The sequence below is a fragment of the Litoreibacter albidus genome (assembly GCF_900107015.1).
Lineage (GTDB): Bacteria > Pseudomonadota > Alphaproteobacteria > Rhodobacterales > Rhodobacteraceae > Litoreibacter > Litoreibacter albidus.
Window position 1 is genome coordinate 55,560 of record NZ_FNOI01000003.1, and the last position, 115,343, is coordinate 170,902.

Genomic DNA, 115,343 nt, shown 5'->3' on the forward strand with positions numbered 1-115,343 from the left:
ACGATGCGCTGTCAGCCATTGCGTCGAACGGCGTTGGTGAGGTTATGCTGGGCGGGCGCCCTGTGCGGATCGGGCGGGACTTCGTGGAAGATGTTTCCGCAGAAAATCTGGCGCAATCCATTCGCAACCTGAACATGTCCCTTCTGGTGCTGCACGCGCCGCTGGACGACACCGTCAGCATCGACAACGCCGCGCAGATTTTCCAGCACGCCAAGCACCCGAAAAGCTTTGTCACGCTGTGCCATGCGGATCACCTGATCACCCGCCCTGAAGATGCGGAGTATGTGGCGACGGTCATCGCAGGCTGGGCCTCAAAGGACTTGGACCTGCGCCCCCCCGCGCCGCCCATTGGTGCGCCTGAAGGGGTTGTGCGAGTCACGGAATCCAATCCGGACGGTTTTTTGCAAGACATTAACGCGGGGCCGTTTCACCACGTTCAAGCGGACGAGCCGCTGGCGTATGGCGGCACCAACCGCGGGATGTCCCCCTACGGGTTGCTGGCCTCGGGGCTCGGGGCGTGTACGTCCATGACGATCCGCATGTATGCGCGCCGCAAAAAATGGCCACTGACCCGCGTTTGGGTCGATGTGACCCACAACGCCATGCACGCCCAAGATGCGGGCGGGCCGTCCAAAATTGACCGATTCAACCGTGAAATTCATCTGGAGGGCGATCTGGACGAAGCGCAGCGCCAGCGCCTGCTCGAGATCGCGGACAAATGCCCCGTACACAAGACGTTGGAGTCTGGTGCGGAGATCAAAACGGTTCTGGCGGACTGATAAAAACGGCCCTGACAGCGGAAATCTCCGTCAGGGCCGAAATATCATTCGGCCTTACTCCGCCGCCACTTTCTTCTTCGCACCTTTGAGTGGCTTCTTGGCCTCCAACATCGGCTTAAGGTAGTGGCCGGTGTAAGACCCCTCCACTTCCGCGACTTTCTCCGGCGTCCCAGTGGCCACAACGGTACCGCCGCCATCACCGCCTTCGGGACCGATGTCGATGATATGATCAGCGGTTTTCACCACGTCGAGGTTGTGTTCAATCACCACCACCGTGTTGCCTTGGTCGACCAGCTCATGCAGCACTTCGAGCAGTTTCTTAACGTCCTCAAAGTGCAGGCCCGTCGTCGGCTCATCCAAAATGTAGAGCGTTCGGCCTGTGGAGCGTTTCGCCAACTCCTTCGACAGCTTTACCCGCTGCGCTTCGCCACCAGAGAGCGTCGTCGCCTGCTGGCCGACCTTGATGTAGCCAAGGCCCACGCGCATCAGTGCGTCCATCTTTTCGCGGATAGAGGGCACGGCCTTGAAGAACTCCTGCGCGTCCTCCACGGTCATATCCAGTACGTCGGCGATGGATTTCCCTTTGAACTTCACCTCTAGGGTTTCGCGGTTATAGCGCGCACCTTTGCAGGTTTCGCATTCCACGTAGACGTCTGGCAGGAAGTGCATCTCGATCTTGATCACACCGTCGCCCTGACAGGCCTCGCACCGCCCACCTTTGACGTTGAAGCTGAAACGCCCCGGTTTGTAGCCGCGTGCCTTAGACTCTGGCATGCCCGCGAACCAGTCGCGGATAGGCGTGAACGCCCCCGTGTAGGTCGCAGGGTTTGACCGCGGCGTGCGCCCGATGGGGCGCTGGTCGATGTCGATGACCTTATCCAGATGCTCAAGCCCCTTGATCGTCTCGCAGGGGGCTGGCGTTTGACGTGCGCCGTTCAGCGTCATGGACGCTGTTTTGAACAACGTCTCAATCGTCAACGTGGACTTGCCGCCGCCTGAGACACCCGTGACGCACACAAATTTACCAAGGGGGAAATCGACGGTGATGTTCTGCAAGTTGTTGCCGGACGCTTTCACCACCGTCAGCTTCTTCTTGTTGCCCTTGCGGCGTTTCGGATTAACCGGAATCTCCCGCACGCCCGTTAGGTAGTCGCCGGTGACGGATCCGCTGGCGGCAACCTCGGCAGGTGTGCCATGCGCCACGACTTGACCGCCGTGAACACCGGCACCTGGTCCGATATCAAAGACATAATCCGCCTCGCGGATCGCTTCCTCATCGTGTTCCACCACAATCACGGTATTTCCCTGATCGCGCAGGTTTTTCAGCGTCGTTAACAGGCGGTCATTGTCGCGTTGGTGCAACCCGATAGACGGCTCGTCCAGCACATAGAGAACACCGGTCAGGCCGGACCCGATCTGCGACGCAAGCCGGATGCGCTGGCTCTCGCCGCCAGACAATGTACCCGCGTTGCGCGACAGCGTCAGGTATTCAAGACCCACGTTATTCAAGAATCCAAGCCGTTCGCGGATTTCTTTAAGGATGGCTTTGGCGATCTCGTTTTTCTGGCTGGTCAGCGTCTCTGGCACGTTCTCGCACCAATCAAACGCCTCCTTGATCGACATCTCGACCACCTGCCCCGCGTGGAGGTTGTCGATCTTAACAGCAAGCGCTTCCGGACGCAGACGGTAGCCGTCACAGACACCGCATTTGCGGTTGTTCTGATACCGTTCAAACTCTTCGCGAATCCAGTTGCTGTCCGTCTCGCGGTAGCGGCGCTCCATGTTGGGGATCACCCCTTCAAAGCTGCGCGTCACTTGGTAGACGCGCCCGCCTTCGTCGTAGCGGAACGGGATTTCTTCATCACCGGAGCCATAAAGGAACACCTGCTTCACATGCGCGTCGAGATCTTTCCAAGGCGTGTTTTTGTCAAATTCGTAATGCGCGGCGATGGCTTCGATCGTTTGCAAAAAATAGGGGCTCTTGCCCTTGCGCCACGGGGCCAAGGCGCCGTCGTAGAGCTTCAGCGATTGATCAGGGACGACCAACCGTTCATCAAAGAACAGCTCCACCCCAAGCCCGTCACATTCCGGACAGGCCCCAAACGGCGCGTTGAACGAGAACAAGCGCGGCTCGATCTCGGGGATCGTGAAGCCGGACACAGGACAGGCGAATTTCTCGGAGAACGTAATGCGTTCCGGTTCGCCATCCTTGGGCGCGGTCTCAAGAATCGTGATCCCGTCGGCCAAATCCAGCGCCGTGCGAAAACTGTCGGCAAGGCGTGTCTCTAACCCTTCGCGCACCACGATACGGTCCACCACCACGTCGATGTCGTGGCGGTACTTCTTGTCCAAAGTCGGCACATTGTCCAACTCGTAGAATTCGCCGTCGACTTTGACGCGCTGGAAGCCAGACTTCGCCAGTTCCAGAAATTCCTTGCGGTATTCGCCCTTCCGGTCGCGGATGATAGGGGCCAGCAGATACCCGCGCGTCCCCTCCTCCATCGCCATTACGCGGTCGACCATATCTTGCACTTGCTGTGCCTCGATAGGTTTGCCAGTCGCGGGGCTGTAAGGCGTGCCAACGCGCGCAAACAGCAGGCGCATGTAGTCGTAGATTTCGGTGACCGTGCCCACCGTAGAGCGCGGGTTTTTCGATGTCGTCTTCTGCTCAATCGAGATCGCAGGCGACAGGCCGGAGATGTGATCCACATCCGGTTTCTGCATCATGTCCAGAAACTGCCGCGCATAGGCCGACAGCGATTCAACATAGCGGCGCTGCCCCTCGGCATAGATCGTGTCAAATGCCAGCGACGACTTTCCTGAGCCCGATAAGCCGGTAATAACCACCAGTTGATCGCGCGGAATATCCACGTCGATGTTCTTCAGATTGTGTTCGCGCGCGCCGCGCACTTCAATGTTCTTTAACTCGGCCATGCGGTCCATCCCAAATGCGTTGCGCCACACATAAGGCGTCTGATGCTAGGTTCCAATGCGTTAGCAGAACATTAAAAGAACATCCACGAATTTATTTAATTTTTGACCGCAACACCGTAGTGCAAATCATCCCTACACCACAAAACAGCCCGATGATCAGACACACACCCGCGAGGCCCGCTTGATCAAAAATCAACACAAAGATAGGCGTGCCAAGCGTTGTGCCGACATTGCCCAGTTGGGCGATCCCGCCCGTTGCGCGCGCCCTGTCGGTCGGGGCGGCATTAAAATAGGGGATTGCCGCAAAGGACGCCGCAGGAATGATCGCCATCACAAAGAACAAGATCATCAGCGGCCAGATTGCAGGACTTGCAACATACACCAAGCCGCTCGCAGCGATGGTGAGCGCGAAGCCGATCATCACCAGTTGATCCGGCCTTATACGTTTGCCCAAGAACCCGCCCCACAACGTCCCGACGATGCTCAACAACGGAATTGCCGTGATCGCCCAAAGCGGCAGATTTAGCGCGATCGGAAGCACTGCCAGCAAGGCGATATATTGGATCGTATACCAAACGAACCCGCTGCCCGCGATGATGAGGCGCGGTGTCGAATAGAGAATGCGGTGCTCCGCCAAATAAGACACAGGCACCCGCTGCGCGATGCGGTGCACGGGCAGCAACGGATACAAAAGCACCGCCATGATCAACATCCCCACCCCATGCGCCACAAACACCGCCGGCAGGCCGCCTATCCCTATCAGCGAGGGCAACAACAGCGCAGTGATCGCCATGGAGGTGCCGAAGAATGTGGCCCATATCCCCATCACGACAGGGCGGTCTTTCTCCGCCGAGATGCTCGCCATCAAGGTCGGGGCTGCCACCACAATCGCCAAGTGAGATAGCCCCTCCAGTGCGCGCAATCCCGCAAACACTGTTATGTTCGGCAAAGTGGCCTCAATCAGCGACAGAACGCCGCCCGCCACAAGCGCACCGGTAAGTGACCGCGCAACGCCGATACGCGTCACCACGGCCCCAGCGACCGCGCCAAGCAGAATGCCCACCATGCCGACGATTGAGATAAGAACAGGCACGAAGGCCCCGCCCTCGGCATAAGTCTCGCGAAGGACAGGCAAGGTTAACGTGAGCTTGCCAAACTGCGCAGCAGCAAAAAGCCCCGCGACAAGCAGGGCAAAGACAAGCGGCCAATTTGTTTTCGCAGGAACCATGGCGGCAGTCCTGCGGTGCATCTGCCCCCGCGTCAATCCGCATATACGCACAATAAAGGCGCGCAGGTTTCCCCGCGCGCCAAATAAAGTATCTCGCGCCGCGATAGCGGCTCCTTCAGGTCAGACCATCCTAGAAGTGGATGGCGCGGCCATAGGCGTCGAGGACAGATTCGTGCATCATCTCGGACAAGGTCGGGTGCGGGAAGACCGTGTTCATCAGATCTTCCTCGGTGGTCTCCAGCGCACGGCCAACCACGTAGCCTTGGATCAGCTCCGTCACTTCCGCGCCGACCATGTGAGCACCCAAAAGCTCTCCGGTTTTCTCGTCAAAGATGGTTTTCACCATGCCCTCCGACTCGCCCAAGGCGATGGCCTTGCCGTTGCCGATGAACGGGAACCGGCCAACCTTGATTTTGTAGCCGGCTTCTTTCGCCTTCTCCTCGGTGAACCCGACGGAGGCCACCTGTGGGTGGCAATAGGTGCAGCCTGCGATGGCTTCGGGGCGCACGGGGTGCACATCTTTCTGGCCCGCAATCAGTTCGGCTACCACAACGCCCTCATGCGAAGCTTTATGCGCCAGCCATGGGGCGCCAGCGATGTCACCGATCGCATAGACGCCTTCAACGCCCGTGCGGCAGTACTCATCGACAATGACGTGGGTGCGGTCAATCTTAACGCCAAGCTCTTCAAGGCCCAGCCCCTCGACGTTGCCAACGATGCCGACAGCGGAGATCACAGTATCAAACTCGACCTTCTCAACCTTGCCGTTCGCTTCGATATGGGCGGTCACTTTGCCTTTGCCACGCTCCAGCTGTTTTACCATGGTTTTTTCCATGATCTTCATGCCTTGTTTGACGAATTGCTTTTTCGCGAAGGCGGAAATTTCCGCATCTTCAACTGGCAAAATACGGTCCATGACCTCCACAACCGTCGTGTCGCAGCCAAGCGTGTTGTAGAAGCTGGCGAATTCGATCCCGATTGCGCCGGATCCGATGACCAGCAGCTTTTTCGGCATGCGTTTTGGCGTCAGCGCGTGCTTATAGGTCCACACCAGATCGCCGTCAGCTTCCAGCCCTGGCAATTCACGGGCCCGCGCACCTGTGGCGACAATGATATTCTTCGCCGTCAGTTCTTCCGTGCCCTTGTCTGTCTTGACCGACACCTTGCCCTTTGCGGGGATCGTGGCCTCGCCCATGATCGTGGTGATCTTGTTCTTCTTCATCAGGTGGCCGATGCCACCCGACAGCTGGTTGGCCACCCCGCGAGAGCGTTTGACCACGGCATCCAGATCATATCCGATGTTGTCGGCCTTCAAGCCGTAGTCCTTGGCCCGCTCCATCAGGTGGAACACTTCGGAGGACCGCAGCAGCGCTTTGGTTGGGATGCAGCCCCAGTTCAGACAAATCCCGCCCATGTGCTCGCGCTCGACAATGGCAACGTTAAGACCCAGCTGGGCGCCACGGATAGCGGCAACATAGCCCCCCGGCCCTGCACCGATGACAATCATATCGAAGGATTTAGCGGCCATGTGTTCTCACTCCCGAGACGAAATTAAACTAGTTTAACGCTAAACTAGTTTTTTCGACCACATAACGCAACGCAAGATTGGGTCTGCGCCATATGCGTGGGACGCATAGCTACCTGCGCGGGCGGCGTGCTTCCAGTTGCTCAAGCGACCGCGCCAGCAGGATACCCACGCGCCGCGCACCCTTGCGCGACAGATGAACGCCGTCCAAGGCGAAGTGGCTTCGGTTGGCGGGATTGATTGCGGGCTTGCTTCGCACCAGTTCAACCCCTTCCAATCGCGCTGCCAGCGCACGCTGGCGATCGGTCAGCTCACGCACGACCCGCTCGCATCGCGAAAACAGGTTGGGACGCTGATTGCCCTCATAGTACGCAAGCAAGATAACTTTGGGGCCGTCTTTCCGGATGCGCGCCGCCAGATCGGGCAGGATTCCGGCCTTCCCGTCCTTGGTGATCAGCTTATCGAGCACTTTATTGCAACGGTTGCAGCCGCATTTCACCAGCAGATCGTTCGCCCCGCCGTTGACGACAACCCAGTTCCAGTCCCCCTTGGTGTATTGCGCCGGAATAACACTGCGGCTGTTGCCTTGTGCGCCCGTCAAATACAGCTTCGCCCCCGAGGCCGCACGGTTTTCCACGCGGCGTTTGGTCTCCTTGGCCAAAACATGCGGGATTGAGGCACGTTTGAAGCTTTGCCATTCCAGCATGCTGTCACCAATCACAAGGATATCGTCCTTAGGTCCGGCGACGCCCATCGCAGGGGCGGCCAATGCAAAGCAGGCCGCCGCCATCAGTTGGCGAGTAGTAAATTTCACGTGTTCAGAGTCCTTAAACTGCGGCTCTGACGGATTCTACGGTCGACCCATATCCGCCATCTTCGATGTAGGCGTTTTCGGTCGGTGTGGTGCGGCGGTCAAGGGCATCATTTCGATACGGGAACCGCCCGAACTGCCGGATGACCTCTCGGTGGGCCCGCGCATGTAGCAGATTGCTGCTTCCCTCCTTGGGCATACGGGTCAAAAATAGCCGCACGCAGCGTTCCTGATCGGAGACACATTCGGAGTGCATCAACGGCATGTAGAAAAACTGCCGCGCCGGTTCGTCGATTTTCATATCCCAATTCTTGCTAATCGCCGTCTTTGCAACCGCCAACGCCTGCCTGTCGGTGGAGAAGGCCTTCTCACTGCCGCGAAACATATTGCGCGGGAATTGGTCCGTTAAGATCAGATAGGCTAGAACCCCACTGGGATAGGTCATCCACATCGACAAGCCGCCCTGCTGCGCGCGTTGCCAAAGTGGCTCAAATCGGTCGCGGATTTCAGCGTCAATCGCCTCACCTCCCGCGTACCAACCCTTTTCCCCTTGCTCGTCCAGCCAGTAGCTTAGGACGTCCTCAGGTGTAGACATGGCAAATCCTCCTGTGCCGCCGTCCCCAAGTGTTACCAAAGCGTTACAAACTGCTGCGCAGACCGCAACCGTTTTTTCTCAGGATCATCGGGTTAAAGACTCTTCGGCCACACCTTCTGCTTCGGCCTCCGCCGCTTCGGCGATTTCTTCGGCGGCCTCCACGTATACCTCTTGCGCCATCTCAGCGATAAATGGCGTGGAGCCCGGGCCAACGGCGGCGTATGGAACTGCCTCGTATTCGCTCTCTTCTGCGTAGGCGGATGGGCGGCGCGTCATGCGGAAGGCGGCGTAAGCGGATGTCGCCATCATTGTCACCATGATGATCAGCCAGAACCCCTGCGCCCCGAACTGCGTCATCAGCCAACCCGTTAGAACCGGACCCGCGATCGCGCCCAGCCCGTTCACGAACAGCAAACCGCCTGATGCGCCCGCCATATCCTCTGGTTCCAGATAGTCGTTGGTGTAGGCGATAAGCAGCGCGTAGAGCGGGTTTGTCATCCCACCAATAATGAAAGAGCACGCCAAGAGCACATAGAACTGTGTCCCGAACAGCCACGCAATTGTGGCCGCAGTTGTGGCTATTACAGAGACACCTAAAATCAAAATGCGGCGATCCATACGGTCCGACAGCCAGCCAATCGGGAATTGCAGCACCATGGCACCGACAAAGATCGACGAGACGAACACCGAAATTTGCGCAACGCTGAACCCTGCACGCGTGCCGTAAACCGCTGACATCCCGAACTGCGCGGAGAACACCCCGCCCAGCATCAACATCCCAATCACGCCAAGCGGCGATATTTTGTAGAGGTCCGCAAAGCTAAGCTGGCGGGTCGCGCCGAACGCGGGTGTCGGCGTGACGGAGAGCAAAATCGGGGCAAAGGAGATCGAAACCAGCACCGACGGGATCACAAACAAAATGAACCCGCCTGGATCGGCCACGTTCAACAAACCCTGCGCGGTCACGATACCGACCATTTGCACGATCATATAAAGCGACAACGCCTGCCCGCGGTTGTCATTGGAGGCCGAGTTGTTGAGCCAGCTTTCGGCGGTGACATATACGCCGGAGAAGCAAAACCCGATAACCACACGCAGCACGACCCACGCGATGGGGTCGGTGACCGCCGGATACAGAATCAAAACAGCAGAAATGAAAGACCCGAGCGCCGCAAACACCCGCACGTGTCCCACGCGCTGAATGATATTCGGCGCCATGCGCGACCCGCCAAGAAACCCAAGGAAATAGCCGGAAGTGATCAACGACAGCTCGAAGGTAGTGAACCCTTCGATGTCGCCACGCACACCGATCAGCGAGCCTTGCAGGCCGTTGCCGACCATCAACAGCATCATTCCTAACAGCAAAGCCCATGAGGATTTGAAGACTTCAAACATATTACGATCCAAATCCTATTTGCGGGCGACCCTGTGACAGCGGCCTACCCCATGGTCATTTGCAGTTTTGCGTCAGCTCCGACGTCATGAGGTCCACATGCGTCAAACCTTACGGCAAGAGCAACGAAGAGTCCCCGTAGGAGAAAAATCTATACTCATGCGCGATGGCGTGATCGTAAATCTCGCAGACCCGTTGCTGCCCCATAAGGGCCGAGACCAACATCATCAACGTCGATTTTGGAAGATGGAAGTTTGTCATCAATGCATCGGCGATCTGGAACGCATAACCGGGGTAGATAAATATCTCGGTCTCGCCCTGCCACGGCGCGATCTGGCCCGCCCCCGTTGCCGCGCTCTCGATCAAGCGCAGCGCGGTGGTGCCCACGGGGATGACGCGGCGTCCTTCGGCTTTGGCGGTCGCGATGATCTTGGCCGCCTCCGCCGACACATTTCCCCACTCGGCGTGCATCTTGTGTGTTTTGACGTCGTCGACCTTCACTGGCAAAAACGTGCCCGCCCCGACGTGCAGCGTCACATCGGCGAACTCGACCCCCTTGGCCGCAAGCTTCGCCAGCAAAGCTTCGTCAAAATGGAGCGAGGCCGTGGGCGCCGCGACCGCGCCGGTGGTTTTGGCGAAGACGGTTTGATAGTCCGTTTTGTCCTGCGCATCCGCCGCACGTTTGGCCGCGATGTAGGGCGGCAGCGGCATTTGCCCTGCCTCGGCCAAGGCGTCGTCGAAGGCTTGGCCCTCGCGGTTAAAGACCATCGTGGCTTGCCCGTCAGCGCGTGAGATAACTTCTGCCTCAAGCCCCGCCGCGAATGTGATCACTTCCCCGTCGCGCACTTTGCGCAGCGGTTTGACCAGCGCACGCCACGCGCCGTCCACTGTGGGCGACAGCAATGTGACCTCCATCTTCGACAGGTTGCCGTCACGCGCGCGGTGGCCGAACAATCGTGCAGGTATCACCTTCGTGTCGTTCAACACCAGAACGTCGCCCGCGCGCAGATAATCGCCCAGATCCGTAACGGCCTTGTCCTCCAGCGTATCCGGCGTGGCCACCAGCAAGCGCGACGCGCTGCGCGGCACCGCTGGGCGTGTGGCGATAAGCTGCTCCGGCAGCTCGAAATCGAAATCAGATAGCTTCATGTAGACGTCTCAGTTCTTTGTCTTAGTTCTTTAGCTTCGGGGCCGGTTGGCGAAATATCTCGCGGAAAATACCCGGCGTCAGGACCGAAAGAGGGTTCACCCCGACCTTAGGGCCATCCGCCGACCCGCGAAGCGTGTAGTTAAACCCGAACAACCCTTCGCCTTTCCTTGGGGCAAACAGCGCCCCGAACAGCCCGTTGACCGCGTAAATCGGCGACACCACACCGCGCATGTCCATGCGCCGTGTCGTCGTGTTAAACACCCCGTCCATGGTAATCCCCATTGATGGCCCCACGGCCGAGGAGCTTCTGAGCGTCACGCCCCCCGGCGTCAACAAGAAACGGGCGTCCGTGTTGCTAAACAAAATCCCGTCGCCGGTGAGTTGTTCCAGCAAGCCAATGACGCTTATGGCCGACAGCAGGTCAGCCAAGGCAGGTGCTTTCTTCACGCGGGCGTTGGTGATGGAGAGTGCGCCATCAAATTGCCCTGGTTTGCCGTTCGGTTGCAGTGTCAGCGACATGTTACCGCCGTTGACGTTCTCCAAAATCCCCGTGGCGGAAATCACCCGCCCGCCGTTGTCCGAAAGGATGCGCACCGCCGGTCCTTTGTTCGTCGGGATAACCGTGCCAGTGATCGCGGCCTTGCCGTTCAACTTGGCCTTAAAGGTGCCGTCCATGCCCTTGTCGTTGCGAAAACTGCCGCGAAACTGATCGAGCGCGATCGTATCTGTCACCACCAAACGGTCCAATGCGAACTCCAAGGGGGGGCCGCCCGCACTGCTGCCGCCCGTGGTGACGCCGAACTTGCGGATATCAATCGTGCCACCCTTGATGACCACCTGCGGCTGACTGTTCGCCCCGCGCCCGATCACCTCCACCCGCGAGTTCAACTTGCCTGCAATCTTCAGCCGGCTGAAGATCGCGCGGTCCAACCCGCCCCCCGCAGGCTTCAAAGTGACGTTGCCACTGGCCTGCAAGCCGCTGGCGTTGATCGTGACATTATTTACCTTTGGCGTGTCGCCCATCTTCAGGTCCAACGTCAACCCGCCCGTCGCCGCGCGCGATTTATTCCAGCCCAAGGCCGGAATGCTCAACCCTACGCCGCGCAGGTCGGATGTCAGCTTGGCGGCGGGTGCCACGCCTTCGGCCAACCGGATGTCCATTTTGGCTGATCCCTTACCAGAGACGGAGCCCTTGGGCAGGCCCACATTGAAGACGTCGAGCATCCTTGGCGACAGTTCAATCGTGCCTTCCACGCGGCTGTTCTTACCGGTTCCCTTGCCTATTTCACGCGACCAGAGCACATCCATCGGCACGCCGTCGATGGTCCCCTTGCCGCCGATGGTCAACGCACCGCCCCCCGCCAGAACTTCCATCTGGTCCGACCGCAACGCGCGCCCCTTGACCAAAGTGTCGGAGGCAACGCCGCTCACGTCGGCGGCGACGACGTAGCCGATATCCTCAACTTGCACACGTTCTTTCAGTGGCACGGTCAAGCGGGTGGTGATCTGCGCTTGTCCGGTTGCCACGTCTGGCGTCAATCCCGATTTGGCAAGGAACTCGAACGGTTCCTCATCCAGCAAGACCAGTGCTGCCGACACAGGGCCTTTCAACGTCAGATCGAACACGCCAACGGCTGGCTTGGCTGTCATATCGGGAATTTCCATGACGGAGCCGCCCGCCTCCAAGACGCCAGCATCCTTGGCGGTAACATGGCCTTCTTTCAGGCTCAGGTTGAAGGCCTTGCCAGAAATAGAGGCATACCCGTGCGCCTGCTCCACTGGCGGCAAGGTTTTGATATACTGAACCCGCGCATCCTTGAAATCAAAGCTCACCGCCGCCGCGACAGGCTTTTCCGGCACCACGCGCAGCGATGCATGGGCGCGCTCTACGGTGCCGCCTTGTACGTTTTCAACCAACCATTCGCGCGTTTTGTCCACGGCGTTCTCAGGCCATAGCGCCATCAGGCGCTTGTAGTCGATCCGGTCGATCCCTGCGTCCAGCGAAACGCCCCAGCCTTCGGGCAGAACGTTAACCGCGCCCTTGGCGACGATTTCCGCCCCCTCGTTGCGCAACACCAACTGCCCCACATCTAGCGCCAAGGCTTTCGGCTGGTAGCGCATGTCCAGCGCGCCGTTCTCGAAACTTACTGGCGCCTCAAACATCCCCTCCGGCGCAAGGCGCACGTTGCTAAATCGCAGCTGCCCCAGCAACGTCTCGGGGATGCCCGCGTTGAAATCGCGCAGATCGGCGTGGCCGGTGGCGGTCAGCCGAAGTTGCGGCGAATCGAGCGTGATCTGGTCGAACAGCAACCGCCCCGTCGCAGCGTCGTAGCGCAGATAGCTTTTGGCGTGGTTGAATGGCACGGGCTGGGATTGCTCCGTCGGGCGCAACTCCCCTTTCGCCAGATCAAGCGAGCCCGCGAGGCTTGCCACTTGACCGTCGCCGCTGATCTCCGCCGTCAATGACCCAGAGGCGGGCGCGTCTAGCACGTTCAGAAAGTTCAGCGCAGAGACCTGCGCCGCCAGATCGCGGGCACGTAGGTCGGTGAACTTGCCGACTAGCCGCGCGCCCTCACTGCCTTTCGCTTTATCAGCGGAGAAAAACAGTTGCGCCGGAGGCCCACTCGGCTGATCAAGCTGGAATGAGATGTTGAGTTCAATCACCCGTTCCTCGTTCGTGAGCTTTAACTGGCCTTGCTCCACCACCGTCACGTCACCCGTGCGCTCGTCCGACATACGGATGGTCAGGGCTTCAGCGCTGGCGACCTCAAGCTCTTTCATCCAAGGCTCGCCCAGCCAGTCGTCGATCTGCGCCAGCACCTCCCCCATGGAGCCCGCTTCGACCTGCGCCCCGCCAATTTGCGCCCCGAAAGCCAGCTCTATCTGGCCGTTCTTATCGCGGTGCAGTTCGAGGCTGGCGCCTTCCAGCTCAATCGTTTCCAGCTTGATGCGCCCTAGTAGAAGTTCCGATGTGTCTAGCTTGCTGCGCAGTTTTGGCAGAACCAGAATGGGCGCGTCGTCAGAGTTGTAAACCGCAACCCCCGTGACGTCGATCGTGGGGCGGAATGCCTCGTCTCGCAGGCCGAGGGATATCGTCTCCAGCTCCACCCTGTCGCCGTCTAGGTCCGCGTTCACGCGCGTCTCCACACGGTCCACGGCCCATTGCGGCAGCGCGATGCTGCGCCCCATCATCGACAACACGGCCACGATCAGCAGCACAATCACCAAGAGCGTAAGCGTGCTGACGACAGACATCGTGTGCGCAACCACGCCGCGCTTGCGGTGGCGGCGCAATGTTGATGCAGCGACAGGCTCCGCATCCTCTTCGGCTTTCGCCTCAGGGGGGAGCTGCTTGTCATCTGACTGCGGCGCGTCGTCGGCCATGCCACCTCATCTTGATTGCACCCGCACACGGTTGCGTTTGGGCCTTTACCTTTACATACAGCGCCCTACCCTTGGCGACACATCAAATCTACATCAAAGGACCGATCCGGTATGACACAAGTTGGCGAGAAGGCCCCAGATTTCACCCTGCCGCGCGATGGCGGCGACAGTGTGACGCTATCCGCCCTGCGCCCCGCGATGGTGGTGCTCTACTTTTACCCGAAAGACGACACCTCCGGCTGTACCAAGCAGGCCATCGGGTTCACCGAACATTTGCAGGCATTCAAAGATGCTGGCTGTGAGATCATCGGCGTGTCTAAAGACACCGCCGCCAAACACGACAAATTCCGCGACAAGCATAATCTGGGAATCATTCTGGCCTCCGACGCAGACCACGACGTGTGTGAGCAGTACGGCGTCTGGAAAGAAAAAAGCATGTACGGCAAAACCTACATGGGGATAGAGCGCTCCACCTTCCTGATCAGCGCCGACGGCACGATCTTGCAAGAGTGGCGCAAAGTCCGCGTGCCGGGCCATGTCGAAACCGTGTTAGAGGCCGTACAAGCCCAATGACCCCAACTCTGCGCGACATGGCGATGACGGTCCTCACAACCGCCGACCCGATCGAGAAGACAGCCCTGTCGCGCGAATACGCGCAGGTTTGGCGCGATGCCCGCGCGGCGGGGCGGGATATCCCGCTGGGGACTGCGCAGCCACCCGACTACCCTGCCCGCCCGTCGCAGCCGGAACTTCTGCCGCCGCGCGACGTCCCCATGCGCAAACCCGGAACACCCGAGGGGCGCATCGCGATGCTGCATGCCATCGCCCATATCGAGTTGAACGCGGTGGACCTGCACTGGGATGTCATCGCGCGGTTCGGTGATGTGGACTTCCCGATGGGGTTCTACGACGACTGGGTGCAAGCGGCCGATGACGAGTCGAAACACTTCAGCCTGATGGAGGCCTGCCTTCGCGGGCACGGCAGCCACTACGGCGCGTTGCCCGCACATGCAGGCATGTGGGTTTCCGCCGTGGACACCAAGGACGATATCATGGGGCGGCTCGCGGTCGTGCCGATGGTTCTGGAAGCACGCGGGCTGGATGTGACACCTGGGATGATCGGCCTGTTCAAACAGGCCAAAGATGCCGACGCCGTCGCCGCGTTGGAAGTCATCTACGCCGAAGAGGTCGCGCATGTCGCCTACGGCTCGCGGTGGTTCCACTTCCTGTGCGGCCGCAACAACCTTGATCCGACCCCGACCTTTCATGCCTTGGTGCGCAAGTACTTCCACGCCGCCCTCAAGCCGCCATTCAACGAGGAAAAGCGCGCCGAAGCCGGCATTGCCCCCGATTTTTATTGGCCTTTGGTCGAAGACACTGCGCGCTAAGATGCGCAGAATCGGCGAGATACCGCCAAAACAAGCGGAAATAGCAAGTGCTTGCCGACGGCGGGAGCTTAATTGTTGCGTGATTCCCCCCCACGGCTTATGCAGTCCGAGCTAGCCCATTGGTGGGGACCATTGGCTAGCTTTTATGTTTGGGGAACACGGGAACTAGAACTTTGAAAACACGTCTTTTCAGCGCGTTAGATCACGCGATCGAACGCAAGCTGCCAGAGCAACGCCTTTTCTTAAAGTCAGAGGAAGGCACACGGTTTATCCGCCTTCGTCCGACACTACAGGCCGGAATCATCTTTGGCGGCGCGGCAATTGCGTGTTGGACCTTCGTTGTGACCGCTATTTTCCTGATGGACACGATCAGCGCAGGTAATGCGCGTGAGCAGGCCCAGCGGGAACGCGCAATCTATGAGGCACGTCTGAACGCGCTGTCGAACGAGCGCGACGACCGCGCCATGGAAGCCGCCGCCGCGCATTCACGTTTCTACGTCGCGCTGGAGCAGATCTCCGAGATGCAGTCCTCCCTGCTTGCCTCCGAAGATCGCCGCAACGAGCTGGAAACCGGCATTGAGGTGATCCAGACCACCCTACGCAAGACGATGAAAGACCGCGACGCTGCGCGTGAAGAAGCTGAGGTTTTGACGGCCCAGCTAAACCCGGAAACCAACCCTGATTCCCCGCTTCTAGCCACCAACGGCGCGTCAGATGGTTCTGTCGCGTTCCTCACTGAAGCACTTGAGCAAACCGCCGCAGAGCGCGACCAGATCGCTCTCGATGCAAAAGACGCCATCAGCACCGCAGACGAGCTGCGCTTCACGCTGAAGATGAACGAAGACCGCAACGAACAGATTTTCACGCGGCTGGAGGAGGCAGTGACCGTCTCCCTGGAGCCGCTCGACAAAATGTTCCGCGCGGCGGGCATGCCCACAGAAAGCATCCTGCGTGAAGTACGCCGTGGCTATTCCGGCCAAGGCGGTCCATTGCTGCCCGCAACCATGTCCACATCGGGCGGTGGGAGCATCACAGACAAAACCTCGACCCGCGCAAATCGCTTGCTCAAGGAACTCGACCGGATCAACCTGTTCCGCATTGCTGCTGACAAATCGCCAGTCGCCATGCCGGTCAAAGCCGCGTTCCGCTTCACCTCCCCCTTTGGGTACCGCAAGGATCCTAAAGGCGCTGGCCGACGCATGCACGCAGGCGTAGATTTCGCTGGCGCGCGCGGCACGCCCATCTATGCAACAGCCGATGGCGTCGTCACGCACGCGGGCTGGCAGTCCGGTTATGGTCGCCTCGTAAAGATTAAACACGCCTTTGGTATTGAAACCCGCTATGCACATAACTCGAATATTCGTGTAAAAGTCGGTCAAAGGGTATCGCGTGGCGACCGTATCAGTGATATGGGAGCCACTGGCCGTGTCACCGGCACCCATCTTCACTACGAGGTCCGTCTTAACGGAACTCCGGTCAACCCGATGACCTATATTAAGGCAGGACGAGATGTTTTCTAAAAGCAAAATCAACGACCCAAGCGCAAAACCAACTGAGGGCTCCGATGCCCCAGCGAAGTCTGCACCTACTTCTTCTTCAACCTCCGGCAGCCCTGCACCAAAGCCAGAATTTGCCGCCTCTGCCCCGCGCCCGAAAGCGCCGCCATCGCTGCTGTCCACTGACCTGACGGTCACAGGCAACATGAAAAGCACCGGCGACATCCAAGTTGAGGGCAACGTAGAGGGCGACATCCACGCGCACTTGCTGACTGTCGGCGAAACAGCCGTGATCAAAGGCGAAATCGTTGCTGACGATGTTGTGGTCAACGGCCGCGTCATCGGCCGCGTACGTGGCTTGAAAGTGCGCCTCACCTCGACTGCACGTGTTGAAGGCGACATCATCCACAAGACCATCGCGATCGAAAGCGGCGCCCACTTTGAGGGTTCCGTTCAGCGTCAGGACGACCCGCTCAACACGGGCAAAGGTAAGGGCGTGGCGCAACAGCCCGCCCCAGCTGAGACACCCAAAGCCTAGCGCTTATGACGAATATAGCGCCCTTGGACCAAGCTGATCCAAGGGCACTACCCTTGTGTGCACCTGAACACCGCCCCTACCTGCTGATTGCTGCTATCTTGGCATCGGCCTTGGGATTTATCGACGGGTCGATAGTCGCCATCGCCCTGCCCGCCATGCGCATGTCACTGGGCGCGACCTTGATTGAAGCGCAGTGGATTTCTAACGCCTACATGCTGAGCCTGAGCGCGCTGATCCTTGTCGGCGGCGCTGCGGGGGACCGTTTCGGGCTCGCGCGTGTGCTTGGCTCCGGCATCACGCTGTTTGTGCTGGCCTCCATGGCCTGCGCCTTCGCCCCGAACGCAAGCTTCCTAATCGTGGCCCGCGCAGTCCAAGGGTTGGGCGCCGCTTTCATGGTCCCCGGCTCACTCGCGCTCATCAGCCGCGCCTACCCCAAGGGGGAGCGCGGTAAGGCCATCGGCATCTGGGCAGCCTCTGCCGCCGTGACCTCCGCACTTGGCCCGATTATCGGCGGGGTCGCGCTGACTGTGGGCGACCATGATGTCTGGCGGTGGATTTTCGCCGTGAACTTCCCCTTGGGTCTGTTGGCACTCTACTTTTTGTTCTCAAAAGTCGTCCAAGACCACTCCCAGCCAGAGCGTGGCATCGACGTCATTGGCGGCGTCACGGCTGTTCTAGGGCTTGGCCTCATCGCATGGGCCCTGACCGGCGCGGAGCATGGAGAAGCGATTACATGGCAGGCTATGATGACCGGCGTCGGCGGGCTTGTTGTATTGGCGTGCTTCGTCGGCATCCAGTTGAACAGCCCGCATCCGATGGTGCCGCCTTCCTTGTTTGACAGCTCTTGCTTCACCATTGCCAACATCGTCTCTTTCGCCATCTACTTCTCCTTCGCCGCGATCCTCATGTATTTGCCTATGATCGTTATCGGCGGCTGGGGCGAGACGGAATTGGTTGCCTCTGCGGCCTATGCGCCCCTCTCGGTCTTCATCGCAATGCTGTCCGGTTTCTCTGGCCGCATGGCGGAACGGTTCGGACACCACCCGTTGCTTATCGCGGGTTCGCTCGTCCTTGCGACAGGGTACGCGATATTGGCCTTGGTGATCCCAACGCAGAACTTCTGGGGCGCGGTTCTGCCCGCCATGTGCCTGCAGGGGATAGGCATGGGGCTTTTGGTAGCCCCCTTGTCGATGGCGGTGATGGCCACGGTCGCCCCGAACTCCACTGGCACCGCATCCGGCGTGAACAATGCGGTTATCCGCATGTCCAGCCTGATCGCCGTCGCAATTATGGGGAGTGTCGTGGCCGTGGGCTACGGCGCAGCGGACGGGCCTGCAAGCTACGGCGAGATCATGCAAGATCCGGGCCATGCTGCGGCATCCAACGCGGCCTTCGTTACCGTGGCGTGGTGCGCCGCATTAATTTGCGCGCTGGCCGCCCTGCTAACCGCACTGTCGCCTCCGAAAGAGCGCCCGAGCGACCCTTAGTCCTCTGACTGCGCCTCGGCACGGGATTTGCCCGACACATCCATCGCCAAGGTGGCCCCCATAAACCCGTCAAGATCACCGTCCAACACACCTTTGGTGTCGGAGGTCTCATGGTTCGTCCGCAGGTCTTTTACCATCTGGTAAGGCTGCAAGACGTAAGAGCGGATTTGGTTACCCCAACCCGCGTCACCCTTGTTTTCATGCGCTTCGTTGATCGCCGCATTACGGCGATCCAGCTCGATCTGATACAGCCGTGATTTCAGCGCTTTCATGGCGATGTCACGGTTCTGGTGCTGCGACTTCTCGGAGGACGTCACAACGATGCCCGTCGGCTCGTGAGTAATCCGCACGGCGGAATCGGTCGTGTTCACGTGCTGCCCCCCCGCCCCAGAAGAGCGGTAGGTGTCGATGCGGATATCGGAGGGGTTCACTTCAATCTCGATATTGTCGTCAACCACCGGATAGACCCAGACGGAGCTAAAGGACGTGTGCCGTTTCGCGGCGCTGTCGAACGGGGATATCCGCACCAAACGGTGAACGCCACTCTCCGATTTGAGCCAGCCGTAAGCGTTATGCCCGCTGATCTTATAAGCCACGGATTTGATACCCGCCTCGTCCCCTGCGGACATCGACTGCAACTCGACCTTGTAGCCGCGCTTCTCAGCCCAGCGGGTATACATCCGCGACAACATCGACGCCCAGTCACACGACTCTGTACCACCAGCCCCTGCGTTGATCTCTAGGAACGTGTCGTTGCCGTCCGCCTCGCCGTTCAGCAGGGCTTCCAGCTCCGCTGCCGCCGCGCGGGTCTTTAGCGCGACAAGACCCGCTTCCGCCTCCGAGACGACATCGTCGTCCTCTTCCAATTCACCCAGTTCAATCAGCTCAATGTTGTCGTCCAACTCCTGCTTCATGGCTTTGTAGCTGTCGATGGCGTCCACAAGGGATTGGCGGTCGCGCATCAACTTCTGGGCCGCGTCGGCATCGTCCCACAGGTTTGGATCCTCAACACGCGCGTCGAATTCTTCAAGACGGTAGGCTGCCGTTTCCCAATCCATCCGTTGGCGCAGCAAGGCCAGTGATTTCTCGATGGCATCCACGTTGTTTTGGGCGTCCGCGCGCATGGGAAAGATCCTGCAAATTTGAGTAGATCAAGGTGATAGGCCAGTGCCTAACGGCGCGCAAGCAGGCTTAGCCGCTTGCGCGCGGTGGTTGTGTTAGTAAAGGCCGCCCGCACTTAGTGTGCCGAAGTTCGCGCGTTTCGGGATGACCGCCTTTTTACCAGTTGAGGTTGTCACCTCTGTCACGGCGTTCACATCGCTACCGCCGCGGCTAAACAGGTTCAGGTTGGACCCCATTGCAAAGCCCCCGTCGATGATCGCGCCCAGTCCGTATGCTGGCTCTTCACCGTTGCGGAAGTACTCGACGACCACATGATCACCGCTTGCGTTGGACGGCAGGACCGCCCCTGTGAAACGGTCGATCTTCACGAAGTACCCGCCGTCCGGCACGTCAAACTTGCCGCCGCCGTATTTAGCCGTGGCCTTTTTCATGAAACGGTTGAAGACCGGACCACAGGTGGTGCCGCCACCCGCCCCGCGCCCAAGTGCCGTCGGGCGGTCATACCCGATGTAGCAGCCCGCCACGATGTTGGAGGTGAAGCCCACGAACCAAACATCCTTCGCGTCGTTGGTGGTACCCGTCTTACCAGCGGTTGGAACGCTCAGGTTTACCGTCCTGCGCGCAGTACCGCGCTGCACCACACCCTGCATCATCGACGTCAATTGGTAAGCGGTGATCGCATCCATGACCCGCTCGCGGCTGGATTTGATAGCGGGCGCAAAATCTGCCTCAAGTGACGCCAATTGGCAATCGTCGCACGACCGCTGGTCATGGCGATACACGGTGCGGCCCCAGCGGTCTTGCACGCGGTCCACTAAGGTCGGTTCCACGCGCTCACCGCCATTGGCGAACATTGCATAGGCGGTGACCATCTTGAGCAAGGTCGTTTCCTGCGCACCCAACGCGTTCGACAAGAACGGGTTCATGTCGTCGTAAACGCCAAAGCGTTCCGCGTAGCTTGCGACGGTATCCATGCCGATTTCTTGCGCCAGACGGATCGTCATCAGGTTGCGCGACTGCTCGATCCCCGTCCGCACGGGCGACGGGCCATAAAAGCGGTTCGATGCGTTTTTAGGGCGCCACAATCCTTGCGGGGTGTTCACCTCAATCGGGGCATCCACGACGATCGTGTTAGGCGAGAACCCACTGTCCAGCGCCGCCGCATAAACGAATGGCTTGAAGCTGGAACCCGGCTGGCGCGTGGCCTGCGTGGCACGGTTAAAGACCGAGTGCTGGTAAGAGAACCCGCCCTGCATCGCCAGAACGCGCCCAGTGTTCACATCCATCGCCATGAAACCGCCCTGCACCTTCGGCACCTGACGCAGCGACCATGTGCCATCGTCGCGGGCACGCACGTGCACGACGTCACCGACATCAAGCAGGTTATCCGCCGATGATGCGCGGCTTCCCAGCTTGCCGTCCTCAAGACGTGGACGCGCCCATTTGACGTCCGCACCAAGGATGCGGCCGGTTTCCTCCACACCCTCAACGCCCACTGTCGCGTCAGCGCCGTCCAACCCAAGGACAACGGCCGCTTTCCAGCCTTCGATGTCGCGCGGGAATGTCGTTTCGGCCAGCACGTCGCGCCAGGCACCGTTCGCCAGCTTTTCCGGCTCGATCTTGGTTTGCACCCGATGGAAAACGCCGCGACCACGGTCGTAATCCTCCAATGCGCGGCGCAAGGATTTGGCAGCCTCCTCTTGCAAATCGCGGTCCAGAGTGGCGCGGATCGTGAGACCGCCGCCGAAGAATTCTTCTTCGCCAAAGTCCTTTGACAACTGGCGGCGGATTTCATCGGTAAAGTAATCGCGGTCTGGCAGATCGGATTTAAAGTTTGCGTAGCTGCCGCTTTGCACGGTGGCCAAAGGCTTTTCGCGCGCTTCTAGGTATTGGTCTTCTGTGATGTAGCCGTTCTCGAACATCTCGCGAAGCACGAAATTCCGGCGCCCAATGGCGCGCTCTGCCTGACGTACGGGGTGGTAGCGCGATGGCGCTTTGGGCAAAACGGCGAGATAGGCCGCCTCTTCGATCTCAAGCTCGGACAGCGTCTTGTTAAAGTAGGTCTGCGCCGCAGCCGCGACGCCGAAGCTGTTCTGACCCAAGAAAATCTCATTCAGGTACAGCTCAAGAATTTTGTCTTTGCTCAGCGTGCCCTCAATCCGCGACGCGAGGATCAATTCCTTGATCTTACGCTCCGCGGAGCGGTCGCCGGAGAGCAGGAAGTTCTTCATCACCTGCTGCGTGATCGTTGAGGCCCCGCGCAGGCGTCCGCCCTGCGCCGCGTCCAATGCGGCCTTCGCCATACCCAGCGGATCATAGCCCTTGTGGGTATAGAAATACTTGTCTTCGGCGGAGATGAAAGCCTGCTTCACCATATCGGGAATTTCATCGGCGGGCGCGAACAAGCGGCGTTCTTGCGCGAATTCGTCAATCAATGCGCCCTCGCCGGAATAAATCCGGCTGATGGTCGGCGGCGTGTATTGTGCCAGCTGATCTGTATCGGGCAAATCGCGCGCGTACATGTAGAAGATCGCGCCGATAAGCAGCGCCACCGCGAAGGTGCCGATACAAATCAGACTGAAGATCGACCCGAAAAAGGATAGAATCGCGCGCAGCATTAGCGGTGCCCCCTGAAGCGTGTTGCCCTGTATATATGTTGTGTCTGCACCAACGTCAAAACGCCCCTATGGGGAAAACAGGCCGAAAGCGGCCAGTTCTGATCACTTTTTCACGTGACTTATTTTCTGCCCGCCGCGATTGCCGCGTCCTCTAGCGCCCAAAGGTCCAATGCGTCGAGGATTCCCGTCGCGGCCTGACTGCGCCAGACCGGATCATTCAGGCGGTCCAGATCCCTTTGAGACGACATAAAGCCCAGTTCGATCAACACCGATGGGATATCCGGCGCTTTCAGCACCGAGAACCCTGCGGCCAGCCGTGGGCGTTTATGAAGCTTACCCAGCGTATTTTTCAACCCGCCGACCAGCGCATCCGCCAAACGATCCGTGCGGGGCGCGGTTTCGTGCCGCGCCAAATCCATCAGGACCGTGGCGATCTGGTCATCTTGCGCTGTCAGGTCGACCCCCGCGAGAATGTCGGTGCGGTCCTGACGCTCCGCAAGAACTGCCGATGCCTCGTCAGAGGCTTCCTCTGACAGCGTATAAATCGTGGTACCCGTTGCGCGCCCCTGTGCCAATGCGTCAGCGTGCAATGATACAAACGCATCCGCCCCTGCCGCACGGGCCAGCGACACCCGCTGCGGTAAGGACACGAAGCTGTCATCCTCACGCGTCATGATCACGTCGTAGCGGCCAGAGCGGAGCAATTGTTCTCGCAACTCGCGGGCGAATTGCAGCATCAAATCCGCTTCGTCGAACCCAGAGCGCTGCGCGCCCGGATCAACGCCGCCGTGCCCCGGATCAACGACGATCATCAACCGTGCGTTGCCCTCGGGCAGCCGGTCGGGCTGTGTCCAAGACTTGAGCGCCGCAATGTCGGATGCCGCGCGTGCCTCGAACTCTGCCGCGCTACTGGTCTTCAGGCCGATCTTGATAACCGCGTCACCGTCTTGCGGGTCCGTCGCCATCCCCGCCTCTGAGACTAACATGGGTTCCGCAAGCTCGATCACCAGACGGGACCAGCCGTCGCGGATCACCCCCGCGCGCAGCCCCACCACCCGCTCGGACCTGTCCAAGCCCGACACGTCAGGCTCGAACGCGACCTCCCGAAAATCCACCGCAATCCGCATCGGCTCCGCGAAAACCTGCACGCGGTACGGCACGGCTTGCGTCAAGGCCAGCGACAGCATTGTGGTGCTGCGGCTGTCCTCAATGCCGGACGCGGCCATATCGACACGCGCAAGCGCACGCAGGTCTTGCGACGCCGCGCTGCCAACCGCCCCTATGCACCAAAGAGACGCCATCAAAGTGAATGAGATCAGCCTGCTCATGACCGCCCTTTATTAGTTTACCCGACGTTGTTTTGCGCGAACCCTATCAGGGTTCAGGCCTGTGGCGAAGCGGCGAATTAGCCGCGTGCCGCCATGAAATCCGTCAACCGTCGAAGACCTTCAATGATATCCTCAGTGGCGCGGGCGTAGGAAAAGCGCAGCGTCGTGTGCCCGCGCACCGGATCAAAGTCCAACCCTGGTGTAACGGCCACTCCAGCTTGCTCCAAAATTTCAGCCGCGAAAGCAAGGCTGTCTTGGGTCAGTTCCGACACGTCGGCGTAAATATAGAAAGCCCCGTCAGGCGGCGCGATCTTGTCGAAACCTGCTTTCGGCAAGCCCTCCAACATCAAGCGCCGGTTCTCCGCGTAAACCTCTAGCATCGCTTCCGTCTCGTCACGGGCGCTCAGAGCACCGAGCGCTGCGATCTGCGCTGCGTGCGGCGCGCAGATGAACATATTCTGTGCCAAGCGTTCGATGCGGCGAATGTGGTCCTCCGGCACGATCATCCAGCCCAAGCGCCACCCCGTCATGGAGAAATACTTGGAGAAGGAGTTGATGACATAGACATCGTCCGACACCTCCAGCGCCGACACCGCGCGGCCCTCGTATTGAACGCCGTGGTAAATCTCGTCCGAGATAAACGCCGTATCCGTCGCCGCACACTGCTCAATCAATCCGCGCAGGTCTTCTTTTGATAGCATGGTGCCCGTAGGGTTCGCCGGCGACGCCACAATCAGCCCCGCAAGTGTTTCATGGGGCATCTGCGGCACATGTCTGTCCGCCGCATGGGTCGGGATCGCACGTGGGGTCAGGCTGAGAGACTTCAGAATTTGGCGGTATGACGGGTATCCGGGTTCCGTGACACCAACCGCGTCGCCTGCATCAAAGAGCGCGGTAAACGCCAACACAAACGCAGCTGACGATCCAGCCGTGACCACGACGCGGGCGGGGTCAACATCGACGCCGTACCAATCCTTATAAAGCGCGGCGATGCCTGCCCGTAGTTCCGGCAAGCCAAGCGCCACAGTGTAGCCCAACGCATCGCGCTCCATCGCGTCCGCCAAGGCAACGCGCGCAGCTTTTGGCGCGGGGGTGCCGGGTTGGCCAACTTCCATGTGGATGATGGAGCGCCCGCTCTGCTCCAACCGCCGCGCCTGCTCCATCACATCCATAACAATGAAGGCATCGACGTCGCCACGGCTTGAACTTCGCATGATATCCTCGCAGGGTTGGGGGTGTTTCACGCTTCAAAGCAGCCCCCGCGTCTGGGGTCAATCGCTGGAAAGGATCCCGCCATGAAACTTCTTAGCCTTCTGGTGGTGCTATGGGCCGGATTGCTTGCCGCCCCCACCGCGCAAGCCGCGAGCCTGATCCGCGACGCGGAGATCGAGCAGGCCCTGCGCCAGTTGGCGAAACCAATACTGCGCGCAGCGGGGTTTGGCGCGGGTCGCATCCGCATTCTGGTGATTAACGACCCGAAACTAAACGCCTTCGTGGTTGATGCAAATCACGTGTTTATTCACTCCGGCCTGATCATGAAGCTTGACCGCCCAGAGGCGCTGCAATCCGTCATCGCGCACGAGCTGGCCCATATTGCGAACGGTCACCTGACACGCCGCGCAACAAATGCGCGGGTTGCGGGGCGCGTCACGGCGATCGGTATGGCGCTCGCCGCTGCCGCCGCGGTCAGTGGCAACGGCGACGCTGCCGTGGGGCTGGCCGCAGGGACAAGCAGCGCCGCGATGCGGCGGTTCTTTTCGCACACACGGGCGGAGGAATCCTCCGCCGATCAATCCGCCATGCGCTACATGGCCAATGCCGGAATTGATCCCACCGCGATGATTGATGTCTTGCAAATTTTTCGCGGTCAAGAAGCGCTGCGCCCAGGTCGCCAAGACCCCTACGCGCGCACCCATCCATTGACCCAAGACAGGCTGCGCGCGGTCAAAGGCTACGTCGCAGGCTATAAGTCCCGCGCCAAGCCAACATCGCCGGAAGCAGGCTATTGGTACGCGCGCATGTCTGCCAAGCTAAACGGTTTTTTGCGAAACCCGCGCTACGTTCTGCGCCGCAGTGAGAGCAAGGGCAACGGGGAGATCGCAGTCCTGCGCAGGGCAATCGCCTATCACAAAACACCAAACCTCAAGAAGGCCACGGCAGAGATGAACCGCCTGCTCAATATGCGACCGCGCGATCCGTATTACCACGAGTTAATGGGGCAAATCCTGATGGAGGGACGCCAGTTCAACGCGGCGGTGGCCTCCTACAAGAAGGCCGCCGCATTGGCCCCGCGCGAGCCGCTGATTGAGGCGGGTTTGGGTCGCGCCTTACTGGCGCAAGGATCTTCCGGCGCGGTGCAGCAGGCGTTGAAAATCCTGATCCGCGCACGGTCGCGTGACCCGAATGATCCGCAGATGTTGCGCAGTCTGGCACTGGCGCACGCAAAGAACGGCCAGAACGCGATGGCTTCCGTCGCCACCGCCGAACGTTACGCCGTGCTGGGCCGCTTTGACGACGCAAAGATACATGCAACACGCGCCGTCGGGGCCCTGCCCCGCGGGTCATCGGGATGGCTTAGGGCGCAAGATGTGTTGGCCGCAGCGCAGTCCGCCCCCAAGCGTAAACGCAAATGAAAAAGGCCGGGCAATCGCCCGGCCTGTTCCAATTCAATTCACCTATCGTCTAGCGACCAAGCGACCACCACCCCTTGCGCTTCGGCTTTTCAGCCTCTGCCTCGGGGGCAGCCTCAGCGCTCGCTTCCGCAGGCTCAACCGGCTTCGGCTTGGACACACGGGTCCGCGTCCGCTTCGGCTTTGGCGCTTCCTCTGTGGAGACTTCCGGCGCAGGCTCTGCGGCGACCGGCTCGGCAACGCTCTCCGCTGGGGCCTCGGCAGCTTTCGCTTTCGTAGTCTTTGGCTTCGCAGCCGTTTTACGAGGGGCACGTGGCTTCTTCGGCTTCTCAGCAGGAGCGGCCTCTGCGGTCTCGGCCTCGGCTGCTGGGGTCTCAGCTTCCGCCTCAACCACCTTCTTGGAACGGGACCGCGTGCGGGTTTTCTTCGGCTTTTCTTCAGCCGGCTTTTCCGCGGCATCCGCTTCTGCACCCGCGTCGGCTTTCACAGCCTCAGGTGCCGGAGCAACCTCAGCGGTCTTCGCCTCGTCGGCCTGCGCGACCTCCTCGGTTTTCGACTTGGAGCGGGAGCGGCTACGCGAGCGTGATTTGCTCTTCGGCTTCTCACCCTCCTCGGTCTTTACCTCTTCCGCATCCGCCTTTTGCGGCAGTGCATCGTCGGCTTTCGCGTCACCCGACTTGTCTTCAGCCGCTTTCACGTCTTCGCCGTTAGAAGCGCCGTTTTCGTCGGTTGACCCATCTTCGGAACGCTGCGCCGAGGATTTGGAGCGGCCGCGGCCACCCCGACGACGACGGCGCTTCTTCTTTTTTGGGTTGCCGTTCTCGTCCAACTCGACTTCTGGCGTCTCCGCTGTGGTCTGCTCAGCCACTTCGGCGGCTTCCGCCATTTCGTCCTCTTCGTCCTCCATCTCGTCGATGTCAGACATGTCGATGCTGTCCATGGACACCACGTTCGACGCAACCGGATTGATCACGCGTGTCGCGGTTTTGAACTTCTCGATCGTGTAGTCAGGGCTGACCAGATGGGCATCAGCTTCCAAGCGCACCGCCATGTTGTAGCGGCTCTCGATCTGCGCCAGATGCTCGCGCTTTTCGTTCATCAGGTAGTTGATGACCGCAATCGGGGCTTTCAGCAAAACCTCTTTGGACCGCTTGCGCGTGCCCTCTTCTTCCAACTGGCGCAAGATCGTCAGCGCAAGGCTGTCGTCAGAGCGGATCAGACCCGTGCCATGACACGAAGGACAAGGCTGCGTGCTGGCTTCCAACATGCCCGGACGCAGGCGCTGGCGCGACATTTCCAACAGACCAAAGCCAGAAATGCGACCCACTTGGATGCGGGCGCGGTCCGTCTTCAACTTGTCTTTCAGCAGCTTCTCAACCGCGTTGTTGTTGCGGCGCTCATCCATGTCGATGAAGTCAATTACGATCAAACCGGCCAAGTCGCGCAAGCGTGCCTGACGCGCCACTTCGGCGGCAGCTTCAAGGTTGGTTTTCAACGCGGTTTGCTCAATGGAGCCTTCCTTCGTTGCGCGGCCAGAGTTCACGTCCACAGCGACAAGCGCCTCTGTGGTGTCGATCACGATGTAGCCGCCCGATGGCAATTGCACCGTCGGGTTGAACATGCCGGACAGGTAGGATTCCACCTGATGACGCGCGAACAACGGCATAGGATCCGTGTAGCGTTTCACGTTTTTCGCGTGCGACGGCATGATCATACGCATGAAGTCTTTGGCGACGCGGTAGCCTGCTTCGCCCTCGATGATCACTTCATCGATTTCTTTATTGTAGAGGTCGCGGATTGACCGCTTGATCAAGTCGCCCTCTTCATAGATTTGCGCGGGCGCAATGGACTTCAGGGTCAACTCACGAACCTGCTCCCACTGACGTTGTAGGTATTCGTAGTCGCGCTTGATCTCGGACTTGGTCCGTTGCGAGCCCGCCGTACGCACGATCAGACCGGCGCCCAAAGGCACGTCGATCTCATTGGCGATTTCCTTGAGCTTCTTACGGTCGGCAGGGTTGGTGATCTTGCGCGAAATGCCACCACCGCGCGCGGTGTTTGGCATCAGAACGCAGTAGCGGCCAGCCAGCGACAGATATGTCGTCAGCGCTGCGCCTTTGTTGCCGCGCTCTTCTTTGACGACCTGCACCAACAGGATTTGGCGCACTTTGATAACTTCTTGGATTTTGTACCGTTTGGCGCGCGGTTTGCGCGGCAGGCGGATTTCCTCGGTTACGTCTTCTTGGGCGACGCTTTCGATGTTCTCGTCTTTCTCAGACGCGGAGGCTTCTTCCTCGTCGTCGTCGTCATCATCGTTGTCGTCCGCATCGACGTCCAGATCAACGACATCCATGCCAGGAATGGCCGGAACCACTTCGGCCTCTGTCGCCGCAGGCGTAGCCTCGTCAGCCGCGGGAGCTTGCGCGTCAGCAGTTTCTGCATCGGCGGGTTTCGCGACAGCCGCATCGTCTAGGCTGTCCGCCGCTGCGGGCGTTGCTTCTGCATCGGATGGTGCCGCTTCTGCGACCTCTTCCGTTACGACAGCATCGTCATTCTTCGACTTTTGGGACCGCGAACGCGGCCGCGAGCGAGAGCGCGAAGATTTCTTCGGCTTCTCGTCCTCTTCCGCCTGAAGGCGTGCGTATTCAAGTTCCTCGTCGATCAGCGCCTGACGGTCAGCCATCGGGATTTGGTAATAGTCGGGGTGAATTTCCGAATATGCCAAGAAGCCATGGCGATTTCCGCCATAGTCCACGAAGGCCGCCTGAAGTGACGGCTCAACGCGGGTCACCTTTGCGAGGTATATATTGCCAGCTAGCTGGCGTTTGTTTTCTGATTCAAAGTCAAACTCGTCAACTTTGTTTCCGTCTGCCACCACAACGCGGGTCTCTTCCGCGTGGGTGGCGTCGATAAGCATTTTCTTAGCCATGTTTTCCGATTGCATCTGGCCAACATCATAGAGGCCCCAGGGGGCGCATTGGGTGTGGCGGGATGTCTTGTTTGGGCGAGCTTGGACGCGCGTGGCTGCAAAACGACCTGCGACGCGGGGTGTCCCCCGTCACGGTATTCGTTGCTGTGCCTGTCGCGTCTCATCGCGTTCTTGTCTCCGACTCGGGCCAAAATTGGTGGCGCAAGCCTTGCGAATGGTGCCACGGCGCGTTTTGCGAGCCAGCGGCGATGGCCAAAAAGGCCGTCAATCCTGCGGTGCGTAGGCTCGTTTTGTCCTTCGAGCGTGGCTGCAGTGAAACTCTAACCGGTCCAATGCGCCTATGCGGGGCACCGAGCCGTCCACAACACATAGTATTGTTTGCGTACAGATTACAATGAGCAATCGATATCCGTGTGGATAACTTTACTGATCATGTGCCCACGCCCTCCCCTACGCCCCTTATAACGGAGGGGCGCAGGCGAGATTATTGGATGGTACTTATACGTAGTCGGCGCGTTGCAATCCGTATTTGGCCATTTTCTCGTTCAACGTGCGGCGTGGGAGGCACAGTTCTTCCATCACCGACGCGATGGAGCCCTTGTGCCGGCGCATGGTGTTGTCGATCAGCATGCGCTCAAACGCCTCGACGTATTCCTTCAACGGCTTGCCTTCGGTCGTGACAACCGGCCCGATCTCGGAATTGTCGGCCATCAGCAGCGACGCGATGGATCCCGACCCGCGGCGGTTTTGCAGCACCGCGCGTTCCGCCACGTTGATCAGCTGGCGCACATTGCCCGCCCACGGGGCCTGCAACAGTTGCGCGGCCTCCTGCGCCGAGACCTCCGGCGCGTCAGAGCCGTATTCCTCACCGAACTGTTCACCAAAGCGGTTGAACAGGGTCAGGATGTCCTCCCCGCGCTGGCGCAGCGGCGGGATGGTGATTTTCATCGCGGCAAGGCGGTAGAACAGATCTGCGCGGATCAAATCCTCACAGGTTTTGCCCTGCTCTTGGGTGTTACAGATCGCGATAATCCGCGTCTCCGCAGGGCTGCCTTGCTCATTGATCAGCTGCAAGAGCCGCGCTTGCAGCGTCTCTGGTAGCGCCTCAATGTCTTCCAGCACCAAGGTGCCGCCACGGGCTTGCTCGACCAATGGCAATTCTTCGCCCTCGGTCACAGGCTCGAACAATTTCTTGGACAAGGACGCCTCGTCAAAGGCGGCGCAGCTGAGGGTCACGAATTTCTTACCTGCGCGCGGCCCCACAGCATGCAACGCATGCGCGGTAAGTGTTTTGCCGGACCCCGTTTCGCCGTCGATCAGCACGTGCCCATCGGCCTGCCCCAGATCAAGAATATCTTCGCGCAACCGCTCCATCACCGGCGAGGAGCCGATCAGCTTTTTCATCAGCGCAGCACCGTCCGACAGCTCCCGACGCAACGCACGGTTGTCGAGCGTCAGACGGCGCGAGATCGTCGCGCGCTTGGCCAGTTGCGTCATACGGTCGGGGTTGAACGGCTTTTCGAGAAAATCAAACGCCCCGACGCGCATCGCCTCAACCGCCATCGGCACATCACCGTGGCCGGTAATCATGATCACCGGCAAGGCGCTATCTTGGCTCATCAAACGTTTCAGGAACTGCATCCCGTCCATGCCCGGCATCTTGATGTCGCTCACCACGATACCCGGGTAATCATTGCCGATCCCTTTCAGCGCCTCTTCGGCGCTGGCAAAGGTTTCAGTGTCGTAGCCCGACAGCGCCAGCCATTGGGAAATCGACTGACGCATGTCATGTTCGTCGTCAACAATTGCAATCTTCAGGGCGTTGGCCATAGTTTCGGCTCCTTATATTTCCAGTCGTCGCCTACTCGGCGGCCTCAATTTTAACTTTTGGTTTTGGCAAATCCGTCGGGGGGTGGGTCTTTATCGCCTCTTGCCCCAGAATTGGCAGTTGAACTTCAAACACCGCCCCGCCCGCTTGGCCGTTGCGCGCGGTCAACCGCCCGCCAAGGTCAGTCACAATCCCAGAAGAGATCGCGAGCCCAAGCCCGACACCGTCGCCGGGCTGTTTGGTGGTGTAGAATGGCTCGAACAGCTCGTTAAGGCTCTCCAGCCCCTCGCCGTTGTCACGCACGCTCAGCACTGCGGTTTCACCGGAGTTCAGCAATATCTCCACCTGCGGCATCGCCACGCCTTTGGTCGCATCTAGCGCGTTGCGGAACAGGTTAATAATCACCTGCTCCAACCGGACACGGTCGCCAAGCACCATAACAGGCTCGTCCGGTAGTGTAGAAATCACGCGGACGTCGCCGCGTTTCAACTGTGGCTCCATCATCGACAAAGAGCCGCGCACGGCGTCGCGCAGGTCGACCGGTTCCAGATCGTCGCTGCCCTTACGCGCGTAGGATTTTAACTGCTTGGTAATCGCGCCCATGCGGTCGATCAGGTCGTCAATCCGCTGGAACGACGCTTGCGCCTCGTCCGGTCGGCGGCGTTGCAGCAAAAGCTTGGCCCCTGCCAAATAGGTCTTCATCGCCGCCAGCGGTTGGTTCAACTCGTGGCTCACGGCAGCTGACATCTCCCCAAGTGCCGCAAGCTTTTGCGACTGGGCCAAAGACTGCTCGGCCACGGCAAGGTTTTTCTGGACCTTCTGGCGCTCCGCGATTTCGCGGCTCAAGCGCAGGTTCAACGCGCGCAGCTCTTCGCTTTCACGGCGGAAGAACCCTGCCTGCGACCGCGCGCGACGCGACAACACATAGAACGCCAAGGCCAGCAGGATGGCGAAAGCCATAATCTCGATCGCCAGCACACCGTTCACCCGTTCCCGCACACTTGCGTAGGTGGAGAACGAGGTGATCCGCCAGCCACGAAACGGGATGCGGCCGACCATCTCCATCACAGCCTCCCCGCGGAAATAAACGTCTGGTTGGGCAATATCGAACAGGCCACCCGTTGCCTCGAACGCACGGTTCAACGCGCTGTCTGGCACGCGGTTCTCCAGCGCCTCGGAGATGTTGGAGCCCCGCCAGCGCGGATCAGTGGCAATAACGATCTGCCCCTCGGAGTCCGCGATCAGCACCGCCTCGGACGGCGATCTCCAACGGGTCTCGAACTGGCGAAGGTCCACGTCAACCACGATAACGCCCAAGCCCTGCTTCTCCGATTCGATACGGCGGGCATAGGTGAATTTGAACGCGCCGCTTTCTAATTGGGTTGCGTTGAACACCGTTTCATTGGTGCGCAACGCATCCACGAAGAACGGCGAATTCCGAAAGGCCGCGCCCAACTCGTTGCGGTTCGACGACGCCACAACAACCCCACCGTGATCCAGCAAGCGCAAACCGACAGCGCCTATTTCCTCGGAAAAGGAAATCAGACGGCGAGAGGTGGCGGAAAAGTCGTTGGAGTTCAGCGCGGAGATCATCACCGGATCCCGCGACAACAGCAGCGGCACCACACGGTTTCGCTGCAATTCGGACGTGATTGCATTCGAATAGAGCGCCAGCCGGATTTCGCCGCGCGTGCGCGTACTTTCGGTGAAGCGATCCGTCAGCCACAGGTTGGAGATCCAGATAATCCCGATCGCCAAAGCAACAGACAAAACGACAACGCCGCGCACAAGCCACGCCGCCCTAACGGGCGGCCGACGCGGTGCGGGCCGAACCGGCTTCAGCTCGGTTCCGCCGAAAGGGGGCGTTGTCTTCATGGTGCTAGATTAGGTGCTTGGTTGCATACTCTCAAGCGCACCCGTCGGCGAATTTACGCCAGCGCCAAAACCTCGGTCAAAGATTTGAATACGCCCAGCCCGTCCGTGCCGCCGTGAATACCTTCACACGCCCGCTCCGGATGGGGCATCATGCCCAAAACACGCCGGTTTTCACTTAGAATGCCTGCAATGTCCCCTGCGGAGCCATTTGGGTTGCCCACATAGCTGAACGCCACCCGGTCTTCGCCGCGCAACCGCGCGACCAATTCCGCGTCGGCGGAAAAGTTCCCATCGTGGTGCGCAATCGGCACCATGATCTCCGCCCCCTTGGTGTAGGCATTGGTGAACGGGCTGTCCGCCGTATCGACGCGCAGCGTTTGTTCGCGGCACACAAACTTCAAACCCGCGTTGCGCATCAGCACACCCGGCAGCAGACCAGTTTCGCACAGCACTTGGAAGCCGTTGCAGAATCCCAGAACGTGCCCGCCCTTATGGGCAAAATCCACCACGGCGCGGCAGATCGGCGACTGCGCGGCAATGGCACCGCACCGCAGGTAGTCCCCGAAGGAAAAGCCGCCCGGAATGCCAATAACATCCAAGCCTTGCGGCAGGTCGGTATCCTTGTGCCAGACCATAGAGACCTCAAAGCCCGCTTCGCGGAACCCTTCGGCTAGATCGCGGTCGCAGTTGGACCCGGGGAAGACGATGACGGCAGCTTTCATGGCGGAGCGGTCCTTTAGCTTAAAAAATCGGTAATGACGGCCACGCCCGGAGGGGTCGGCCCGTTGAAGGCAGCAAGCTCGTCCGACACACCGGACAGCGCAATTTCCCGCGCGATCAGCGGCGACATGTCAATGCGGCCTGTCGTGATCAGCGCGAGTAGGCTTGGGTATTTCCACGGCGGCATGCCGCGCGTGCCGTAAAGGGCCAGATTGCCCAAGTAGACAGCACTCATGTTGATGTCCATCGTCGCGGTATGGCCAACGGGCATCCCCACCTGCACATGCCGGCCAAGGGGGCGCAGGCACTCAATAGATGCGTTTGTGGTCGCAGGCAGCCCCAAGGCCTCAATAGACACATGCGCCCCGCCATCGGTGATGTCTTTGATACGGGCGGCAACATCGCCGTCCATCGCATTTACGGAAGCTTCGGCCCCTAACCCTTTGGCGTGGATCAGTTTTTCCTCAACGACATCCACGACAACAACCCGCGCGCCCATGGCCACGCCCAGCAGCAACGCGGACAGCCCGATGCCGCCCGTGCCATGGATGGCCAGCCATTCGCCGGGTTGAAGTGCCGCACGTCCGGTCAGCGCGTGCCACGCCGTCGTCACACGGCAGCCTAGGCCCGCCGCGACAGTTGGCGACAGGTTTTCAGGCAGATGTGTCAGGTTGTGGTCAAATGGAACGGCTACGTATTCGGCGAAAGCCCCTGGCTCCACGAATCCCGGAAGACGCTGGTTCGGGCAGGTGTTTTGATGCCCTTCCTGACACGACGGGCACGTGCCGCAGGCCAGAATAAACGGCGCAATCAGCTTGTCGCCGACCTTGTGGGTCGCTTGCGGCCCCACTTCCACAACTTCACCGCAGTATTCGTGCCCGCCAATCTGGCCCGGCTTTACGCGCGGATGTTCTCCGGTCCAGCCGTGCCAGTCGGAGCGGCACACGCCGCACGCCATAACCTTCAGCACAACCCCGTCATTGGGGCACGCAGGCTCCGGCACGTCCTCTATGGACAGCGGGGCGTTGTAGTCGCGAAGAACCGCGGCGCGCATTAGGACAGCTCGATTGTGTAGCTTTCGATCACCGTGTTCGCGAGCAGCTTTTCGCACATGTCTTTTACCGTGGCTTCCGTTGTGCCGTCGGCCAGTTCCAGCTCTATCACTTTGCCTTGGCGAACGCCTTCAACCCCGTTGAACCCCAAGGTTCCAAGCGCGTGGCGGATCGCTTCGCCTTGCGGGTCCAGCACTCCGGTTTTCAACATGATATGAACACGTGCTTTCATGATCTTAGCTCCCTCAGCTCTTTAAGACGGCGCATTCCCAGCCGTCATATTCCCAGCCCATACGCGCAAATTCCTCGCGCAGGCCGTTTGTTAGTTGGTTAAATTCATCGGTGGCGACGGGCACGTGATGCTCGCCCATCAGGCCGTTGTGGTATTGGGTGTCGGAGACCTCAAGACCGGCCTCCGCGAACAGATCAACCGCGCGGTCGCGGCCTGCGGGCTGGGCACCGCGCTTTGGGTAGGCAAAGTGGCGCACATGGCGGTCTTCGGTGCCATCGTCCCCCTGCTCCGCGATTTGGTCCAGTACCAATTGATTGGCTTTGGCGCTGCCCAACTCTAACGGCCTGCGAAACCGCGCGACGATAGAGTTGAGCAAATCTTTAATCACAGCGCAGTTTCCGTCAGTTGATAAGCGTCGGTTTACCCAAAGGCGCGTTGTTGTTGGGCAAAACACCCAAACGCCGCGCCACTTCCGTATAAGCATCGGCCAAGTTGCCAAGATCGCGGCGGAACACATCTTTGTCCAGCTTTTCGCCGGTCTCCATGTCCCAAAGGCGGCAGCTATCGGGGCTGATTTCATCCGCAACGATCAAGCGCTGGAATTCTCCGTCAAACTGGCGACCAATTTCGATTTTGAAATCAATCAGCTTGATGCCAACGCCGTACATAACGCCCGACATGAAGTCATTCACCCGCAAGGCCAGCGCAATGATGTCGTCCAAATCCTGCTGGCTCGCCCAGCCAAGGGCAATGATGTATTCCTCTGGCACCAGCGGATCACCAAGCGAGTCGTCCTTGTAAGAAAACTCAACGATGGGGCGCGGCAGCATTGTGCCCTCTTCCATCCCAAGGCGCTTTGCCATCGAACCAGCAGCGTAGTTGCGCACGATGACCTCAAGCGGGATAATTTCCACGGCGCGGATGAGTTGCTCGCGCATGTTCAGGCGCTTGATGAAATGCGTCGGCACCCCGATCTGGCCAAGCCCTGTCATAAAGAACTCGCTCAGGCGGTTGTTCAAAACGCCTTTGCCTTCGATGATACCGTGCTTTTCGGCGTTATTCGCTGTCGCGTCATCCTTGAAGTACTGGATCAATGTACCTGGCTCTGGGCCTTCGTACAGTGTTTTCGCTTTGCCTTCGTATATCTTCTTACCGCGTGCCATAAGCATCTCCTGTGGCGCGGCGTCCCGCGCGGGGTGGGACTCGCATCCCCTCGTTAGCGCAGCCTATACGTCACCCGTGCCGGTCAGACAAGCAATGCGAAGCGCGTCACTTCGCAGCGCTTGCGCAGCAGCCCCTTGCGCTGGTCGGTTTGCATGGGCATATCAAGAGTAACAGATATTGACAGGAGCCCCCCATGACCACGTTTGATGACCGCGAGAATGCGTTTGAAAGCAAATTCGCCCATGACGCAGAAATGCAGTTCAAAGCAGAAGCCCGCCGCAACAAACTGCTGGGACTATGGGCCGCGGACCTGATGGGCAAATCCGGCGACGACGCCGCGGCTTATGCCAAAGAGGTTGTACGCGCTGATTTTGAAGAAGCTGGCGATGAAGACGTATACCGCAAAGTCGCGGGCGATATTGGCGACAAAGCCGACGAGGCCACGATCCGCGCCAAAATGGCGGAATTCATGGCCGAAGCCAAATCGCAGCTGCTGACAGAGCTGTAATTTGACGAAATTCGACGTTTAAGGCTGCCGAAGTAAATTCGGCAGCCTTTTTCTTTGGTTTACCCTGCCCCACCCAACGACAAGGGCCGCAGAACGTGGTTTCAAACGCAAGGCGCTCATGATCATTATGATGATTATCAATTTGATTCATCTGCGGTAGCGTGTGAAGAGGCGCCTTGACGGACTCCGCTTCACAACAGGACAGCTTAATGACCCAGACCAACGCCCTTAGCAAAATGCTCGCCGAACGCGACTGGATTCTTGCGGACGGTGCAACTGGCACGCAGTTGTTCAACATGGGTCTCAGCGCGGGCGACGCGCCGGAGTTGTGGAACGCGGATCACCCTGATCGCATCCACAAACTCTACAGCGACGCCGTGGAGGCCGGGTCCGACCTGTTTCTAACCAACTCTTTCGGCGGCAACGCGTCGCGGATGAAGTTGCACGACGCGCAGGATCGCGTGTTTGAATTAAACCGCCTCGCCGCCGAAATCGGGCGAGAGGTCGCGGACGCATCTGGGCGCACGGTGATCGTTGCGGGCTCCATGGGGCCGACCGGTGATATCATGGCGCCCATGGGCACCCTCACCCACGAAAGCGCGGTGGAGATGTTTCACGAGCAGGCCGAAGGCCTGAAGGCTGGCGGCGCGGACGTGCTGTGGTCAGAGACCATTTCCGCCCCCGAAGAGTTGAAAGCCGCCTGTGAAGGCGCGCGCCTTGCAGGCATGCCTTGGTGTGGCACAATGAGCTTTGACACCGCCGGACGCACCATGATGGGGCTGACGTCAGGCGGCTTGGCGCAGTTGGCCGACCGCTTGCCACAGACGCCTGTGGCGTTTGGTGCGAACTGTGGCGTTGGCTCTTCTGATTTGCTGCGTACGGTGCTCGGCTTTGAAAACACCAGCATCCCGATCATTGCCAAAGGCAACGCCGGCATCCCTAAGTACCACGACGGCCACATCCATTACGACGGCACGCCGGAGCTTATGGCGGATTACGCCTGTCTCGCCCGCGATTCAGGTGCGACCATCATTGGCGGCTGCTGCGGCACAACCCCAGAGCATTTGCGCAGCATGCGCGAAGCGCTGGAGACACGTCCGCGCGGCCCGCGCCCCACGCTGGAACAGATCACCGAACGGTTGGGCGGGTTTTCGTCCGAGAGCGACGGCACGGACGGCGCGGGCCCTGCCCCGCGCGTGACCCGCCGCCGCGCACGGACATAGCCGCCACATCAAGCAAAAGCCGGTCATATGACCAGCCATGAGACGAAGATCACGATGCGCAAGTCGTTGCCAGCTACCGCTATGTCGCAAAACGTCGCGCCCGAAAGGGTCCGTCGGCGCATCAGTTTATTAACGCAAGACCACAGTGCACCCGCGCGAGTTTAGGAGTTCTAAACCATGTCAGACGAAGAAGACGATATCATCCTGTCGGAACTCAACGACGAAGAGCTTGTCGCGCAGATGTTCGACGACCTCTACGACGGCCTCAAAGAAGAGATCGAGGAAGGCGTCGAAATCCTGCTGGAACGCAAGTGGGAACCCTATGACATCCTGACCAAAGCGCTGGTTGGCGGCATGACCATCGTGGGCAACGACTTCCGCGATGGTATCTTGTTCGTGCCAGAAGTGCTGTTGGCGGCGAACGCAATGAAAGGCGGCATGGCCATCCTGAAGCCGCTGCTGATTGAAACCGGCGCGCCGCGTGTCGGCAAAATGGTCATCGGCACAGTCAAAGGCGATATCCACGACATCGGCAAAAACCTTGTCGGGATGATGATGGAAGGCGCGGGGTTCGAGGTCGTCGACCTTGGCATCAACAACTCTGTCGAATCGTATTTCGAGGCGATGGAAGCTGAGAACCCCGACATCCTCGGCATGTCCGCCCTGCTGACAACCACGATGCCTTACATGAAAGTCGTGATCGACACGATGGTGGAAAAGGGCGTCCGTGATAACTACACCGTCTTGGTGGGTGGCGCGCCACTGAACGAGGAGTTCGGCAAAGCTATCGGCGCTGATGCATACTGCCGCGACGCGGCCGTTGCGGTTGAAACCGCGAAAGACTTCATGGCCCGTAAGCACAACCAATTGGCTGCTGGCTAAGCGATCTGGCGACAAACGCCCTTCGTGCGCTTGCGCGGGAGGGGCCGCGCTTGACGTTGCAGCGCTGCAGCGCAATCATGTGCCGCCGTTCTCAAGGATCTAGCCATGCCCTTTACCCGCCTTGCCTTGATCTTGTGCTATGTCATCGTCGCCGCTGGTCTGACCGTTTTCGTGTTCTCGCAGATGCAGCCCCAAGGGCACGCCGCGCAGGCCATCCCCGCGCTATTGCCACTGGCGATGTTGGCTGGCCTGTTGATCCGCGCTTTGCACAAGAGGCTCGACCGTGACGACACCTGATGACGCCACCCTGAGGGATGACGGCCTAGCGCCGCCGCGCGACGTCGGACGCGTGCTGCTCATCGCCTGTGGGGCACTGGCGCGGGAAATTCTGGCGGTGAAGGAAAGCCGTGGGTGGGAGCATATGGCCCTCGCCTGCCTGCCAGCCATCTTGCACAACACGCCCGACAAGATCGTGCCTGCCGTCCGCGCTGCCGTCGCAAAGCACAAAGCCAGCTACGACAAGATATTCGTCGTCTATGCGGACTGCGGCACAGGTGGACAGTTGAAAGCCGCCTGCGACGAGATGGGCGTGGAGATGGTCGAAGGCCCCCATTGCTACAGCTTTTACGAGGGCAACGCCGCATTCGCCGCCCGCGAAGAGGTCACATCCTTTTTCCTGACGGATTTTCTGTGCCGCCAGTTCGATGCCTTTGTGGTGAAACCTTTGGGGTTAGACCGCCACCCCGAACTGCGCGACATGTACTTCGGCAACTATGAAAAGCTGGTCTATCAGGCGCAAATCCGCGACCCCGCCCTAGAAGACAAAGCCAAAGCCTGCGCTGACTATTTGGGGTTGGCCTATGAATACCGCTTTACAGGATACGGGGATCTGGAAACCGCGCTCGCGGCGCAAGCCTAGCTAGGCCGCCGCAGCAGCGACTTGGCGCAAACGCTCAACCATCGCGCGCACGCCGTTGGAGCGTTGCGCCGATAAGTGCTCGTTCAGCCCCAGACGGCCCAGCTCCGCGACCGCATCGACCTTGCCGATCTCCGCCACGGGCAAGCCGGAATAGAGCGCCTTCAGCACCGCGATCAGGCCGCGCACAATCATCGCATCGCTTTCGCCATCAAAGGTCAGGATGCCCTGCTCGATCTTCGGGTGCAGCCACACTTGGCTGGCGCATCCGTCCACCTTCGTGGCGGGCACCTTCAGCGCGTCATCCAGCGGGTCCATTGCTTTGCCCATGTCGATCACGTGGCGGTAACGGTCCTCCCAATCGTCTAGGAATTCGAAGGTCTCAACGACCTCTTCAAATGGTTCTTGGGCCATGACTTTGCGCCTTTCGATCAGTGTTCCTTCGCAGTTAACCCGCCGTTGATGCGTCGTCCAGTGCAAGGCGGACTTTTCAAGTCGGCTCTGGTAGGCTACTCCAGTGGGAAATAGATCCGCAGGCAGGAATACGAGCAATGACACGTACCATTTTGGCAATTCTGGCAGTGAGCCTGACCGTCACCGCTTGCGGGCGCATCCGCGACTCTCGCGTGAACCCTTTCAACTGGTTTGGCCGCGACCGCACCGAAACAGTTGCAGTCGCCGATGAGGCCTTACTGCGCGATCCACGCCCCTTCGTGGCGCAGGTCATTTCCCTGAAGGTAGAGCCAACGCCCGAGGGTGCGATCATCCGCGTTGTGGGGCTTCCCGGCTTGCAAGGCTACTGGAATGCCGAACTGCTGGAAGTCGACCGCGACGACCTGAGCACGCTCACCTATGAGTTCCGCGTGTCGCCGCCGCCCTATCAAACGCGCCAAAGCACGCAACGCTCCCGCGAGATCATCGCCGCGAAAGCCGTGTCCACCAACCGCTTGAACAAAGTCCGTACAATTACAGTTATCGGGCAAAGCAATCGGCGGGCTGTTAAGCGTTAAGAGTAACGCTTAAAGCTCTATAATCTTTACGGAACTTCCGACACAGGACAGCGCCAATTCACCGTCACAGAGGCGCAGCGCGTCCGCGCCGAACACTTCTGCGCGCCAGCCTTTAAGGGCCAGCACGTCGCGCCCGCCCAACGCAATGTCATCCAGATCAGACGCCGTTGCGATCAGCTTTTGCGCGATACCCACTTCCTCGGCCTTCGCCTTCAGCATTACCCGCAGCAAGTCGGCCAAGGCCGAATTCATGTTGGAACGATCCCGTGCAGCAGGCACTTTGGGCATATCTTCGGGCGGGCATGCAACGCCAGCAGCGACAGCCGCCAGAATACCATCGGCGATCGGCCCTTTGCGCGCATCGCGCAGCAACAGGCGAGACTTGCCAATATCGCGCTCATCCTTGGGCTTGGTCGATGCCAGTTCCAGCAAAGCGTCGTCCTTGTAAACACGGCTGCGCGGTACGTTGCGCTCTTGCGCATAGGCTTCACGGAACTTCGCCAACTCGCGCACAATAGCCAAAAACTTCGGCGCGTTGGAGCGTACTTTGACCCGACGCCATGCATCCTTCGGGTCGACCACATACGTTTCCGGCGCCCGTAGAATAGCCATCTCTTCCTCAACCCATGGCTTGCGCCCCGTGCGCTCCAGCCGTTTGGACAGGTATTCGTAGATGTCGCGCAGGTGGGTCACATCGGCCAAGGCATACAGTTTTTGCGCATCGCTCAGCGGACGGCGCGACCAATCGGTGAACCGCGATGATTTGTCGACGGAGGATTTGACGATCTTGCGCACCAAGGTCTCATAACCGACCTGCTCACCAAAATCACAAACCATGGCCGCGACTTGGGTGTCGAACAGCGGATGCGGGATCACCCCGCCCTCAACAAAGAAAATTTCCAAGTCCTGTCGGGCGGCGTGAAAGACCTTCACCACGGTCTCATCGCGGAACAGATCATAAAGCGGCTCCAACGACATATCGGCGCCTGCAATCGGATCTACCAGAACCGCATCGTTCCGATCATCACCTGGAACCGCCAACTGGATCAAACACAGCTTCGCGTAATACGTTCGCTCCCGCAGGAATTCTGTATCGACGGTTACGTAAGGGGAAGACTTGGCCCGTTCACAAAACGCGGCAAGCTCTTCGGTGGTTGTGATCGTTATGATGTTGGCTGGCATGTAGGTTCTTTGGGTAATCTCTTGATGTTGTTGTTTTTTGTAGACTGCCCCCAGCCTATCTTTTCATAGGCGCTTTTGGGGCAAAAGGGAAGTACCAGCGTCACGTTAGCTCCAGCAGGCCCTGCTTACCGTCTGCGAAGCGGCGCAACACGGCTGGATACAAACGGTGCTCTTGCACCAAAACCTTCGCCGCAAGGCTTTGCGCAGTCTCATCCGGCGCCACTGTAACGCGGGCCTGCCCAAGGATCGGGCCGTCATCCAGCTCCGGCGTGACCACATGAACGGAGCATCCCGCCTCCGCATCGCCGGCCTCAAGCGCGCGGGCATGGGTGTTCAGGCCTTTGTATTTCGGCAAAAGCGAGGGGTGAATGTTCAACATCCGGCCCGCGTAACGTTCCACAAATCCGGCAGTCAGCACCCGCATGAAACCCGCAAGGCAAATAATATCGGGGGACGCCGCATCAAGCAGTTTGATCAACTCCGCCTCGAACGCGGTGCGGTCCTTGCCAAATTGCCGATGATCAACGGCAGCAACAGCCAAGCCCCGCTCCGCCGCGCGTTCCAGCCCTTTTGCGGCAGGATCGTTCGAGAGGACCAAGACCGGCCTTGCAGGGTGATCGCCCACCATGCTGTCACACAAGGTCAGCATGTTGGAGCCGCCACCCGAGACTAGGACGGCAACCTTTTTCAAAGCAGGCGGCCCGAGTAGCGCACCCCTTCGCCGGGGGTTACGGCGCCAATGCGGAACACAGTTTCACCGCTGTCTTGCAACAGGGACGTCAAAGCCTCCGCCGCGCGCGGGTCCACCGCCAACACCATGCCAATGCCCGAGTTGAAGGTCTTCAGCATCTCAGATTCTTCGATACCCGCGATGCCAGCCATCCATGAGAACACGCCCGGCAACTCCCATGTGCCTAGATCAATCTCCGCGCCAAGCCCCTCAGGCAAAACGCGCGGCAGGTTCTCGGTCAGGCCGCCACCTGTGATGTGGGCCAACGCATGAACGCCCCCTGCCCGCACTGCTGCCAATGCGGATTTCACGTACAAGCGTGTCGGTGTCAAAAGCGCCTCGCCCAGCGACTGGCCATCCGCGAATGGTGCCGCGTCATCCCAGCCGTGACCGGAGGCTTCGACCACTTTGCGCACCAAAGAATACCCGTTGGAATGCACACCGGACGACGCCAAACCAAGTAACACGTCGCCCTCAGCGACACCCGCTGGCAAGGCCGTGCCGCGCTCCATCGCGCCGACAGAGAACCCCGCAAGGTCAAAATCGCCCTCGCTATACATGCCCGGCATCTCCGCCGTCTCCCCACCGATCAACGCGCAGCCGGAGGCGTCGCAGCCTGCCGCAATACCGTTGATGATGGTGGTGGCCGTATCCAAGTCCAGCTTGCCCGTCGCGAAATAATCGAGGAACAACAAGGGCTCTGCCCCTTGGCAGACCAGATCGTTAACACACATGGCGACCAGATCTACACCGATGGTGTCATAATGCCCCGTATCAATCGCGATGCGCAGCTTGGTGCCCACACCGTCCGTGGCAGACACCAAAATCGGGTCCTTGAAGCCCGCGTCTTTCAGGTCAAACAAAGCGCCGAAGCCGCCCAACCCTTCCATCACGCCAGAGCGTTTCGTGGCAGCGGCGGCGGGCTTGATCCGGTCGATCAGCGCGTTGCCTGCATCAATGTCCACACCAGCATCAGCGTAGGTCAAACCGTTCTTCGGGGTCTTTGTCATGGGGTCACATCCGGCAGCAGATTAGAGTTGCGTCGGACTAGCAAGCCTGCGTGCACGAGTCTATGGCTGCTTCTCCGCAGCCCGTTTTTCTTGCATCTTAAGCTCGTTTTTCGCGCCGAATCCGAAAAAAAAGCGCGTGGCGAGCAGCATTATGATGAACACGACCGCCATAATGATCGACAAGACCGCGACACCTAGTTCGGAGAGGATACCGAACAATTCACCTCCGCCGCCAAGGATCAGTATCAACGCCGCCATAAACACCAGCCCGATCGCGCCGTTCACGATCAGAAAGATCACCGACACCTTCCACGCGAACCCGTTGGCAGGCTTCCCGTGCCCGCGCCGCACATAGGTCTGCCCCGCATCCATCGCGGGAACGAACACCGCGATCATGCCGCCGACAGAGCCGATATCGTGGTTGAAAAACATCTCGACAAGATAGCCGATGATGATGACGGCGATCATTGTAAGCAGTGACACCACCGCGTAACGCTTCACCAGATATGTCGTGTCCATAACAACTCCTTAACCAAATCCCGTGCATGTGTATTTGATTGTGATCACGGACACAATTCAGCGGATAGAGACTTGACGCGGCGCGTCGGTCTGGTAGCCATCCGTTCCTAGTGGGCCTGTAGCTCAACTGGTTAGAGCAGAGCGCTCATAACGCTTTGGTTGCGGGTTCAAGTCCTGCCGGGCCTACCACTACCCCCTATCGCGGCAAGACCAACTCGGCCTTTAAGCCGCCCATGCCCTCACTATCGCCCAGTCGCAATGTGCCCCCATGAGAGCGCGCGACATCGGCCGCGATAGCCAACCCCAACCCCACTCCGGAGCCCGCGTTCTGGTTGCGTGATGCGTCCAGTCTGGAGAACGCTTTGACCGCCTGCTCGCGGCGGGCCTCGGGAATTCCTGGCCCGTTGTCCTCAACGCTTATGCGCAGCGCTTTTTCCAGCACGGTGACGCTGACCTGCGCGCGCGTCCCGTACCGCACCGCGTTGTTGATCAGGTTTTCCACCGCACGGTGCACCGACAGCGGGCGCACCTTCATCGACAACGCGTCCGGCACATCGCCGACCCATGTGACCGCTTTGCCCGCGCGCTGCGCGTTCGCAACCAGATCTTGGACCAAGGCAACAGGGTCCGCGCGCTCCAATTCTTCCAAGGCGTCGGCCTTTGCAAAATCAAGGAACGCCTCGATCAGCCGCTCCATCTCGTCGACGTCGCCGATCAAGTCTTTGGTGTCCTCGGTTTCGGGCTGCATCGACAATCCCAGCTTCAGCCGCGTCAGTGGCGTGCGCAGGTCATGGCTCACCCCTGACAACATCAGCGTGCGCTGCTCTATCTGGCGCTCGATCCGCGCGCGCATGTTCAGAAACGCCGCCCCCGCAGAGCGCACCTCGGAGGCACCGCCAGGGTAGTACGGCTCGTTGCGCCCCTTGCCGAAAGCCTCCGCCGCGCGGGCCAGCCGCCGGATAGGCCGCAACTGGTTGCGCAAAAACAGGTAAGAAATCACAGTCATCAAAACGGCCGTGAACAACATCAACACCAGCAACTGATGCGGGTTGGACACCGCCACACGCCGCCGCGAGAACGACACTTCCAGATCACCCTTGGAGGTCTCCAGCCGCGCCTGCACCGCTTTGTCCTGCGTCACCAAATCCACCGCGCGCAGGCCTGCGAACTGTTGCGCCAGCGTTTCACGGATCGCACGCCCCGACAGGTCGCTGAACCGCTGGCGCTCTTGAACGCTTCCCCCCGGAAAGGTTACGTCCATATCCAACGCCTCTGCCGTCTGGCGCACTTCTTTTTGGGCGGCCTCCAGCGTCGGAGCGTCCTCAACGATATCGAGCAGCAAGCGCAACTCCACCGAGATATTTTGCGTCATCTGCGCCGTCACGTCCTCGTAAAGGCGCTGGATGAACGCGAAGGACACCACCAGTTGGATGGTAACGATGGGGACCAACAAAATGAGTGCCGCCCGCCCGTAGAGGCTGCGCGGAAGGTAGCGTTTGATTGAGAAGCGTGCCATGATTTCGACCGTAAGGCCCCTCGCACCAAAGGAAAAGAGCGATAGCACACTCAACGCCCGACACCCGCACCCCGGGCAAGCCCGTGCAGCTCGCCAAAGGCTTGCGCTGCATCCTTGCCCCCAACGCGTCACCGATGACCTACACCGGCACGAATACCTATTTGCTGGGCACCCGCGACATCGCTGTGATCGACCCCGGCCCGCCGGACGAGGCCCATCTGGCGTCGATAATGGACGCGCTCAGTGCGGAGCAGCGGATCAGCCATGTTATGGTGACGCACTCGCACATCGACCATTCCCCCCTAGCGATGACACTGGCACAGATAACCGGCGCGCGGGTCTACGGGTTTGGCCCCAGCAAGGCGGGCCGAGCCCCTGTCATGGCGTCTTTCGCGGATCTGGGCGGCGGTGAAGGCATCGACGAGTCGTTTCTGCCGGACGTCACACTGGCGCATGGCGCGCAGGTTCAAGGTACAGACTGGAGCCTCACGGCCCTGCATACGCCCGGCCATATGGGGAATCACCTGTGCTTTCATTGGCCAGAGGGCGAGGCCCTGTTCAGTGGCGATCTGGTGATGGGTTGGGCCACGTCGATGGTGTCACCCCCCGACGGCCATTTGACCGATTTCATGGCGTCACTTGATATGCTCGCCGCGCGTTCTGGGGACAAAACCTATTACAGCGGCCACGGCGCCCCGATAGAGGCCCCTGCCGCCCGCGTTCAGGAGTTGATCAAACATCGCCGAATGCGCGAATCCCAAATTCTGGACGCCCTGCGCGCCGCCCCAAGCACCCCGCAGGAGCTCACCGCGCGTATCTACACCGACGTAAACCCCGTGTTGCTGCCCGCAGCCCAAAGAAATGTCATCGCCCACCTGATCGATTTAACAGAGCGAAATCAGGTAAAACCACAGGAAACACTCAGTGCCGTCAGCCGCTTTTCAGTTATCTGAATTATTTAGGCAAAACCCTCTTTACGACCGGAATCGCGCTTGCTATATGCCCCACACCGTTCCGACGTAGCTCAGCGGTAGAGCAGTTGACTGTTAATCAATTGGTCGTAGGTTCGATCCCTACCGTCGGAGCCATTTCCCCCTTTCTTGCGAATGGGTTACATGGCCAGGTTAATCCTCCAAAATTGTCATGTGAAACGTACCCGTTTAAGGTTCTTTGCAGCTTTGTTGGGTCTTCCTATAGGGGCGTCCCCACGATTACTGCCTAGGCTTTGCCGCTCTGCGCGCCGCCCGCAAGGACGCCGCTCTCCCCGTTTGATGTTGCAAAGCACAGCCGCTTTTCTGTAATCATTTTGCGAACATAGTAAGTGATCTTGCTTCTTTGTTGAACATTTCGGGATGTTGCCGCTGGCGAAACTTATTCGGAGACTAAAATGAACGATACCCCCTCCCTGCCGGCAACCATACAAGATCACGCCGCCTACTTGTCCGGAGGGCACGACTTTCAGTCCGATATTGAACTGATTGCGGGCAGCGGGCTTGTCACTACAATTCTCGAAACGGTCATGCTGGCGACGAACATGCGTTTTGCGGCTGTGGCGCGGGTCACGGCGGATCGCTGGGTGGCCTGCCGCACCGTCGACGAGGTGAACTTCGGGCTGGCCGAGGGCGACGAGATTGAAATCCAGTCGACATTTTGCCAGTCGGTTCGCGTAACGTCCGAAAAGGTCCTGTTCAACGACGTCGCCACCGACGAAGTCTATGGCAATCACCCCATCGCCGCCAAATTCGGAATTGTGAGCTATGCCTCCATCCCGATCCACCGCAGCGATGGCAGCTTCTTCGGCACGCTCTGTGCGATCGATACGGAGCCGCGCAACGTGAAGCACCCACGCGCCGTAGCAATGTTTGAAATGTTTGCGGACCTCATCGGGCAAAGCCTCGAAACCGAGGAACGGCTAGAGGCGCAGGAGAAACTGGTCGAAAAAGAGCGCGAAATGGCGCGCGCCCAAGAGGAATTTGTCGCAGTTTTGGGCCACGACCTGCGTAATCCGGTGGCCGCACTGAACTCCGGCTTCCGGTTGCTGAGCAAAGAGCAATTGCCCGACAGAGCGGGTGAACTCGTGCCTATGATGCGCTCCAGCGTGTACCGGATGACCGAACTCATTAACAACATGATGGTTCATGCCAAGGCACGTCTGGGCGGCGGCATCCGCATTTCTTGCACGGACGACGCCCCCCTTGCAGATGCGATTACCCAAGTCGTCGACGAGGTCCGCGCGGCGTCCCCCGACCTCGATGTTCAACTCGACTTGGCGTTTGACCGCTCCGTCCGCTGCGATGCACCGCGCGTTGCGCAAGCGGTTTCAAACCTGCTGTCAAACGCCGTGCGTCACGCAACGCCGCATACACCCATCACGGTTCGCGGTATGATCGGCGAACAAGGCCTCAAGATCGAAGTCGAAAACCAAGGTGAGCCAGTGCCGGATGAACTCCACGAGAAGCTGTTCAACCCGTTCCAGCGAGGCGCAGATGAGCGCGGTGAAGGGTTGGGGCTTGGCCTCTATATCGCGTCGTCAATCGCCCTGGCGCATGGTGGTCAGATCAACGTGAATTGCGATGACGGCACCACAAACTTCTCCTTCATGGCACCCTCGGCGGCGAAAGCGGCCTAGCGTAATGCCCCCGCGCTCATCAGGCTTTGGCTGCCAGTTTCTCCAACTCCGCCAACTCGCGCTCTTGCCTCTGAGCCCAGTCACGTAAGGTGACGTTTACGGGGCTGCCGCTGCTGACCGCGAACTGCAAAGTCTTAAACCGCCAACGATCATTAACCCGCCTTAGAACGGCGAAAGCACCATAGGGGGCCTCTGGGAACACGTTGCCTTTCGCCACGTAGCGGGTCTCATAGGTGGCCCAAATCGTATCCCCGTCCTTGAACAGCGCCTCCAAGCATCGGCGTACCATGTGGGTCACCTGCTTGGCACGAAGTCTATTGATGAAGTCGCTACATATGGCGCGCATCTCGGCTTCGGTCGTGGCAACGGCCCGCCCTTCCCCACTTTCCATGCTGCAAGGGATGGCGCAGAAGTCCATAAGCCCATCGACATTGCCGCTCATCGTCATGTCGCCTTGCTGGTCCAAAAAGTCCTGCGCGATGCGGCGCGCCTCTTCCTCTGTCATGGTGATGCTAATCCGGCACGCTAAGAAAAACTGGGGGCAATGCTCGTCGCGCTTAACGTCAAAGTCAATGTCCGTGCCACTTGGACGTCGCGAGGGACGGCGAAAATCCGCTATGACGCCGCCCCAGTGTCGTCAAATTGACTTTTGATTAACGCGCGCAGACAACTGCGCCGCCGTTTCCTTGCGCTCGCTATAACGGTCCAGCAGGCAGGTTTTGTTGTCGCGGGTGAGCAGGGTAAACTTCACCAACTCCTCCATCACATCCACCATCCGGTCATAGAATGGCGAAGGCTTCATGCGGCCCGCCTCATCGAACTCCAAAAAGGCCTTGGGGGTGGAGGACTGGTTGGGGATTGTCAGCAACCGCATCCAACGGCCAAGGATACGCAGCTGATTCACCGCATTGAAGCTTTGTGAGCCGCCGCTCACTTGCATCACGGCAAGCGTCTTGCCCTGCGTCGGACGCACCCCGCCTAACGACAACGGAACCCAGTCGATTTGGGTTTTCATGATGCCTGTCATCGCGCCGTGCCGCTCCGGAGAGCACCAGACCATACCTTCAGACCACGACACCAGATCGCGCAGCTCCTGCACCTTCGGGTGATCCGCCTCGGCGTCATCCGGCAGTGGCAGCCCTGAGGGCGAGAAGGTGCGCGTCTCCGCACCCAAACGCGCCAAGACGCGCGCCGCCTCCTCCGTCATCAGCCGACTGAACGACCGCGCCCTGAGCGAGCCGTAGAGGAGCAAAATACGCGGCGCATGGGTGGCACGCTCCGGCGTCAGCAGCGCGTCGCGGTCAATGACGCGAAAATGCGCCTCATCCATATTGGGTGTGTCGCTCACGGTGCACCTTCGGCAGGCATGATCAACGGCGTGCCGTCTTCTTTGGTGAAGGTGGCGGGCGGGTGCTGGTCGAGCAATTCCAAGACCGCCTCGCTGGGTCGGCACAGCCGCACCCCCTTGGGTGTGCAGACGATCGGCCGGTTCACCAGAACGGGATGCTCCAACATGGCGTCGAGCAGCGCCTCATCATCAACGGACGGATCAAGCAGCCCCAACTCTTGCGCGGGTGACTTCGTCTCCCTCAACGCCATGCGCGGTGTCAGGTTTGCCGCCGCAAACAACGCCAACAATTGTGGGCGGGTCCAACCCGTCGTCAGGTAGTCGATGACAATGGGCTTTTCGCCCGAGGCCTCGATAATCGCCAATACGTTGCGCGATGTTCCGCAGGCTGGGTTATGGTGAATGACAATGCTCATGATGCTTCTTTCTCGGTTGGGAACCAATGCTGCGTTCGGTTGGCAAGGGCGACCAGCGACAGCATCACCGGCACCTCCACCAGCACACCGACGACGGTCGCCAGTGCCGCGCCGGAGCCGAGCCCGAACAAACTGATGGCCACGGCGACCGCCAGCTCAAAGAAATTAGAGGTCGCGATCAGCGCGCAAGGCGCCGCCACGTTAAACGGAATACCCCAGATTCGCGCCGCGCCGTAGGCCACAAAGAAGATGCCGTAAGTCTGGATCAGCAACGGCACAGCGATCAGCGCAATGACCAGAGGACGATCAAGGATCACCTCCCCTTGGAAGCCGAACAACAGCACCACAGTCACCAGAAGTCCCACGATGGAAAACGGCTGCACGCGCGCCTTGAACGCATCAACCGCCGCCTCCCCACCCTTTGCGACAAGGCGCTGGCGTGTCACATAGCCTGCCAAAAGCGGCAACATGACATAAAGCCCAACCGAGAGCAGCAACGTGTCCCACGGCACCACGATGTCGGTCACGCCCAGCAAGAACGCGACAATCGGCGCGAAGGCAAAGACCATGACCACATCGTTCACACTGACCTGCACCAGCGTGTAGGTCGGGTCGCCGCGCGTCAGGTTGGACCACACGAACACCATCGCCGTGCACGGCGCGGCCCCCAGTAGGATCACCCCCGCCAGATAGGCCTGTGCGTCCTCTGGTGCGATCAGATCGGCGAAGACATACTCGAAGAACAACACCCCAAGCGCCGCCATGGTGAAGGGCTTGATCAGCCAGTTCACCACCAGCGTCACCACCAACCCTTTGGGCTTGTCGCCAACTTGCCGCAGCGCGCCAAAGTCCACCCCAACCATCATTGGATACACCATGGCCCAGATCAGCACCGCCACGGGCAAGTTGACGGAGGCGACCTCCATGGAGGCTAAAGCCGTGAACAGCGACGGGAATATATTGCCCAGCAACAGCCCCGCCCCAATGGCAAGCGCCACCCAAACAGAGAGCCACCGCTCAAAAGTACCTAGGCCCGCCGCAGCGGCATTTGGTGTATCAGTCATGTTATGCTTTCAAATCTGACGGCGTGGCCTCGCAGGCGCAGCCAAGTTCGTTAAGGACGGGTTGGCAAAGCTCCGGTCGGCCCCCGCAGCAGTCTTCCATCAGGAATCCCAGCAATCCGCGCATCCCGTCCATATCGGCGAAATATCGGATGGTCCGGCCCTCGCGCTGGCTTCGGATCAGGCCGGAGCGCGCCAATACCGACAGGTTTGCAGACATGGTGTTCTGGCGAACGTTCAAAGTGTCACTGATGTCACCCGCGGACATCCCGCCCCCGCCGGCTTTGACCAGAAGGCGAAAAACATCCAGCCGCGTTGACTGGCTAAGGGCTGCAAAGGCTGCGAGGGCTGAGTCGTTATCCATATATCCAGAATTATTGATATATAGTCAGACTGTCAACGCCACCCGCCCGCGTCAGTCCTCGAAATAGGTGTCGTTCGCTGCTAAAATCGTCTCTATCGTTGCGTCAAGGCGTGACAGGTGCAACGCGCCAGCTTTTACCGCGCCCTCGCTGTCGTGGGATTTGATCAGCCCCGCAATCGCGCGGTGATCCTCCAGCAACAGCGCCATACGGTTCTCTTTGTCGCGGCTCAGCACGCAAAGCCTGTCCACCCGCCCCTTCTCTTTCTGGATCACGTCAAAGGCAAAGGGCGCCTTGGCGATGTCACAGATGATCTGGTGAAACTGATAGTCCAAAAGGCCGAACGCCGCGTAGTCACCCGCCTCCACGATGGCGGCTTGCTGCAACAGGTTTGTGTCCAACTTGGCCGCGCCAACCCCGTCGCAATTTTCAGCCGCACGGCGCAGCACTTCGACCTCCACCGCATAGCGCACGAAACGCGACTTGGTGATCTCCGCCATGGAGAACCCCTTCACCCGCGTCGCCCTTTGTGGGCGGATCACGATCAGGTCAAGGTTCTCAAGTCTGGCGAAGGCGTCACGCACGGGTTGCCGCGACACTTCGAACTGCGCCGCAATTTCCGCCTCGGAGATTTTGTCGCCAGGGCGCAGCCGCATCGACGAAATCTCGTCGTTCAGGTGATCAAAGATCACATCCACGGTGGTCCGGCGTTCGCGGTCTGATGTTGTTTTGGTCATATAACGAGCTCCGATCCCAAAGTAAGGGCACGCGCCCGTCCATCTGACCTATCATAGGGGACACGGGTACTCCATGCCCGTCACAGCGCTAAACGCCCCCCCAACCCCGCCGCGCAGAGGGGCTGGGGGCCGCATTAGAACTTGGCGATCAGGTTGATGAACATGCCTTTGTCGTCATACGTCAGGTCCGTCAAATCGTCGGAAAACGTACCGAAGTTGTAGCCAACGCCGACCTTGTAGTTGTTCCCGATATGACGGTACGCCGCCCCCAGCAAACCGTACTCGGTGACGCCCGCCTGCTCCGCATGCAACGCGCGGCCTTCCAGCAGCACATCCCACTTATGCGTCAGGTGATAGCGAGCGTTGGCGACCAACAGCAGCGCATCATTGTCTTGGAAGGCTGTCATCGCGTCCGGTGCGCTTTTGGACCAGCGGCCACCAATTTTGCCGCCCAAAGTCCAGTTTCTGTCAACGTCATAAGACGCGTCCAGCGACAACACGTGGCTCTTTTGACGCGGGCCCGCATCGTTGGTTCCGTCAATTTCCTGCCCGTACAGGTCATGCAGGTAGGTGTATTTGAACAGGACGTTCAGGCGGTCATTATCAATCGGGCGGTAGGCGTAGCCCAAGGTCAACTCCGCATAGCGGCCGTCTGGCAGCGACGATCCGTCGGTGTCAGTGTACGTCCCGTCGAAGCTGAACAGCAGGCGACGTTCCTCGTCGATCTTGTAGCGCAGCGTGGAGGTCAGCGCGATGGTGTCCCCGTCACGGTTGGTCGTGGTTCCCCCACTCGTGTACACCCCGCGATCACGGCGGTACTCCAGACGCGCGGCACCTGTCACACCAGTTTGGTTCTCGTAGCGCACGCCAAAGGACAGCGCGGTGCGGTCGAAGTCACCATTCTTCGTGTCGTCAACGCGGCCCACCTCTACGGACGCAGAGTAGCGCAGGAACTCGGAGCGCGCGTAGTTCACCCCGTAGGTCGAGGTCAGCGAGCGGTGCTGCCCAAACAGGTCATAGGTGTTCTCCGCATAGACATCGACGGCTTGGCTCAGCTGTCGCGCCCCGCCCACGATGAACTTCCCGCGATCCTTACCGGACAATGTGACACCATCGAACGAACGGCCCGGATCAAGCGTGTACCCGAAGTAAGCGCTGCCGTTCTCGCCATTGTCATAGGACAGCAAGGCCAGCGCCCCGACCCCGCGCGAGCCGTCGGACACTTCGCCCTCGAACGTCCAATTCGGCGTGAACTGGTATTTAACGCCAGCGCCCACGCGGTGATTGCGTGCCAAGCCACCGGAGCGCGACACAGTCGCCTGCGCAAACAGCGAATATTCCAGTTTCGGGTTAACCGTTACCGTGGCCCGCACGGCCATATCCGTACGCTTGCCGGTTTCGTCAGCATCACCACCCGGCGTTGCTTTATCGACATGCTCGATCCCGAAGTCATAGGTCAGACGGTCGCTGACCTTATAGGTCACCTCTACACCGCCCTCGCGAACCTTTTTGCCGGAATCATCGGTAAAATCATCGTAGTACAGGCGGTAGGACAACCGCTCTGACGGGGCGAATTCACCGTAAACACCGAACAGCTCTTCATCCACGGTCGTCTGGTAATCCAGTGTGGAGAACCCTGCGCGCCGTTTCTCGTAATACGCGCCCAACTGGCCATCAAGATCAGGGTTGATGTCCTTCAGGTCAAGCTGTCCCCGCGCAAGATATGCCTCGCCCGTGCCGCCCACTGCGGAGGTATTGGTCACGATCAAGCCCCCGTCAGAGGAGTAACTCGACCCGAACCCCGGCCCCTCCGTGCGGGCGTACTCCAGCTCCACAAAGGTGGTGTCCGACATCTCGTATCGCATGTCCGCACCGAATGCGGTTTGGTCGGCAAGGTCGGTTTGCTCCACCAGACCCGTCGCACCGAAGCGCAGGTTGTCGGAGGCCCAGACCTGCGCCCGCCCGCCGTAAGAATAGCCGTCAATCGTGCCTGCCGTCGGGGTGAATTCGTAGTTCACCGTCAGCTGCACCGTGTTTTCGCCTAGCGGGTTGGTGATCACCGTGCCGCCACCTGTCGCGCCGGTCAGCGGGCGCGTCAGGACAACAACACCTTGGATATAGTTGATGTCGTAGTCGCGGCCGTAAACCAGCGTCTCGCGGCTCGTGATGCGCCCCGTGTCAGGGTCGCGCACCTCAATAGCGATGGTTTCCGAGCCGATGGACAAATCTTGACGCTGCAGGAAGTAAACCGAACCACCCGTGCCGCGAAATACATCGCGCCCCGGAAGCGTGTCGGGCTGTGCGGCGTATAGGTCCAGCTCCGCGCGTGGCTCGCCCTTTGATGTGGTCTCTTGCGTTTGCACGTGGCCTTGAAAACCGTAGAGCGTGCGCTCGTTGCGCAAGAAGTGAGAACCGTCAATCTCACCTTTATAGTCGCCCCACATGGCGTAATTGCCCTCGCGCTCCGCCTTCACGTAGAACTTGCCAGAGGTCGGTGCGTCCTCCACCACGGTGCTATCATCGCCGTAGACCGGATAGGCTTTGTCGCTGTCCAGCCGCAGCAGCAAGTGGCGCGGGTCTTTCTTGTCGAGGTTGCGGAAAATCTCGCTCAGGTCGTCTTCGCCGGTGTCGGCGCTCGCGGTAATCTGCCAGCCCTTTTGCGTTTTGCCTTTGACGTAGAACGCCAGCCGCCCACGGTCGTAATACTTGTCGGCAGAGCCGCCCGCCGTGTTCTTGCCCGCGTCCTCGCGGTAACCGAACGTCAGATCAATCGTCGCCACCCCGAACCATTCGGAGCGCGGGATTTCGACAGAGCGTTGCAGGTACACGTCCTGCCCCGCGCCGTTGATCCGCACGTCAATATCCTGATCGCCCGCAGGCAGAATGCGCTGCAACACGAAGCTGCCGTCTGGGGCCGGTGTCACGCGTTCGCCCAAGGTCTGCACAGTGGCCCCTTGGCGCACGCCTTTGCCGAAAACGGTTACCGCGCCGCCCGACACCGGAATGCCGCGCACACGGGTCGCGTCGCTGCCCTCCTCGGCCTCGGCGAACACGCCTCGGTCGTCGCCGCCGTCCATGCCCAATGGCTCTGTCTCGTTGTAGCGGCCACGTGCGTCGTAGACGCGGTGGATCGCAACGATGTTGTCACCCTCTGGGATGGTCACAGACACCGTGCCGTTCGGCTGTACGGGCACCACGCTTAGCGTTTTCGGGCCCGCCGGATGGCCGATGTCGACAAGGCGCACATCGCCGCGCGTCAGATAGGCCGGATAGTTGGTCCGCGACCGGAATGTGACCACATCGCCCGCTTCAAACGCGGCAGTTTGGTCCACGGCGACCAGATCAAGGCGCGGCACAGCGCCCAACCCGTCGAACTTCACTTGCACATCCGCATCCGCCAGCGCGATGTCGGTTTTGCGCACGGCATCTTCGACGCGCGTGTCGCCGATAACCGCCTCCCCGTCGATGGAAATCAGGAAGCCGTCCCCCCCGACCGCAGAGTTCCCACGGTCGAGTTCGTTGTTCTCGCCGCTTTCCACCGCCACCACTTCGGAGGCGTTGGACTGCGTGCAATTGGTCGGAAGTACACCGTTCACCAAGGCACAATTGGTATCAAAATCCGCCTCTTGGGCATGACCCACACCCGCCCATGTCAGGGAGGTCGTGGTGATCAAAATGGCGCGTAAGGTTTTGTTCATGTTCATAATCCTGCTCCCCTACTGCACGCGCTTGATGCTGCGTTCGATGTTAAGCTTGTAGCGACCGGCCCCGCGCCAACGATCGCGCACCAGAGCCTCCACCGCTTTCAACCGTGCATTGGCAAGTTTGTTGCTTTCGTCGCGCAGGATGTAGCTGAGGCGCAGCACCGACGGCGTCGATTTGATCCGCGCGATCAGCCCCTCCACACCCTTCTCCAAGGCAGGCGACGGTTCCGATGTTGCCCCCACGAAGGCCTCACGGGTCAGGTCGATATCGACCACATTGGACAGCGCCGCGCCGAAGTTCAGCTTGGCGAATTTACCGGCCGTCACACGGATCACCCGCGGGTTCTCTGTGGTGACACGGTAGCCCGTGGGCAAGGTCCGCGTGTCCAGCTTCAGCGTGAAATTAGAGCCGATATCTTTCGGCAACTCCGCACACGGCACGTGGTAACGACCATGCGCGTCGGTGGTGATTAGCTGGCCTTTGACTGTCGCAAGACGCACGCCAGCCAAACCGGGCTCGCCCTGATCTTGGTAGCCGTTCTGGTTTTTATCGTCGAAGACCTTGCCGATGATGTCGGAGCAATCGAAGACGTGCTCCGGCTCCACGCGCACCGTGGCGGTGGCAACGTTCGAGATCGGGTTCCCCGCCGCATTGGCCAAGAAGCCACGGTTGGTCAGCTCGCCGTAAGACCCGTTCGCCACCACCCGCGCCGACAAGGTCAGCGTGATGGTTTGCGCCGGCGCCACCGTCAGGCCCGGCCATTCCAGCCGCAGCCCCGTTGCATTGGGTTCAACCAACGCGCCGTCTACGCGCGCCGTGTTCGGGGTATAGAGCATCCCCGCCGGCAACACGTCGACCAGAGTGGCATTCGTGACCGTCGACGGCGTGTTGTTGGTGAAGGTCAGCGAGAAGTTCACCGCCTCACCAAAGACCGCCGCGTCACGGTCAGCCACTTTGGTCGCCTGAAGATCAGGCGTGCCCGCGCAGTTTTCCATCGGAATGTTGTTGTTCAAAATGAACGGGTCGCCCGCCTCCAGCACGAAGCTCAGGTAGAACGGGTTCGCCCCAGCGGTGAAGTCCGCAAGGCGGTCCGTCGCGCCGAACTCGGACGAGCCGATGGACGCAGGGTTCGCAGGCAGCAACGACGTGGCATCCAAGGCCGGATTGGCCAAGCGGCTGGTCGAGGCAACACCCGACGCCGGATAGGTCGGCGTGATTGTGTATGTCCCTGCGCGCGTTGCGAAGAACTGGAACTCACCGTCCGTGCCGTCTTTGACAATGGTGATGAAGTTGCTGGTACCCACGCCTGTTTGCGTGCCCGCCGGCCCCGTCACAGAGACCGAGCCGCCCGACAGAATGCGCCCGTCGTCCTGACAGTAGAAGTAGCCCGTCGGGTCATAGTCATCCGCATCGGCTACGCCGTCGCCGTCACGGTCAGCGGTGGAGGATTCCAACGTGTCCGGCACGCCATCCCCGTCACTATCCGTCACGCTCACACCTGCGCTGGCGTCTTGCGGCGCTGTCAGCAGGTCAGTGGTCAAATTCGCCACGTTGAGACCGGGAACGCCTGCACCTTCGGTGCTGTAGATCACGTCGATCTCGACGGTCCCCGTCTCACCCGGTGCCAATGTCGGTGTGCCGCTCAGTGTCGTGCTGGTGCCTGCCCCGTCATAGGCCGCATTTGCGCCACCGTCGGTGAAGCCATTGGCCCGCACGGTGATGCCGAAGGGCGCATCGCGCAAGACCTCGGCAGAGCCTTCGAACCCGCTTAGATCATCAACAATCTGGTAGCTGGATTGCGTCACGTTGCCAGTGTTCGTCGCGGTCAGCGTGAAGGTCACCTGATACACCATCGGGAACAGGTTAACCGGCACCGACGCCACTTTGGTGAAGTCGTTTGACGGCGCGGCCTCAATCACCGCGACGGTTGGATCGTCCACATCGTTGCCGTCGTTCGGGTCATCATCGCGCGACACGTCGCTCAGCGCATCCCCAGTCGGCGTATTGGCCGTTGCGGTTACGGTGACAGAGTTGCTCACTCCGCCCGCGTCGACGTCCTCTTGGGTCAGGATGTAGGTCACCGCATAGGTCGCAACTTCCGTCGGAAGCAGCGTGCCCTCGGCAGAGTCCAATGTCGCATTGCTGAATGTGAGGCTGGTTGGTGTCAGCGCCACATCATCCGCACGGCGCAGGTTTTCTGCCAAGGCGACGTTGCTCACGCTTACGTTGCCCGTGTTCGTGACCTCAATCGCGAACTCGACCAGACCACCCGCGAAGGGCTCATCCGCCGACACGAGCCGTTTCACCACGTCGATGGCAGGGGCTGCAGGGATCACAACCACGGTCGGGTCTTGGTCCACATCGCCGTCAAACGGGTCGTTATCTGCCGATATGTCAGACACCACTTCATCGTCAGGCCCCGTGCCCGCCACCGTCGCGGTGTTGGATATGCCGCCCGCGTCGATGTCGTCTTGGGTCAACGTGTAGGTCGCGTTCCAGATCACTTGCGTGCCAGCGCCAATAAAGGTGCCGTCGCCCACTGGGGTTGGCCCCGAAGTCAGCGCCAATGTGGCACCGTCTGCGCGGGTCAACTGGTCGGTAATTGTCACCTCGTCGATATCGACGTTACCGGTGTTGGCCGCCGTGATGCGGAACACCACGTCCTCGCCCGCAAGCGCCCCAGCGGAGACAACCTCTTTGGTGACCACAAGGCGTGGCTCCGACGTGATGGAGACCACGGTTTTGTCGTCCTCAGTGTTGCCGTCACCATCATTGCCGTTGTCGGATGTGTCATTCACTGCGACATCATCCGGCCCGACAGCCGCCGCGACCACCGAGTTTGAGACGCCTTGTGCGTTCAAATCGGCCTGCGTCAACGTGTAGGTCGCGGTGTAGACCCACGTCTCGTCCACGTCCAGGCGGCCATCGCCGTCGGTGTCACTTGTCGCGTCCAGCGCCAGAGGATTATCCAAGGTGACCACACGCCCGTTCAGGTTGCGGGTCATGGTGTCGGTCAGCGCCACGTCGTCTAGGGTGACGTTGCCCGTGTTCTCCACGCGCACCGTGTAGCTGATCACATCGTCCACCTCGACACCGGTGAAATTCGCCACCTTCGTGGCCTCCAGCGCAGGTGCGCGCGTCGGGCCGTCGGTGGTGATGGTGGCAGTCGCGTCCGCGTCATTGCCGAGTTGGTCCTTGGCCGTCACGTTCACCGTGTTGCTCAGGCTCCCCGCGTCGACCATCTCCTGCGTGACCTCGAGCGTGAAGGTGCAACTGTCATCCGTCGTGCCGACATCAAGCCGCGCAATTTCGCAGGCGGGGCCGTCGTCAAGGCTGTCGTCCACAGCGACGTTGAACAAGGTCACATTGCCGTCGTTCTTCACATCAAAGGTGTAGGTGACCGATGTGCCCACCGCGCCGAATGGCGACACATTGGCCGACTTCACGACCGACATCAGCGGGTTTGGCGTAGGTGTGACCGTTGTTTCTGTGGCGGTCTCGCTTAGCTCCGTACCCAATGGCGTTAGCGCCTTAACGGTGGCCGTGTTTTCCACTTTTCCAGCGTCCACGTCATCTTGGCTGATGGTGTAGGTCGCCTCGCACTCAAGGCTCTCGCCCCGCAGCAATTCTGGCGTGCTACAGCTCAACGTCGGGAAGAAGTCGACATCCGTCACGCTGACCGTTTTCAGCGTTTGGTTGCCCGTGTTGGTGACGGTGAACGTATAGGTCACATCCGTGCCAGCCGGACCGGACGGGTTCGGCGCAGCCACCTTGGTGAAGGACAATTCAGGTGTCAGGTCAGCATCGACCGTCACACTCATCGGTGCGGAGCTCAACGGCGTGTCGTTTTCACCAAACAACGTCTGCGCATATGCCTCATTGGTCACTTCACCCGCATCCAGATCAACTTGCGTGGCACGATATGTGCCCTCACAGGTCAACGTCTCGCCGGGGCGGAAGTCTGGGTCATTCGCCGGATCAGCGTCAGGGTCAAAGCAGACAATCTCACCGATACGGTCGTCGTATACCGTTACCACAGAGGCGAACGCCCGTGTCCCCGCGTTGAAAACGCTGAAGGTATATTTGATCGGGTCGCCGACTTCGCTAAACGTCGCGCCGTCTTCTGCGACTTTGGTGATCTCCAGCAGCGGTGTTGCCGCGTCGGGGATGGTTTCAGTCACGGTCGGGCTGATCGTCGCCCCGTCGGACGCGCTGGCGCGGTTGGTGACCTGCCCGATGTCCACGTCCTCTGCCGTCACCTCATATTCCGCTTCACAGATGTAGGTGCCTTCCGGCGCGATACCCTCGGCCGGGAACGGTGTCGGACAGACAACTGTGTCGATCAGGTTGTCTGTCACAGTGATCGGGTCAAAGATTGTCACGTTGCCCGTATTGGTCACCGTGTAGGTGTAAGTGATCTTCGCGGTAGTGAAGAAGTCTTCTGGACGCACCTCCTCCGCTTCCTTCAGCAGCTCCATTTTAGGCGTCTGGATCGCCGGTACATTCAGAGTGGCTTCGGGGCTGGTGGTCGCGCCGCTGGTCGCAGTGGCAGAGTTGTTCACGCCGCCCGCATCCACGTCCGATTGCAACACCGTGTAGTCACCAAAGCAGCTTACGCTGGCCATAGGGGCCACTGGGGGCGCCGGACAGGTGATCGTGCCGCCCGCATCGGTGATCAGCGCATCAGTGATGGTGATCGTATCCGTCAGCGTCACATTGGAGTCGTTGGTGACCACGAACTCATAGCGCAGCACATGGCCGTCCTCGGTGAAGCTCTCGTCTTCACCGTCAACCAGCTTCTTCACCAAGCTGATTTTGCGGTCCTCAGGGATAACAAGAACGGTCGGGTCATTGCCCGTGTCCCCTGCCCCCGTGTCACCGTCATCCGACGTGTCGGTTACCGGTACCCCGTTCAACGGAGTGCCGCTCACGGCCGCAGAGTTGCTGATCCCGCCCGCATCAATGTCGTCTTGCTTTAGCGTGTAGCGGCCCGTGTATGTCGCCACTTCACCCGGCAGCAGTGTTCCCACGGCAGAGCCCTTGTCAGCCCCCGCAAAAACCAATGCCGCATCCAGTGCCAACACCGTGTTCGCATCGTCGTTACGGGTCAGCGTGTCCACGACGTTTACCGAATTCAACGTCACGTTGCCGTCATTGCTGACCGTGATCGCGAAGGTCACAACCCCGTCCACTGCAACCGTGTTGGAGGTGATCGTTTTCACCGAAGAAATCGCAGGCGTCACGTCAATGTCGAACGGCGTCGGGCTGTCATCCCCGCCGGGCAACCCGTTGCCGGACCGGTCCTGCACAGGCGTATTATCAGGGGCCGCAGTCGTCACAAGTACGGTGTTGTCGATCCCGCCCGCGTCAACGTCGGCCTGCTCCAGCCTGTAGGTTGCAAGATATGTCCACGTCTCCCCGACATCCAAAGTGGCGGCCGGTGCGTTATTCCCGCTGGTCAATTGGGGCTGCGTCGTCAGTGACAGCGCCGCGCCGCCGTTGCGGGTCAGGTCGTCGTCCAACGTCGGCGCATCCAGCGTCACGTTGCCTGCGTTGCGCACGTCGATCTGGAAGGTGACCAGGTCGCCCGCCGCGCTGCCTTCGCTCGACAGCACGGTTTTCTCGACCACGATGGCCGCGGTGGTGGCTTCAACCGGCACATTGACCGTCGTGCTGTCCGTCGGCGCTGTGGTGCCTGCGGGGCTTGTGGTCGACACGCTCGCGGTGTTCGACAGCACTTGTTTCGCGTCCACATCGGCTTGGGTCACGGTGTAGCGTGCGGTGAACTCCACCGCGTCGCCCGGTGCCAAGCTGTCCCAAACGCCGTTTGCCGCCGCATCTGTGGAGTTGCCCGCGATGCCCGCGTCAACAACCTGCACATCGCCCGCAATCGTCAGCGCGCTGCTGCCGCCCGCACTTGCGTGCGTGTCAGACACGGTGACATCGGTAAGTGTCACATTGCCCGTGTTGGTCACGCGGTATGTATATACGATTTCGTCGTCGACCTTCGCGTCCGCCGTGATGGACGGCGTTTTCGTCAGGCTCACACCAGGCGTCCGCGTGGCGTTGATCGTCACGCTGGACGCTTGCGGTGTGGGGTCGGCAGGCGTCGGGGCCGGAACCGGCGATTCATCATTCTCGACGCTGGCCGTGTTGGTGATGCTGCCCGCATCCACGTCTGCCTGCGTGACGATGTAGTCACGGGTACAGGACACAAAGGCTTGCGGCGCAAGACCGCCCGCAGGGATGGTGCCACATGCGAACGGGTCGGCTTGGATTGCCGTGTCAGTCACAAAGGGCTGCGTGAAGAGTGTCACGTTACCCGTGTTGGCCACCGTGAAGGTGTAGGTGATCGTCTCCCCTGCGGTGGTGAAACCGGTGACATTCGCGGATTTGTTGAACGACAAGCTTGGCTCTGCTGGCGGCCCAACCACCAACACGTCGCCTTGGCCCGTGGTCGGGCCAGCGCCTGCGCGCGGTGTGCCGGTGGCCGTTGCGGTATTCGTGAAGGACCCCGCGTCCACCTCGGGCTGCTGCACGGTGATCGTGAAGACACAGGAGTTATCGCTCTTGCCCGGTGCCAAGGTGCCAACGTCGCAGGTGCCGCTGATCAGGTCGTCGGTCACTTCGATGTTGTCGACAGTGATGTTGCCGGTGTTTTCCACCTCGATCACAAACGTCACCACTTGCCCCGGTTGGGTGTAGGCCGGATCGGTGCCGTTGATTGGCTCCGGCGAGATGCGCTTGGTCACGGTCAACTCGTCATTGGGCATATCTACGGCCAGCACGTTCAACGCGTCGGCGGTCTTGATGTCCCCGTTCGGTGCCGCACCGCGCACCGACGCAGTGTTGCGCACCTCTTGGTTGTCGATCATCGCTTGGGTCACCGTGACAGTGCCCGTACAGATCAGCGGGTCCCCATTGGGGTCAAGGTCGGCGCTGGTCACAGAGTTTGCCCCCTGCGTACAGGCCAGCGACGGGATCAAAGGGTCAGATATGCTGGCCCCAAGGATGGTTTGATTGCCGGAGGCCGTGGCCGTCAGCGTATAAGTTAGCGTGTCGCCAGCGGAGGCCGCCGTTGCGGGCGAGACCTCTTTGGTCAGCGCCACCAGCGCCTCTACGTCACCGTCGACCTTCAAGGTCTGCGGCTCGGACTGCACAGGATCGCCGCCGAACTCGGTCAGCGCGGAGGCGACGTTGGTCACAGACCCACGGTCAAGGTCTTCTTGGGTCACTGTGTAGGTTTGCGTACAAATCGCGATCTCTGCAGGCTCAAGCTCCAACCGCGAGAACACGCCGCCCGACGGATCAACACACGGGATGGCGACACCTGGGAATTTGTCGTCCGTTATCGTTCCGGGCGAGGAGAGATCAACGTTACCGGTGTTTGTCACCTCGTAGACGTAATTGATTGTGTCACCCACCGCGGCGAATGTCACGCCGGACGCTGGCTCCGTCCGCTTCAGAACTGAAACAGCTGGACTGGCGTCCAATGGATATTTGGTGCTCGACGACGCGGACACAATCGGGCCGCCGTCCGGCAATGTGCCTCTGGCGGTTGCGACGTTCACCGCAGAGCCAAGGTCAATGTCATTTGCGGTAACCGTGTAAGTCGCTCCCACACAGGTGTAGCTCTCGGTTGGCTCCAGCACCGCTGGAACCGCCGCAGCACCCGACGCGCCCACACAGGTATAAGGCCCCAGCTTCGGGTCGTTAATCAACGTCGCCGCATCAATCGCAATTGACACGTTGCCATCATTGGTGACCTCAAACTCGTAGCTCAGCTCTTGGTTCTCGAAGAACCCTTCGTTGCCGACCGGCCCCGTTGCAGACAGGAACCTTTTTTCAACGACTAGCAGCGGGTTACGCAGCGCGGGCACCGTCACGCTGTCGGTGTTCGACACTGTCGTGGCATTCGCCAGATCCGGCCCGATATAGGCCTGCGCAATGTTGGTGACTTCGCCGTCGTTCACGTCTCCTTGCGTGGTGGTATATGGTTGCTCGCAGGTCGCAACTTCGGTGGGCGCAAGATCCACAACGCTACACACCAAGTCGGTGCCAAAACGGTCATCGTTTACGGTGATGTCGTCGGTGATCGTCGTGTTGCCGGAGTTGGTCACGAGGTACTCGTAGGTCAACGTCTCATCCTTCGCAGCGAAGCTCGCCGCAGAGGTGCTTTTCAGGCGTTTGTCCAACGTCAACGCAAAGTTCTGATCCGAATTGATGGTCAAAATGGCGTCGGGCGACGTGATCGTACCAGCCGTCGAACTGGTCGTGGCGCTGGCGGTGTTGGTGATAAAACCCCTGTCGATGTCGGCTTGCACGATGTCATAGGTCGCGGTGCAGTTCACGACGTCGTTCGGGGCCAAACCGCCCGCTGGCAATGCATCACAAATAACCGTCGACAGCTTGTCGTCACTCACCGACACCGCGTTCGGCAAGGTCACATTGCCATTGTTGGTTACCGCATAGTTATAGGTGATCGTCTGCCCGACTGTGTCGAAGTTCCCCACCAGATCGCTGGTTTTCGCAACAACCAAGGAACGGGTTTGCACAGGGCTGTCCAGTTCCACCACGGCATTCCCGCTCGCGGTTGTGCCCTTCTTGGAGGTGCCGCTGGCGGTGGCGGTGTTGGTCAATGACCCACGGTCCACGTCGGATTGCTGGATGGTGTAAGTGCCTGTCATCGGAACCGCCGCGCCGCCGCCCACAGGCTCGCAGGTCAGCGCCGTCGCACCGGGTGCAAGGGTTGGCACGACGCAGTTCAAGCCGATCAAAGTGTCGGTAACGGCGATGTTTTCCAACGTCACGTTGCCCGCGTTGGTCACCGAAATCGTGAAGCCTTCCGTCGTGCCCGGCAGGCCGAAGTTGCCGGAATCGTCGTCCTCGCTTTTGCTGACGGTCAGCTTGGCGTTTTCAATCGGGCCGTTCACTGTCTCTTGCGGGTTCAGCGTCAGAGGAGTGCCGTCGGCCCCCGTCCCTGTCACCGTTGCGGTGTTGGTCACGCTGCCTTGGTCCACGTCGTCTTGCGTCACGGGGAACGTGAATTCGCACGATGTGTCCACTTCGCCCGGCTCTAGCGTGCCGATGCTGGTGCAGGTTTGGCCGCGGTCAGACACTTCGACACCCGCGATACGTACGTTGCCGTTGTTGGTGACCGTAAAGCGATAAGTGACGGAATCTGTGGCCACGGTATAGCCGGACAGCGCGTCTTTTACGGCGGTGAAGCTGGCGTTGCGTGCAGGGCCTGGGACCGTCAAACCAGATGTCTTCGGGTCCGCGCCAGCGCCGGAGGCCGTCGCGAGGTTCACCACCTCGCCCGCGTCAATGTCGTCTTGGGTGATGACATGGGTGAACGTACACGCGCTGCTCGACACACCTGGTGCCAGCGACGGGATGTTACAGCTATACGCGCCGTCCAGAATATCGGTTACGGTCAGGTTGGTGAGCGTTTGCAGCCCGTCGTTGGTGACCTCGATGGCATAGATGATTTCCTGCCCCACGGCCGTGAAGGACGTGCGGTTGGCAGTCTTGTCAACGCTCAGCAGCCTGTCAGTCGGTTGAACTGCGCGCGTCGCGGTGGAGCTGCTGGTAAGCGTCAATTGGCTGCCCGAGGCCGAAGACCCCGTGACACTGGCGGTGTTCAACACCGTGCCAAGGTCTACGTCCGCTTGGGTCACATTATATGCGCCCGTACAGGTCGTGGACTCGGTCGGGGCCAAGCTGGTCACAGGGCAGCTGATCGCGCTGATCAAATCATCGGTCACCACGAAAGATCTGATGGTGACATTGCCCGTATTCTCCACATCAAACGTGTAGTTCAGCGTCTCATTCACGGCTGTGAAGGCGGCTGGGCCGGATTTTGTGAAGGTAAACAGGAAATTTTCGTCAATCGGTGTCTTGGCTGTCGATGCCTTTGACGTAACCGTTTGCACGCCGGAGCCGTCATTGAACGGGAAAGATGCCGTTGCGGTGTTCACCACTTCGCCCGCGTCAATCTCTGCCTGCGTCAGCGTGTATGTCGCGGTACAATCGAAGCTCCCCCCCGGAACAATCGCGAAGGGTGCGTTCAAAACAAGTGGCTGGGCAGAGCAGTCTACCGCCCCGACCTTCGGGTCGTTGATCGTGATCGGGTTCGACGACCTCAACAATTGCGCCGTGCCGGTGTTTTGCACAGTGAACGTATAGGTTACCGAGGTCGTGCCCGCTGGGATCGGGCTTGGGGACGCGGATTTGGTCAGCGTCACCTCTGGGGTGTCGCTATTCGATACCGTCGCCCCGTCGCTTGGCGAGGTCACGCCGTCACCACTGGCCGTGGCGTCATTAACAACCAGACCCGATGTCAAATCCTGCGCCGTCAATGTGTAATCGCGCGAACAACTTTGCGGCGCGTCCGTCACAAGCAACGGCCCCGCGATACATTCGAACGGTGCGCCAAGTTTGCTGTCCGTAATGGTAATCGGGCCCGCGTTGTCCACGTTGCCGTCGTTCGTGACCGTAAACGTGTAGGTGATCGTGGATCCCACGCTGAAGCTTGGCGTCGGCGCGCCTGCGGATTTCTCCAGCAGCAGCGACGGGTTCTGGACGGCCGGAACAGTCAGCGTCTGCTCATCGCTCTCAATTGCGACGGCGTCACCACGCGGCGTGCCGGATGCGGTGGCCTTGTTCGTCACGCCGCCGTCGTTCACATCCGATTGCAGCGTCTCATAGGTCGCGGTGCAGGTCATCGACGTCATCGGCGCGATCTCGGTCGCGGGGCAACTTACGGTCGTTTTGTCATCCACCACGCCCACGGCATCCAAGGTCACATTGCCCGTGTTGGTCAGCACATATTCATAGCTCAGCGTCTCGCCACCCGCGTCAAAGCTCGCGGGGCTGGCAGCCGCCAGACGTTTCACCATAGTCAGACCCGTGGTGCGCGTCGCGTTGACCGTTGCGGTAGAGGTCTCCGACAAGGGCACGCCCGCGACAGTGATCGCGGCGGTGGCCGTGTTGTCGATCTTGCCCGCGTCAATATCGGGCTGGGTCACGGCGGTTTCTGCGGTACAGGTGATCAACTGGTTCGGCGCAACGGGGCCTGTTGGGCAGGTAACCGGAATGCCAAGGCTGTCGGTAATCGTCGGCGCAGAGGCGAAGGTCACATTGCCCGTGTTGCGCACATCAAATGCGTATTGGACGATATCGCCCACGCTGTCGTAGCTCGCCGTCAACGCGCGTTTGTTAATGGTCAGCGACGGGTTCGCCGCTGGGCCGTCCAGCAGCACGAAGGACGGCGCACTCACCACACCACCCGTAGCCGCATCGGCGGTAACTTCCGCATCGTTGCGCAGCTGCGTGCCCGCCGCGAAATTGTCCACATCGCTTTGCAACACGGTGTAATTGCCGCTGCACTGGTAGGTGGCGTCCGGCAGCATCGTGGCGACGGTGCACGACAGGCTCGGGATTTTCGGGTCCGTGACTTTGACATCCGTCAGCGTCACATTGCCGGTGTTCTCCACATCAAACGTATAGGGCACAGTGGTGCCCGCCGCACCAAACGCGGACAGGGTCGTGCTTTTCACCAACGTGATGGCCGGGACGGCTGCCGGACCTGTCACAGTGGCCGTGTCAGTGACGTCACCCAGAACACCCGATTCCGGCGTACCCGAGGCAGTCCCGATGTTCACCACCTGCTCGGCCTCAATGTCAGCTTGCTCAATGGTGTATGTCCCGCGGCAGATCGTCTGGAACGGTTGCGGCGCCCCCGACGGGCTGTCTGGAATATTGTTGTCGTCGCAGGTGACACTGCCCCCTTGCGCCGAAATCTTGTCATCCGACACCCCGACATTCGAAATCGGCACGGAGCCGATGTTCTTCAACACGAACTCATAGGAGATGACGTCGCCGACTTCGGTGTAAGTCGTAGGCGACGCGGTTTTCTCGATCGTCATCCCCGGCGCGACGGTCTTGATGTCTTGGTTACCCAAGCTGGGGCCGCGCTGGAAATCCCAGTAGTTGTCGTTGGGGTCTCTATCGAAAACTTGAATCGTGGTCTGCCCCGTGGGGCCCGTGTCCAGCAGGGAGTTCATCAAACCGGGATCGGTGGAGGCGAACCAGCCGGTGTTGAAGGTGTTGTTGCCAAAGCCCGTGGCAAAGCCAAAGCTGGATGTGCCGGTGTCATCGGTGCGCTCTGTCGTGAACCCCGACCAGCTGCCCACGTCATAGCCGTTCAACCGCAGCGTGATGTCGTTATTATCAAAGCCACCCGGTTGGGTGTCGCCATCATACGCGGAGAAGCGAATATCAACACGCGCCAAGTCGCCGCCGAAATAGTCGCGGCAGCTCGAATATCCGCAATCCAGCGGGATAGGATCATTCACAGTAAACGGGTTGCCGCCAAGCTCTGGCCGGTTGGGGCTGTTGTTGAACCCCTTGAAAGCATTCGCGGGGTCGGAGAACTGGTAGTAGATGTTCCCGTTCACACCGGTCATGACGATCGCCACCCCCCCCGCCTCGGGGTAGCCCACAGGCAAGGTGATCGACGTTCCAGGAACCGTGGTCGTGAAGGTCGTGGCCTCAACCGGTGCCGCGCCCCCGAAGAGCCCTGCCCAAATGGCCGACGTTGCTACAAGTGCTTTCACCGTGGCAAAACGATTGGTCCTGGTCGTCATGAAGTATCCCCGTATCACATAGAGATGCAGTCGCCGAAACAGACGCTGCTTAGAAAATTGAGATGTCATTTACGGCAGGGTTGTCCCTGCTCGCGGTCTTTGGGGTAATAAACCTGCCTCAAGCCTCACGACGCATCACGAGACTGTTAACACTCTGTCAAATGAGTCGCGGATGCTCAATGCGAAACGGTTAAAAACGGTGGGGAATTTTTTTCATTATGGGCCAGAATTAGAAAATAATTCCCTCGCAATTCTATATCTAGTCGTCTACGGCCCCGATTCCGGCAAATACGGTGACCCCATAGTTGCCCCGAATCCTCGGTCATAATTCCGCCACATTCCCGACACCCCTGCGCCGCAAACCGGTGGTGACTTGTTTAGGTAACGAGCATAAAACCTATAAAAGGAGGTCACAAAATGACCTATGAAGCCCCTGCCCCAACCCCGCGCCCAGAGCCGCAGGAAACCAAGTCGCCACGCCCCACACCGCCCGCCGGTTTTTCGGATTGGGCCAGCCTCTAAAATACGTTTTAAGTGGCGTGCAGTTCGACTACTCATGAGGCCATGACCGACCCCGTCTCCTCTATCCGCCATCTCGGCCCCGCCTATGAGGCAAGCCTTGCAGCTGTTGGCATCACCTCCGCTCAAGCGCTGCGCGCTATTGGTCCGGACGCCGCTTATGCCAAGCTTCTAGCCAACGGCCAACGCCCCCATTTCATCGCCTACTACGCGCTTGTTATGGCGCTGCAAGGGCGCCCGTGGAACGATTGCAAAGGCGCGGAGAAAGACAAGCTGCGCGTCACATTCGATTTGTTAAAAAAACGAAACGAAAACACCGACGCTCATTTTTGGGAAGCCACACTTGATGCAATTGGCACCGGAAAACGCCGTTAACTCTGCCAAATTATTAAAGAATTAAATCGCAGGATTTTTGGCCCTGATCGCAGCACCCGAAATCAATCACAAAACCTTCCCTTACGTCACGCAATACGTGCGCACAAAAAAGCCCGCGCCGAATGTCTTCGCCGCAGGCCTAAATCGTTTAAAGGCGGTTTAGCCGACCAGTTCGAGACCGGAGAAGAAGAACGCGATTTCTTCTGCTGCTGTTTCTGGCGCGTCGGAACCGTGTACGGAGTTTTCGCCGATGGACAGCGCGAACTCTTTACGGATGGTGCCTTCTGCGGCGTCAGCTGGGTTTGTTGCGCCCATAACTTCGCGGTTCTTAGCAATCGCGTCTTCGCCTTCCAGAACCTGAACAACGATCGGCTCGGAGATCATGAACTCGCACAATTCGCCAAAGAAAGGACGCTCGGAGTGCACACCGTAGAACTGCTGTGCTTGTGCCAGTGTCAGCTGGATGCGCTTGGATGCGACGATGCGCAGGCCAGCTTCTTCGAACTTGGCGGCGATCTTGCCGGTCAGGTTGCGCTTGGTGGCGTCTGGTTTGATGATGGAGAAGGTGCGTTGGATAGCCATGATGCTGGTCCTTGAACTAGAGTGAATTTGGGGCGCACCTAGCATGGTGCTCTGCTTATGAAAAGCGCCCAATTGACACCCCTGCCCGCATAGGCGACACGCTTGGGCATGTTAAGTATCTCAGAACTCCGCTACGCCGTCGAAGGTCGCTCTCTTTTTGAGGGGGCATCGGCCAATATTCCCACTGGCCACAAGGTTGGCCTTGTGGGCCGCAACGGCACGGGGAAAACCACCCTGTTCAAGCTGATCCGCAGCGAGTTGGCGCTGGAAAGCGGCACCATCACCATGCCCGACCGCGCCCGTATCGGCGGCATCGCGCAGGAGGTTCCGTCGAACGAAGTCTCTTTGCTGAACACGGTATTGGCGGCGGACAAGGAACGCGCCAGCCTGATGGCGGAAGCGGACACCGCCACCGACCCGAACCGCATCGCGGAAATCCAGACCCGTCTGGCCGACATCAGCGCGTGGTCCGCCGAGGCGCGCGCCTCCTCCATCCTCGTGGGTCTTGGTTTCACCACCGCTGAAACACACCAGCCCTGCTCCGACTTCTCGGGCGGCTGGCGGATGCGCGTGGCGCTTGCGGCGGTGTTGTTCGCGGAACCCGACCTGCTGCTTCTCGATGAGCCGACCAACTACCTCGACCTTGAGGGCGCTTTGTGGCTGGAGCACTACCTGACCCGCTACCCGCATACGGTCATTATCATTTCGCACGACCGCGAATTGCTCAACCGCTCCGTCAACGGCATCCTGCACCTCGAAGACAAGCAGCTGACGTTCTATTCCGGCAACTACGACCAGTTCGCCCGTCAACGCGCCGCCCGCCGCGCGGTGCAAGCCGCCGCCGCCAAAAAGCAAGACTTGCAACGCGCGCACCTGCAATCCTTCGTGGACCGTTTCAAGGCCAAGGCCTCCAAAGCCAAGCAGGCCCAATCCCGCGTCAAAATGCTGGAGAAGATGGAAACCATCACCGCGCCCGAAGATGCGGCCCGCGTTGTCTTCACCTTCCCAGAGCCGGAAGAGCTGTCCCCGCCCATTATCAGCACCGAAAGCGCATCTGTCGGCTACGACGGCACGGCGATTCTGAGCAACCTGAACCTGCGCATCGACCAAGACGACCGCATCGCCCTTCTGGGGCGCAACGGTGAAGGGAAATCCACCCTTTCCAAGATGTTATCGGGCCGCCTTGAAGTTATGGGGGGCCGCATGTCGACCTCCAGCAAGCTGCGCATCGGCTTCTTTGCCCAGCACCAAGTCGACGAGCTATTCGTGGACGAGACACCGCTGGAACACCTGATCCGCGAACGCGCCCATGAAGGTCAAGCCAAGCTGCGCGCCCGTCTGGCCAGCTTCGGCCTTGGTCCCGATCAAGCCGATACCGAAGTGGGGCGTCTGTCGGGTGGGCAAAAGGCCCGCCTGTCCCTGCTGCTCGCCACCCTGCCCGCGCCGCATCTGCTGATCCTCGATGAGCCGACAAACCACCTTGATATCGAGAGCCGCGAGGCCTTGGTCCAAGCGCTGACCGCCTACTCCGGCGCAGTCATTCTGGTGTCGCACGACATGCACCTGCTGTCGCTTGTCGCGGACCGCTTGTGGCTGGTCAAAGATGGTCGCGTGAACCCATACGACGGCGATTTGCCCAGCTACCGCAAGCTGCTGCTGGCCCCGCCGGACAAGCCGCAAAAGGAAAAGCCCAAGGCCAAAGTCGCGTCCCGCGACGACATCCTTGCCATGCGCTCCGAGGTTCGCAAATGCGAGGCCCGCGTTGTCAAATTGACAGAGATGCAGGACGAGCTGGCCAAACGCCTTGGCGACCCCAAGGTCTATGAGGACCACATGGCCGACAAACGTGCGGTCTGGCAAAAGAAGTATTCCGAGGTCATGGACGCCATGGACCGCGCCGAATCCATGTGGGTAAAGGCGCAAGAAAAGCTAGAAAAAGCAGAGCGTTAAAGCATGGAACTCAGCTTCGCCATTACCGCGTTTGTCACGTTGTTTGTTATCATCGACCCGATCGGCCTCGCGCCGCTCTTCGTCGCGCTGACATCGGGGCTGAATTTCAACCAACGCTTGCGGATCGCCGTCCGGTCCTGCCTCACGGCCTTTGGCATCCTCACCCTCTTCGGCCTTGCGGGCGAAGCCTTGCTGGAATTCATCGGCATCTCCATGGCCGCCTTCCGGATTTCCGGCGGCGTTTTACTGTTCGTGACCGCCCTCGACATGTTGTTCGAGCGCCGCACGCAGCGCCGCGAGGATCAGGCCGATGGCCCGCTGGACGATGATCCATCTGTGTTCCCGCTGGCCACGCCGCTTATCGCTGGCCCAGGTGCCTTGGCAACGATGATCCTGCTGACCGGCACGCCGGGCAGCGATTGGGCCTTCGTCGCCGCCGTCCACGGTGTGATGTTTGGCGTGTTGGCGCTCGTCTTCGGGATGTTCCTGATGGCTGGCCTTATGGAGCGCGTGATTGGCGCCACAGGCATCAAAGTGATCACCCGCCTGATGGGCATGTTATTGGCCGCGCTGTCGGTGCAGTTCGTGCTGGATGGCTTGCGCGAATTCGGGGTGGTGGCAGGCGGATAACCCTGTCCCTATATATGCATCATGGATACTGAAGACACAGGCCGCCTCATCTACCTCGTACTCTTGGGATCAGTGATCGCAGGGTATTTCCTGATCTCCAACCGTGCGCGCATGGGCGAAGTCGCCCGCCAAGCCGCGCTATGGGGGTTCATCTTTGTCGGCGTCATCGTCGCCTACGGGCTGTGGAGCGACGTGTCGAAAACCGTCCTCCCCCGTCAAAGCGCGTTTGAAAACGGCCGCATCGAGGTCCCCGTGCGCACCGATGGGCATTTCCACCTCACGCTTCACGTGGGCGATGTGCCGGTTGAGTTCATCGTTGACACAGGCGCGAGCAGCGTCGTGCTGACACAACGCGACGCGGAGCGCGTGGGCATCGACACCGACGCGCTGATCTTCGGGGGCCGCGCCAGCACCGCCAACGGCGAAGTGCGCACCGCGCGTGTGACCCTAGAGAATGTACGTCTTGGGGAATTGGACGAAGGCCGCCTGCGCGCCTTCGTGAATGAGGGCGATCTCGACAGCTCGCTCCTCGGCATGTCTTACCTGCGCCGCTTCGGCCGTGTGGAGATCACGCCGGACGCTTTGGTTCTGGAACGCTAACTCTCGCCGCTTTCGGCTTTCTTTTCCCAACGTCCGGTTTCTTGTGACCAATATTGGGCCGCGCACCCCGCCGTGGTTAACGCTTTCCACTGGGTGCGCGCGCGGGCCACGGCGTCCCCGTCGTTGCCGTCAAACAAGATCATCGTCCTGTCCGACGCGCCGACTTCCTCTGGCGATATATCCGCCCCGTCCAGACTAACCAAACAGGTCGCCCCGTTTGGCACCGCGTCCACATCCGTCAGCAAAATAGGCTGATCCGCGTCATGCGGACCACCCGAACGTCCATGCGCTAGGAAGCCTGCGGCCTCCCATAGCTTGAGGTCCAGATGATCCAATCGCGCAACGTCGCGGCCCCGCACCGCCACACGCCACCCCGCCCCGCGCGCCTTGCCCAACAGCATGGGCAAGGTCACATCAACAGGCTGCGTGGTCATGTGATAGAAAAAGGCCGCGCCCATGGTTATTCGCCCTCGAAGTTGTCCATGATCAGACGGTTAAGCGCCCGCACGCCCCAGCCCGTCGCCCCTTTGGGCGCAAAGTCAGAGTCCGTTTTCAAAGAGGCCACGCCAGCGATATCCAAGTGGATCCAAGGCGTTTCAGGCTTCACAAAGCGCTGCAAGAACTGCGCCGCCGTGATGGAGCCCGCAGGGCGTCCGCCCACGTTCTTCATATCCGCAATGCGCGACTTCAACTGGTCGTCATACGCCTTGCCCATAGGCATGCGCCACGCGCCCTCTTCCTCCAGATTGGCGGATTTCAGGAACGCATTCGACAGCGCGTCATTGTTGGAAAACACGCCCGCGTTCTCATGGCCCAAGCCGATGATGATAGCCCCCGTCAACGTCGCAAGGTTGATCATGCCCAACGGCTCGAACCGCTCTTGCGCGTACCAGAGCACATCCGCCAGCACCAAACGGCCCTCGGCGTCGGTGTTGATCACCTCGATGGTGTCCCCCTTCATGGAGGTCACTACATCCCCCGGGCGCACTGCGTTGCCGGATGGCATGTTCTCAACCAAGCCCACTAGCCCCACGACATTGGCCTTGGCCTTGCGCATCGCCAGCGCCTTCATAACGCCAGCCACAACGCCCGCGCCGCCCATGTCCATGGTCATGTCCTCCATGCCACCCGCAGGCTTCAGGGAGATACCGCCCGTGTCAAAGACCACGCCCTTACCCACAAAGGCGAACGGCTTCTCGCCCTCGGTGCCTCCGTTCCATTCCATGACAACAACCTTGGACGGGCTGTCGGAGCCTTGGCCCACGCACAACAGCGAGCCCATGCCCAGCTTCTCCAGCTCGGCCTCTTCCAAGACCTCAACCTTCAGGCCCAGTTTTTCCAAGTCCGACAACTGCTTGGCGAACTCTGTTGTGGTCAGCACGTTGGCAGGCATGTTCACCAGATCGCGGGTGAAGAACACACCTTCGGCCAGCGCGTCCAAGCCGTTGAAGGCCTCTTTCACGTCGTCAGGCGCGTTGACCATCAGCCCGATGCCCTCATGCGCCGTGGCCTCTGCGGTCTTCTGATCGGTGTATTCATAGCCGCGCAGCAACGCGCCGTAGGCCAGTTCATGCGCGCGGCGCAGGTTGCCGCACAGCGCCGTCACCTTTGATTTCCCGCCGACTTTGATCAACGCCGCCCCCGCCTTGCGGGCCTCGCTCGCCGACGGGCGGCGGGCCAGCTTCACGATGATCACCGCCTCGGCGGGGATGTTCACGGGGAAGGACAGCACCAATGTGTCGCCGTCTTCAAGTTTCTCGAACGCCTCGCTGTTCACCGCCCGCGCGATGGAGCCGCGCGTCAGGCGATTCACCCGTTTGGCGGTCGTGTCCAAAGTGCCGGCAGGCGGGACGAAAATGGCCAGCCGCCCCTCCAAATCCTTGATGGCGTCAATGTCTGTGGCGGCGAAGTCTACGGGGATCAAAGCTGTCATGGGTCTGCCTGTGTTGAAGGGTTTCCCCATTGCTAGCGCGGGCGCACGGCAATGACCAGAACCCCCCTGTTCCGCCCCCAGATTTTGCGCTAAAAAGCCGATCAACAACTAGGGAGGACAGGGTTTGGCGCGATTCGACAGATACATGCTGTCGCAGCTGTTGGTCCTGTTCGGCTTCTTCTCACTGGTTTTAGTGTCGGTTTACTGGGTAAACCGCGCCATCGGGCTGTTTGACCAGCTAATCAGCGACGGCCAGTCCGCTTTGGTGTTTTTGGAATTCACCCTGCTGACCCTGCCCTACGTTATCCTGATCGTTTTGCCGATTTCCGCCTTCGTCGCCGCCGTATACGTGACAAACCGCCTAAGCGCAGATTCGGAAATGGTTGTGCTGAACACCGCTGGCGCATCGGCGCTCAGGATCGGGCGTCCGGTAATATTCTTCGGGCTGATCGTGGCCTTGCTGGTCGCGGTGCTTGCGCATTTTCTGGTACCAGCCGCCCGCTCTGAGCTGGCTGGGCGCAGTCAGGAAATATCCAAAGACATCACCGCGCAATTCCTCAAGGAAGGCCAGTTTTTGCACCCGACGGGCGAAATCTCCGTCTATATCCGCAACATCACCGATCTGGGTGAGTTGGAGGAGCTGTTCTTGGAGGACAGCCGCGACCCAGAGGCCGTGGTGACCTACACCGCGAAAAGCGCCTTTCTGGTGCGCGGCGACACGGGGCCGAGACTGGTGATGCGCGACGGCTTGGCGCAAACCTTCCGCCCCGACACGGGCCGCCTAAGTACGGTGGCCTTCGCAGATTTCGCCTATGACATTGGCGCCCTGATCAAATCAGGCGGCACACGCAACCGCGACCTGCGCGAACTGTCGACGCCCGTTCTCCTCAGCCCCACCGCTGAAGATCTGGCCTCCGCCAGCGGCGAGCTTGCCGACTTCTTGTTCGAGGCCCACGACCGCTTCGCCAAATCCCTGCTGGCCATCATCGTGCCGCTCATGGGCTTTGCGACATTGATGCTGGGCGGGTTTTCGCGCTTCGGGGTGTGGCGTCAGGTGGTGATCGCCGTGGTGCTTATCATTCTGGTACAACTGGTCTCCAACGTCGCCGAGGAAGCCGCCCGCAAGGATGCGGCCCTGTTCTGGCTGGCGTATTCAGGGCCATTTGTCGGTGCCCTTATCGCCACGGCGCTGCTCTACTCCACCTCCATGCGGCGATTACGTGGGCGCACGCCCAAGGGGATACCCGCATGAGGCTTGATCTCTATTTTGCCCGCCGGTTTGTGTGGTCTTTCACGTTGGTCTTCGGCGTGTTCTTCGGCATCGTGTTGCTGATTGATCTGGTCGAGCAGATGCGCCGCTTCGACAATGAGCAAGTCGGCGTGATGGAGGCCGGGCAGCTGGCGCTGCTCAACGCCCCCGACACCATGTACCGCATGCTGCCCTTGTTGGTGGTGCTGGCGACGATCACCATGTTCCTCGGACTGGCCCGCACGTCAGAGCTGGTGGTGACACGCGCCTCCGGACGATCCGCCTTGCGGTCCTTGGCAGCCCCCGTGCTGACGGCGCTACTGTTTGGCGCACTTGGCGTGGCGGTGCTGAACCCGATTGTCGCCGCAACTTCTAAAAAGTTCGAAGTTGTCTCTAGTAAATACGCCAACACCGGCGGCTCCGTCTCCTCGGTCTCCGAGGAAGGACTGTGGCTGCGCCAAGCCAGCGCAGGCGGCCAAGTGGTAATCCGCGCCGCCCGCTCCAATCTGGACGGCACGCGGTTCTTTGGCGTTACCTTCTACGGCTTCAACGTCACCGGCACCCTGAAATACCGTGTTGAGGCGGCAGAGGCCCTGTTGGAGCCGGGCACATGGGTGCTCTCCAAGGCCAAGCGCTGGACCTTTGCGGATCTGGAAAACCCCGAAAGCGGCGCGGTGCTGCACCCCAAGCTGGAGATCCCGTCCGACCTGACCCGTGACCAAATCCGAGACAGCTTCGGCAACCCGTCGTCTATCTCCATTTGGGAATTGCCGAAATTCATCCGCCAGTTGGACCGCGCAGGATTCTCCGCGCTTCAACACCGCGTTTGGCTGCATATGGAGCTGGCGAACCCTGTTTTGCTGGCCGCGATGGTCCTGATCGGGGCTGGCTTCACCATGCGCCACACCCGTTTCGGGCGCACGGGGTTGATGGTCCTCTTTGCCGTGCTCATGGGCTTTGGCATATTCTTTTTGCGAAATTTCGCTCAGGTGCTTGGCCAGAACGGGCAAATACCGGTATTGGTCGCAGCATGGGCCCCGCCGCTTGCGGGCATATTCATGTCGTTGGGTCTATTGTTGCATACGGAGGACGGCTGACATGCGTGCGGCCCTGTTTGGTCTACTACTGGCTGCAAGCGCTGCGGCCCCCAGCTTCGGGCAGCAGCAAGCCACAGACACCGCAAGTCTGGTGGCCGACAACGTCGTCTTTGCAAACGGCACCCAAGAACTCCGTGCATCCGGCAATGTAGAGGTGCTGCAAGACGGCGTGCGCCTGCGCGCGCAATCCATCACCTATAACGGCACGACAGACACGCTGGTCGTCACCGGCCCGATCTACATTATCGACGACAGCGACACGCTGGTCGCGGCCGAGTTTGCCGAACTCTCCGGCGATTTGCAGTCCGGCGTGCTGAAAAGCGCGCGCGTCGTCTACGCCCGCCAGTTGCAACTTGCCGCCGCCGAAGTCCGGCGCACCGAAGGGCGCTACACCCAATTCTACAAAACCGTCGCCTCTAGCTGCTACATCTGCGAAAGCAATCCGACGCCGCTGTGGGAAATCCGCTCCAAACGCGTCGTCCACGACGCCAAAGAACGCCAGATCTACTTCGACGAGGCCTCCCTGCGCGTGCTCGGCGTCCCCGTATTCTACACCCCCTACCTGCGCCTGCCCGACCCTACAGTAAAACGCGCCAGCGGTTTTCTGGTGCCGGAGGTCCGCTCCAACGGGGATCTGGGCGTCGGTGTGCGCACACCGTATTTCTTCACCTTGGGCGACCACGCGGACCTGACCTTGACCCCGTGGCTCACCAGCAAGGGCGCCAAAACGTTGGAGGCCCGCTACCGCCAGAAATTCTCCAGAGGGGAGATTGAGCTGAACGGCGCGGTCACCGATGACAACCTGACCAACATCAACACCCGCAGCTACCTGTTCGCGGACGGCACCTTCGCCGTCGGTCGCGGCTTCACCGGCAAGTTCGATGTGGAGGTCGTCTCCGACCCCGGCTACCTGCTGCTCTACGGCTACTCCGACAAAGACATCCTCGATAGCGCCATCTCCGTGGACCGTGCGCAGCGCGACGAATACATCGGCGCGGAGTTGATCCACTACAAATCCCTGCGCGATCAGGACGACAACCGCACCCTGCCAACCATCGTTGGCGACGCAACTTATATCCGCCGCTTCACGCCCTCCATGATCGGCGGCATCGCGACATTGACCGCGCAAGCCCACGGCCACTACCGCCGCGCCGACAACGACGCCACCAACACAGGGCTGGCACGCGACGTGGTCCGCCTGACCACCTCAGCGGAATGGCGCAGGGACTGGGTTTGGAAAAACGGCATGATGTTCGCCGCCGAAGGCGCGGTGTTCGTTGACGGCTACAAAATTCGCCAACCCAGCGTCACGCCGACACGCACCTTCGATGACACCGTAGAGGTCACCCCCTACGCCATGCTGGAATGGCGCTGGCCGATGCTGCGGCAAGGCGTCTTAGCCAATCACCTGCTGGAACCCGTCGTGCAGCTGGTCATGGCGAAAAACAGCGTCAGCGGCGAGGTCGATAACGAGGACAGCCTGCTTGCGGAGTTCGATGAGGCCAACATCTTCGAATTCTCCCGCGCCCCCGGCGCTGACGCCCGCGAGCAAGGCAACCGCATCAACCTTGGCGTGACCTACACCCGCGAAAGCCATTCCGACTGGAAGCTGGGCCTCACGGTGGGCCGCATTTTGCGCAGGGACGATCTGGGCCAGTTCTCCGCCTCCACGGGGCTAAGCGGATCGAAGTCCGACTGGCTTGTCGCGGCGCAACTTAAAGTCGGTGACAACTTCGATCTGATCAACCGCGCCGTGTTCGACGATCAATTCTCCTTTGCGCGCAATGAAATGCGTATGGGCTGGACCACAGATACCTTCCAGCTGGCCTCCACCTTCGCGTGGCTTGAGGCCGACCCGACCGAGGACCGGTTAACAGACACGTCAGAACTGGCCTTTGAAGGTGCCTACCGCGTGTCGCGGCACTGGACCTTATCCAGTGAGCTGCGCTATGATTTTGTGAATGATCGCACCACTGAGGCAGGCCTTGGCGTGAGCTACCAGAACGAATGCGCGAAAATGGACCTTTCGGTCTCGCGCCGCTTCACGACTTCGACTAGTGTGTCGGCAACGACAGACATCAATCTGTCAGTCCAACTTGCGGGCTTCGGCGCGCGGGGGATCGGCGGGGCCAGCTTCGCCAGACAGTGCAACGGATAAGAACAGAGCAGAATTAATGATGTCGATACATGCACGCCTAACCCGAATTTTCGCCCTTACACTCGCCGCCCTGACCTTCATGGCACCGGCGGCCCATGCCCAGCAGCAAGGTTTGTTCCAGACGGCGATCACGGTGAATGACATGGTCATCACCAACTACGAATTGCAGCAGCGGGAATTGTTCCTCAACATCCTGCGCGCCCCGGGCAACCCGACAATCGAAGCCCGCAAAGGCCTGATCGATGATCGCCTGCGCCTCACCGCGACAGAGCGCGCGGGCATCACCCCCGCAGAGGCACAAGTGCTTGAGGGCATGGAAGAATTCGCAGCCCGCGCCAACCTTAGCGCTGACGAGTTTATCAAGGCAATCGGCCAAGCAGGCGTCGCCCCCGAAACCTTCCGTGACTTCGTGGCCGCCGGTCTAGCCTGGCGCGAACTGGTTCAAGGCCGCTTTGGCGCACGCAGTCAGGTGACGGAGCCTGAAATCGACCGCGCTTTGGCCCTGCAAGGCACCACGGGCGGCGCACGTGTGCTCTTGGCCGAAATCGTGCTGCCCCTCGCCCCGCCTGTGGCGGAACGCAATCAGGCCTTGGCGCAGCGCCTGTCTGAAACCATCTCCTCCGAATCCGCGTTCAGCGCAGCCGCCCGCCGCTACTCCGCCTCGCCAACACGTGGCCGTGGTGGCCGTCTGGAATGGCTGCCGCTGGGCAACGTACCGCCCCAAATTCGCGCCGCAGTCCTCACACTTGCGCCGGGCGAAGTCAGCCCCCCCCTTAGCCTTGGCAACGCCGTTGGCCTGTTCCAGCTGCGCGGTTTGGAAGAAACCGAAGCCGCATCGCCGGAAACTCAGGCGCTGGAATACGCGACCGTCCTGTTCCCGGGTGGCCGCACGCCGGAAACTTTGGCCAAAGCCGAGGAATTCGAGACCCGTTACGACACCTGCGACGATCTCTATACCCCCGCCAAAGACCTTCCGGCGGAGTATTTTGAACGCACAGTTCTGCCCACCGCCGACGTGCCGGGCGACATCGCGCTAGAGCTTGCCAAGCTCGACAGCAACGAGGTTTCAACCGCGCTGACCCGCCAAAACGGGGAGTTTCTGGTCTACCTGATGCTCTGCGGACGGACGCTTGATCTGCCGCTGGACGAGAACGGCGAAGAGATCGACCTGCGCAGCCAACTGCGCGAGCAGCTTTACAACCAGCGCATCACCTCCTTTGCCGACAGCTATCTGGAAGAGCTGCGCGCCGACGCGATCATCGTAGAGCAATGAGCACCCCTGCCCCCGTCGTGGTAAGCTGCGGCGAACCTGCGGGGGTCGGCCTTGAAATCGCGCACACGGCCTTTGACGCCTTGCGCGCGGAGGTGCCGATGGTGCTTCTGGCCGACCGCCGCCATGTCACCGCCCCTGTCACCGAAGTCACCTGCCCAAGTCAGGTGACCGGTCAGGAGCCATCGCTGCCACTGATCCACCACGATTTTCAGGGCGACGCGGTCGCGGGCCACCCCGACCCGCGCAACGCGCAAGGCGTAATCGACGTCATCGCGCGCGGCGTGGATTTGGTGACCTCCGGCGCAGCCTCCGCGCTGTGTACCCTGCCAATCCACAAGAAGGCTCTGAAGGACGGCGCGAATTTCGCCTACCCTGGCCACACCGAATACCTCGCCGCATTGGCTGGCGTAGATCACGTCGTGATGATGCTCGCCTGCCCCGACCTGCGCGTGGTCCCTGTCACCATCCACATACCTGTGGCAGACGTCCCGACCGCGCTCACCGCTGATCTGTTGGAGCAAACCCTGCGCATCACAGAGGCCGCGCTGATCCGCGATTTCGGCATTCCCGCCCCGCGCTTGGCCGTCGCTGGCCTGAACCCGCACGCGGGCGAAGGCGGCGCGATGGGCACCGAAGAAATCACTCTCATTGCCCCCGTGATGGAGCAGCTGGCGCAAGGCGGCATGACGCTCTTTGGCCCGATGAGCGCCGACACCATGTTTCACGCCCAAGCCCGCGCAGGCTACGACGCGGCGATTTGCATGTACCACGACCAAGCGCTGATCCCGATCAAAACCATTGATTTCGCGGGCGGCGTCAACGTCACCTTGGGCCTCCCCTTCATCCGCACCTCCCCCGATCACGGCACCGCCTTTGATATCGCGGGTAAAGGCGTGGCGGACCCGACCTCCACCATTGCGGCGCTTCGCATGGCGTGGGACATGGCGGGCAAACGGCAATGACGCCGACACTCAAAACGACGGAGCATGACACGTGGCGCAAATAGACGGACTTCCCGCGCTCTCGGAGGTGATCCGCACGCATGACTTGTCAGCAAAGAAAAGCCTCGGCCAGAACTTCCTGCTGGATCTGAACCTGACCGCCAAGATCGCCCGTCAGGCGGGGGATCTGTCGGGCTGCGATGTGCTGGAGGTCGGCCCCGGTCCGGGCGGTTTAACGCGCGGCCTTCTGGCCGAAGGCGCACGCCGTGTTCTGGCGGTGGAGAAAGACCCTCGCTGCCTGCCGGCATTGGCCAAAATCTCCGACGCCTACCCCGATCAGCTAACCGTCATCCAAGGTGACGCGCTGGAGGTCAACGTGCTTGATCACCTGACCCCGCCGATCCGCGTCGCGGCGAACCTGCCCTATAATGTCGGCACGGAGTTGCTGGTCCGCTGGCTCACCCCGAAGGACTGGCCGCCGTTCTGGCAAAGCCTGACGCTGATGTTCCAAAAAGAGGTCGCGGAGCGCATTGTGGCGGCCCCTGGCACCAAGAAATACGGGCGCTTGGCCCTGCTGGCGCAGTGGCGTGCCGATGCGCGGATTGTCATGGAATTGCCGCCCGAGGCCTTCGTGCCCGCCCCCAAAGTCCACTCCGCCGTGGTGCATCTAAAGGCGCTGGAAAAGCCGCGGTTCGAGGCGGATGCCGCGATCTTGTCGCGGGTCGTCGGCGCGGCGTTCAATCAGCGCCGTAAAATGCTGCGCGCTGCCTTGAAGGTGATGGGCCCCGATATCGAAGACCGCTTGCGCGCCGCAGGTATTCCGCCCACGGAGCGGGCAGAACAAGTGTCGCTTGAAGCGTTTTGTGCGCTGGCCCGCGAGATCGCCCGCGACTGATTACTCAGCCGCTGGGGTCTCGTCCTTGGAGGCCGCGGCCTCCTCGGTTGGTTTCGCTTTGGGTTTGCGTGTGCGTGGCTTGCGCGCAGGTTTTGGCGCGGCTTCCACGGTTTCCACCAATCCGCTGTCAGCCGTGTCGCCGTTCTCGGACAGGTCAATCACGTCTGGCTGTGCGCCCTCGCCCTCACGGGCTTCGGCTGCGGCGGCAAGGGCGGCTGGCGACATGGTGTCAGCGGCGGCTTCCGGCTTGGCGTCCTCGTTACGGGCACGCGGTTGCTCGTTGTTCTGGTCGCGATTCTGGTTCTGACCCTGATCGCGATTCTGATTCTGATCACGGTTCTGGTCGCGTTTTTGCTGCTGCTCACGCTGGGCTTGCTGCTGGGCCTCATGGGCCAAACGCTTCGCCTCTTGCTCTTTCATCGCTTCTCCAAGCATCCGCGCGTAGTGCTCTGCGTGTTGGGAGAAGTTTTCGGCGGCAACACGGTCATTGGACAACTGTGCATCGCGGTGCAATTGTTGATACTTCTCAATGATTTGTTGCGGAGTTCCGCGCACTTTGCCTTCTGGGCCAGAGCTGTCAAACACCCGATTGACGACGTTAACGCCGGACCGGTTATTGTTGTTATTACGGTTCTTTCCGCGCGAGCGGGACTTCGTTGATCTCATGAGTTTTGGGTTCCAGCCGTTAGCGCTTTGGTCCTGTTATCAATCCTGACCGCTTCTATCTCGCGGTGTCCCCGTGACATTAGGATTGAGACCTTATTTTGGGCTTAAGCGTAGGGGGCGTCAAAAACGCCAACTTCCTACTGCGGAGGACAAAAGCAGCCAAACCCGTGCTTTGCAAGATGTTTCTGCTCTTTGGCGCGGAAAATTGCCCCTTTTGACGCTATTTTGGCGATTTTGCACGGATTACGCGGTCTTTGCCGTTCAAGTCGGGGATGCACGCCACATCGCGCCACCCCGCCGCCCTGAACATCGCTTGCACGCTGTCGCCCTGATCATAGCCGATCTCTAGCACGGCGTAGCCGTCCTCGCGCAGGTAGTCGGGCCCGTATTGCGCGATCAGCCGGTACGGGGCCAGACCGTCCCCGCCGGGCGTCAGCGCGATACGCGGCTCGAAGCGTTGCACCGTGGGGTCCAGTTCGGCGTAAGCGGCTTCCGTAATGTAGGGCGGGTTGGACACGATCAGATCGAAATCCCCCTCCACCGCGTCAAACCAATCGCTCTCGACCCACACCACGCGGTCCGTGGTTTGCGTGACCTGCGCATTGCGCGCCGCCACCTTCAACGCCGCGCCCGATATGTCTGCGCCCACACCTGTGGTCGACGGGCGCTCCGCCAGTAAGGAACACAAGATGCAACCCGACCCCGTGCCCAGATCCAGCACCCTGTCGAAAGGCAGGCTCAAGGCGGTCTCAACCAGCGTTTCCGTGTCGGGGCGCGGGTCCAGCACATCGGCGGTCACATGGAAGTCGTGATTCCAGAACGCACGGCGCCCCGCGATATGCGAAAACGGCTCATGCGTCGCGCGGCGCGCGACCAAGCTGTCCAAGGCAACGCCCTGCTCTTCAGCCAGCGTGGCCAGCTTGCGGGCCTCCACCGACGGATCAGGAATGCCCGCCTCATAGAGCCGCACAACAGCCGACGCCAGCGCGTCACTCATAGCCCTTGTTCAGCCAGCATCTGCGCTTGGGCGTCGGCGGTTAGCGCGTCAATAATTTCGTCCAGATCGCCCTGCATCACCTGATCCAGCTTATACAGCGTCAGGTTGATCCGGTGGTCGGACATGCGCCCTTGCGGGAAATTATAGGTGCGAATCCGCTCAGAGCGGTCACCGGTACCGATCTGGCTTTTGCGCGTGGCGGAGCGTTCGTCGTCCAGCTTCTGGCGCTCCAGATCATACAGGCGCGCGCGCATCACCTGCATAGCGATTTCGCGGTTGCGGTGTTGCGATTTCTCGGCGCTGACAACGATGATGCCAGTCGGGATGTGGGTGATCCGCACGGCGGAATCGGTGGTGTTCACGTGCTGCCCCCCCGCCCCGGATGCCCGCATGGTATCCAGCCGCAGGTCGCTGGCGGGGATGTCGATATCCACCTCTTGCGCCTCTGGCAGAACAGCGACCGTTGCGGCGGATGTATGCACCCGCCCGCCGCTTTCCGTCACAGGGACGCGCTGCACACGGTGCACGCCGCTCTCGAATTTCAGGCGGGCAAACACGTTTTGCCCCTTGATATGGGCCGTCACCGCCTTGACGCCGCCAAGTTCGCTTTCTTGGTATTCGATAAGATCAAACGTCCAGCCCCGCGCTTCGGAGTAACGGCGATACATGTTAAGCAGGTCACCCGCGAACAGCGCCGCCTCGTCACCCCCTGTGCCGGGGCGAATTTCCAGCATGGCCGGTCGCGCATCGGCGGCGTCGCGGGGCAATAGCGCCAGCTTGATCGAGTCCTCTGCTTTCGGCAGGCGGGCTTCCAGCTCTGGCAACTCGTCCTGCGCCAACTCGCGCATTTCGGGATCATCCATCATCGCGCGGGCTTCGTCGATGTCGGCAAGCAGTTGGCGGTAATCCGCAACTTCATCCGCGACGGGCTTTAGCTCGGCGTACTCGCGCGACACTGCCGCGAAATCCTCGGTGTCACCGGAGGCCAGCCGCGCTTCAAGATACTCAAAGCGCTCGGTGATTTGCTGTAGTCTATCTAATGGAACCATGGCGCGTTGATGGACATTTGGTGTGGTGGGGTCAAGTGTGCTAAGATGCTGCACATGTGGAAATATGCAGCGGCTTTCACCGTGCTGGCCCTTCCAACAAGCGCGGACGTGACGTCCCCCTCCGGTAAAACGGTCGAGTGCTATTGCACCGACAAAGCCGGAAGTCGGGTGGAGTTGGGGGAGCAACGCTGCCTGAACGTGGGCGGGCGCATCTTCATGGCCCGCTGCGAGATGTCGCTAAATGTGCCAATGTGGCGGGAGATGAAAACCAGCTGCGTTACTGGCTAAGCTGCTCCAGCCACCCTTCGATGCGCGCTTTGTTCACGCCCATATCCGCCTTGCCGTAGACCAATCGCCCGTAAAGCGTGACCGCAGCCCCCTTGTTCGTTACGGCGACTTCTACCGTTGTCACATCGGGAAATCCCCACAGCGCGGAGCGCGTCACATAGGTGGCTTTGTCGATCAGCGCGGGGGTCTCAGCCACCAGCGATCCGGCCATGAGCGAGGTGCGCGGGGTGGCTTCGATAATGGCCCGCAGCTTTGCCGCAACCTCATCCACCGGCTGCGTAAAATCGACCGATTGCAGGTAAGAACCGGCTTTTTCCACTGGAAAATCAACGTTCCCCGTGGGGAACCCTTCCTGAAGGTGGCCAGTGTAATCATCTGGGTTAAGCGGTCGGAGACGCACGAAAATAGCGCCAAGGATCGCCACAGCGACCAGTGCCAGCAAAATGTACTTCAGCATTTATTCAGCCGCCTCAGCCGCCGCTTTGGCCTCCAGCACACTGGCGCGGGCCTCGACCTGCTCCACGATGTGATCGACCATTTCGTCGTTGTTCAGCTTGTGGCTTTGCTTGCCCGCCAGATAAACCATGCCGGAGCCAGCCCCGCCGCCCGTGAAGCCCACGTCGGTCATCAGCGCCTCGCCGGGGCCGTTGACCACACAGCCGATGATGCTCAGGCTCATCGGGGTTTTGATGTGCTCCAGACGTTTTTCCAGCGTCTCGACAGTTTTGATCACGTCAAAGCCTTGGCGCGCACAACTGGGGCAGGAAATGATGTTCACGCCGCGATGGCGCAGGCCCAAAGATTTTAGAATCTCGTAGCCGACTTTGACTTCCTCCACGGGGTCCGCCGACAAGGACACGCGGATCGTGTCGCCGATGCCCGCCCAGAGCAGGTTGCCCATGCCAATAGCGGATTTAATGGTGCCGGAGGTCAGCCCCCCCGCCTCCGTGATGCCAAGGTGAATTGGCGCGTCGGTGACTTCGGCCAGCCCCTGATAGGCGGCGGCGGCGAGGAAGACATCGGAGGCTTTGCAGCTGATCTTGAACTCGTGAAAGTCGTTGTCTTGCAAAATCTTGATGTGGTCCAAGCCGCTCTCGATCATCGCTTCGGGGCATGGTTCGGCGTATTTGTCGAGCAGGTGTTTTTCCAGTGATCCGGCGTTGACCCCGATGCGGATGGAGCAGCCGTGGTCCTTCGCGGCCTTGATGACCTCGCGCACGCGGGAGGCGTCACCGATATTGCCTGGGTTAATGCGCAGACACGCGGCCCCTGCCTCGGCGGCCTCGATGGCGCGTTTGTAGTGAAAGTGGATGTCCGCGACGATCGGCACAGGGCTTTGCTTCACGATTTCGCGCAACGCGGTGGTGGAGCTTTCGTCCGGCGTGGACACGCGCACGATGTCGACCCCCACATCCGCACAGGCCTGAATTTGCGCCACAGTCGCCGCAACATCCGACGTATCGGTGTTGGTCATCGTCTGCACGGTGATCGGCGCATCGCCACCGACGGGCACATTCCCGACCATAATCTGGCGGGATTTGCGGCGGTCGATCTGGCGCCACGGGCGGATAGAATGAAGGGAGGACATGGCTGCACGCCTTATAAAAACATTGCTGTTATGAGGGATATAACCACCACCTAGGTGGGTCGCAACATGCCGCCCCCGATAAACGGGTGATTACTCGGTCGACGGCGCGTCCGGATCGGCCACAGGGGCGGATGCCATGGCGGTCAACGTCTCGGACAACAACTGCTCCGTGGTGTCTGCGACGGCGTAATTCTCGGTAATTGCCTCAACCCCAAGCGCCACGTTCTTGGCCACGGATGTGCCCGGTCCGGCGGGGCCGTAGGTCTTGCCCTTGACGTTGAAGAACAAGGAGCCGGAGTTGCCTGCGCGCAGGACTGGTGTCTCGTCGGTCAGGGGCAGCACATAGGTTTCGCCTGCATCAAGCACCTTCTCGAACAGCACGCTGCCGTCGGCGTTTGACACGCGGACCCATGCGGGGCGCGTGGCAAATAGCACAACGTCCGGCGCGTTTTCCGCGAAAACTTGCGGCGTGGTGGGCGCTGGCGCGTCAGTGGCGGTGCGGCTGAGTGCGGCGGCGGTGGCCAGACGGTAATCAGGCTCATCCACCAGCGCACCGATAGAGTTAGGATCAAGCGCCGCAATCGGACCGTCGCGCGCGGTTAATACTGGTGCTTCAAGGGCTTGCGGGCGGTAGAGCCGATCCAACGCATCAGGCGCAGGGGCAACAAATCCGGTCGCGGTCTCGTTTTGCGCGGGCGGTTGGCCCAAGGATGGCGACAGGCCCGCCACATCCGTCGACAGGCTTGGCGATTGATCAACGGGCGCGAATTCCACGCGCTGGATTTCTTGAAGGACCGAATAGCCGCCGTAGCCGATCAACCCGATCAACCCAAAGAGAACCGCGATAGACCCAATGGCCCCCGGTTCAATCTTCGAGAAAATGCTTTCACCCGACGGGGCATAGGGCGCCACGGGGCGCACGATTGCGTCCTCACCCGCGTTGGGGCGGTTACGGGGCTTCGTTTCCTTGCGACCACCAGCGGAGATGCCGGACAACCCCTCCACGCCGGAAAAGCCGCTTTCATTGCAAAACCGCTCAAACGCCCAATCGGGGTCCATCCCCAGATAGCGCGCATAGGAGCGCACGTAGCCTGCGATGAAGCCAGCGGTCTCGAATACGGACGGGTCGGAGTTTTCAACGGCGGCGATGTAGGTGGCTTTGATTTTCAGCTCGCGCTGCACGTCGAGCAGCGATTTGCCCATGGTCGCGCGTTCGCCACGCATCATGTCGCCGAGGCGCATTTCGAATGCGTCGAACCCCCGAGTCTCCTCGGTTACTTCCGCTTTGGGCTGTCTGTATCGCCCCAACATATGCGCCTGCCCGCTTTTATTTAGTATTCCCTAGTAATGCGGAATCGATTCGTCCCCACGCGACCGCATTGGAACGACATTAGCACATCACGAGACGGTTATGCAGTGCAGATTGCGCTTAGCCTGCCAGCTCGGCGCGATTCAGCGCACAGTGGGACCAGAGACCGTCCAAGGCGTTAACCAAGGCGTCCACCTGATCTGGGCCATGCACAGGCGACGGCGTGAAGCGCAGCCGCTCCGTGCCGCGTGGCACTGTTGGGAAGTTGATCGGCTGCACGTAGATACCGTGATCATCCAGCAAACGGTCCGACAGCATTTTGCACTTCACCGGATCGCCCACATGGACCGGCACAATGTGCGAGCCGTGGTCGATCAGCGGCAAGCCAAGGCCCTTGAGCCGCAGCTTCAGCGCCGCCGCGCCGTCTTGGTGACGCTTGCGCAATTCGGTGTCGGTTTTCAGATGCGCCACAGAGGCCGCAGCCCCCGCCGCAACCGCTGGTGGCAGGGACGTGGTGAAGATGAACCCCGGCGCGTAAGATCTTATGGCGTCACACATTTTAGCGGACGCGGCGATGTAGCCGCCCATCACGCCGTAAGCTTTGGCCAACGTGCCGTTGATGATGTCTATGCGCCCCATCAAACCGTCACGTTCTGCAACACCAGCGCCGCGTGGGCCGTACATGCCGACCGCGTGGACCTCGTCGATATAGGTCAGCGCGTTGTATTCGTCGGCGATGTCCAAAATGGCTTCAATGGGGGCGAAATCGCCGTCCATGGAGTAGATGCTTTCAAAGGCAATCAGCTTTGGCACATTGGCCGGAACCGCCTTCAGTTGGGCGCGCAGATCGTCCAGATCGTTGTGCCTGAAGATACGCTTGTCACCGCCGTTGCGGCGAATGCCCTCGATCATGGAGGCGTGGTTCAGGCTATCGCTGAGGATTACCAGACCAGGAAAAAGTTTAGGCAAAGTCGACAGCGTTGCGTCATTGGCAATATAGGCCGACGTGAACAGCAAGGCCGCGTCTTTACGGTGCAGGTCGGCCAGTTCGGCCTCCAGACGTTTGTGGTAAACGGTCGTGCCCGAGATGTTGCGTGTGCCGCCGGAGCCAGCGCCCGTGGCGTCAATCGCCTCGTGCATGGCGTCCAGAACTGCCGGATGCTGCCCCATGCCCAGATAGTCGTTACCGCACCAGATGGTCACATCCTGCGTGGAGCCATCCGGCTTGGTGCGGACGGCGTGCGGGAAGTTGCCACGCTCACGCTCCACATCAATGAAGGTGCGGTAGCGGCCTTCGTCGTGCAAACGTTGAAGGGCGGCGTCTAGGGCAGAGTCATAAGTCACAGGTTTGGCAGCCTTTATTGCTGTGGCATTAGAACAGTTCTACCGCATTTAGCGAATTTGTCGCCTCACGAATAGGCTACAATTTGCCGCCCCCCCGAATTTTCTCAAACAAGATAGGGAACATCTGCCCCCTATCGGCGACGAAACCGCCCTGCCCGCAGATCTCTGGCGGCCTAATCGGCCACCACGACTTTGCAGTCTTTCGCGCCAGCGCCCGCCTTGGCGCAGGCATCAAGTGCGCGCGCGCCGTCGCCAGCTGTGAAGCCGAAGGTGCCTTGGGTTTTTGAGATCGCGAATGCCTTCATGCCTTTGAGCTTACGGTACTCCCCGCGCAGCGCATCTGCGGCCTCCGCCGACAGGCTCAGGGGCGCATCCGGTTTCGCGCCCTTGGGCGATACCTCCAGCACCACGACGCAGGCGGCGGAGGCGGCTTTCTTGTTAGAGTTGCAATGCGCCAGTGCCGCCGCGCGTGCCGCGTCCAATGAATGGTGCTGGCCAGAGGCATTCAACCACTCCACGAACAGCCCCTCGTCAGGGCTGAGCGCCAATGCGCCGTAATAGGGGATCGTGTCTTTGAGCGACAGAACGATGGCTTGCTGCTTGTCATCAAGGAAGGAGGTGTCGGGCAACTCTGCCACGATACGGTTGCCTTTGGGCACTGCTTTGCGCGCCTCTTTGTAAGTCAGCGAATCGGCGAAGGCCGCGCCCCCGACACAAGCCATGATTCCCGCTAAGACACCGCAACGTAAAGTAGAACTCATGCAAATTACCCCAATATATAGCTTATTGTTGACGGCCATTACGCGCCAAATTGCCCCCAGTCTCAAGCGGGAATTGCCATTGTTTCGATCGCGGCAAAACGGCGCCCTAAACGGCGCCCTAGTTGGTGGACAGCAGGCGCGTGGATGTTAACCTAGCGCGCACATAATTCAACATGGGGGTTGATACACGATGACACTGGACAATGTTTTGGACCAGGTGGACGGAGATTTGGAATCTTCCGTAGCACGACTTTTGGAACTCTTGCGGATTCCGTCGATCTCGACCGATCCGGCCTACAAAGGCGACTGCGACGCGGCCGCCGACTGGCTGGTTGATGACCTGAAAAGCATTGGCTTTGACGTCTCCAAACGCCCGACAACAGGCCACCCGATGGTTGTGGCCCACGCCGATGGCGACGGCCCGCATGTGCTGTTCTACGGCCATTACGACGTGCAGCCTGTTGACCCGCTGGCCCTGTGGAACAGCCCCCCCTTCGAGCCCGCGCTGGAAGAGACCGCCAAAGGCCCCGTGATTCGTGGACGCGGCTCCTCCGACGACAAAGGGCAGCTGATGACCTTCGTGGAGGCCTGCCGCGCGTGGAAAGTGGTGCATGGCACCCTGCCCGCCAAAATTTCGCTGTTCTTTGAGGGCGAAGAGGAAAGCGGCTCCCCGTCATTGGTGCCGTTCATGAAAGAGAACGCCGACGAGTTGAAGGCCGATGTGGCGCTGATTTGCGACACCGGCCTGTTCGGCGACAGCACCCCCGCCATCGTCACCCGCCTGCGCGGGTTGCTGGGCGAGGAGCTGACCATCACCGGCCCCAACAAAGACCTGCACTCCGGCATGTATGGCGGCATCGCGCGCAACCCTGTGCGGGTGCTGGCGAAGATCATCGCCAGCCTGCATGACGCCTCGGGCAAGATCATGGTGCCCAACTTCTACGACGGCGTGGAAGAGCTGCCTGCGGATATCGCCCAGCAGTGGAACGACCTTGGCTTCGAGAACGCGGAATTCCTTGGCGAAGTCGGCCTTGGCGTGCCTGCGGGCGAAGACGGTCGCACGGGTTTGGAAATGATCTGGTCGCGCCCAACGTGTGAGGTCAACGGGATCTCCGGCGGGTACCAAGGCGACGGTTTCAAGACGGTTCTGCCATCCCAAGCCTCGGCAAAAATCTCGTTCCGTTTGGTGCCAGGGCAAGACCCGCTGAAGCTGCGCGAAAGCTTCCGCGCTTTCGTGCAAAGCCAACTGCCAGAGGATTGCACGGTGGAATTCAAAGGCCACGGCGCGTCTTCCGCGTCGGAGATGTCGACCGCGCACCCTGCCTTCGAGCAGGCCCGCGCCGCGTTGACGGATGAGTGGCCGAACCCTGCGGCCTTCGTGGGCTGCGGCGGCTCCATCCCGATTGCAGGTCACTTCAAGGATATCCTTGATATGGACGCGCTGTTGATCGGGTTCGGCAAGGACGACGACCAGCTGCACTCCCCCAACGAGAAGTACGACCTGTCGAGCTTCCACAAGGGCATCCGGTCTTGGGTGCGCGTGCTGGACGCAATGACAAAGTAGCGAAAAAGCGCAGGGCCTTAGGATAGGCTTAAGGGATCGGTCACTAGCATCGGGTGCAACACCCCCATGACCCAGAGGCCGATCCCGATGCTAGCGCTTGTTCTTTCCGACGATCCGACCACCCATCACACCATTAACCAATGCCTGACCAAACGCGGCTTTCAGGTGGTGAACAGCGAAAGCGTGATGATGGCCACGGCGCATGTGCGCGCGTGGCGGTTCGACCTGATCGTGATGACCGAACGCGTGAGCGAGCGGCTCACGCATCAAGTGGCACTATCGGCAGAGAAGCGGGCGCCCTTCGTGAAAACACTGCTTTTAAGCGACCGTAAGGACGCGGAGGTGGACGAGTTGTTCGAGCTGCTGCCCAGCCTCGTGAGCATCGTCAGCCCTGATATCAAAGCGGACCTGATTGCGCAAATCGCGTTGGCCAGCGTGGCGGGGCGCGCACGGGTGCTGGAGACCGGCCCCACCGACACCATGCGACCGCCGCAGTTTAGCAGCAGTCGCGCCCACCAGCCCTGCCAGCTTGCAGGTTAAAGGGGCAAGGCGGTGGTGGATTTGATCTCCTCCATCGACAGCAAGGCGGTCACGTTGAAGATACGCACCTCTGAAATCAACGCCTGATAGAACACGTCATACGCGCGGGCATTGGCCACGCGCACCTTCAGAATATAGTCGATGTCGCCCGCCAACCGGTGCGCCTCCAGCACCTCTGGCCGCGCGCGTAGGGCGTGCAGGAATTTCTCCTGCCAGTCGCCTTCATGCTCCGACGTGCGGATCAACACGAAGAAACACGCCTCCAACCCCAGCTTTTCCGGATCAAGGACCACGGTGTCCTGACGGATCACCCCTGCAGCGCGTAATTTCTTGATTCTGTTCCACACAGGTGTTTTAGAAGAGCCTGTTTTTCGGGCAATTTCATCAAGACTTTGTGAGGCGTCCTCTTGCAGTTGCGCAAGGATGTTCCGGTCCATTGCGTCTATCTGAGCTACCATTCCTGTTTTTCCTTCGTTCCGGAACATGTGTTCCACGGTTTCGCCGTGAGGGAACATTATTCCTTATCTTCGCAAATGGATAGGCAATATTAGGAAATTTTCCTAAGTATGAGGGCAAGCAAACGAAGGACGGCCCCGATGAAGCACTTCCCGATTTTTATGGCCCTTGAAGGCCGCCGCGTCGTTGTCTCTGGCGGGGGCGAAGCCGCCTTGGCGAAACTGCGCCTGTTGCTGAAGACCGAAGCAAAGCTGACCGTTGTGGCCAAAACGCCTGCACCGGAAATCGTGGACTGGGCCGCCGAAGGCCGCCTGACGCTGATTGACCGCGCGATGGAAGCGGGCGACGCGCTGTGCGCGCGCTTGTTCTACGCGGCCAACGAGGATGATGCGGAAGACGCGCGCGTGGCTGACCTTGCGCACCGCGACGGCGCGTTGGTGAACGTGGTCGACAACTTGCAAGACAGCCAGTTCATCACCCCCGCAATGGTCGACCGCGATCCTGTTGTTGTGGCGATCGGCACCGAGGGCGCGGCCCCCGTACTGGCGCGCGCGATCAAGAAAGACATCGAAGAGCGCCTGTCGCCGCGCTTGGGCCTGATGGCCCGCATCGGCAAAGCATTCCGCGCCAAGGCCGACGCCCTGCCCTTCGGCGTGAAACGTCGCGAATTCTGGGCCGACTATTACGCGCAAGACATCGCCACCGAGGACGCCGCCGCCTCCACGCTGGACAGCTTGCTGGACAAACACCTGAACGCATCCGCGAAAGAAGGCCGCGTGGAGCTGGTGGGCGCAGGTCCCGGTGATCCGGATTTGCTGACGTTGAAGGCCCGCAAGGCCTTGGATGCGGCGGATGTCGTTATCTACGACCGCCTTGTGGCACCGGAAATTCTGGAACTGGCCCGCCGCGAGGCTGTGATGCTGTCGGCTGGCAAGGAAGGCTTCGGCCCCTCCGTCACGCAAGACGCAATCAACGACATGATCGTCACCCACGCCCGCGACGGCGCGCATGTGGTGCGCTTGAAGTCGGGCGACCCTACGATGTTTGGCCGCCTTGATGAGGAAATCGCGGCCTGCGACGCGGCGGGTATCGCGTGGAGCGTTGTGCCGGGGATTACCTCCGCCTCTGCCGCTGTTGCCGCCTTGGGCCAGAGCTTTACAAAACGCGGCCGCAACTCCGGCGTGCGCTTTATTACGGGTCATGACACCAAGGGCTTTGCCGATCACGACTGGAAAACGCTTGCCCGCGAAGGGGAAGTGGCCGCCATCTACATGGGCAAAAAATCCGCCCGTTTCATCCAAGGCCGCTTGTTGATGCATGGCGCTGACGCGCTGACGCAGGTGACGGTGATCGAAAACGCCTCCCGCCCAGAGCAACGCATCCTCGCCACGACACTGGGCGAGTTGGAGCCAACACTGACAAACGCCAAACTGGCCGGCCCTGCGCTGGTCTTCCTTGGTCTCGCCCCACGCGCGGCACTCTCCGCCGCACAACAACACGAAATGGAGGCTGCGATATGAGCAAGCCATTTACACCAAAAGTCGTCACCGCCAACGCATTGCTGGAAGGCGACGTGGTCTATCTTACCGCTGACGACCGCTGGTCGCGCCTGCTGAGCGAGGCCGAAGTGATCGAGGACGCCGCCCACGGCGATCTGCGCGTGCTGCACGGCAGCTCTCAAGCGGATGTGGTTGTTGGCGTCTACCTGATTGATGTGGCGCTGGAGGACGGCGTGCCGCAGCCCACACATTTTCGCGAAGAGTTCCGCACACGCGGGCCATCCAACTACAACCACGGCAAACAGGCGGAGCTGGTTTAATGTATCAATACAATGACTTCGACCGCGACTTTCTCGCGGAACGCAACGCACAGTTTCGCGCGCAAGTGGAGCGCCGCATCGACGGCTCCCTGACGGAAGACGAGTTCAAACCGCTGCGCCTGATGAACGGGCTGTACCTGCAACTGCACGCCTACATGCTGCGCGTGGCGATTCCTTATGGCACGCTGAACGCGGGCCAGATGGACGTGCTGGCCGATGTGGCAGACAAGTGGGACAAGGGCTACGGCCACTTCACCACCCGTCAGAACATCCAGTACAACTGGCCAAAACTGCGCGACGTGCCGGATATGCTGGACGCGCTCGGCGAAGTTGGCATGCACGCCATCCAGACGTCAGGCAACACGATCCGCAACGTCACCGCCGACCATTTCGCCGGTGCCGCCAAGGACGAGGTTGCGGACCCGCGCCCGACAGCTGAACTGCTGCGCCAGTGGTCGACGGATCACCCAGAATTCCAGTTCCTGCCGCGTAAGTTCAAGCTGGCCGTGACCGGCTCCAAGAACGACCGTGCGGTGATCAAGGCGCATGACATCGGCATCCGTTTGCTGACCCGCGACGGTGTTGAAGGCTACGAGATCATCGTGGGGGGCGGCTTGGGCCGCACGCCAATGATCGGCAAAGTGCTGCGTGAGTTCCTGCCTAAGGCGGACCTGCTGCCCTACTGCGAGGCCATCGTCAGCGTCTACAACCTGCTGGGCCGCCGCGACAATAAATACAAAGCCCGCATCAAGATCACCGTGCATGAGAACGGGATTGAAACCATCCGCGACTTGGTGGAGGAGCGCTTTGCGCTGCTGAAACCACAGTTCGGTGGTGTGGATCAGGAGATGCTGAAAGGGATCGAGGCACAGTTCGCCCTGCCCGAGTTCACCACCGGCTCCGTGGCCGCGTTCAAGGATGCGTATCACAACGATCCTGTGTTCCGCTCTTGGGCCGATACCAACCTGACCGCGCATAAGAACGACGAATATTCCATCGTGTCGATCTCCATCAAAAAGCACGGCCAGACGCCCGGCGATGCGACCTCCGCACAAATGCGCGAGATGGCGGCGATTGCCCGTGAATTTGCACATAACGAACTTCGCATCAGTCACGAGCAGAATGTTATCCTGCCCCACGTGCATAAATCGCACCTTCCCGCGATCCATGCCCGCCTGAAGGCGGCTGATCTGGCGACGGCGAACATTGGCAAGATTTCCGACATCATCGCCTGCCCCGGCATGGACTACTGCGCGCTGGCAACGGCCCGCTCCATTCCTGTGGCGCAGCAGATTGCGACCCGTTTCGACGAGTTGAAACTGGAGCATGAAATTGGCGATCTGAAGATCAAAATCTCGGGCTGCATCAACGCCTGTGGCCACCACCATGTGGGCCACATCGGCATCTTGGGCTTGGACCGTGCGGGCGTGGAGAACTACCAGATCACGCTGGGCGGCGACCACACAGAGACCGCCGCCGTGGGTGAACGCGCGGGGCCAGGTTTCGCCTATGACGAGATCGTGCCCGCGATCGAGCGCCTGATCGGCGCCTATCTAGAGCACCGTGAAAACGACGCAGAGCGCTTTATCGACGCCTATCGCCGTCTTGGCTTGGCACCGTTCAAGGCCGCTCTTTATCCGGAGGCTAAAGCAAATGCCGCTTAAGGAACTGGCCGAGCGCCGCGCCATATTGCACCGCAAAAGCGACCCGCAAACCATCGTGAAGCACGCGCTGGACGACGTACAACTGGGCAAGGTTGCCATGGTCAGCAGCTTCGGCGCGGAAAGCGTTGTGCTGTTGCATATGATCAGCCAGACCGCACCCGACACACCGATCCTGTTCATCGACACGGAGATGCTGTTTCCAGAAACGCTGCAATATCAAAAGGATGTGGCGGAAGAACTGGGGCTGACCAACGTGCAGGTGGTCAAACCATCGCGTGAGAAGCTGCTGGAGCAGGACGTCGACGGCATCTTGCACACCATTGACCCCGACGCCTGCTGTGCGCTGCGCAAGACGCAGCCGCTGGAGGACGCGCTGGAGGGCTATGACGCGTGGATCACGGGCCGCAAGCGCTACCAAAGCGGCAGCCGCGCGGAATTGCCGGTCTACGAGAAGTCGGGCCGCAAGATCAAAATCAACCCGCTTGCCGATTGGAACGCCGCCAAACTGGTTGCCTATATCGAAGAGCACAACCTGCCCAAGCACCCGCTGGTCGCGCGTGGCTTCCAGTCCCTTGGATGCGCACCGTGCACCACCAAAACCAAGCCGGGCGAAGACCCGCGCGCGGGGCGCTGGCGTGGCCAAGACAAATCCGAATGCGGCATCCACATCGTGGATGGCAAAGTCGTCAGACAAAGGAACGCAGCATGAGCGTGATCATCACCGACAGCGGCTTTGCCGCCGACACTTGGGACCGCGGGTTCACCGATCTGGCGGACCTGCCCGCCAATGACACGCCGTGCTGCGTGGATGTGCCGTCCAGCGCCGACCCTGCGGGGCTTGCCAACCGCATGGCAGAGATCGAGATGATCCGCGTGGATTTTCCCAGCTCTGCCGACGGGCGCGGCTTCACCATTGCGCGGCGTTTGCGGCTGATGGGCTTCACCGGACGTCTGCGTGCGCGGGGCCATGTGCTGGCGGACCAATACGCGATGGCGCGTCGGTCGGGCTTTGACGAGGTCGAAATCGACGACGCCCTTGCCGCCCGCCAGCCCGAGGACCAGTGGCTCGCACGGGCCGACTGGAAAGCGCATAACTACCAAGCCCGCCTGCGCGGCTGAACGTCCCATTTAACATTTGATCCAAGATCACTAGAAAGGCCGGAGAGGCGACATGCCTCGCCGGACAATTGCCATGAATGAAGTAGCCGCTATGAATGCACCAGTTAAAGCCGTCCCGACCCTGCCGGACGCCCAGACCGTCACCGAAGTGAAGCATTGGACGGACCGTCTGTTTTCCTTCCGCGTCACGCGCCCTGCGTCCTTGCGCTTCCGGTCGGGCGAATTCGTGATGATCGGCCTGATGGGCGACCCGCACCCTGAAACCGGTAAGCAAAAGCCCTTGCTGCGTGCGTACTCCATCGCGTCGCCGTCGTGGGACGAAGAGTTGGAGTTCTATTCCATCAAGGTGCAGGACGGCCCGCTGACCTCGAAGTTGCAGCACATCAAAGTGGGCGACGAGATCATCTTGCGCCCCAAGCCGGTTGGCACCTTGGTGCATGACGCCCTGCTTCCGGGAAAACGTTTGTGGTTCTTCGCCACCGGCACGGGCTTTGCCCCTTTCGCGTCCTTGCTGCGTGATCCGCAAACCTATGAGGATTACGACGAGGTGATCATCACCCACACCTGCCGCGAAGTGGCAGAGCTGGAATATGGCCGTCAGCTGATCGAAGAGATCCGCACCGACGAATTGCTGGGCGAGTTGATCGGCGAAGAGAACCTGAAAAAGCTGGTGTACTACCCCACCACCACCCGCGAAGAGAGCCCGAAGATGGGCCGCGTAACGGACAAGCTGCGCTCCGGCGAGATTTTCACCGACCTTGGCGTTCCGCCGATGACAGCCGAAACCGACCGTGCGATGGTCTGCGGCTCTATGGGTTTGAACACCGACCTCAAGGAAATCTTCGAGGGCTTCGGTCTTGAAGAAGGCGCGAACAGCGACCCGAAACACTATGTGGTTGAGAAAGCCTTCGTCGGCTAAACGCGATATACGCTAAGCAATAAAAAACGCCGCGTCGGAGCAATCCGGCGCGGCGTTTTCATTGTGTGCCCAGCCCAGTGCGGGCTGGACGCTGCGGGGGCTTACATGCCCATCGCGGCTTTCACCTTGTCCAGAACGCCAGCCAGCATTTCAGGATTTTCCTGCGCCTTGGTCAGACCGGTTTTCAGCGTCGTCTTGGAGATCGCGCTGAGTTCGGAGTTATCAACCATTTCAACGACTTTGTCGTAGTCGAATCCGTCAACAGTCAGCAACTCGGCCATACCCGCCATCGCGCCGGTTGTCTCCGTTGCGGCCGCTTCGGTGGTCGCAGCGGCGGTGTCGGTTGCAGCGGACGCAGCCTCTGTTGTCGCGTCAACAGCAGCGGTTGCTGTATCTGTTGCGGACGTTGCAGCAGCGGACGCAGCCTCAGTTGTCGCGTCAGCAGCAGCGGTCGCGGTGTCTGTTGCGGACGTTGCAGCAGCGGACGCAGCCTCAGTTGTCGCGTCAGCAGCAGCGGTCGCGGTGTCTGTTGCGGACGTTGCAGCAGCGGACGCAGCCTCGGTTGTCGCGTCAGCAGCGGCGGTTGCTGTGTCTGTTGCAGATGCTGTGGCCTCGTTTGTAGCCTCAACTGCGCTGTTGGCCGTGTCCGTCACCGCGTCCACGGCGTCAGCGGCGGCTTCGGTTGTGGCTTCTGCGGCGGCAGCTGCGGTATCGGCAACAGCCTCAACGGCGTCGGCTGCGGCCTCTGTTGTGGCCTCTGCTGCGGCGGCGACTGCGTCTGTTGTCGCGTCTGCAGCTTCGGACGCCACTTCTGCCGTTGCAGTTGCCGCGTCGGATGCGGCTTCGGTTGTGGCTTCGGCTGCGGTCTCAACGACAGATGCGGCTTCGCCAGCCGCGCCTTTGACTGTTTCCATCGCGTCGCCGTCTTGGTTCAACAAGACGTAACCGCCAACACCAACAAGCGCGACGACGGCGCCCGCAATAATTCCACGTTGCATAATCTCTTTATCCCTTTGGTTGTGCAGGGGTGTCCCCCGCCTGCTGGGAGGAGCTAAGGGATCACCAAGGGGGTTACAACGGGGTTTCGCTCGGGTTTTTCCCCGTCTATACGTGTCTTAAGGAAAAGCGACTTGTAGGACGGGCGCGCGCCCCCTATTTTGTCTACGCGAAACAATTGAAACCAAAGAAGGACTTCAGGCCATAGCCCGCAGACCACATAATGCGCCCCCCGTGCGCGAAACCGGACCGCGCGTCAACGACCGCATCCGCTCTGATGAAATTCGCCTTATTGGCGCTGACGGTGAAAACGTGGGCGTTGTGACGCCTGCCCGTGCGATGGCCATGGCTGACGAAGCCGGGCTTGATCTGGTAGAGATTTCGCCCAACGCCAACCCGCCTGTTTGCAAGATCATGGATTTCGGCAAGTACAAGTACGAAACCCAGAAGAAAGAGGCCGAGGCCCGCAAGAAGCAAAAGATCATCGAGATCAAAGAGGTCAAGTTCCGCCCGAACACTGACACCAACGACTACGATGTGAAAATGCGCAATGTCTTCAAGTTCCTTGAAGCCGGTGACAAAGTGAAGGTTACCCTGCGGTTCCGTGGCCGCGAGATGGCCCACCTGAACTTGGGCCGTGAGCTGCTGGAACGCGTTGCTGCGGACATCGAAGGTCACGGCAAGGTGGAGAACTTCCCCAAGATGGAAGGCCGCCAGATGATCATGCTGATTGGCCCGCTGAAGACGTAAGTCGAGCCATCAAACCAAGATTATAGAAAGCCCCGGCGTCCCTTTGGATTGCCGGGGCTTTTCTTTGCGCTAGCGCCTGTTCGGATTGCGTGGCTGCGGCCTGCTGGGAATTTCCTTAAGCAACCCGCCGACCCCCATGCCCATGATATCGCGCCCCGTGACGGGGATGCCGCAGATCACCCGCTCCAGCACCCAGTCCGCCCCATTGAGCGCGGGGGAGCGCGCGCAGCCCGGAAGCCCGATGACAGGCGTGCCATCCAGATCGCCCAAAAACAGCAGATTGCCCGGATCAACGGGCATGCCGAAATGCGTGACGGTGCCCCCTGCTTGGCGCAATGCCTCCGGCGCGGTGTCACGCGTGTCGGACGTCGCGGAGGCGGTGAGGATCAAAATCACGTCCCCCGTGGCGCGACGCAGCGCGTCCGACAGGGCCGCGACCTCATGGGGGCAAAACGCGGGCGCCTCCATCGCAGCCCCAAGCGCCGCGACCCGCGCGCCGATTACATCCGCCCCCTTGCCGGTGGCAGGCGCGGCCAGCGTGGTTTCAATATAGCTGACGCGATTGGCTGTGGCGGTGGCAAGGGACAGCGCAGCGCGGCCAGCGGCTTCGGTTTGCGCCAGTGCCGATTTTGGCACGCCGTAAGAGATGATCTTGACCGTCGCCACCATGCCGCCCGCATCCATGCGGTGCAGCTTTGGCACCGTGGAGACCGTGATCATAGGGTGAATGGCGTTGAGCGCATCAATCGCAGCGGCATCGATCTGTGCGACACCTGCCGCATCAGCGAAGATGTTGCAGCGCCCCGTCCCCACTGCCCCAAGCCGCAGGTTGGCGGCAGCGGCGTCCGGCACCAAAGCCTGCGCGAGTGCCAAAGCGGCATCGTCTTCGTGAACGTCATCATCCCCTAGGCGCGCCACCGTGACCTCAGCCAGATTGGCGGCGAGGAGCTGCTCTATGTGGGACTGCTCCAAGACCACGCCTTTGCGCAAACGCCGCCCGCCGACCTCCACGGAATGGGCAAGGATCGCGCCAAGGGCGTGCTCTGTTTGAACGGGGCCGAAGTCCATCAGCCTTGCCGCAGGGCTTGGACGACTTGCGCCATAATGCTGATCGCGATCTCGGCGGGGGATTTGGCCCCTATGTTCAGGCCCACAGGGGCGTGAATGCGGGCAAGTTGCGGGGCGCTGAACCCCGCCTCCTCTAGCCGCGCAACGCGTTTGGCATGGGTGCGGGTGGAGCCGAGGCACCCCAGATAGAAGCAGTCCGAATTCAGCGCGGCTTGGATAGCGGGGTCGTCAAGTTTGGGGTCATGGGTCAGTGTGACCACGGCGGTGCGCGTGTCGATCCCGAAGGCATCAAGCGCCGCGTCGGGCCAGTCGTGGACCAGATCGGAGTCAGGGAAGCGCGCGGCGCTGGCGAAGGCCTCGCGCGGGTCGATCAAAACGGGGGCGAAGCCCGCCGCGCGCGCCATGGGGATCAGGCTTTGCGCGATATGGACGCCGCCGATGACGGCCATGCGCAGCGGCGGGTTGTGGATGCCCACGAAGATATCCCCCTCAAACCCCGATTTGTCGGCGCGAAAGCGGTCCGGATAGCTGTCAGGGCCATCCAGTGCCCGCGCCCATGTTTTGGTGTCCACCGTGTAGGCCACCGGCGTGCCGGAGGCGCGCGCCGCCACCAATTGCGCCAGCAGCGCCGGCGGCAAAGCCGCGCCCACGGGTTCCACCAACACGCGAATGGTGCCGCCACAGGCAAGCCCTACGGCAAAGGCCTCATCGTCGGACACGCCGTATTCCAAAAGACGCGGCTGGCCATCGTCCAGAGCATCCATCGCCTCGACAACCACCGCGCCTTCAACGCAGCCGCCAGAGACCGACCCCATGATGTCCCCCTGCCCTGAAATCGCCAATTGCGAGCCGACGGGGCGCGGGGCCGAGCCCCATGTCTCAATCACCGTCGCCAAGGCTGCGCCGGTGCCGCTGCGGTGCCACTCGAGCGCGATGGCGGGGATGTCGTTGAGGTCAGTGGTCACGGGCATATCCTTGTCAAAAGCGGGTCGTCGCGCTGGTCGTCCATCAATGTAGGCCACATCAGGGCGCGGGAGAAGCGCGGTCTTGCCCCTTTGCGGATGTTAAAGCAGCGCCATAAGGCGGGCCTTCTCCCCCGCATCATCGGGGCGCGAGATGGCGTCGGCCAAAGCCTCAAGCGCCGCAATGTTGTGGCCGGCGCGAAAGCTGTCGACATGGGGCAGCATGGCCTTGATGCCGCGCGCCTTCGGGGCGAATTCCTCCCAGCGGAGCAAGGGGTTCAGCCAGATGACCTTACGGGCCGACAGGTGAAGGCGGCGCATCTCTTGGGCCAGCGCCTGCGGGTCGTCGCGGTCCAGCCCGTCGGTGATCAGCAGCACGACCGCGCCGCCGCCCATGACGCGGCGCGACCAATCGTAGTTGAACTGGTGCAGGCATGTGCCAATCTTGGTGCCGCCCTCCCAGTCCTGCGCCTGCGCCCCCGCCGCCGCCAGCGCCGCGTCCACATCTCGCGTGGCCAGATGGCGGGTAATATTTGTCAATTGCGTGCCAAAGGTGAAGGCGTGAACCTTGGCCCAGCCCGCCCCCTTCTGGTTGCTGACCGCGTGCAGGAAATGCAGCACGGCGCGCGAATATTGCGACATGGAGCCGGAGATATCGCAAAGCGCCACGAGGTTGGGCCAGCGCTGACGGCGGGTCTTGAGGGCGAATTTCTGCATCTCGCCACCTTGGCGCATAGCGCTGCGCAATGTGGCGGGGCCGTCAATCATCGGGCCGTTGGCGCTGAGCCGCGTGCGCCGCGAAGTCAGCGGCCTCACCGGCAAGGTCAGCTTGGCCAGCATGCGCTTGGCTGCGGCCATCTCGCTGTTGCTCATCAACTCGAAATCGAGCGAGCGCAGCCGTTCCTCCCCCGACATGGTGCGCGCGGCGTCGATCTCTATCTCCGTCTCCTCGCTGTCCTCCTCGGGGGTGTCTGGCAGCTTGCGATCAACGCCGTTCAGCAAAGCCTCCGCCGCGCGTTTTTCGGCGGGCTTGGCTTTATGCTCCTCCTGGACGCCTCGGATCATCGGCGTGAGTGCGGCGATCATATGCTCCAGATAGTTCGGGTCACGCCAGAACAGACGAAACACCTGCGCAAAGATCAAGCGGTGCTCTGCCCGCGACACGAAACAGGCTTGCAGGACGTAGAAGAAGTCGGCCTTGCGGGTGAAGCTCGCGGCCTCCACCGCGCGGATGGCGTCGATGACCCGCCCCGGCCCCACAGGCAGCCCCGCGTTGCGCAAAGCGCGGGCGAACCATGTGATATTGTCCGCCAGCTTGCCGTCGTCGGGGATGTCGAGCGGGGGGAAATCAGCCATCTGCGGGCGCGCCTGACCGCCGTGGGGGCCAGCCCCCACACCCCCGAGGTATTTTTGAAGCAATGATGGGGGAAGAGAGCTGCGTCACGCGAGGCTTTCGCGCACGTCGTCGAGGATGCGTTTTGCCTCCGCGCCTTGAATTTTCTGGATGTCGTCTTGGTATTTCAAAATCGCGCCGAGGGTATCTGCGATGACTTCGGGGCTCATGGCGATGACATCGAGCGCGAGCAGACATTTGGCCCAGTCAATGGTTTCCGCCACACCCGGAGATTTGAACAGGTCTTCCTTGCGCAAGCGCTGCACGAAGCCCACGACTTCACGGCTGAGTGCCTCTTGGGCCTCTGGTGCGCGGGCGTGCAGGATGGCCATCTCGCGCTCGAAATCGGGGTAATCGACCCAGTGGTAGAGACATCGGCGTTTCAGCGCGTCGTGGACTTCGCGGGTGCGGTTGGAGGTCAGGATGACGATGGGCGGCTCCGCCGCTTTGACGGTGCCGAGCTCTGGGATGGTGACTTGGAAATCCGACAGGGTTTCCATCAGATAGGCCTCGAACGGGGCATCGGTGCGGTCCAACTCGTCGATCAGCAGAACCGGCGGGCCGCCGTCTTGGGGCTTCATCGCCTCAAGCAGGGGTCGTGCGGTCAGGTAGTCGTCGGAGAACAGCTCTGCCTGTAGGGCGTTGCGGTCTGTGGTGCCTGTGGCCTCCGCGGTGCGAATAGCGACCATCTGGGCGGGGAAGTTCCACTCATAGACAGCCGAGGACGCATCAAGCCCTTCATAGCATTGCAAGCGGATCAGCCGCCGCCCAAGCGCCGCCGCGATGGCTTTGGCAATTTCGGTTTTACCGGTGCCAGCCTCCCCTTCGAGGAACATCGGACGCCCCAGCTTCAGTGACAAGAACACCACCGTCGCCAAGGCCCTGCCACAGATGTAGTTTTCGCGCCCCAGAAGCGCGATGGTCTCGTCGATGGATTTGGGCAATGGGATCATGCGGCTCTCCTCTGTGCGGCATTGCTGCATCTACACGTGGCGTCGTCAAGCATTGCCCCCCCCAAAGCGCGACTATAGTCTAACCGAAATCGCAACACTGGAGTTACCCCGATGAACGTCACTACCCCTATTTCCGCGAAAGACGCCCCGGACATGGCCCGCTTCGACTGGGAGGACCCGTTTCGTCTGGAAGACCAGTTGACCGAGGACGAGCGCATGCTGCGCGACGCGGCGCGTAGCTTTGCCGAGACAGAGCTGGCCCCGAAGGTTATCGAGGCCTACCGCGAGGAAACCGTGGATCCGGGTATGTTCAAGGCGATGGGCTCTGCGGGGCTTTTGGGGCTGACTGTGCCGGAGGAATACGGCGGCTTGGGCGCGTCTTACGTGACCTACGGGCTGGTCGCGCGCGAGATCGAGCGGGTCGATTCGGGCTACCGCTCCATGATGTCGGTGCAATCGTCGCTGGTGATGTACCCGATCTATGCCTACGGCTCCGAGGAGCAGCGCCAGAAATACCTGCCCGGCCTTGCGTCCGGTGACCTGATCGGCTGCTTTGGCCTGACCGAACCTGATGCGGGGTCCGACCCTGCGGGCATGAAAACCGTCGCCAAGAAAACCGACAGCGGCTATGTGCTGAACGGCGCGAAGATGTGGATTTCCAACGCCCCCTTCGCAGATGTGTTCGTGGTGTGGGCCAAATCCGAGGCCCACGGCGGTAAAATCCGTGGCTTCGTGCTGGACAAGGGCATGGACGGGCTATCTGCGCCAAAGATCGGCGGCAAGCTGTCGCTGCGGGCTTCCACCACCGGCGAGATCGTGATGAAGGACGTGGCCGTGGGCGACGACGCCTTGCTGCCGAATGTCGAGGGCTTGAAAGGCCCGTTCGGCTGCCTGAACCGCGCGCGGTATGGCATCTCTTGGGGCGTTCTTGGTGCTGCGGAGTTCTGCATGCACGCCGCGCGTCAGTACGGGCTGGACCGCAAGCAGTTCAACAAGCCGCTGGCGCAAACGCAGCTTTTCCAAAAGAAACTGGCGGACATGCTGACTGAGATCTCGCTCGGGATGCAGTCCTCCCTGCGTGTCGGACGCCTGATGGACGAAGGCCGCGCCGCGCCTGAGATGATCTCCCTTGTGAAGCGCAACAACTGCGGCAAGGCGCTGGATATAGCGCGTATGTCGCGGGATATGCACGGCGGCAACGGCATCCAGGAGGATTACCAGATCATGCGCCATATGGTGAACCTTGAGACGGTGAACACCTATGAGGGCACCCATGACGTGCACGCGCTGATTCTGGGGCGGGCTGTCACGGGGCTTCAGGCGTTTTTCTAAAACGCCACGACATCAGAGATAAGGAGATGGGGCGGCCGGTTGGCTGCCCCTTTTTCATGTGCGGCTTTGATGCGTGGTGGGGTGATCCGTCTATTCCGATCTTTTTAGTCAGAAACCCTTGCATCCGTGCCAGATTATAGTAACCAATCAAAACAGTAAGAAATAAAACCTAAACTGGATCGCTAAAATGACCAAAACGCCTGCAACCTTCTCTCTTATTCTGGCCGCCACCCTTGGCGCAGCCATGCCCGCATTCGCCGAGGGCGAAGTTAACCTCTATTCGTCACGCCATTATGACACCGACGAGCAGCTGTATTCCGACTTCACCAAAGCCACCGGCATCAAGATCAACCGTATCGAGGGCAAGGCGGACGAGCTGATCGCCCGTATGGAAGCCGAGGGCGCGAACTCCCCTGCCGACGTTTTGATCACGGTCGACACCTCCCGCCTAGAGCGCGCGAAGAACGCGGGCGTTCTGCAAGCGACTGACAGCGCGGTGTTGGAAGAAAGAATCCCCGCCAATCTGCAAGACAGCGACAACCAGTGGTTTGGCTTCTCGCAGCGTGCGCGCATCATCTTCTACGACAAAGCCACCGTCACCAACCCGCCAGCGACCTACGCCGATCTGGCTGATCCGGCCTACAAAGGTTTGGTGTGCATCCGCTCCTCCACCAACACCTACAACCAGACATTGCTGGCCTCGATCATCGAGAACAACGGCGCAGAGGCTGGTACGGCTTGGGCGCAGGGCGTTGTCGACAACATGGCGCGTGAGCCACAAGGCGGTGACACGGACCAGCTGCGCGGCGTGATTTCCGGCGAGTGCGGCATCGCGGTTGCCAACACCTACTACTTCGCGCGTGCGATGAGCCAAGACGTCGACGGCGTGACCGCTGAGATCGACAAAATCGGCTGGGTGTTCCCAGACCAAGACGGTAACGGCGCGCATGTGAACCTGTCCGGCGGCGGCGTTGCGGCGCATGCGCCCAACAAAGAGAACGCGGTGAAGTTCCTGGAATACCTCGCGTCCGACTCGGCCCAGCAGTACTTCGCAGGCGGCAACAACGAATTCCCAGCCGTGGAAGGTGTTGAAACAACATCCGCCGTGCAGAAACTGGGTGATTTCAAAGCCGACGACGTGAGCCTGTCTGCCGTGGCAAAGCAGCTTCCGGCGGCGCTGGAAACCTTCAATCAGGTTGGCTGGAAATAAGTCTCCCGACTATTCCGGCACACATGGAAGGCGCGGTGGGCAACCACCGCGCCTTTTATATTGCCTCTATTAGCGGCGCCCGACTTGGCGGCAGATCAAGATGACGGGCAAAAGGCCAATGGCCACGATCACCAAAGACGGCACCGCCGCGCCCTCCAACCGCTCGTCCGACGCCAGCCGGTAGGCTTGCACGGCCAGCGTGTCATAGTTGAACGGGCGCAGGATCAAGGTGGCTGGCAGCTCTTTCATCACATCCACGAACACGATCAAAAGCGCAGTGAGCAAGCTGGGCCGCAAGATCGGCAGGTGCACACGGCGCAAGGTGCCGAAGGCTGTTTGCCCCAAGGCGCGGGACGCCATGTCCATATTGGCGTTCACCGCCACCTGCCCGCCTTCATATGCGCCAAGTGCGGCGGCAAGGAAGCGGATCATATAGGCGGCGACCAGCAACCAGATGGAGCCGGTGATCAGCAGCCCCGTGGAGACATCGAACGTGGCACGCATCCATGCGTCCAGCGCGTTGTCGAAATTCGCAAAAGGCACCATCAGGCCCACCGCGATAACGCCCCCCGGCACCGCATAGCCGAGCCGCGCGATAGAGGACGACAGCCGCGACACCGGCCCGTCGTCCAGGCGTTGCAAGTAGCCCAGTGTGACCGCCGCGATCAGCGTGACCACGGCGGCGATCGTCGCCAAGGTGACCGAGTTCCATATAAAGCCAAGGTAGCGCGGGGAGAGCAAGTCCTGCTCCCCGCCGAACCCCATGATCAAAAGCGCCGTGCCGGGCACGATCCAGCCCAGCAGAACCGGAATGGCGCAGAGCGCGGTGGCCCCCCATTTGGCCCAACCGCTCAGCTCTATCGCGGCCATCGGCTCTTGGTGTTTGGAGCTGTCGTGGTATTTTGCGCGGCCACGGCTGGACCGCTCCAACACCGCTAGAACAAGCGCCACCGCCAAAATGCCTGACGCCAGTTGCGCCGCTCCCGCGCGGTCCCCCAAGGAGAACCAGCTGGTGTAGATGCCTGTGGCGAAGGTTTGCACCCCGAAATAAGCGACGGTGCCAAAGTCGGCGATGGTTTCCATCACCGTGAGCAAAACACCCGACGCAATCGCTGGGCGCGCCATCGGGATCGACACCCGCAAGAACGCCTGCCACGGCGATTTGCCCAAAGCACGCGCCGCCAGAAAAGACGTGGCACTTTGCTGCAAGAACGCGGCGCGGGCCAGCAGGTAGACATAGGGGTAAAGCACCAAGATCAGCATAACCGCCGCCCCGCTGAGGGAGCGGATCTCGGGGAACCAATAGTCGCGCGGCCCCCACCCCGTAACGTCACGCAGCGTTGATTGCACGATGCCCGGATGGTCCAGAAGATGGGTATAGGCATAGGCCAGAACATAGGCGGGGAACGCGAGCGGGATGACCAGCGCGATTTCCAGCACCCGACGACCGGGGAATTCGGCCATGGTGACCAGCCACGCGGCCCCCGTCCCCAGTAACAGCGTGCCGATGGATACCATCAACACCAGCAGCGCGGTGGTTGCGGTGTAGCGCCCCATCACCGTGTTGGCCAAGTGTTGCAGCGTGTCGCTGCCGCCTGTCACAGCAGCCAAAGCCACGGCAATCATCGGCAGCAGACACATCGCCGCCAGAACAACGGCAGCGCGGCGCAGGCTTTTGGGGCCTTGCATGGTTTGTTTATGGCGTTTCAGATTAAACATTTACCCGTCTGTACAAGTGCTGGCAGATGATGGGAAGGCATCGCCAACAAAAACACTCAGGCTCTAATGCGTCGTTTTGACCTTCTCGACGGTAAAGAAGAAATCCTCCGGCACATCTTCCATCAACGCCACCTCGTCCGGCACCACATCCGGCCCCGCCAAAAACACGTTGGCCCCGAAGTAATTGTGCATGCGGGCAAGGTTTTCCATGCGCTTTCCGGTCAGGTCTTTGTAGAAGTTGGCGTAGTTGTCCGTCGCCTTCAGCTCCGCGATCTTTTCGCGGTGCTTACCCACGGAATACTCATGCGCGGCGCGCAGCTCTGGGTCGGACATCAAGCGGTCAAACTCCGCTTGCACAAGCGGCAGCTTCGTCTGGGCGGAGTTGTTGAACTCCCAGTTGTTATTCATTCGAAACCAGTAGCTTAGCCCCTGATCTCGGTCCACGTGGTTCACCCGCCCACGGTCGCGCTTGACCAGAAAGCTCTCGGCGGAGCGCACGGCATAGTGGTTCAGCGACACAAGATCATAACCATAACTGTCGGTCGTCGAGCGCCAGCCGTTGCGGATCAGTTTCTTCGGCATCGGCTTGCCGGAGCCATTGACCCATTTGATCTTGTCCCACAGGTCCGGCTTCAGGCCCTTGGGCCGGTGGACACCCATCTTTTTGTAAATGCCGATGTTGCGAAACAGCGTCTTGAACCCCCACGCCTGATGCGGCTTTCGGCACAGTTCCGGCGCGCATTGGGTGAACTGGTTGATCAGAAATTCGTCTTTGTATTCATGCACATCGGCGTTCCCATAAAGACGCCACGTCAGGGAAATCATGTTGGCGTCGCCAACCGCCTTATAGAGATCCTCCAGCTTGCCCTCGCCCACGTGGATGTTGATGAATTCATCAACGTCCATGGAAATCGCCCAGCCCGCGTTCTTGAACACATCCTCACGGCCTGCCGCGTCCAGCGCCCAGTGCTGGGGCTTCAAATCCGTGCCCGCGAACTTGTTGTCGCGGCGTTGCAGGATGCCGCGCGCTTGCAGCAGGTCCAGCAACTCGTCGGTGCCGTCGTTGCAGTCGTTGGTATAGACAAGAAAGTCATCCACCCCGATCGCACGGTGATAGGCGACCCATTCAAGGATGAACGGCCCCTCGTTTTTCATGCAGGTGATGATCGCGGTGCGCCCGCCATCCTTGGCCTTGCCCGCTGGCTCATCCATCTTGCTTTCGGGCGGTCGCACCGGTTTGTGGTCCCAGATGTCGCGGGCCATTTCCAGCAGATGCGCGTCCTCAATCAGGGAAGTTTTCGGCACCAGTTCAGCGGCGGAGTTCTTCGGATGGCGTATCGCCATCGCCCGCAAAAACCCCATCGTTTCATCGGGTTGTGGCTCCGCATCCACGATACGCACGAACCGCCACACCTTGTCACTGCCCAGCCGTGACGGGGCCACGCACCAACGGCGATTGGCGCGCGGGTTGTCGAACTGGCGGCAGATGTGGTCGCCAAATTTGGGCTTCTTTTTCGGACGCACCCGCCACGGGTAGATGCGTTGCCCGATCAGTTGAATGACCCCGACGGAGGTTTCGTGAACCGCCTCAAATGGGGTCGCGTCAAGCACCAGTAAATCCGTCAGATCCAGATTCATCACCGCGCGCGCACGGCTCAGGAACCGCCATTTCGCCCATTCGTAAAGCGACAGCTCCGCCAGTGGGGCAATCTGCGGATCGCTTGGCAGCTCCTCCATCCGGTCCTTACCGGGGGCATCGGGGGCGTTGAACGGGTGATGCGCGGGCGGAAGCGTCGCGTGCCCCAGTGGCGCGCGGGACTTCACATGCACCAATCGGCGCAGGCCAACCTCCGCCGCAAGCTTCTTAAATTTGCGCTCGAACCCGCTCTCTTTATTGGGTTTTTCGCGATCTATCATCAGCACAGCTTGCAGCCCGTGCCCCGTCACATGATAGCGCAGCCAATCCTCGATCACCTCTATCGGCTCACCGTTCCGCTCGACCATGCAGACGTTCATGTCTTCGAATAAATCGGTCTCCGGCGCCTGTACCGGAAGGGTTAAAGTCCCGTTTTGCAGCGCCATGTCGATCTGGTCAGAGGGCGCGGCGGCGGTGCCGATAAACATCGGCCCGCCGTTAATCATTTTCGCCTCCGAGAAGGCCGCGCAGCCCTCTCTGGCCTTGGGGTCAAACTGGTCGTAGGTGGTGCCGGTCTTGAAGAACACCCGCAGCCCCATACCGCCTACGGGGTCTTCCCAGCCGATACAGTCAAGCGCCACAAGGCCTTGATCCTCAACAACATTCAGTTCGCGCTTTAGATATATATCAGTTTGAGCCATGGACCCGTCCATAGCGCGTGATCAGGTCGAGCGCCACCGCATCCGGCAGATGCGCGGCCCCTTCCGCCAGCAATAACCGCCCGTAGAGCTTCAACGCCTCCGGCTCCTGCATTAACACCTCGAACCGTGCGCGGTGCCACGCGCGGCACGCGGCTTGCGCCTGCTCCACCCCGTCTATGTCCAGAAATTCCGCCGAAACGGCCTGCGTTGCGGCGGCCATATGCGAAATTGTCCGGTCTTCGACGGTGTTGAAATTCCGCTCCACCCAATACGTCAGGTCGATCTGTTTTTGCTGGTGGTTTGGCAAGCCACGCCCCCGCTTCAGCATGAAGTCTGCGGCCGAGCGCACGGAATAATGGTTCAGCTGCACCAGATCGCGGGCAATCGGTTTGCCCCAATGCATGATCTGGCCGTCGTTCTCGGCCAAGCTGTCCGGCACCGCCGCGCCAGAGCCATCCACAATGCGCGGCGGCGCGTGGCGGGTCGGGTTCTTTTGCTTCGGGCGGTGCACGCCAAGTTGGCGGAACGGCCCGTCACGGCGAAAAAGAGATTTGAAGTAGCTGCCGATCGCGGGATACAGCAAGGTTTCGGGGGCGGCGCGGGTGAACCGCGCGGTCGTCGGCTCCTCCGACATATGTGCGTGACCTGCGTGTCCGAATAGCCGCCACGGCAGTAAAATCATATCGGCATTCGCCTGATCTATCAGATCAGCTATGCCATGCAACGCACTGTCTAAATTGATAAATTCATCACAGTCCAAACAGGCAACCCAATCCGCGCCCGTCACCAGCGGGTGATCCCAAGCGGCCTTCAGGGCACGCCATTGCGGGGGCTTTTTGCCATCCTCCAGCGGAACATGCGTGACGCAAGGCAGCAGGTTCAACAACGCCTCCGTCCCGTCCTCGCAATCGTTGGTATAGACGAGGAAATCGCTCACCCCCGCCGCGCGGTGATGGGCGATCCATTCCGGCAGGTGCGGCCCTTCATTGCGCATCGTCGTGACGAGTGTGATTTTCATATGACGCCTGTTGCCCTTACGACCCGTTTTCCCCGTGAAACGAATCACTTTTCCTTGCGTTTTAACCTCTCCTCGGTAAGAATCGAAACAATCATAAAAACGGGCGGAGATTGAACTCGCTCATGAGAGGCAGATAACGTGTCCAAAGACTATGCAATTGCCCAGCTGTGGATCGGCGGCAATCTTTCCTACATGGAGCAACTGTGCGCCGTGTCCTTCCGCGACGCGGGCCACCACGTCAAAATGTATACCTACGGCGACGTCGGCAACATCCCCGACGGGATCGAGATTTGCGACGCGAACGAGATCATGCCCCTCGGCAACGTCATCGCGCACAAGCGCACCGGCTCCCCTGCTCCGCAGGCGGACAAGTGGCGCTACAACATGCTGGCAAAAACCGACGACCAGATTTGGGCCGACACCGACGCCTATTGCGTGAAGCGCTTCACCACCTCGAACGGCCACTTCCACGGCTGGGAAAGCGACCGCCACATCAACAACGGCGTTGTTGGCCTGCCCGCTGACAGCGATACATTGGCCGGATTGATCGACTTTACGTCTGACGAATATGCGATCCCTGATTGGTTCTCTGAAGACCTGAAAGAGGAGATGCGCCAGAAGAAGGCCGCAGGCGACCCCGTCCACGTGGGGGAGCAATCTTGGGGCGTTTGGGGTCCGCAGGCGCTGACCCACTTCCTGCACAAAACCGGCGAGCACAAATACGCAATGCCGATAGAGGCGCTGTTCCCGATCAGCTTCAAAAAGCGTCGCATGATGCTGAAGCCGAACATGGACCTCAGCCATTATGTCACCGACAACACGCTCTCCATCCACTTCTGGGGTCGCCGGATGCGCATGCGCATCATCGAGCGCGAAAACGGCGAGCCGCACCCTGACAGCTTGATCGGCAAGCTTCTGACCAAGCATAAGATCGTGCCGTCCGACGCGCCGCTGCCAAAGTCGAACCCGCATAAGCCGAAAGAGGCGAAGATGATCCCTGGCACCTCCATCCCCGAGGTGACCAACGAAGACCGTAAAGGGCGCGGAATCGTCAATCTGACCGACATGGCAGACGCGCGCGGCTTGGATCAGGGCAGTGGAAAGCACCGCTTCACCGAACTCTACCAGATGCTGTTCAACCCGCTGCGCACCCGCGCTATTCACATGGGCCTCTTGGGGCTGAGCGAGCCTGACGCCGTTGCGATGTGGCTGGAGTATCTGTCCAAAGCCAAGCTGACGGGCATTGATGCGGACGGTTTCGCGGGCGACAAGGATGCGCGGTTAAAGACCATTCGCGCCACGTCCGACAGCGTTGAAACGCTGGAGCGGGCCACCGCCAAAAGTGATCCCTTCGATGTGGTTCTCGACGATGCGTCCCATGCGTCCCACCACCAGCAACATGCCTTTACCGCGCTGTTTCCAAAGCTGAAATCGGGCGGGCTTTATATTATCGAGGATTTGCGGTTCCAACCAAAACAGCTGGAAAAATCCGGCTATCCCCGCACCGCAGTGCTGTTCCAAAACTATCTGCGTGAAGGTGGCTTTGCCCACCCCGACCCCGACATCCAAGACGCGTTGAACGGCTTTCGCGCCGACTTCTCCGGCTGCTTCATCTTCCAAGCGCAGTGGCACAAAGACAAACGTGATCAAGTGTTGGTGGTGCACAAGCGATGACCCAAAAGCACCTGATCCTGACATGTATGAAGAACGAAGGCCCCTACATTCTGGAGTGGGTGGCCTATCACATGTCGATCGGGTTTGATCATTTTCTGGTCTACATCAACGACTGCGAAGACGGCACCGACAAGATCCTGCGCCGTCTTGCGAACATGGGTATCGTCACCCTGCGCCACAATCCGGCGCGCGAGGGCGCGCGTGCCTCGCATCAGGTGCGCGCCTACCGCAAGTCGACCAAAGAGCAGGTCTACAAGGATCACGACTGGGTGGCGGTGATTGACGCGGATGAATTCGTCAACATTCACGCAGGCAGCGGCAACATCCGCGACCTGACCGCAGCAGCCCCCGACGCCAAATGTATCTCGCTGGCGTGGCGGCTGTTCGGCAGCGCCGATGTCACCGCCTTCCACGATGGTTTTCTAACGGAAACCCTGCGCCGCGCCGCGCCGGAGCATTGCCCCGAGCCAACGCAAGCATGGGGTTTCAAGTCGATCCACCGCACGGACGCGGTCGATATTGTAGGCTGCCACCGCCCCAAATCGGTTCCAAACGATGACTGGGCGGCGCTGAACTGGGCCGGCCCTGCGGGCACCCCCATGCCGGAGAGCTATTTCAAGAACAGCTGGCGGATGAACCGCAAAACGATCAGCTACGATCTGGGCCAGATCAACCACTACGCCGTGCGCACGCGCGAAAGCTTCTTGCTGAAATCAGCCCGTGGCCGCGCCTTTGGCGAGGGCATTCGCGGCGCGGACTACTGGGAAGATATGAACCGCAATGAGACCTATGACGTCTCGATCCAGCCCAAGCTGGGCGCGATGAAGGACATCTACGAAGATCTGGTGTGCGACCCCAAACTGGGCCGCCTGCATGACCGCGCTGTGCAATGGCACCGCGACCAAATTCAGGCCGTCATGGAAACCGACACCGGCCGCGCCTTGATGGAGGCGATCACCCCCTCCCTCGACCTGTTCCCCGGCCTGCGCAAACGGGTGGCCGCATGAATGATGTGATTGACCTAAAGGCCCCGACC

The 115,343-nt window shown here is 60.4% G+C and carries 94 protein-coding genes and 2 tRNA genes (2 of these 96 cut by a window edge); 42 read left to right on the forward strand and 54 right to left on the reverse strand.

Annotated features, from left to right (window positions below):
* Positions 1-779, forward strand: partial view of a bifunctional alpha/beta hydrolase/OsmC family protein gene (locus BLW66_RS08765; RefSeq protein ID WP_089946770.1) — the 3' portion only. It extends 430 nt beyond the left edge of the window; only the last 779 of its 1,209 coding nucleotides appear in the window; its start codon lies off the left edge, out of view; it ends in the stop codon at positions 777-779.
* 54 nt (positions 780-833) lie between these two features.
* Here BLW66_RS08765 and uvrA read toward each other — a convergent pair whose 3' ends face one another.
* From uvrA to BLW66_RS08805, 8 genes are all read right to left on the reverse strand, one after another.
* Positions 834-3,713 carry an excinuclease ABC subunit UvrA gene (uvrA, locus tag BLW66_RS08770; RefSeq protein ID WP_089946771.1) on the reverse strand — a complete coding sequence of 960 codons (2,880 nt, stop codon included), beginning with the start codon at positions 3,711-3,713 and terminating at the stop codon, positions 834-836.
* A gap of 91 nt (positions 3,714-3,804) precedes the next feature.
* Positions 3,805-4,941 (reverse strand): MFS transporter, encoded by a 1,137-nt coding sequence (locus BLW66_RS08775; protein WP_170833441.1) that lies wholly within the window; start codon positions 4,939-4,941, stop codon positions 3,805-3,807.
* A 130-nt stretch (positions 4,942-5,071) separates the two neighbouring features.
* Positions 5,072-6,469 carry a dihydrolipoyl dehydrogenase gene (gene lpdA / locus BLW66_RS08780; protein WP_089946773.1) on the reverse strand — a complete coding sequence of 466 codons (1,398 nt, stop codon included), beginning with the start codon at positions 6,467-6,469 and terminating at the stop codon, positions 5,072-5,074.
* 109 nt (positions 6,470-6,578) lie between these two features.
* On the reverse strand, positions 6,579-7,280 hold the full coding sequence (locus BLW66_RS08785) for an SGNH/GDSL hydrolase family protein (RefSeq protein ID WP_139254553.1): 702 nt from the start codon (positions 7,278-7,280) through the stop codon (positions 6,579-6,581).
* 13 nt (positions 7,281-7,293) lie between these two features.
* On the reverse strand, positions 7,294-7,872 hold the full coding sequence (locus BLW66_RS08790) for a DUF924 family protein (protein ID WP_089946775.1): 579 nt from the start codon (positions 7,870-7,872) through the stop codon (positions 7,294-7,296).
* 84 nt (positions 7,873-7,956) lie between these two features.
* Positions 7,957-9,267, reverse strand: a complete 1,311-nt coding sequence (locus BLW66_RS08795) for an MFS transporter (RefSeq protein ID WP_089946776.1) — start codon at positions 9,265-9,267, stop codon at positions 7,957-7,959.
* Positions 9,268-9,376: 109 nt separating this feature from the next.
* On the reverse strand, positions 9,377-10,414 hold the full coding sequence (gene queA / locus BLW66_RS08800; protein ID WP_089946777.1) for a tRNA preQ1(34) S-adenosylmethionine ribosyltransferase-isomerase QueA: 1,038 nt from the start codon (positions 10,412-10,414) through the stop codon (positions 9,377-9,379).
* 22 nt (positions 10,415-10,436) lie between these two features.
* Positions 10,437-13,799, reverse strand: coding sequence for a YhdP family protein (locus BLW66_RS08805; protein ID WP_089946778.1), 3,363 nt, complete (start codon positions 13,797-13,799; stop codon positions 10,437-10,439).
* 111 nt (positions 13,800-13,910) lie between these two features.
* Here BLW66_RS08805 and bcp point away from each other — a divergent pair, with 111 nt between their 5' ends.
* From bcp to BLW66_RS08830, 5 genes are all read left to right on the forward strand, one after another.
* Positions 13,911-14,372, forward strand: coding sequence for a thioredoxin-dependent thiol peroxidase (bcp, locus tag BLW66_RS08810; RefSeq protein ID WP_089946779.1), 462 nt, complete (start codon positions 13,911-13,913; stop codon positions 14,370-14,372).
* Positions 14,369-15,187, forward strand: a complete 819-nt coding sequence (locus tag BLW66_RS08815) for a ferritin-like domain-containing protein (protein WP_089946780.1) — start codon at positions 14,369-14,371, stop codon at positions 15,185-15,187. The genes bcp and BLW66_RS08815 overlap by 4 nt, the downstream gene beginning before the upstream one ends.
* Before the next feature lie 173 nt (positions 15,188-15,360).
* On the forward strand, positions 15,361-16,707 hold the full coding sequence (locus tag BLW66_RS08820; protein WP_089946781.1) for a M23 family metallopeptidase: 1,347 nt from the start codon (positions 15,361-15,363) through the stop codon (positions 16,705-16,707).
* Positions 16,697-17,221 carry a bactofilin family protein gene (locus BLW66_RS08825; protein ID WP_089946782.1) on the forward strand — a complete coding sequence of 175 codons (525 nt, stop codon included), beginning with the start codon at positions 16,697-16,699 and terminating at the stop codon, positions 17,219-17,221. Before BLW66_RS08820 ends, BLW66_RS08825 begins: the two co-directional genes overlap by 11 nt.
* Positions 17,222-17,274: 53 nt before the next feature.
* Positions 17,275-18,708, forward strand: a complete 1,434-nt coding sequence (locus tag BLW66_RS08830; RefSeq protein ID WP_170833442.1) for an MFS transporter — start codon at positions 17,275-17,277, stop codon at positions 18,706-18,708.
* Here BLW66_RS08830 and prfB read toward each other — a convergent pair.
* The 4 genes from prfB to BLW66_RS08850 form a co-directional block, all read right to left on the reverse strand.
* Positions 18,705-19,832: a peptide chain release factor 2 gene (gene prfB, locus BLW66_RS08835; RefSeq protein ID WP_089946784.1), complete on the reverse strand. Its 1,128-nt coding sequence runs from the start codon at positions 19,830-19,832 to the stop codon at positions 18,705-18,707. The genes BLW66_RS08830 and prfB overlap by 4 nt on opposite strands.
* A 93-nt stretch (positions 19,833-19,925) precedes the next feature.
* Positions 19,926-22,448, reverse strand: a complete 2,523-nt coding sequence (locus tag BLW66_RS08840; RefSeq protein ID WP_089946785.1) for a penicillin-binding protein 1A — start codon at positions 22,446-22,448, stop codon at positions 19,926-19,928.
* A gap of 119 nt (positions 22,449-22,567) precedes the next feature.
* Positions 22,568-23,776 carry an N-acetylmuramoyl-L-alanine amidase gene (locus BLW66_RS08845; protein ID WP_089946786.1) on the reverse strand — a complete coding sequence of 403 codons (1,209 nt, stop codon included), beginning with the start codon at positions 23,774-23,776 and terminating at the stop codon, positions 22,568-22,570.
* A gap of 77 nt (positions 23,777-23,853) precedes the next feature.
* Positions 23,854-24,990 carry a pyridoxal phosphate-dependent aminotransferase gene (locus BLW66_RS08850; protein ID WP_089946787.1) on the reverse strand — a complete coding sequence of 379 codons (1,137 nt, stop codon included), beginning with the start codon at positions 24,988-24,990 and terminating at the stop codon, positions 23,854-23,856.
* A gap of 81 nt (positions 24,991-25,071) precedes the next feature.
* Between BLW66_RS08850 and BLW66_RS08855 the strand changes: the two genes are divergently transcribed.
* Complete coding sequence (locus tag BLW66_RS08855; protein ID WP_089946788.1) at positions 25,072-26,409, forward strand: M48 family metalloprotease; 1,338 nt, start codon at positions 25,072-25,074, stop codon at positions 26,407-26,409.
* A gap of 49 nt (positions 26,410-26,458) precedes the next feature.
* Here BLW66_RS08855 and BLW66_RS08860 read toward each other — a convergent pair whose 3' ends face one another.
* The 8 genes from BLW66_RS08860 to purC all read right to left on the reverse strand — a co-directional run bounded on the left by BLW66_RS08860 (position 26,459) and on the right by purC (position 36,205).
* Positions 26,459-29,335, reverse strand: a complete 2,877-nt coding sequence (locus tag BLW66_RS08860) for an Rne/Rng family ribonuclease (RefSeq protein WP_089947078.1) — start codon at positions 29,333-29,335, stop codon at positions 26,459-26,461.
* Between the two features lie 498 nt (positions 29,336-29,833).
* Complete coding sequence (locus BLW66_RS08865; RefSeq protein ID WP_089946789.1) at positions 29,834-31,165, reverse strand: sigma-54-dependent transcriptional regulator; 1,332 nt, start codon at positions 31,163-31,165, stop codon at positions 29,834-29,836.
* Positions 31,166-31,196: 31 nt separating this feature from the next.
* Positions 31,197-33,038 (reverse strand): sensor histidine kinase, encoded by a 1,842-nt coding sequence (locus tag BLW66_RS08870; RefSeq protein ID WP_089946790.1) that lies wholly within the window; start codon positions 33,036-33,038, stop codon positions 31,197-31,199.
* Positions 33,039-33,091: 53 nt separating this feature from the next.
* A complete protein-coding gene (gene purQ / locus BLW66_RS08875) occupies positions 33,092-33,760 on the reverse strand; it encodes a phosphoribosylformylglycinamidine synthase subunit PurQ (protein ID WP_089946791.1) in 669 nt (222 codons plus the stop codon).
* 14 nt (positions 33,761-33,774) lie between these two features.
* Positions 33,775-34,812, reverse strand: coding sequence for a zinc-dependent alcohol dehydrogenase family protein (locus BLW66_RS08880; RefSeq protein WP_089946793.1), 1,038 nt, complete (start codon positions 34,810-34,812; stop codon positions 33,775-33,777).
* Positions 34,812-35,042: a phosphoribosylformylglycinamidine synthase subunit PurS gene (purS, locus tag BLW66_RS08885; RefSeq protein ID WP_089946794.1), complete on the reverse strand. Its 231-nt coding sequence runs from the start codon at positions 35,040-35,042 to the stop codon at positions 34,812-34,814. The genes BLW66_RS08880 and purS overlap by 1 nt, the downstream gene beginning before the upstream one ends.
* 13 nt (positions 35,043-35,055) lie before the next feature.
* The gene (locus tag BLW66_RS08890; RefSeq protein WP_170833443.1) at positions 35,056-35,430 is read right to left on the reverse strand and encodes a ribonuclease E inhibitor RraB; all 375 of its coding nucleotides are present in this window, start codon (positions 35,428-35,430) and stop codon (positions 35,056-35,058) included.
* Between the two features lie 13 nt (positions 35,431-35,443).
* Positions 35,444-36,205 carry a phosphoribosylaminoimidazolesuccinocarboxamide synthase gene (purC, locus tag BLW66_RS08895; protein ID WP_089946796.1) on the reverse strand — a complete coding sequence of 254 codons (762 nt, stop codon included), beginning with the start codon at positions 36,203-36,205 and terminating at the stop codon, positions 35,444-35,446.
* A 194-nt stretch (positions 36,206-36,399) separates the two neighbouring features.
* Here purC and BLW66_RS08900 point away from each other — a divergent pair, with 194 nt between their 5' ends.
* From BLW66_RS08900 to BLW66_RS08920, 5 genes are all read left to right on the forward strand, one after another.
* The gene (locus tag BLW66_RS08900; protein WP_089946798.1) at positions 36,400-36,714 is read left to right on the forward strand and encodes a DUF1476 domain-containing protein; all 315 of its coding nucleotides are present in this window, start codon (positions 36,400-36,402) and stop codon (positions 36,712-36,714) included.
* A gap of 209 nt (positions 36,715-36,923) precedes the next feature.
* The gene (gene bmt / locus BLW66_RS08905; RefSeq protein ID WP_089946799.1) at positions 36,924-37,937 is read left to right on the forward strand and encodes a betaine--homocysteine S-methyltransferase; all 1,014 of its coding nucleotides are present in this window, start codon (positions 36,924-36,926) and stop codon (positions 37,935-37,937) included.
* A gap of 177 nt (positions 37,938-38,114) precedes the next feature.
* Positions 38,115-38,819, forward strand: coding sequence for a corrinoid protein (locus tag BLW66_RS08910; protein WP_089946800.1), 705 nt, complete (start codon positions 38,115-38,117; stop codon positions 38,817-38,819).
* Positions 38,820-38,924: 105 nt separating this feature from the next.
* Positions 38,925-39,116: a hypothetical protein gene (locus tag BLW66_RS08915; RefSeq protein WP_089946802.1), complete on the forward strand. Its 192-nt coding sequence runs from the start codon at positions 38,925-38,927 to the stop codon at positions 39,114-39,116.
* Entirely contained in the window at positions 39,103-39,738 is a 636-nt protein-coding gene (locus BLW66_RS08920; protein WP_089946804.1) for a DUF1638 domain-containing protein, read from the forward strand. Before BLW66_RS08915 ends, BLW66_RS08920 begins: the two co-directional genes overlap by 14 nt.
* Here BLW66_RS08920 and BLW66_RS08925 read toward each other — a convergent pair whose 3' ends face one another.
* Positions 39,739-40,149, reverse strand: coding sequence for a SufE family protein (locus BLW66_RS08925; RefSeq protein WP_089946805.1), 411 nt, complete (start codon positions 40,147-40,149; stop codon positions 39,739-39,741).
* Positions 40,150-40,286: 137 nt separating this feature from the next.
* On the opposite strand from BLW66_RS08925, the gene BLW66_RS08930 reads away from it, so the two are divergent.
* Positions 40,287-40,745 (forward strand): hypothetical protein, encoded by a 459-nt coding sequence (locus BLW66_RS08930; protein ID WP_089946806.1) that lies wholly within the window; start codon positions 40,287-40,289, stop codon positions 40,743-40,745.
* 9 nt (positions 40,746-40,754) lie between these two features.
* Here BLW66_RS08930 and rnd read toward each other — a convergent pair whose 3' ends face one another.
* The 4 genes from rnd to BLW66_RS08950 all read right to left on the reverse strand — a co-directional run bounded on the left by rnd (position 40,755) and on the right by BLW66_RS08950 (position 44,186).
* On the reverse strand, positions 40,755-41,915 hold the full coding sequence (gene rnd, locus BLW66_RS08935; RefSeq protein ID WP_089947079.1) for a ribonuclease D: 1,161 nt from the start codon (positions 41,913-41,915) through the stop codon (positions 40,755-40,757).
* 112 nt (positions 41,916-42,027) lie between these two features.
* Positions 42,028-42,618, reverse strand: coding sequence for a phosphoribosylglycinamide formyltransferase (gene purN / locus BLW66_RS08940; protein ID WP_089946807.1), 591 nt, complete (start codon positions 42,616-42,618; stop codon positions 42,028-42,030).
* Entirely contained in the window at positions 42,615-43,667 is a 1,053-nt protein-coding gene (gene purM / locus BLW66_RS08945; protein WP_089946808.1) for a phosphoribosylformylglycinamidine cyclo-ligase, read from the reverse strand. The genes purN and purM overlap by 4 nt, the downstream gene beginning before the upstream one ends.
* Before the next feature lie 60 nt (positions 43,668-43,727).
* Positions 43,728-44,186, reverse strand: a complete 459-nt coding sequence (locus BLW66_RS08950; protein WP_089946809.1) for an ABZJ_00895 family protein — start codon at positions 44,184-44,186, stop codon at positions 43,728-43,730.
* 112 nt (positions 44,187-44,298) lie between these two features.
* On the opposite strand from BLW66_RS08950, the gene BLW66_RS08955 reads away from it, so the two are divergent.
* Positions 44,299-44,375: transfer RNA gene (locus BLW66_RS08955), tRNA-Ile, on the forward strand.
* Between the two features lie 7 nt (positions 44,376-44,382).
* Here the strand turns inward: BLW66_RS08955 and BLW66_RS08960 are convergent.
* A complete protein-coding gene (locus tag BLW66_RS08960) occupies positions 44,383-45,702 on the reverse strand; it encodes an ATP-binding protein (RefSeq protein ID WP_089946810.1) in 1,320 nt (439 codons plus the stop codon).
* Between the two features lie 83 nt (positions 45,703-45,785).
* On the opposite strand from BLW66_RS08960, the gene BLW66_RS08965 reads away from it, so the two are divergent.
* The 3 genes from BLW66_RS08965 (at position 45,786) to BLW66_RS08975 (ending at position 48,331) form a co-directional block, all read left to right on the forward strand.
* Positions 45,786-46,655, forward strand: coding sequence for an MBL fold metallo-hydrolase (locus tag BLW66_RS08965; protein ID WP_244508601.1), 870 nt, complete (start codon positions 45,786-45,788; stop codon positions 46,653-46,655).
* A gap of 60 nt (positions 46,656-46,715) precedes the next feature.
* A tRNA-Asn gene (locus BLW66_RS08970) sits at positions 46,716-46,790 on the forward strand.
* A 299-nt stretch (positions 46,791-47,089) separates the two neighbouring features.
* Positions 47,090-48,331, forward strand: a complete 1,242-nt coding sequence (locus tag BLW66_RS08975; RefSeq protein ID WP_089946812.1) for a GAF domain-containing sensor histidine kinase — start codon at positions 47,090-47,092, stop codon at positions 48,329-48,331.
* Positions 48,332-48,350: 19 nt separating this feature from the next.
* Here BLW66_RS08975 and BLW66_RS08980 read toward each other — a convergent pair whose 3' ends face one another.
* The 8 genes from BLW66_RS08980 to BLW66_RS09015 all read right to left on the reverse strand — a co-directional run bounded on the left by BLW66_RS08980 (position 48,351) and on the right by BLW66_RS09015 (position 68,610).
* A complete protein-coding gene (locus BLW66_RS08980; protein WP_089946813.1) occupies positions 48,351-48,836 on the reverse strand; it encodes a hypothetical protein in 486 nt (161 codons plus the stop codon).
* A gap of 132 nt (positions 48,837-48,968) precedes the next feature.
* Positions 48,969-49,679, reverse strand: a complete 711-nt coding sequence (gene arsH, locus BLW66_RS08985; RefSeq protein WP_089946814.1) for an arsenical resistance protein ArsH — start codon at positions 49,677-49,679, stop codon at positions 48,969-48,971.
* On the reverse strand, positions 49,676-50,095 hold the full coding sequence (arsC, locus tag BLW66_RS08990; protein ID WP_089946815.1) for an arsenate reductase (glutaredoxin): 420 nt from the start codon (positions 50,093-50,095) through the stop codon (positions 49,676-49,678). Before arsC ends, arsH begins: the two co-directional genes overlap by 4 nt.
* Positions 50,092-51,159, reverse strand: coding sequence for an ACR3 family arsenite efflux transporter (gene arsB, locus BLW66_RS08995; RefSeq protein ID WP_089946816.1), 1,068 nt, complete (start codon positions 51,157-51,159; stop codon positions 50,092-50,094). The genes arsC and arsB overlap by 4 nt, the downstream gene beginning before the upstream one ends.
* A 1-nt stretch (position 51,160) precedes the next feature.
* Positions 51,161-51,520, reverse strand: a complete 360-nt coding sequence (locus tag BLW66_RS09000; RefSeq protein WP_089946817.1) for an ArsR/SmtB family transcription factor — start codon at positions 51,518-51,520, stop codon at positions 51,161-51,163.
* A gap of 51 nt (positions 51,521-51,571) precedes the next feature.
* Complete coding sequence (locus BLW66_RS09005; RefSeq protein ID WP_089946818.1) at positions 51,572-52,255, reverse strand: GntR family transcriptional regulator; 684 nt, start codon at positions 52,253-52,255, stop codon at positions 51,572-51,574.
* A gap of 134 nt (positions 52,256-52,389) precedes the next feature.
* The gene (locus tag BLW66_RS09010) at positions 52,390-55,953 is read right to left on the reverse strand and encodes a porin family protein (RefSeq protein WP_139254554.1); all 3,564 of its coding nucleotides are present in this window, start codon (positions 55,951-55,953) and stop codon (positions 52,390-52,392) included.
* An 18-nt stretch (positions 55,954-55,971) separates the two neighbouring features.
* Positions 55,972-68,610, reverse strand: coding sequence for a DUF7507 domain-containing protein (locus tag BLW66_RS09015; protein ID WP_170833444.1), 12,639 nt, complete (start codon positions 68,608-68,610; stop codon positions 55,972-55,974).
* A gap of 564 nt (positions 68,611-69,174) precedes the next feature.
* Here BLW66_RS09015 and BLW66_RS09020 point away from each other — a divergent pair.
* Positions 69,175-69,504, forward strand: coding sequence for a TfoX/Sxy family DNA transformation protein (locus BLW66_RS09020; RefSeq protein WP_089946821.1), 330 nt, complete (start codon positions 69,175-69,177; stop codon positions 69,502-69,504).
* Between the two features lie 159 nt (positions 69,505-69,663).
* On the opposite strand, the gene ndk is transcribed toward BLW66_RS09020, so the two are convergent.
* Positions 69,664-70,086 carry a nucleoside-diphosphate kinase gene (gene ndk / locus BLW66_RS09025; RefSeq protein WP_089946822.1) on the reverse strand — a complete coding sequence of 141 codons (423 nt, stop codon included), beginning with the start codon at positions 70,084-70,086 and terminating at the stop codon, positions 69,664-69,666.
* A gap of 108 nt (positions 70,087-70,194) precedes the next feature.
* On the opposite strand from ndk, the gene abc-f reads away from it, so the two are divergent.
* The 3 genes from abc-f to BLW66_RS09040 are packed head-to-tail and all read left to right on the forward strand — an operon-like array spanning position 70,195 to position 73,266.
* On the forward strand, positions 70,195-72,036 hold the full coding sequence (gene abc-f, locus BLW66_RS09030; protein ID WP_089946823.1) for a ribosomal protection-like ABC-F family protein: 1,842 nt from the start codon (positions 70,195-70,197) through the stop codon (positions 72,034-72,036).
* A gap of 3 nt (positions 72,037-72,039) precedes the next feature.
* Positions 72,040-72,666 carry a MarC family protein gene (locus tag BLW66_RS09035; RefSeq protein WP_089946824.1) on the forward strand — a complete coding sequence of 209 codons (627 nt, stop codon included), beginning with the start codon at positions 72,040-72,042 and terminating at the stop codon, positions 72,664-72,666.
* A gap of 21 nt (positions 72,667-72,687) precedes the next feature.
* Positions 72,688-73,266 (forward strand): retropepsin-like aspartic protease family protein, encoded by a 579-nt coding sequence (locus BLW66_RS09040; protein WP_089946825.1) that lies wholly within the window; start codon positions 72,688-72,690, stop codon positions 73,264-73,266.
* On the opposite strand, the gene BLW66_RS09045 is transcribed toward BLW66_RS09040, so the two are convergent.
* Together BLW66_RS09045 and BLW66_RS09050 are read right to left on the reverse strand one after the other, a co-directional pair.
* Complete coding sequence (locus BLW66_RS09045) at positions 73,263-73,724, reverse strand: DNA polymerase III subunit chi (RefSeq protein WP_089946826.1); 462 nt, start codon at positions 73,722-73,724, stop codon at positions 73,263-73,265. The two genes, BLW66_RS09040 and BLW66_RS09045, sit on opposite strands and share 4 nt — an antisense overlap.
* A 2-nt stretch (positions 73,725-73,726) precedes the next feature.
* The gene (locus BLW66_RS09050; protein WP_089946827.1) at positions 73,727-75,199 is read right to left on the reverse strand and encodes a leucyl aminopeptidase; all 1,473 of its coding nucleotides are present in this window, start codon (positions 75,197-75,199) and stop codon (positions 73,727-73,729) included.
* 124 nt (positions 75,200-75,323) lie between these two features.
* On the opposite strand from BLW66_RS09050, the gene lptF reads away from it, so the two are divergent.
* From lptF to rsmA, 6 genes are read left to right on the forward strand one after another with little or no spacing between them, the layout of a single operon-like run.
* Positions 75,324-76,451 carry an LPS export ABC transporter permease LptF gene (gene lptF, locus BLW66_RS09055; RefSeq protein ID WP_089946828.1) on the forward strand — a complete coding sequence of 376 codons (1,128 nt, stop codon included), beginning with the start codon at positions 75,324-75,326 and terminating at the stop codon, positions 76,449-76,451.
* Positions 76,448-77,545 (forward strand): LPS export ABC transporter permease LptG, encoded by a 1,098-nt coding sequence (gene lptG, locus BLW66_RS09060; protein ID WP_089946829.1) that lies wholly within the window; start codon positions 76,448-76,450, stop codon positions 77,543-77,545. Before lptF ends, lptG begins: the two co-directional genes overlap by 4 nt.
* Position 77,546: 1 nt before the next feature.
* Positions 77,547-79,703 carry an LPS-assembly protein LptD gene (locus BLW66_RS09065; protein ID WP_089946830.1) on the forward strand — a complete coding sequence of 719 codons (2,157 nt, stop codon included), beginning with the start codon at positions 77,547-77,549 and terminating at the stop codon, positions 79,701-79,703.
* A 16-nt stretch (positions 79,704-79,719) separates the two neighbouring features.
* Complete coding sequence (locus BLW66_RS09070) at positions 79,720-80,976, forward strand: peptidylprolyl isomerase (protein WP_089946831.1); 1,257 nt, start codon at positions 79,720-79,722, stop codon at positions 80,974-80,976.
* Complete coding sequence (pdxA, locus tag BLW66_RS09075; RefSeq protein ID WP_089946832.1) at positions 80,973-81,938, forward strand: 4-hydroxythreonine-4-phosphate dehydrogenase PdxA; 966 nt, start codon at positions 80,973-80,975, stop codon at positions 81,936-81,938. Before BLW66_RS09070 ends, pdxA begins: the two co-directional genes overlap by 4 nt.
* Positions 81,939-81,969: 31 nt before the next feature.
* Positions 81,970-82,812 carry a 16S rRNA (adenine(1518)-N(6)/adenine(1519)-N(6))-dimethyltransferase RsmA gene (gene rsmA, locus BLW66_RS09080; RefSeq protein ID WP_089946833.1) on the forward strand — a complete coding sequence of 281 codons (843 nt, stop codon included), beginning with the start codon at positions 81,970-81,972 and terminating at the stop codon, positions 82,810-82,812.
* On the opposite strand, the gene BLW66_RS09085 is transcribed toward rsmA, so the two are convergent.
* The 3 genes from BLW66_RS09085 to prfA form a co-directional block, all read right to left on the reverse strand.
* Positions 82,813-83,478: a DUF4167 domain-containing protein gene (locus BLW66_RS09085; RefSeq protein WP_089946834.1), complete on the reverse strand. Its 666-nt coding sequence runs from the start codon at positions 83,476-83,478 to the stop codon at positions 82,813-82,815.
* A gap of 220 nt (positions 83,479-83,698) precedes the next feature.
* Positions 83,699-84,475: a peptide chain release factor N(5)-glutamine methyltransferase gene (gene prmC, locus BLW66_RS09090; protein WP_089946835.1), complete on the reverse strand. Its 777-nt coding sequence runs from the start codon at positions 84,473-84,475 to the stop codon at positions 83,699-83,701.
* A complete protein-coding gene (gene prfA / locus BLW66_RS09095) occupies positions 84,472-85,524 on the reverse strand; it encodes a peptide chain release factor 1 (RefSeq protein ID WP_089947080.1) in 1,053 nt (350 codons plus the stop codon). The genes prmC and prfA overlap by 4 nt, the downstream gene beginning before the upstream one ends.
* A gap of 54 nt (positions 85,525-85,578) precedes the next feature.
* Here prfA and BLW66_RS09100 point away from each other — a divergent pair, with 54 nt between their 5' ends.
* Positions 85,579-85,812, forward strand: coding sequence for a hypothetical protein (locus BLW66_RS09100; RefSeq protein ID WP_089946836.1), 234 nt, complete (start codon positions 85,579-85,581; stop codon positions 85,810-85,812).
* On the opposite strand, the gene BLW66_RS09105 is transcribed toward BLW66_RS09100, so the two are convergent.
* From BLW66_RS09105 to BLW66_RS09125, 5 genes are all read right to left on the reverse strand, one after another.
* A complete protein-coding gene (locus tag BLW66_RS09105) occupies positions 85,802-86,269 on the reverse strand; it encodes a DUF1499 domain-containing protein (RefSeq protein ID WP_089946837.1) in 468 nt (155 codons plus the stop codon). The genes BLW66_RS09100 and BLW66_RS09105 overlap by 11 nt on opposite strands.
* The gene (ispG, locus tag BLW66_RS09110; RefSeq protein ID WP_089946838.1) at positions 86,270-87,400 is read right to left on the reverse strand and encodes a flavodoxin-dependent (E)-4-hydroxy-3-methylbut-2-enyl-diphosphate synthase; all 1,131 of its coding nucleotides are present in this window, start codon (positions 87,398-87,400) and stop codon (positions 86,270-86,272) included.
* A gap of 90 nt (positions 87,401-87,490) precedes the next feature.
* Positions 87,491-88,711, reverse strand: a complete 1,221-nt coding sequence (locus BLW66_RS09115; protein WP_089946839.1) for a helix-turn-helix domain-containing protein — start codon at positions 88,709-88,711, stop codon at positions 87,491-87,493.
* A gap of 118 nt (positions 88,712-88,829) precedes the next feature.
* The gene (hemA, locus tag BLW66_RS09120) at positions 88,830-90,053 is read right to left on the reverse strand and encodes a 5-aminolevulinate synthase (protein WP_089946840.1); all 1,224 of its coding nucleotides are present in this window, start codon (positions 90,051-90,053) and stop codon (positions 88,830-88,832) included.
* 173 nt (positions 90,054-90,226) lie between these two features.
* A complete protein-coding gene (locus BLW66_RS09125) occupies positions 90,227-90,814 on the reverse strand; it encodes a 5-aminolevulic acid synthase (protein WP_139254555.1) in 588 nt (195 codons plus the stop codon).
* Positions 90,815-91,004: 190 nt separating this feature from the next.
* On the opposite strand from BLW66_RS09125, the gene BLW66_RS09130 reads away from it, so the two are divergent.
* Positions 91,005-92,378, forward strand: a complete 1,374-nt coding sequence (locus BLW66_RS09130; RefSeq protein WP_089946842.1) for a M20/M25/M40 family metallo-hydrolase — start codon at positions 91,005-91,007, stop codon at positions 92,376-92,378.
* A gap of 87 nt (positions 92,379-92,465) precedes the next feature.
* Complete coding sequence (locus BLW66_RS09135; RefSeq protein WP_089946843.1) at positions 92,466-92,918, forward strand: PleD family two-component system response regulator; 453 nt, start codon at positions 92,466-92,468, stop codon at positions 92,916-92,918.
* Here BLW66_RS09135 and BLW66_RS09140 read toward each other — a convergent pair.
* Positions 92,915-93,376 (reverse strand): Lrp/AsnC family transcriptional regulator, encoded by a 462-nt coding sequence (locus BLW66_RS09140; RefSeq protein WP_089947081.1) that lies wholly within the window; start codon positions 93,374-93,376, stop codon positions 92,915-92,917. The genes BLW66_RS09135 and BLW66_RS09140 overlap by 4 nt on opposite strands.
* Positions 93,377-93,514: 138 nt before the next feature.
* Between BLW66_RS09140 and cysG the strand changes: the two genes are divergently transcribed.
* From cysG to BLW66_RS09170, 6 genes are all read left to right on the forward strand, one after another.
* Entirely contained in the window at positions 93,515-94,894 is a 1,380-nt protein-coding gene (cysG, locus tag BLW66_RS09145) for a siroheme synthase CysG (protein WP_089946844.1), read from the forward strand.
* Complete coding sequence (locus tag BLW66_RS09150) at positions 94,891-95,193, forward strand: DUF2849 domain-containing protein (protein WP_089946845.1); 303 nt, start codon at positions 94,891-94,893, stop codon at positions 95,191-95,193. Before cysG ends, BLW66_RS09150 begins: the two co-directional genes overlap by 4 nt.
* A complete protein-coding gene (locus BLW66_RS09155; protein ID WP_089946846.1) occupies positions 95,193-96,857 on the forward strand; it encodes a nitrite/sulfite reductase in 1,665 nt (554 codons plus the stop codon). The genes BLW66_RS09150 and BLW66_RS09155 overlap by 1 nt, the downstream gene beginning before the upstream one ends.
* Entirely contained in the window at positions 96,847-97,566 is a 720-nt protein-coding gene (locus tag BLW66_RS09160; protein WP_089946847.1) for a phosphoadenylyl-sulfate reductase, read from the forward strand. Before BLW66_RS09155 ends, BLW66_RS09160 begins: the two co-directional genes overlap by 11 nt.
* Positions 97,563-97,976, forward strand: a complete 414-nt coding sequence (locus tag BLW66_RS09165) for a DUF934 domain-containing protein (protein ID WP_089946848.1) — start codon at positions 97,563-97,565, stop codon at positions 97,974-97,976. Before BLW66_RS09160 ends, BLW66_RS09165 begins: the two co-directional genes overlap by 4 nt.
* 91 nt (positions 97,977-98,067) lie before the next feature.
* Positions 98,068-98,895: a ferredoxin--NADP reductase gene (locus tag BLW66_RS09170; protein ID WP_244508603.1), complete on the forward strand. Its 828-nt coding sequence runs from the start codon at positions 98,068-98,070 to the stop codon at positions 98,893-98,895.
* 101 nt (positions 98,896-98,996) lie between these two features.
* Here the strand turns inward: BLW66_RS09170 and BLW66_RS09175 are convergent, their stop codons facing one another.
* Entirely contained in the window at positions 98,997-99,893 is an 897-nt protein-coding gene (locus tag BLW66_RS09175) for a hypothetical protein (RefSeq protein WP_089946850.1), read from the reverse strand.
* 232 nt (positions 99,894-100,125) lie between these two features.
* Between BLW66_RS09175 and infC the strand changes: the two genes are divergently transcribed.
* Complete coding sequence (infC, locus tag BLW66_RS09180; RefSeq protein ID WP_244508604.1) at positions 100,126-100,641, forward strand: translation initiation factor IF-3; 516 nt, start codon at positions 100,126-100,128, stop codon at positions 100,639-100,641.
* 69 nt (positions 100,642-100,710) lie between these two features.
* On the opposite strand, the gene BLW66_RS09185 is transcribed toward infC, so the two are convergent.
* The 4 genes from BLW66_RS09185 to BLW66_RS09200 form a co-directional block, all read right to left on the reverse strand.
* Complete coding sequence (locus tag BLW66_RS09185; RefSeq protein ID WP_089946852.1) at positions 100,711-101,709, reverse strand: molybdopterin-binding protein; 999 nt, start codon at positions 101,707-101,709, stop codon at positions 100,711-100,713.
* Positions 101,709-102,680, reverse strand: a complete 972-nt coding sequence (locus tag BLW66_RS09190; RefSeq protein ID WP_089946853.1) for an XdhC family protein — start codon at positions 102,678-102,680, stop codon at positions 101,709-101,711. Before BLW66_RS09190 ends, BLW66_RS09185 begins: the two co-directional genes overlap by 1 nt.
* A 93-nt stretch (positions 102,681-102,773) precedes the next feature.
* On the reverse strand, positions 102,774-104,027 hold the full coding sequence (locus tag BLW66_RS09195; protein ID WP_089946854.1) for a vWA domain-containing protein: 1,254 nt from the start codon (positions 104,025-104,027) through the stop codon (positions 102,774-102,776).
* Between the two features lie 84 nt (positions 104,028-104,111).
* On the reverse strand, positions 104,112-105,017 hold the full coding sequence (locus tag BLW66_RS09200) for an AAA family ATPase (RefSeq protein ID WP_089946855.1): 906 nt from the start codon (positions 105,015-105,017) through the stop codon (positions 104,112-104,114).
* A gap of 111 nt (positions 105,018-105,128) precedes the next feature.
* Between BLW66_RS09200 and BLW66_RS09205 the strand changes: the two genes are divergently transcribed.
* Both BLW66_RS09205 and BLW66_RS09210 read left to right on the forward strand, forming a co-directional pair.
* A complete protein-coding gene (locus BLW66_RS09205) occupies positions 105,129-106,349 on the forward strand; it encodes an acyl-CoA dehydrogenase (protein ID WP_089946856.1) in 1,221 nt (406 codons plus the stop codon).
* A 187-nt stretch (positions 106,350-106,536) separates the two neighbouring features.
* Positions 106,537-107,559, forward strand: a complete 1,023-nt coding sequence (locus BLW66_RS09210; RefSeq protein WP_089946857.1) for a Fe(3+) ABC transporter substrate-binding protein — start codon at positions 106,537-106,539, stop codon at positions 107,557-107,559.
* 69 nt (positions 107,560-107,628) lie between these two features.
* Here BLW66_RS09210 and BLW66_RS09215 read toward each other — a convergent pair whose 3' ends face one another.
* The 3 genes from BLW66_RS09215 to BLW66_RS09225 all read right to left on the reverse strand — a co-directional run bounded on the left by BLW66_RS09215 (position 107,629) and on the right by BLW66_RS09225 (position 112,633).
* Complete coding sequence (locus BLW66_RS09215) at positions 107,629-109,248, reverse strand: ABC transporter permease (protein ID WP_244508622.1); 1,620 nt, start codon at positions 109,246-109,248, stop codon at positions 107,629-107,631.
* 93 nt (positions 109,249-109,341) lie between these two features.
* A complete protein-coding gene (locus tag BLW66_RS18275; protein ID WP_394198606.1) occupies positions 109,342-110,433 on the reverse strand; it encodes a glycosyltransferase family 2 protein in 1,092 nt (363 codons plus the stop codon).
* A gap of 1,168 nt (positions 110,434-111,601) precedes the next feature.
* Positions 111,602-112,633 carry a glycosyltransferase family 2 protein gene (locus BLW66_RS09225; protein ID WP_089946860.1) on the reverse strand — a complete coding sequence of 344 codons (1,032 nt, stop codon included), beginning with the start codon at positions 112,631-112,633 and terminating at the stop codon, positions 111,602-111,604.
* A 138-nt stretch (positions 112,634-112,771) separates the two neighbouring features.
* Here BLW66_RS09225 and BLW66_RS18105 point away from each other — a divergent pair, with 138 nt between their 5' ends.
* The 3 genes in view from BLW66_RS18105 to BLW66_RS09245 are tightly spaced (each overlapping or abutting the next) and all read left to right on the forward strand, a layout consistent with a single transcriptional unit that may run on beyond the window.
* Positions 112,772-114,307 carry a class I SAM-dependent methyltransferase gene (locus BLW66_RS18105; RefSeq protein ID WP_244508606.1) on the forward strand — a complete coding sequence of 512 codons (1,536 nt, stop codon included), beginning with the start codon at positions 112,772-112,774 and terminating at the stop codon, positions 114,305-114,307.
* Complete coding sequence (locus tag BLW66_RS09240; RefSeq protein ID WP_089946861.1) at positions 114,304-115,314, forward strand: glycosyltransferase family 2 protein; 1,011 nt, start codon at positions 114,304-114,306, stop codon at positions 115,312-115,314. The genes BLW66_RS18105 and BLW66_RS09240 overlap by 4 nt, the downstream gene beginning before the upstream one ends.
* Positions 115,311-115,343 carry the start of a hypothetical protein gene (locus tag BLW66_RS09245; protein WP_089946862.1) on the forward strand. It continues 930 nt past the right edge of the window, so only the first 33 of its 963 coding nucleotides appear in the window; it begins with the start codon at positions 115,311-115,313; the stop codon falls past the right edge of the window. Before BLW66_RS09240 ends, BLW66_RS09245 begins: the two co-directional genes overlap by 4 nt.

Excerpts from the sequence above, each read along its gene's own strand:
- BLW66_RS08840 (WP_089946785.1), bottom strand. The coding sequence starts at position 22,448 with ATGCTGCGCGCGATTCTATCCTTTTTCGGGTCGATCTTCAGTCTGATT.
- BLW66_RS08850 (WP_089946787.1), bottom strand. The coding sequence starts at position 24,990 with ATGCGAAGTTCAAGCCGTGGCGACGTCGATGCCTTCATTGTTATGGAT.
- BLW66_RS09150 (WP_089946845.1), top strand. The coding sequence starts at position 94,891 with ATGAGCAAGCCATTTACACCAAAAGTCGTCACCGCCAACGCATTGCTG.
- BLW66_RS09190 (WP_089946853.1), bottom strand. The coding sequence starts at position 102,680 with ATGCCCGTGACCACTGACCTCAACGACATCCCCGCCATCGCGCTCGAG.
- BLW66_RS08790 (WP_089946775.1), bottom strand. The coding sequence starts at position 7,872 with ATGTCTACACCTGAGGACGTCCTAAGCTACTGGCTGGACGAGCAAGGG.
- lptG (WP_089946829.1), top strand. The coding sequence starts at position 76,448 with ATGAGGCTTGATCTCTATTTTGCCCGCCGGTTTGTGTGGTCTTTCACG.
- ndk (WP_089946822.1), bottom strand. The coding sequence starts at position 70,086 with ATGGCTATCCAACGCACCTTCTCCATCATCAAACCAGACGCCACCAAG.
- BLW66_RS09015 (WP_170833444.1), bottom strand. The coding sequence starts at position 68,610 with ATGACGACCAGGACCAATCGTTTTGCCACGGTGAAAGCACTTGTAGCA.
- BLW66_RS08880 (WP_089946793.1), bottom strand. The coding sequence starts at position 34,812 with ATGCGCGCCGCGGTTCTTCGCGACTACAACGCCCCGCTGTCCATAGAG.
- BLW66_RS08825 (WP_089946782.1), top strand. The coding sequence starts at position 16,697 with ATGTTTTCTAAAAGCAAAATCAACGACCCAAGCGCAAAACCAACTGAG.
- BLW66_RS08930 (WP_089946806.1), top strand. The coding sequence starts at position 40,287 with ATGACACGTACCATTTTGGCAATTCTGGCAGTGAGCCTGACCGTCACC.
- BLW66_RS09160 (WP_089946847.1), top strand. The coding sequence starts at position 96,847 with ATGCCGCTTAAGGAACTGGCCGAGCGCCGCGCCATATTGCACCGCAAA.
- BLW66_RS09125 (WP_139254555.1), bottom strand. The coding sequence starts at position 90,814 with ATGAGTTCTACTTTACGTTGCGGTGTCTTAGCGGGAATCATGGCTTGT.
- BLW66_RS08865 (WP_089946789.1), bottom strand. The coding sequence starts at position 31,165 with ATGGCCAACGCCCTGAAGATTGCAATTGTTGACGACGAACATGACATG.
- BLW66_RS09005 (WP_089946818.1), bottom strand. The coding sequence starts at position 52,255 with ATGACCAAAACAACATCAGACCGCGAACGCCGGACCACCGTGGATGTG.
- bcp (WP_089946779.1), top strand. The coding sequence starts at position 13,911 with ATGACACAAGTTGGCGAGAAGGCCCCAGATTTCACCCTGCCGCGCGAT.
- ispG (WP_089946838.1), bottom strand. The coding sequence starts at position 87,400 with ATGTCCTCCCTTCATTCTATCCGCCCGTGGCGCCAGATCGACCGCCGC.
- BLW66_RS09185 (WP_089946852.1), bottom strand. The coding sequence starts at position 101,709 with ATGGACTTCGGCCCCGTTCAAACAGAGCACGCCCTTGGCGCGATCCTT.
- BLW66_RS09195 (WP_089946854.1), bottom strand. The coding sequence starts at position 104,027 with ATGGCTGATTTCCCCCCGCTCGACATCCCCGACGACGGCAAGCTGGCG.
- purS (WP_089946794.1), bottom strand. The coding sequence starts at position 35,042 with ATGAAAGCACGTGTTCATATCATGTTGAAAACCGGAGTGCTGGACCCG.
- BLW66_RS08900 (WP_089946798.1), top strand. The coding sequence starts at position 36,400 with ATGACCACGTTTGATGACCGCGAGAATGCGTTTGAAAGCAAATTCGCC.
- BLW66_RS09035 (WP_089946824.1), top strand. The coding sequence starts at position 72,040 with ATGGAACTCAGCTTCGCCATTACCGCGTTTGTCACGTTGTTTGTTATC.
- BLW66_RS09020 (WP_089946821.1), top strand. The coding sequence starts at position 69,175 with ATGACCGACCCCGTCTCCTCTATCCGCCATCTCGGCCCCGCCTATGAG.
- BLW66_RS09210 (WP_089946857.1), top strand. The coding sequence starts at position 106,537 with ATGACCAAAACGCCTGCAACCTTCTCTCTTATTCTGGCCGCCACCCTT.
- BLW66_RS09045 (WP_089946826.1), bottom strand. The coding sequence starts at position 73,724 with ATGGGCGCGGCCTTTTTCTATCACATGACCACGCAGCCTGTTGATGTG.
- prmC (WP_089946835.1), bottom strand. The coding sequence starts at position 84,475 with ATGAGTGACGCGCTGGCGTCGGCTGTTGTGCGGCTCTATGAGGCGGGC.
- bmt (WP_089946799.1), top strand. The coding sequence starts at position 36,924 with ATGACCCAGACCAACGCCCTTAGCAAAATGCTCGCCGAACGCGACTGG.
- uvrA (WP_089946771.1), bottom strand. The coding sequence starts at position 3,713 with ATGGCCGAGTTAAAGAACATTGAAGTGCGCGGCGCGCGCGAACACAAT.
- BLW66_RS09100 (WP_089946836.1), top strand. The coding sequence starts at position 85,579 with ATGTGGAAATATGCAGCGGCTTTCACCGTGCTGGCCCTTCCAACAAGC.
- arsB (WP_089946816.1), bottom strand. The coding sequence starts at position 51,159 with ATGACTGATACACCAAATGCCGCTGCGGCGGGCCTAGGTACTTTTGAG.
- BLW66_RS09175 (WP_089946850.1), bottom strand. The coding sequence starts at position 99,893 with ATGCAACGTGGAATTATTGCGGGCGCCGTCGTCGCGCTTGTTGGTGTT.
- BLW66_RS09215 (WP_244508622.1), bottom strand. The coding sequence starts at position 109,248 with ATGCAAGGCCCCAAAAGCCTGCGCCGCGCTGCCGTTGTTCTGGCGGCG.
- BLW66_RS08975 (WP_089946812.1), top strand. The coding sequence starts at position 47,090 with ATGAACGATACCCCCTCCCTGCCGGCAACCATACAAGATCACGCCGCC.
- BLW66_RS08855 (WP_089946788.1), top strand. The coding sequence starts at position 25,072 with ATGAAACTTCTTAGCCTTCTGGTGGTGCTATGGGCCGGATTGCTTGCC.
- purC (WP_089946796.1), bottom strand. The coding sequence starts at position 36,205 with ATGGCACGCGGTAAGAAGATATACGAAGGCAAAGCGAAAACACTGTAC.
- BLW66_RS08795 (WP_089946776.1), bottom strand. The coding sequence starts at position 9,267 with ATGTTTGAAGTCTTCAAATCCTCATGGGCTTTGCTGTTAGGAATGATG.
- BLW66_RS09040 (WP_089946825.1), top strand. The coding sequence starts at position 72,688 with ATGGATACTGAAGACACAGGCCGCCTCATCTACCTCGTACTCTTGGGA.
- queA (WP_089946777.1), bottom strand. The coding sequence starts at position 10,414 with ATGAAGCTATCTGATTTCGATTTCGAGCTGCCGGAGCAGCTTATCGCC.
- cysG (WP_089946844.1), top strand. The coding sequence starts at position 93,515 with ATGAAGCACTTCCCGATTTTTATGGCCCTTGAAGGCCGCCGCGTCGTT.
- BLW66_RS09065 (WP_089946830.1), top strand. The coding sequence starts at position 77,547 with ATGCGTGCGGCCCTGTTTGGTCTACTACTGGCTGCAAGCGCTGCGGCC.
- BLW66_RS08960 (WP_089946810.1), bottom strand. The coding sequence starts at position 45,702 with ATGGCACGCTTCTCAATCAAACGCTACCTTCCGCGCAGCCTCTACGGG.
- BLW66_RS08870 (WP_089946790.1), bottom strand. The coding sequence starts at position 33,038 with ATGAAGACAACGCCCCCTTTCGGCGGAACCGAGCTGAAGCCGGTTCGG.
- pdxA (WP_089946832.1), top strand. The coding sequence starts at position 80,973 with ATGAGCACCCCTGCCCCCGTCGTGGTAAGCTGCGGCGAACCTGCGGGG.
- BLW66_RS08805 (WP_089946778.1), bottom strand. The coding sequence starts at position 13,799 with ATGGCCGACGACGCGCCGCAGTCAGATGACAAGCAGCTCCCCCCTGAG.
- prfA (WP_089947080.1), bottom strand. The coding sequence starts at position 85,524 with ATGGTTCCATTAGATAGACTACAGCAAATCACCGAGCGCTTTGAGTAT.
- BLW66_RS09140 (WP_089947081.1), bottom strand. The coding sequence starts at position 93,376 with ATGGTAGCTCAGATAGACGCAATGGACCGGAACATCCTTGCGCAACTG.
- BLW66_RS09135 (WP_089946843.1), top strand. The coding sequence starts at position 92,466 with ATGCTAGCGCTTGTTCTTTCCGACGATCCGACCACCCATCACACCATT.
- BLW66_RS09155 (WP_089946846.1), top strand. The coding sequence starts at position 95,193 with ATGTATCAATACAATGACTTCGACCGCGACTTTCTCGCGGAACGCAAC.
- BLW66_RS08910 (WP_089946800.1), top strand. The coding sequence starts at position 38,115 with ATGTCAGACGAAGAAGACGATATCATCCTGTCGGAACTCAACGACGAA.
- BLW66_RS09200 (WP_089946855.1), bottom strand. The coding sequence starts at position 105,017 with ATGATCCCATTGCCCAAATCCATCGACGAGACCATCGCGCTTCTGGGG.
- BLW66_RS09115 (WP_089946839.1), bottom strand. The coding sequence starts at position 88,711 with ATGTTGGGGCGATACAGACAGCCCAAAGCGGAAGTAACCGAGGAGACT.
- abc-f (WP_089946823.1), top strand. The coding sequence starts at position 70,195 with ATGTTAAGTATCTCAGAACTCCGCTACGCCGTCGAAGGTCGCTCTCTT.
- BLW66_RS08925 (WP_089946805.1), bottom strand. The coding sequence starts at position 40,149 with ATGGCCCAAGAACCATTTGAAGAGGTCGTTGAGACCTTCGAATTCCTA.
- BLW66_RS08860 (WP_089947078.1), bottom strand. The coding sequence starts at position 29,335 with ATGGCTAAGAAAATGCTTATCGACGCCACCCACGCGGAAGAGACCCGC.
- BLW66_RS08980 (WP_089946813.1), bottom strand. The coding sequence starts at position 48,836 with ATGACAGAGGAAGAGGCGCGCCGCATCGCGCAGGACTTTTTGGACCAG.
- BLW66_RS18275 (WP_394198606.1), bottom strand. The coding sequence starts at position 110,433 with ATGAAAAACGAGGGGCCGTTCATCCTTGAATGGGTCGCCTATCACCGT.
- purM (WP_089946808.1), bottom strand. The coding sequence starts at position 43,667 with ATGACAAAGACCCCGAAGAACGGTTTGACCTACGCTGATGCTGGTGTG.
- BLW66_RS08950 (WP_089946809.1), bottom strand. The coding sequence starts at position 44,186 with ATGGACACGACATATCTGGTGAAGCGTTACGCGGTGGTGTCACTGCTT.
- BLW66_RS09170 (WP_244508603.1), top strand. The coding sequence starts at position 98,068 with ATGAATGCACCAGTTAAAGCCGTCCCGACCCTGCCGGACGCCCAGACC.
- BLW66_RS08815 (WP_089946780.1), top strand. The coding sequence starts at position 14,369 with ATGACCCCAACTCTGCGCGACATGGCGATGACGGTCCTCACAACCGCC.
- BLW66_RS09225 (WP_089946860.1), bottom strand. The coding sequence starts at position 112,633 with ATGAAAATCACACTCGTCACGACGATGCGCAATGAAGGGCCGCACCTG.
- BLW66_RS08915 (WP_089946802.1), top strand. The coding sequence starts at position 38,925 with ATGCCCTTTACCCGCCTTGCCTTGATCTTGTGCTATGTCATCGTCGCC.
- BLW66_RS08845 (WP_089946786.1), bottom strand. The coding sequence starts at position 23,776 with ATGAGCAGGCTGATCTCATTCACTTTGATGGCGTCTCTTTGGTGCATA.
- BLW66_RS09165 (WP_089946848.1), top strand. The coding sequence starts at position 97,563 with ATGAGCGTGATCATCACCGACAGCGGCTTTGCCGCCGACACTTGGGAC.
- BLW66_RS09105 (WP_089946837.1), bottom strand. The coding sequence starts at position 86,269 with ATGCTGAAGTACATTTTGCTGGCACTGGTCGCTGTGGCGATCCTTGGC.
- BLW66_RS09010 (WP_139254554.1), bottom strand. The coding sequence starts at position 55,953 with ATGAACAAAACCTTACGCGCCATTTTGATCACCACGACCTCCCTGACA.
- prfB (WP_089946784.1), bottom strand. The coding sequence starts at position 19,832 with ATGCGCGCGGACGCCCAAAACAACGTGGATGCCATCGAGAAATCACTG.
- BLW66_RS08775 (WP_170833441.1), bottom strand. The coding sequence starts at position 4,941 with ATGGTTCCTGCGAAAACAAATTGGCCGCTTGTCTTTGCCCTGCTTGTC.
- BLW66_RS09205 (WP_089946856.1), top strand. The coding sequence starts at position 105,129 with ATGAACGTCACTACCCCTATTTCCGCGAAAGACGCCCCGGACATGGCC.
- BLW66_RS09240 (WP_089946861.1), top strand. The coding sequence starts at position 114,304 with ATGACCCAAAAGCACCTGATCCTGACATGTATGAAGAACGAAGGCCCC.
- lpdA (WP_089946773.1), bottom strand. The coding sequence starts at position 6,469 with ATGGCCGCTAAATCCTTCGATATGATTGTCATCGGTGCAGGGCCGGGG.
- BLW66_RS09070 (WP_089946831.1), top strand. The coding sequence starts at position 79,720 with ATGATGTCGATACATGCACGCCTAACCCGAATTTTCGCCCTTACACTC.
- BLW66_RS09000 (WP_089946817.1), bottom strand. The coding sequence starts at position 51,520 with ATGGATAACGACTCAGCCCTCGCAGCCTTTGCAGCCCTTAGCCAGTCA.
- arsC (WP_089946815.1), bottom strand. The coding sequence starts at position 50,095 with ATGAGCATTGTCATTCACCATAACCCAGCCTGCGGAACATCGCGCAAC.
- BLW66_RS09085 (WP_089946834.1), bottom strand. The coding sequence starts at position 83,478 with ATGAGATCAACGAAGTCCCGCTCGCGCGGAAAGAACCGTAATAACAAC.
- purQ (WP_089946791.1), bottom strand. The coding sequence starts at position 33,760 with ATGAAAGCTGCCGTCATCGTCTTCCCCGGGTCCAACTGCGACCGCGAT.
- BLW66_RS09130 (WP_089946842.1), top strand. The coding sequence starts at position 91,005 with ATGACACTGGACAATGTTTTGGACCAGGTGGACGGAGATTTGGAATCT.
- BLW66_RS09050 (WP_089946827.1), bottom strand. The coding sequence starts at position 75,199 with ATGACAGCTTTGATCCCCGTAGACTTCGCCGCCACAGACATTGACGCC.